The organism is Curtobacterium sp. NPDC092190 (assembly GCF_044755625.1).
Classification (GTDB): Bacteria; Actinomycetota; Actinomycetes; order Actinomycetales; family Microbacteriaceae; genus Curtobacterium.
This window is the reverse complement of record NZ_JBIVRJ010000002.1, coordinates 711,485-801,204: the sequence shown is the minus strand read 5'-3', so window position 1 is coordinate 801,204 and position 89,720 is coordinate 711,485. Positions and strand designations below refer to the sequence as shown.

Annotated in this window: 77 protein-coding genes and 1 tRNA gene; 29 read left to right on the top strand and 49 right to left on the bottom strand. The window is 72.2% G+C overall.

Features of this window, described 5'->3' with window-relative positions:
• Window positions 1–446: 446 nt before the first annotated feature.
• The 13 genes from ACIQFY_RS07960 to otsA all read right to left on the bottom strand — a co-directional run bounded on the left by ACIQFY_RS07960 (window position 447) and on the right by otsA (window position 15,148).
• Complete coding sequence (locus tag ACIQFY_RS07960) at window positions 447–1,217, bottom strand: fumarylacetoacetate hydrolase family protein (RefSeq protein WP_066654901.1); 771 nt, start codon at window positions 1,215–1,217, stop codon at window positions 447–449.
• A 24-nt stretch (window positions 1,218–1,241) separates the two neighbouring features.
• Window positions 1,242–2,366, bottom strand: coding sequence for a branched-chain amino acid aminotransferase (locus ACIQFY_RS07955; protein WP_400339213.1), 1,125 nt, complete (start codon window positions 2,364–2,366; stop codon window positions 1,242–1,244).
• A 14-nt stretch (window positions 2,367–2,380) separates the two neighbouring features.
• Entirely contained in the window at window positions 2,381–3,448 is a 1,068-nt protein-coding gene (locus ACIQFY_RS07950) for a 3-isopropylmalate dehydrogenase (RefSeq protein ID WP_400339210.1), read from the bottom strand.
• A gap of 11 nt (window positions 3,449–3,459) precedes the next feature.
• Complete coding sequence (gene serA, locus ACIQFY_RS07945) at window positions 3,460–5,049, bottom strand: phosphoglycerate dehydrogenase (RefSeq protein ID WP_251155579.1); 1,590 nt, start codon at window positions 5,047–5,049, stop codon at window positions 3,460–3,462.
• Between the two features lie 163 nt (window positions 5,050–5,212).
• Window positions 5,213–5,593: a hypothetical protein gene (locus tag ACIQFY_RS07940; protein ID WP_251155578.1), complete on the bottom strand. Its 381-nt coding sequence runs from the start codon at window positions 5,591–5,593 to the stop codon at window positions 5,213–5,215.
• Window positions 5,590–6,030, bottom strand: a complete 441-nt coding sequence (locus ACIQFY_RS07935; RefSeq protein WP_066654915.1) for a hypothetical protein — start codon at window positions 6,028–6,030, stop codon at window positions 5,590–5,592. Before ACIQFY_RS07935 ends, ACIQFY_RS07940 begins: the two co-directional genes overlap by 4 nt.
• A gap of 50 nt (window positions 6,031–6,080) precedes the next feature.
• Window positions 6,081–7,271 carry a mannitol-1-phosphate 5-dehydrogenase gene (locus tag ACIQFY_RS07930; protein WP_066654917.1) on the bottom strand — a complete coding sequence of 397 codons (1,191 nt, stop codon included), beginning with the start codon at window positions 7,269–7,271 and terminating at the stop codon, window positions 6,081–6,083.
• A 240-nt stretch (window positions 7,272–7,511) separates the two neighbouring features.
• Window positions 7,512–8,537, bottom strand: a complete 1,026-nt coding sequence (gene ilvC, locus ACIQFY_RS07925) for a ketol-acid reductoisomerase (protein WP_066654919.1) — start codon at window positions 8,535–8,537, stop codon at window positions 7,512–7,514.
• Between the two features lie 96 nt (window positions 8,538–8,633).
• A complete protein-coding gene (gene ilvN, locus ACIQFY_RS07920) occupies window positions 8,634–9,134 on the bottom strand; it encodes an acetolactate synthase small subunit (RefSeq protein ID WP_066654921.1) in 501 nt (166 codons plus the stop codon).
• Complete coding sequence (locus ACIQFY_RS07915; RefSeq protein ID WP_066654924.1) at window positions 9,131–10,951, bottom strand: acetolactate synthase large subunit; 1,821 nt, start codon at window positions 10,949–10,951, stop codon at window positions 9,131–9,133. The genes ilvN and ACIQFY_RS07915 overlap by 4 nt, the downstream gene beginning before the upstream one ends.
• A gap of 45 nt (window positions 10,952–10,996) precedes the next feature.
• Window positions 10,997–12,691 (bottom strand): dihydroxy-acid dehydratase, encoded by a 1,695-nt coding sequence (gene ilvD / locus ACIQFY_RS07910; RefSeq protein ID WP_066654925.1) that lies wholly within the window; start codon window positions 12,689–12,691, stop codon window positions 10,997–10,999.
• Between the two features lie 95 nt (window positions 12,692–12,786).
• Window positions 12,787–13,569 (bottom strand): trehalose-phosphatase, encoded by a 783-nt coding sequence (gene otsB / locus ACIQFY_RS07905; protein ID WP_400339204.1) that lies wholly within the window; start codon window positions 13,567–13,569, stop codon window positions 12,787–12,789.
• On the bottom strand, window positions 13,562–15,148 hold the full coding sequence (otsA, locus tag ACIQFY_RS07900; protein ID WP_066654929.1) for an alpha,alpha-trehalose-phosphate synthase (UDP-forming): 1,587 nt from the start codon (window positions 15,146–15,148) through the stop codon (window positions 13,562–13,564). The genes otsB and otsA overlap by 8 nt, the downstream gene beginning before the upstream one ends.
• Window positions 15,149–15,255: 107 nt before the next feature.
• Between otsA and ACIQFY_RS07895 the strand changes: the two genes are divergently transcribed.
• A complete protein-coding gene (locus tag ACIQFY_RS07895) occupies window positions 15,256–16,230 on the top strand; it encodes a magnesium transporter CorA family protein (RefSeq protein ID WP_066654931.1) in 975 nt (324 codons plus the stop codon).
• Between the two features lie 9 nt (window positions 16,231–16,239).
• Here the strand turns inward: ACIQFY_RS07895 and ACIQFY_RS07890 are convergent, their stop codons facing one another.
• The gene (locus ACIQFY_RS07890; RefSeq protein WP_066654936.1) at window positions 16,240–17,391 is read right to left on the bottom strand and encodes an SLC13 family permease; all 1,152 of its coding nucleotides are present in this window, start codon (window positions 17,389–17,391) and stop codon (window positions 16,240–16,242) included.
• Window positions 17,392–17,484: 93 nt separating this feature from the next.
• Between ACIQFY_RS07890 and ACIQFY_RS07885 the strand changes: the two genes are divergently transcribed.
• Window positions 17,485–17,676: a hypothetical protein gene (locus ACIQFY_RS07885; RefSeq protein ID WP_058728987.1), complete on the top strand. Its 192-nt coding sequence runs from the start codon at window positions 17,485–17,487 to the stop codon at window positions 17,674–17,676.
• 142 nt (window positions 17,677–17,818) lie between these two features.
• Here the strand turns inward: ACIQFY_RS07885 and ACIQFY_RS07880 are convergent, their stop codons facing one another.
• A complete protein-coding gene (locus ACIQFY_RS07880; protein ID WP_066654941.1) occupies window positions 17,819–18,997 on the bottom strand; it encodes a mechanosensitive ion channel family protein in 1,179 nt (392 codons plus the stop codon).
• Between the two features lie 115 nt (window positions 18,998–19,112).
• Here ACIQFY_RS07880 and ACIQFY_RS07875 point away from each other — a divergent pair, with 115 nt between their 5' ends.
• Together ACIQFY_RS07875 and ACIQFY_RS07870 are read left to right on the top strand one after the other, a co-directional pair.
• Window positions 19,113–20,660, top strand: a complete 1,548-nt coding sequence (locus tag ACIQFY_RS07875; RefSeq protein ID WP_066654943.1) for an amino acid permease — start codon at window positions 19,113–19,115, stop codon at window positions 20,658–20,660.
• A 46-nt stretch (window positions 20,661–20,706) separates the two neighbouring features.
• Entirely contained in the window at window positions 20,707–21,012 is a 306-nt protein-coding gene (locus ACIQFY_RS07870) for a hypothetical protein (RefSeq protein ID WP_066654944.1), read from the top strand.
• Between the two features lie 312 nt (window positions 21,013–21,324).
• Here ACIQFY_RS07870 and ACIQFY_RS07865 read toward each other — a convergent pair whose 3' ends face one another.
• The 4 genes from ACIQFY_RS07865 to ACIQFY_RS07850 all read right to left on the bottom strand — a co-directional run bounded on the left by ACIQFY_RS07865 (window position 21,325) and on the right by ACIQFY_RS07850 (window position 23,595).
• Window positions 21,325–21,537 (bottom strand): SCO4848 family membrane protein, encoded by a 213-nt coding sequence (locus tag ACIQFY_RS07865; RefSeq protein WP_066654946.1) that lies wholly within the window; start codon window positions 21,535–21,537, stop codon window positions 21,325–21,327.
• A gap of 212 nt (window positions 21,538–21,749) precedes the next feature.
• Window positions 21,750–22,700, bottom strand: a complete 951-nt coding sequence (locus ACIQFY_RS07860) for a hypothetical protein (RefSeq protein WP_066654950.1) — start codon at window positions 22,698–22,700, stop codon at window positions 21,750–21,752.
• Window positions 22,697–23,158 (bottom strand): ImmA/IrrE family metallo-endopeptidase, encoded by a 462-nt coding sequence (locus tag ACIQFY_RS07855; protein ID WP_066654952.1) that lies wholly within the window; start codon window positions 23,156–23,158, stop codon window positions 22,697–22,699. The genes ACIQFY_RS07860 and ACIQFY_RS07855 overlap by 4 nt, the downstream gene beginning before the upstream one ends.
• Window positions 23,155–23,595 carry a hypothetical protein gene (locus ACIQFY_RS07850; RefSeq protein WP_066654954.1) on the bottom strand — a complete coding sequence of 147 codons (441 nt, stop codon included), beginning with the start codon at window positions 23,593–23,595 and terminating at the stop codon, window positions 23,155–23,157. Before ACIQFY_RS07850 ends, ACIQFY_RS07855 begins: the two co-directional genes overlap by 4 nt.
• An 83-nt stretch (window positions 23,596–23,678) precedes the next feature.
• Here ACIQFY_RS07850 and ACIQFY_RS07845 point away from each other — a divergent pair, with 83 nt between their 5' ends.
• On the top strand, window positions 23,679–24,329 hold the full coding sequence (locus ACIQFY_RS07845) for a YigZ family protein (protein WP_066654956.1): 651 nt from the start codon (window positions 23,679–23,681) through the stop codon (window positions 24,327–24,329).
• 156 nt (window positions 24,330–24,485) lie between these two features.
• On the opposite strand, the gene ACIQFY_RS07840 is transcribed toward ACIQFY_RS07845, so the two are convergent.
• Window positions 24,486–24,558 (bottom strand) — tRNA-Lys (locus ACIQFY_RS07840).
• Between the two features lie 113 nt (window positions 24,559–24,671).
• On the opposite strand from ACIQFY_RS07840, the gene bcp reads away from it, so the two are divergent.
• A complete protein-coding gene (bcp, locus tag ACIQFY_RS07835) occupies window positions 24,672–25,142 on the top strand; it encodes a thioredoxin-dependent thiol peroxidase (RefSeq protein WP_066654958.1) in 471 nt (156 codons plus the stop codon).
• Between the two features lie 110 nt (window positions 25,143–25,252).
• Here bcp and ACIQFY_RS07830 read toward each other — a convergent pair whose 3' ends face one another.
• The gene (locus ACIQFY_RS07830; RefSeq protein ID WP_066654959.1) at window positions 25,253–25,684 is read right to left on the bottom strand and encodes a hypothetical protein; all 432 of its coding nucleotides are present in this window, start codon (window positions 25,682–25,684) and stop codon (window positions 25,253–25,255) included.
• A 258-nt stretch (window positions 25,685–25,942) separates the two neighbouring features.
• On the opposite strand from ACIQFY_RS07830, the gene ACIQFY_RS07825 reads away from it, so the two are divergent.
• Window positions 25,943–26,191, top strand: a complete 249-nt coding sequence (locus ACIQFY_RS07825; protein ID WP_022904217.1) for a WhiB family transcriptional regulator — start codon at window positions 25,943–25,945, stop codon at window positions 26,189–26,191.
• 245 nt (window positions 26,192–26,436) lie between these two features.
• On the opposite strand, the gene ACIQFY_RS07820 is transcribed toward ACIQFY_RS07825, so the two are convergent.
• Complete coding sequence (locus ACIQFY_RS07820) at window positions 26,437–27,942, bottom strand: sensor histidine kinase (RefSeq protein WP_209685230.1); 1,506 nt, start codon at window positions 27,940–27,942, stop codon at window positions 26,437–26,439.
• A 182-nt stretch (window positions 27,943–28,124) separates the two neighbouring features.
• Between ACIQFY_RS07820 and ACIQFY_RS07815 the strand changes: the two genes are divergently transcribed.
• Entirely contained in the window at window positions 28,125–28,589 is a 465-nt protein-coding gene (locus ACIQFY_RS07815; protein WP_209685228.1) for an Rv3235 family protein, read from the top strand.
• Between the two features lie 76 nt (window positions 28,590–28,665).
• Here the strand turns inward: ACIQFY_RS07815 and secA are convergent, their stop codons facing one another.
• From secA to mtrA, 6 genes are all read right to left on the bottom strand, one after another.
• Window positions 28,666–31,449 (bottom strand): preprotein translocase subunit SecA, encoded by a 2,784-nt coding sequence (gene secA / locus ACIQFY_RS07810; protein ID WP_209685226.1) that lies wholly within the window; start codon window positions 31,447–31,449, stop codon window positions 28,666–28,668.
• Between the two features lie 182 nt (window positions 31,450–31,631).
• Entirely contained in the window at window positions 31,632–32,333 is a 702-nt protein-coding gene (gene hpf, locus ACIQFY_RS07805; protein ID WP_209685224.1) for a ribosome hibernation-promoting factor, HPF/YfiA family, read from the bottom strand.
• Between the two features lie 219 nt (window positions 32,334–32,552).
• Window positions 32,553–33,314, bottom strand: a complete 762-nt coding sequence (locus tag ACIQFY_RS07800; protein ID WP_400339192.1) for a phosphoribosyltransferase family protein — start codon at window positions 33,312–33,314, stop codon at window positions 32,553–32,555.
• 211 nt (window positions 33,315–33,525) lie between these two features.
• A complete protein-coding gene (locus tag ACIQFY_RS07795; protein ID WP_400339189.1) occupies window positions 33,526–35,205 on the bottom strand; it encodes an LpqB family beta-propeller domain-containing protein in 1,680 nt (559 codons plus the stop codon).
• Window positions 35,205–36,914 carry an MtrAB system histidine kinase MtrB gene (gene mtrB, locus ACIQFY_RS07790; protein WP_400339188.1) on the bottom strand — a complete coding sequence of 570 codons (1,710 nt, stop codon included), beginning with the start codon at window positions 36,912–36,914 and terminating at the stop codon, window positions 35,205–35,207. Before mtrB ends, ACIQFY_RS07795 begins: the two co-directional genes overlap by 1 nt.
• 5 nt (window positions 36,915–36,919) lie before the next feature.
• A complete protein-coding gene (gene mtrA / locus ACIQFY_RS07785; RefSeq protein ID WP_066658387.1) occupies window positions 36,920–37,594 on the bottom strand; it encodes an MtrAB system response regulator MtrA in 675 nt (224 codons plus the stop codon).
• A 150-nt stretch (window positions 37,595–37,744) separates the two neighbouring features.
• Between mtrA and ACIQFY_RS07780 the strand changes: the two genes are divergently transcribed.
• The 5 genes from ACIQFY_RS07780 (at window position 37,745) to ACIQFY_RS07760 (ending at window position 43,425) form a co-directional block, all read left to right on the top strand.
• Entirely contained in the window at window positions 37,745–39,118 is a 1,374-nt protein-coding gene (locus tag ACIQFY_RS07780; protein ID WP_400339185.1) for a glycerophosphoryl diester phosphodiesterase membrane domain-containing protein, read from the top strand.
• Window positions 39,115–39,750: a DUF4129 domain-containing protein gene (locus tag ACIQFY_RS07775; RefSeq protein ID WP_144411323.1), complete on the top strand. Its 636-nt coding sequence runs from the start codon at window positions 39,115–39,117 to the stop codon at window positions 39,748–39,750. Before ACIQFY_RS07780 ends, ACIQFY_RS07775 begins: the two co-directional genes overlap by 4 nt.
• Window positions 39,747–41,003 (top strand): DUF4350 domain-containing protein, encoded by a 1,257-nt coding sequence (locus tag ACIQFY_RS07770; RefSeq protein ID WP_271826884.1) that lies wholly within the window; start codon window positions 39,747–39,749, stop codon window positions 41,001–41,003. The genes ACIQFY_RS07775 and ACIQFY_RS07770 overlap by 4 nt, the downstream gene beginning before the upstream one ends.
• A 155-nt stretch (window positions 41,004–41,158) precedes the next feature.
• Entirely contained in the window at window positions 41,159–42,067 is a 909-nt protein-coding gene (locus ACIQFY_RS07765; RefSeq protein ID WP_066658390.1) for a MoxR family ATPase, read from the top strand.
• Complete coding sequence (locus ACIQFY_RS07760) at window positions 42,067–43,425, top strand: DUF58 domain-containing protein (RefSeq protein WP_271826883.1); 1,359 nt, start codon at window positions 42,067–42,069, stop codon at window positions 43,423–43,425. Before ACIQFY_RS07765 ends, ACIQFY_RS07760 begins: the two co-directional genes overlap by 1 nt.
• Before the next feature lie 42 nt (window positions 43,426–43,467).
• On the opposite strand, the gene ACIQFY_RS07755 is transcribed toward ACIQFY_RS07760, so the two are convergent.
• Window positions 43,468–44,463, bottom strand: coding sequence for a stage II sporulation protein M (locus tag ACIQFY_RS07755; protein WP_066654991.1), 996 nt, complete (start codon window positions 44,461–44,463; stop codon window positions 43,468–43,470).
• A 62-nt stretch (window positions 44,464–44,525) separates the two neighbouring features.
• Here ACIQFY_RS07755 and ACIQFY_RS07750 point away from each other — a divergent pair, with 62 nt between their 5' ends.
• Complete coding sequence (locus ACIQFY_RS07750) at window positions 44,526–45,395, top strand: RDD family protein (RefSeq protein ID WP_326495546.1); 870 nt, start codon at window positions 44,526–44,528, stop codon at window positions 45,393–45,395.
• A gap of 59 nt (window positions 45,396–45,454) precedes the next feature.
• Here the strand turns inward: ACIQFY_RS07750 and ahcY are convergent, their stop codons facing one another.
• Both ahcY and ACIQFY_RS07740 read right to left on the bottom strand, forming a co-directional pair.
• Complete coding sequence (gene ahcY, locus ACIQFY_RS07745) at window positions 45,455–46,933, bottom strand: adenosylhomocysteinase (protein ID WP_400339181.1); 1,479 nt, start codon at window positions 46,931–46,933, stop codon at window positions 45,455–45,457.
• 198 nt (window positions 46,934–47,131) lie between these two features.
• A complete protein-coding gene (locus tag ACIQFY_RS07740) occupies window positions 47,132–47,356 on the bottom strand; it encodes a DUF3499 family protein (RefSeq protein WP_066654995.1) in 225 nt (74 codons plus the stop codon).
• Window positions 47,357–47,448: 92 nt separating this feature from the next.
• On the opposite strand from ACIQFY_RS07740, the gene ACIQFY_RS07735 reads away from it, so the two are divergent.
• Window positions 47,449–47,889 (top strand): hypothetical protein, encoded by a 441-nt coding sequence (locus ACIQFY_RS07735; protein WP_326495544.1) that lies wholly within the window; start codon window positions 47,449–47,451, stop codon window positions 47,887–47,889.
• A gap of 57 nt (window positions 47,890–47,946) precedes the next feature.
• Here ACIQFY_RS07735 and ACIQFY_RS07730 read toward each other — a convergent pair whose 3' ends face one another.
• From ACIQFY_RS07730 to manA, 5 genes are all read right to left on the bottom strand, one after another.
• Complete coding sequence (locus ACIQFY_RS07730) at window positions 47,947–49,350, bottom strand: DUF5719 family protein (RefSeq protein ID WP_326495543.1); 1,404 nt, start codon at window positions 49,348–49,350, stop codon at window positions 47,947–47,949.
• Window positions 49,347–52,226 (bottom strand): glycosyltransferase, encoded by a 2,880-nt coding sequence (locus ACIQFY_RS07725; protein ID WP_400339177.1) that lies wholly within the window; start codon window positions 52,224–52,226, stop codon window positions 49,347–49,349. Before ACIQFY_RS07725 ends, ACIQFY_RS07730 begins: the two co-directional genes overlap by 4 nt.
• A 153-nt stretch (window positions 52,227–52,379) precedes the next feature.
• Window positions 52,380–52,718 carry a WhiB family transcriptional regulator gene (locus ACIQFY_RS07720; RefSeq protein WP_081985311.1) on the bottom strand — a complete coding sequence of 113 codons (339 nt, stop codon included), beginning with the start codon at window positions 52,716–52,718 and terminating at the stop codon, window positions 52,380–52,382.
• Window positions 52,719–52,908: 190 nt separating this feature from the next.
• Entirely contained in the window at window positions 52,909–53,871 is a 963-nt protein-coding gene (galE, locus tag ACIQFY_RS07715) for a UDP-glucose 4-epimerase GalE (protein ID WP_400339174.1), read from the bottom strand.
• A gap of 54 nt (window positions 53,872–53,925) precedes the next feature.
• Window positions 53,926–55,134, bottom strand: coding sequence for a mannose-6-phosphate isomerase, class I (gene manA, locus ACIQFY_RS07710; RefSeq protein WP_400339172.1), 1,209 nt, complete (start codon window positions 55,132–55,134; stop codon window positions 53,926–53,928).
• Between the two features lie 102 nt (window positions 55,135–55,236).
• On the opposite strand from manA, the gene ACIQFY_RS07705 reads away from it, so the two are divergent.
• Together ACIQFY_RS07705 and ACIQFY_RS07700 are read left to right on the top strand one after the other, a co-directional pair.
• Window positions 55,237–57,321 carry an acyltransferase family protein gene (locus tag ACIQFY_RS07705; protein WP_400339170.1) on the top strand — a complete coding sequence of 695 codons (2,085 nt, stop codon included), beginning with the start codon at window positions 55,237–55,239 and terminating at the stop codon, window positions 57,319–57,321.
• A 24-nt stretch (window positions 57,322–57,345) separates the two neighbouring features.
• The gene (locus tag ACIQFY_RS07700; RefSeq protein WP_400339168.1) at window positions 57,346–58,722 is read left to right on the top strand and encodes an O-antigen ligase family protein; all 1,377 of its coding nucleotides are present in this window, start codon (window positions 57,346–57,348) and stop codon (window positions 58,720–58,722) included.
• A gap of 9 nt (window positions 58,723–58,731) precedes the next feature.
• Here ACIQFY_RS07700 and ACIQFY_RS07695 read toward each other — a convergent pair whose 3' ends face one another.
• Window positions 58,732–59,982 (bottom strand): hypothetical protein, encoded by a 1,251-nt coding sequence (locus ACIQFY_RS07695; protein ID WP_400339165.1) that lies wholly within the window; start codon window positions 59,980–59,982, stop codon window positions 58,732–58,734.
• Window positions 59,983–60,340: 358 nt separating this feature from the next.
• On the opposite strand from ACIQFY_RS07695, the gene ACIQFY_RS07690 reads away from it, so the two are divergent.
• The gene (locus tag ACIQFY_RS07690) at window positions 60,341–61,660 is read left to right on the top strand and encodes a hypothetical protein (protein WP_066655006.1); all 1,320 of its coding nucleotides are present in this window, start codon (window positions 60,341–60,343) and stop codon (window positions 61,658–61,660) included.
• Between the two features lie 106 nt (window positions 61,661–61,766).
• Here ACIQFY_RS07690 and ACIQFY_RS07685 read toward each other — a convergent pair whose 3' ends face one another.
• The 4 genes from ACIQFY_RS07685 to ACIQFY_RS07670 form a co-directional block, all read right to left on the bottom strand.
• On the bottom strand, window positions 61,767–62,525 hold the full coding sequence (locus ACIQFY_RS07685; protein ID WP_326495535.1) for a polyprenol monophosphomannose synthase: 759 nt from the start codon (window positions 62,523–62,525) through the stop codon (window positions 61,767–61,769).
• A gap of 32 nt (window positions 62,526–62,557) precedes the next feature.
• Window positions 62,558–63,979: a hypothetical protein gene (locus ACIQFY_RS07680; RefSeq protein WP_400339162.1), complete on the bottom strand. Its 1,422-nt coding sequence runs from the start codon at window positions 63,977–63,979 to the stop codon at window positions 62,558–62,560.
• 93 nt (window positions 63,980–64,072) lie between these two features.
• A complete protein-coding gene (locus ACIQFY_RS07675) occupies window positions 64,073–66,154 on the bottom strand; it encodes a hypothetical protein (RefSeq protein ID WP_400339159.1) in 2,082 nt (693 codons plus the stop codon).
• 241 nt (window positions 66,155–66,395) lie between these two features.
• Window positions 66,396–67,427 (bottom strand): glycosyltransferase family 2 protein, encoded by a 1,032-nt coding sequence (locus tag ACIQFY_RS07670; protein WP_326495532.1) that lies wholly within the window; start codon window positions 67,425–67,427, stop codon window positions 66,396–66,398.
• Window positions 67,428–67,546: 119 nt separating this feature from the next.
• Here ACIQFY_RS07670 and ACIQFY_RS07665 point away from each other — a divergent pair, with 119 nt between their 5' ends.
• The 6 genes from ACIQFY_RS07665 (at window position 67,547) to ACIQFY_RS07640 (ending at window position 75,533) form a co-directional block, all read left to right on the top strand.
• Window positions 67,547–70,114, top strand: coding sequence for a glycosyltransferase (locus ACIQFY_RS07665; RefSeq protein WP_400339156.1), 2,568 nt, complete (start codon window positions 67,547–67,549; stop codon window positions 70,112–70,114).
• An 87-nt stretch (window positions 70,115–70,201) separates the two neighbouring features.
• Window positions 70,202–71,098, top strand: coding sequence for an ABC transporter permease (locus ACIQFY_RS07660; RefSeq protein ID WP_066655013.1), 897 nt, complete (start codon window positions 70,202–70,204; stop codon window positions 71,096–71,098).
• Window positions 71,099–71,101: 3 nt separating this feature from the next.
• On the top strand, window positions 71,102–72,349 hold the full coding sequence (locus ACIQFY_RS07655) for an ABC transporter ATP-binding protein (RefSeq protein ID WP_326495530.1): 1,248 nt from the start codon (window positions 71,102–71,104) through the stop codon (window positions 72,347–72,349).
• Window position 72,350: 1 nt separating this feature from the next.
• Window positions 72,351–73,478 (top strand): glycosyltransferase family 4 protein, encoded by a 1,128-nt coding sequence (locus ACIQFY_RS07650; protein ID WP_400339152.1) that lies wholly within the window; start codon window positions 72,351–72,353, stop codon window positions 73,476–73,478.
• Window positions 73,475–74,350: a glycosyltransferase family 2 protein gene (locus ACIQFY_RS07645; protein ID WP_326495528.1), complete on the top strand. Its 876-nt coding sequence runs from the start codon at window positions 73,475–73,477 to the stop codon at window positions 74,348–74,350. Before ACIQFY_RS07650 ends, ACIQFY_RS07645 begins: the two co-directional genes overlap by 4 nt.
• Window positions 74,351–74,411: 61 nt before the next feature.
• The gene (locus ACIQFY_RS07640) at window positions 74,412–75,533 is read left to right on the top strand and encodes a glycosyltransferase family 2 protein (RefSeq protein WP_400339149.1); all 1,122 of its coding nucleotides are present in this window, start codon (window positions 74,412–74,414) and stop codon (window positions 75,531–75,533) included.
• Between the two features lie 19 nt (window positions 75,534–75,552).
• Here ACIQFY_RS07640 and ACIQFY_RS07635 read toward each other — a convergent pair whose 3' ends face one another.
• The 4 genes from ACIQFY_RS07635 to ACIQFY_RS07620 form a co-directional block, all read right to left on the bottom strand.
• Window positions 75,553–77,478, bottom strand: a complete 1,926-nt coding sequence (locus ACIQFY_RS07635; protein WP_400339146.1) for a glycosyltransferase — start codon at window positions 77,476–77,478, stop codon at window positions 75,553–75,555.
• The gene (gene rfbA / locus ACIQFY_RS07630) at window positions 77,478–78,341 is read right to left on the bottom strand and encodes a glucose-1-phosphate thymidylyltransferase RfbA (protein ID WP_066655026.1); all 864 of its coding nucleotides are present in this window, start codon (window positions 78,339–78,341) and stop codon (window positions 77,478–77,480) included. Before rfbA ends, ACIQFY_RS07635 begins: the two co-directional genes overlap by 1 nt.
• 10 nt (window positions 78,342–78,351) lie before the next feature.
• The gene (locus ACIQFY_RS07625; protein ID WP_400339143.1) at window positions 78,352–78,960 is read right to left on the bottom strand and encodes a dTDP-4-dehydrorhamnose 3,5-epimerase family protein; all 609 of its coding nucleotides are present in this window, start codon (window positions 78,958–78,960) and stop codon (window positions 78,352–78,354) included.
• Window positions 78,961–79,060: 100 nt separating this feature from the next.
• A complete protein-coding gene (locus tag ACIQFY_RS07620) occupies window positions 79,061–80,161 on the bottom strand; it encodes a hypothetical protein (RefSeq protein ID WP_400339141.1) in 1,101 nt (366 codons plus the stop codon).
• Window positions 80,162–80,324: 163 nt separating this feature from the next.
• On the opposite strand from ACIQFY_RS07620, the gene ACIQFY_RS07615 reads away from it, so the two are divergent.
• From ACIQFY_RS07615 to rfbD, 3 genes are all read left to right on the top strand, one after another.
• Window positions 80,325–81,266, top strand: a complete 942-nt coding sequence (locus ACIQFY_RS07615; RefSeq protein ID WP_311206454.1) for a glycosyltransferase family 2 protein — start codon at window positions 80,325–80,327, stop codon at window positions 81,264–81,266.
• Between the two features lie 87 nt (window positions 81,267–81,353).
• A complete protein-coding gene (rfbB, locus tag ACIQFY_RS07610; protein WP_326495523.1) occupies window positions 81,354–82,340 on the top strand; it encodes a dTDP-glucose 4,6-dehydratase in 987 nt (328 codons plus the stop codon).
• Window positions 82,337–83,188 carry a dTDP-4-dehydrorhamnose reductase gene (gene rfbD, locus ACIQFY_RS07605; protein WP_326495522.1) on the top strand — a complete coding sequence of 284 codons (852 nt, stop codon included), beginning with the start codon at window positions 82,337–82,339 and terminating at the stop codon, window positions 83,186–83,188. Before rfbB ends, rfbD begins: the two co-directional genes overlap by 4 nt.
• A gap of 114 nt (window positions 83,189–83,302) precedes the next feature.
• Here rfbD and ACIQFY_RS07600 read toward each other — a convergent pair whose 3' ends face one another.
• Together ACIQFY_RS07600 and ACIQFY_RS07595 are read right to left on the bottom strand one after the other, a co-directional pair.
• Window positions 83,303–84,259 (bottom strand): pentapeptide repeat-containing protein, encoded by a 957-nt coding sequence (locus ACIQFY_RS07600; protein WP_326495521.1) that lies wholly within the window; start codon window positions 84,257–84,259, stop codon window positions 83,303–83,305.
• On the bottom strand, window positions 84,256–85,815 hold the full coding sequence (locus tag ACIQFY_RS07595; protein ID WP_326495520.1) for a hypothetical protein: 1,560 nt from the start codon (window positions 85,813–85,815) through the stop codon (window positions 84,256–84,258). Before ACIQFY_RS07595 ends, ACIQFY_RS07600 begins: the two co-directional genes overlap by 4 nt.
• Before the next feature lie 121 nt (window positions 85,816–85,936).
• Between ACIQFY_RS07595 and ACIQFY_RS07590 the strand changes: the two genes are divergently transcribed.
• Both ACIQFY_RS07590 and ACIQFY_RS07585 read left to right on the top strand, forming a co-directional pair.
• Window positions 85,937–87,079 carry a glycosyltransferase family 4 protein gene (locus tag ACIQFY_RS07590; RefSeq protein ID WP_400339137.1) on the top strand — a complete coding sequence of 381 codons (1,143 nt, stop codon included), beginning with the start codon at window positions 85,937–85,939 and terminating at the stop codon, window positions 87,077–87,079.
• Window positions 87,080–87,248: 169 nt separating this feature from the next.
• Complete coding sequence (locus ACIQFY_RS07585) at window positions 87,249–87,956, top strand: hypothetical protein (RefSeq protein ID WP_326495518.1); 708 nt, start codon at window positions 87,249–87,251, stop codon at window positions 87,954–87,956.
• 18 nt (window positions 87,957–87,974) lie between these two features.
• On the opposite strand, the gene purE is transcribed toward ACIQFY_RS07585, so the two are convergent.
• Both purE and ACIQFY_RS07575 read right to left on the bottom strand, forming a co-directional pair.
• A complete protein-coding gene (gene purE, locus ACIQFY_RS07580) occupies window positions 87,975–88,487 on the bottom strand; it encodes a 5-(carboxyamino)imidazole ribonucleotide mutase (RefSeq protein WP_400339135.1) in 513 nt (170 codons plus the stop codon).
• 61 nt (window positions 88,488–88,548) lie between these two features.
• Window positions 88,549–89,685 (bottom strand): 5-(carboxyamino)imidazole ribonucleotide synthase, encoded by a 1,137-nt coding sequence (locus ACIQFY_RS07575; RefSeq protein WP_311206461.1) that lies wholly within the window; start codon window positions 89,683–89,685, stop codon window positions 88,549–88,551.
• Window positions 89,686–89,720 lie beyond the last annotated feature (35 nt).

The following is an 89,720-nucleotide window of genomic DNA, read 5'->3' as shown; positions in this document are numbered from 1 at the left end:
GAAAGCGCCGAACCGAGTTGATTCTGACTGTTGACTGTCTACTGACAATCTTCAATCCAAAAGGAATTGTCTCCGACGACCACAACCAAAGCTGCAATCGCACGGGGTCAAAATAATTGGCATTGACAATGTGCACGCTGTTGAGTTCTCAAGGACCAGACGCACCCCCCACTCAGCACCACCACAGTGGAACCTCATCAGAGGGGCTGGAAGTTCGTTGCCGGGGAAGAACCGTGGCGGACAAGATCCCCAGGTGAACCCGGTGACCGTCTCGGCCGTTCCGTTCTCCGCCTCAGCGGCAACGAGTGATTACTCTACGCACGGCCCGACCACACCACCAACACCACCCACATCCCGGGCGTGTCGCCCTGTCGGCACCTCGTGGCCCCGGTACGGCGAACGGCCCGCTCCCCTGTGGGAACGGGCCGTTCGGGTGTCGCGAGCACTCAGTGGCGAGCGATGACCGGGTTCTTCAGCGAGCCGATCCCCTCGATGAGGACCTCCACCACCTCACCGTCGCGGATGGCCCCTACCCCGGCCGGGGTACCGGTGAGGATGACGTCGCCGGGCAGGAGGGTCCAGATCGACGACACGAACTCGACCAGGGACGGGATGTCGTGCACCATCTCGCTGGTCGACGCCGCCTGGCGCAGCTCGCCGTCCACGCGGGTCTCGAGTCGGATGTCCGACGGGTCGATCTCGGTCTCGATGACCGGACCGAGCGGACAGAAGGTGTCGAAGCCCTTGGCTCGCGTCCACTGTCCGTCGCGGGCCTGCAGGTCGCGCGCAGTCACGTCGTTCGCGATCGTGTACCCGAGCACGACGCTCGCGAAGTCCTCGCGCCGGACGTTCTTGGCGAGCGAGCCGATCACGATGGCGAGCTCGCCCTCGTGGTCGACACGGCCGACCTCGGCCGGCAGACGGATGGGGTCGTCCGGACCGATGACCGCGGTGTTCGGCTTGAGGAAGACCACGGGGTCGTCCCCCGAACGCTCGTCCATCTCCGACGCGTGCTCGGCGTAGTTCAGGCCGACGCCGATCACCTTCGACCGAGGGATCACCGGTGCGAGGAGCTTGGCGTCGGCGAGCGGCACCCGCTCCCCCGTCGTCTCGAACCCCTGGTACATCGGGTCCCCCGCAAGGACGACCAGGTCACGCTCGTCGAGGATGCCGTACCGCGGGTCTTCACCCGTGCTGCTGAACCGTGCGATCTTCACTGTTCGACCCTACCGATCCGCGGCTCAGGCCGGGTCCGTCAGGCGCGTCATCCACCCGTGGGGGTCGGGACGACGGCCGTACTGGATGTCGGTCAGCTCCTGGCGGAGCGACATCGTCAGCTCGCCGGCACCGACGGTGGGCGACCCGATCGTGAAGCCCTCGCCGCGGAGCTCCGCGATCGGCGTGACCACCGCGGCCGTCCCGCAGGCGAACGCCTCGGTGATCGAGCCGTCGGCCACCCCGTCCCGCCACTCGTCGAGCGTCACCCGACGACGCTCCACCCGGAGCCCGCGGTCCTCGGCGAGCTGCAGGATCGAGTCGCGGGTGATGCCCTCGAGGATCGACTCCGAGTCCGGCGTGACGAGCGTGCCGTCCGACCGCACGAGCACGACGTTCATGCCGCCGAGCTCCTCGAGGTACCGGCCCTCCTCGGAGTCGAGGAACATCACCTGCTGGCAGCCCTGCTCGTAGGCCTCCTGCTGCGGGAGCAGGGACGCGGCGTAGTTCCCGCCGGTCTTCGCAGCCCCGGTCCCGCCACGTGCGGCACGGGCGTACCTCGTCGACAGCCAGATGCTCACGGGCTTCGGTCCGGACGTGAAGTACGCCCCGGCCGGGCTGGCGATGCAGTGGTACGCGACCTCCTGCGCGGCACGGACCCCGAGGAAGGACTCGGTCGCGATCATGAACGGACGCAGGTACAGGCTGGTCTCCGGCGCCGACGGCACCCAGTCCACGTCGGCGCGGACGAGCTGCCGGACCGACTCGACGAAGACCTCGAGCGGCAGCTCCGGGAGCGCGAGCCGACGGGCCGAGCGCTGGAAGCGGCGCGCGTTCGCGTCCGGCCGGAAGGACCACACCGACCCGTCCGCGTGGCGGTAGGCCTTCATGCCCTCGAAGATCTCCTGCGCGTAGTGGAACACGCTGGCGCTGGGGTCGAGGGTCAGCGGTCCGTACGGGTGGATCGATGCGCTGTGCCAGCCGGCTTCGAGCGACCACGCGACGGTGGCCATGTGGTCGGTGAAGTACTTGCCGAAGCCCGGGTCGGCGAGGATCTCCTCGCGCTCGGCCGCGGCCCGACGCTCGGGCGACGGCGTGTTCGCGAACTCGAGGGCGAAGTCGCCGTCGGTCTCGGTGTCGGTGCTGCTCATCGGGGTGACTCCTGTCAGGCGGTGGTGGTGCGTGCTGCGACCGCGGCGGCGATGGCGTCGCCGACCTCGGCCGTGCTGCGCGGCGTGGTGCCCCGGCTCGCGAGGTCGTCCTCGACCGCCTGTGTCACGGCCGCCGCCAGGTCTGCACGACCGAGGTGGTCGAGCAGCAGGGCGACGGACAGGACGGCGGCGGTCGGGTCGGCGACCTGCTGGCCTGCGATGTCCGGCGCGGAACCGTGGACCGGCTCGAACATGCTGGGGAAGGTGCCGTCCGGGTTGATGTTCCCCGAGGCCGCCAGACCGATGCCGCCGCTGATCGCGCCGGCCAGGTCGGTGATGATGTCCCCGAACAGGTTGTCGGTGACGATGACGTCGAACCGCCCGGGCTCGCGGACCATGTGGATCGTCACCGCGTCGACGTGCTGGTAGTCGACGGTCACGTCCGGGTGCTCCTCGGCGACCGCCGCGACCGTCCGCTGCCAGAGGGAACCCGCGTGCACGAGCACGTTGCTCTTGTGCACGAGGGTCAGGTGCTTCCGCGGGCGGCGGGAGGCGAGGTCGAAGGCGTACCGGACGACGCGCTCGACACCGTGTGCCGTGTTGAGGGACACCTCGGTGGCGATCTCGTGCGGCGTGCCGACGCGGATCGCGCCGCCGTTGCCGACGTACGGGCCCTCGGTGCCCTCGCGCACGACGACGAAGTCGACCGCGCCCGGGTCGGCGAGCGGGCTCGCGACCGAGGAGTACACCGTCGTGGGGCGGAGGTTGACGTAGTGGTCGAACGCGAAGCGCAGCTTCAGCAGGAGTCCACGCTCGATGATCCCGCCCGCGAGTCGCGGGTCGCGCGGGTCACCGCCGACGGCGCCGAGCAGGATCGCGTCGTGCTCGGCGATGGCGGACATGTCGTCGTCGGTGAGGATGTCGCCCGTCTCGAGGTACCGGGCGGCACCGAGCGAGAAGGCGGTCTCCTGCACGTCGAGGTCGTCCGGCAGCACCGCGTGCAGGACCTTCAGCGCTTCGTCCACCACCTCGGGCCCGATGCCGTCGCCGCGGACGACCGCCAGCTTGACCGTCTGTGCCATGTCCCGGACCCCTACAGCGTGATGTCGATCTCGCGGAGCGAGGTCGCGTCGATGGTGGAGCGCACGTGCTCGAGGATCTCCGCGGGCACCGGCGAGTCGACCGTCAGGACGCTCAGCGCCTGCCCGCCGGCGGCCTCGCGTGAGATCTGCATCGCGGCGATGTTGATGCCGGCGTCGCCGAACTCCTTGCCGTAGACCGCGACGATGCCGGGGCGGTCGGTGTAGACCATCACGACGTGGTGCGCGTCGAGGGCGACCTCGACGTCGTGGCCGTTGATCTCCACGAGCTTCTCGACCTGCTTGGCACCGGTCAGCGTGCCGGACACGCTGATCGCGGGCCCGTCGGACTGGGCACCGCGGATGGTGAGGACGTTGCGGTACTCCGGGCTGTCGGCGTCGGTGATGAGCCGGACGCTCACGCCGCGCTGCTCCGCGATGAGCGGGGCGTTGACGTACGAGACCTGGTCGCTGACGACGTCGGTGAAGACGCCCTTGAGGGCTGCGAGCTTCAGCACGCTGACGTCGTACTGCGCGAGCTCGCCGTGCACCTCGACGTCGATGCTCGTCACCGGCGAGGTGGCCAGGCCGGTGAAGACCTGACCGAGCTTCTCCATGAGCGGGATCCCCGGGCGGACGTACGGGTCGATGACGCCGCCGGCGACGTTGACCGCGTCCGGCACGAGTTCGCCGCCGAGCGCGAGGCGCACGGACTTCGCGACGGAGACGCCGGCCTTCTCCTGGGCCTCGTCCGTCGAGGCGCCGAGGTGCGGCGTGACGACGACGTTCGGCAGCGCGAGCAGCGGCGAGTCCTTCGGCGGCTCGGACACGAAGACGTCGAGGCCGGCACCGGCGATCTCCCCGGACGTGAGCGCCCGGTGCAGGGCGTCCTCGTCGATCAGGCCGCCGCGGGCGACGTTCACGACGAACGCGGTCGGCTTCATGAGCGCGAACTGCTCGTCCGAGATCATGCCCACCGTCTCCGGCGTCTTCGGCATGTGGATCGTGGTGAAGTCCGCACGACGGAGGAGGTCCTCGAGCGACACCAGCTCGACCCCGAGCTGCTGGGCCCTGGCCGTCGTGACGTAGGGGTCGTACGCGATGACCGAGACGCCGAACGCCTGCAGGCGCTGCGTGATGAGCGCGCCGATGCGGCCGAGGCCGATGATGCCGACGGTCTTCTCGTAGAGCTCGACGCCCGTGTACGACGAACGCTTCCACGCGCCGGCGGCGAGCGACGCGTGGGCCGCGGGGATGTGGCGCGCGAGCGACAGGATGTGGCCGACCGTGAGCTCGGCGGCCGAGATGATGTTCGACGTCGGCGCGTTGACGACCATCACGCCGGCGGTGGTCGCCGCCTTGATGTCGACGTTGTCCAGGCCGACGCCCGCGCGGGCGACCACCTTGAGCTGCGGCGCCGCGGCGATGGCCTCGGCGTCGATCTTCGTGGCGGACCGCACCAGCACGGCGTGCGCGTCGGCGAGGGAGGACAGGAGCGCGGCACGGTCGGTACCGTCCACGTTCCGGATCTCGAAGTCGGGCCCGAGGGCGTCGACGGTGGCGGGCGAGAGTTCTTCGGCGATCAGGACGACCGGCTTCGGCACAGCTGCAGTTCCTCACACGAGACGGGCGGTATCCCACCATCGTATCGACGCGGGGACCCGGTTACGACCGCACCGTCGGTCCCCGACGGAACCACGCGCCGGTCCGGAGGCGCGGAGCCAGCGGGCACCGTGCCTCCCGTCCGTGGGACGGTCGCGACGTGCGTCAGAAGTCGAGCAGGCGCGGCACGAACAGCTGGAGGTCGAGCCAGAGCGCGCCCGCCGCCGCGAACGCGACGACGAAGACTCCGACCGTCACCGACAGCCGAGCCCGGCGCGTCGTCCAGAGGGCGACCAGGAACGCGACGGGCGCGATCGCGATGTCGAGGACGAGCCAGCCCCAGGGGGTGCTGCGCTGCAGCGACGAACCACCGGAGGTCGTCTCGAGGAACGTGTTGAACGCGCGAACCGACTGCGAGACGGTGACGAGGTTCCCGACACTCTGGACGGTCATGTAGGCGAACAGCGCGCCGAAGACCACCCAGACGACGATGCGGCCGACGAGCGGGGACGAGGTCCGGCGGGCTGCCGGTGTCGTGGCGGTCACCCGAAGCTCCTGGTCATGAGGAACGGCCAGGGGAAGAGCACGGCGGCTCCGAGCAGCATCCACAGCAGCCGCGTGCGGGTCCGACGACCACGACCGGCCCAGAGCACCACGGTGAACCACAGCGCGGGCGCGACGATCGACAGGAAGCGGAGGACCTCGACGAAGACGGTCAGCAGCGTGTCGACGTTCGCGACGTACGCGGTCGAGGCGGTGAGCAGCCACGCCACCGTGTAGAGCAGGTAGAGCCCGCCGAAGACCCCGAAGCCGACCAGGGCGCCGGAGGTCTCCGGGCGCTCCGGGTCGCGTCCGCCGTGGCCCTTCACCGTGACCGGGTTGTGGGCCGCGTCGACGTGGGTCGCGTCGTCCGCGTCGCCCCAGCTGAGGGCGTCGTCGTCGTGGTCGACCGAGCCGTCGGGCGGGGATGCTGCCGTGGTCATGGGGACGATTCTACGAGGGACCCGCGACGGCGGACACCACGAGGGACCGCTCAGACGTCGGCGGGCTGGGTCGCGAGGACCCCGGCGACGACGTCGCGCACCGCGGGGAACAGCGGGTGGCTCTCCACGAGCCCGGTCAGGATCTCGGTGAGTGCGTGCGCCGTCGCGCCGGAGCGGAGCAGGGCGTGCAGCTCGATCGACTCGGGGTCGTTCTCGTCGTCGAACGCCAGGGCGACCCGGACCGCTCCGAGCAGGTGCTCGACCGGGAGCCCGCGTTCGGCCAGCTGCGACGCCGGGCCGATGAAGCGCTCACGCCGTCCGAGCTTCCGCAGCGGGTTGCGCCCCACACGCGCCGTGGTGTCCGGCAGGAGCGGGTTCGCGATGCGGGTGAGGTTCGCAGCGACGTAGCGGGCGTGCTCGGCCGGGTCGAACCCGTGCTTGGCGACCAGCAGCGCGGTCGTCTCGGCGAGGACCCCGTCGACCTCGGCGCGGACCTCGCGGTCCTCGAGGGCCTCGCGGATGAGTCGGATCCCGCGGACGAAGCCGTGGTACGCCGCGGTCGCGTGGGCGGTGTTCACCGTGTAGAGCTTCCGCTCGACGAACGGCTGCAGGTCGTCGACCCAGGTGACGCCGTCGATCTGCGGCGGCTCGGCGTCGGACGGAGCGAAGGGGGTGCGCTCGATGACCCACTCGTAGAACGGCTCGAGCACGACGTCGAGACCACCGGACTGTCCGAGCACCCCGGACTGGTCCGGGACGATGCGGTCGATCGCGCAGTTCGCGAAGACCGCCGCGACGTGACGGTCCTCGAGGATCGGGGCGCGTCGGATGCTGGCGTGCAGCGAGTCCGTCGCGTTGAAGGCGTTCTCGCAGGCCACGACCGTGACGTCGCCGCGCTCGGGCGCCCGTGCCGCGAGGCCCTCGGCGATGACGGGGGCGACGAGCGGCAGCGTGCGTGCACCGACGGCGGTCGTGACGACGTCGGCCTCGGCGATCGCCTGGACGACGCGCTCACGGTCGGTCTTGCTGCTGAGTGCACGGAAGCCGTACACGAGGTGTTCGACGGGCTGCTCGCCGACCTCGTGGACCACGAAGCGGCCGGCGTCGTTGAGCGCGGAGACCACGCGGTCGTCCACGTCGACGAAGGTGAGCTCGTAACCGCTCGCGACCAGGAACTGACCCACGAACCCGCGCCCGATCTTGCCGGCGCCGATGTGGACCGCTCGCTTCGTCACCGCCATCCGATGATCCTCCCACGTCGGAGGACCCGGTCGTGACCACTCCTCGCGACGCCGCGGAGCGGCATCGGCAGCACTGCAGGACGGGTCACGGAAGCGGAGCGCCCGGGTACGGGGACGCCACGGGGGCGCCAGGTGCTGGCGCTGGAGCTGGAGGGGTACAGGTGCATGTCGTTCGGGTCACGTCGCGAGGCGGCGGTGCGAACGCACCGCCGCCTCGGGAGTCGGGTGGTCGACCGCAGACTACCGCGCGGCCGAGCCGTCCACGTAGTCGGCGTCGTTCGACTTCCACGCGAACAGCGCGCGGAGCTCGCGGCCGGTGGCCTCGATCGGGTGGCCCTCGCCCTTCGCGCGGAGCTCCTTGAACTCCGGCGCACCGGCGTCCTGGTCCTCGATGAAGCGCTTGGCGAAGGTGCCGTCCTGGATGTCGGAGAGCACGGCCTTCATGTTCTCCTTGACCTCGGGCGAGATCACGCGGGGGCCGGAGACGTAGTCACCGAACTCGGCGGTGTCGGAGATCGACCAGCGCTGCTTGGTGAGGCCGCCCTCCCAGATGAGGTCGACGATGAGCTTGAGCTCGTGCAGGACCTCGAAGTAGGCGATCTGCGGCTGGTAGCCCGCCTCGACCAGGGTCTCGAAGCCGTACTGGATGAGCTGCGACGTGCCACCGCAGAGGACGGCCTGCTCACCGAACAGGTCGGTCTCGGTCTCCTCGGTGAAGGTCGTCTTGATGCCGCCGGAACGCAGGCCGCCGATGGCCTTGGCGTACGACCAGGCGAGGTCCCAGGCGCTGCCGGAGGCGTCGACCTCGACCGCGACGATCACGGGCACGCCGCGGCCGGCCTCGTACTCGCGACGGACGGTGTGCCCCGGGCCCTTCGGCGCGACGAGCGCGACGTCGACGCCCTCGGGGGCCTCGATGTAGCCGTAGCGGATGTTGAAGCCGTGGCCGAAGACGAGCGTCGCGCCGTCCTTCAGGTTCGGCTCGATGTCCTCGGCGTAGACGATGCGCTGCACCTGGTCCGGCGCGAGGATCACGACGACGTCGGCGTTCTTCGTCGCCTCGGCCGGGGTGAGGACCTCGAAGCCCGCCTCGGTCGCCTTGTCGCGGCTCTTCGAGCCCTCCTGGAGGCCGATGACGACCTCGACGCCGGAGTCACGGAGGTTGAGCGCGTGGGCGTGGCCCTGCGAGCCGTAGCCGATGACGGCGACCTTCTTGCCCTGGATGAGCGTCAGGTCGGCGTCGGCGTCGTACACGATGTCAGTCACGAGGGTGTGTCTCCTTGGTTCTGGTGGCTTGTGGTGTGCGGACGGGAGGCGCGTGGCGGGACCGCCCCGCGCCTCCCGCCCGGAAGCGGGGTGTGCTCAGCGCACGCGGTCGGTGATGCTCTTCGGCCCACGGCCCATGCCGAGCAGACCGGCGCGGGCGAGTTCCTTGACGCCGTAGGGCTCGAGGACGCGGAGGATCGCCTGGATCTTGCCCGGGTCGCCGGTCACCTCGACGATGAGCGAGTCGGTCGCCACGTCGACGACCTGCGCGCGGAAGAGGTTCACGGCCTCGAGCACGGCCGAGCGGGTCTGGTTGTCGACGCGGACCTTCACGAGCATGTGCTCGCGCTGCACCGACTGCGAGAAGTCGAGCTCGACGATCTTGATGACGTTGACGAGCTTGTTGAGCTGCTTCGTCACCTGCTCCAGTGGCAGGTCCTCGACGTCGACGACGACCGTGATCCGGGACAGGCCCTCGACCTCGGTGCCGCCCACGGCGAGCGACTCGATGTTGAAGCCGCGCCGGGCGAACAGCCCCGCGACGCGCGTCAGCAGACCCGGCTTGTCCTCGACGAGGAGGGAGAGGACGTGGCTCATGCGGTTTCTCCCGTCATGTCGGCGTCCTCGTCGTCCCAGGTCGGGGCGAGGGCCTGGGCGTACTCGATGGACGAGTTGCTGACCCCCTGCGGGACCATGGGCCAGACCATCGAGTCGCGGCTGACCACGAAGTCGATCACCACGGGGCGGTCGTTCGTCTCGAGGGCGAGCTGGATGGCGGCGTCGACCTCGTCCGCCTTCTCGACGCGGATGCCGAGGGCACCGTAGGCGTCGGCGAGCTTCACGAAGTCCGGGACGCGGCGCGTGCCGTGACCGGTCTGCAGGTCGGTGAAGGAGTGTCGGCCGTCGTAGAACAGCGTCTGCCACTGCCGCACCATGCCGAGCGAGGAGTTGTTGATGACCGCGACCTTGATCGGGATGTCGTTGATGACGCAGGTCGCGAGCTCCTGGTTCGTCATCTGGAAGCAACCGTCGCCGTCGATCGCCCAGACCACGCGGTCCGGTTGAGCGACCTTCGCGCCCATCGCCGCGGGGACCGAGTAGCCCATGGTGCCGGCGCCACCCGAGTTCAGCCAGGCGTTCGGCCGCTCGTACCGGATGAACTGCGCGGACCACATCTGGTGCTGACCGACCCCGGAGGCGAACACGCCCTCGGGACCGGTGAGCTCACCGATGCGCTTGATGATCGCCTGCGGCGCGAGCAGTCCGTCGGTCGGCTCCGCGTACCCGAGCGGGAAGTCCTGCCGGAGCTGGTCGAGCTTCGCCCACCAGGCGCTCGTGTCCGCCCGGTCGGCGGAGACGTCCTCCCAGGCGTCGAGGAGGTCGACGAGGACCTCGCGGGCGTCGCCGACGATCGGCACGTCGGCGAAGCGGATCTTCGAGATCTCCGCGGGGTCGATGTCGACGTGCACGACCTTGGCGTGCGGCGCGAACTCGTCCGCCTTGCCCGTCACCCGGTCGTCGAAGCGCGCACCGAGGGCGACGATGAGGTCGCTCTCCTGCAGGCCGAGCACCGCGGGCACCGTGCCGTGCATGCCCGGCATGCCGAGGTGCTGCTGGTGCGAGTCCGGGAAGGCGCCACGGGCCATGAGGGTCGTGACGACCGGCGCACCGGTGGCCTCGGCGAAGCGCAGGAGCTCGGCCGACGCACCGGAGCGGACGACGCCGCCGCCGACGTACAGCACCGGACGCTCGGCCTCGGCCAGCAGCTGGGCCGCGGCCGTGATCTGCTTGCCGTGCGCCTTCGTGACCGGACGGTAGCCGGGCAGGTCGATCTTCGGCGGCCAGACGTACGGCGCCGACTTCTGCTGGGCGTCCTTCGTGATGTCGACGAGCACCGGGCCCGGACGACCCGTCGTGGCGATCTGGTGGGCCGCGGCGAGCGTCGCCGGCACGTCGGCCGGGTCGGTCACGAGGAACGAGTGCTTCGTGATCGGCATCGTGATGCCGACGATGTCGGCCTCCTGGAAGGCGTCGGTGCCCATCAGGGTCGAGAACACCTGCCCGGTGATCGCGATGAACGGCACCGAGTCCATGTAGGCGTCGGCGATCGCCGTGACGAGGTTCGTCGCACCGGGGCCGGACGTCGCGATGGCGACACCGACCTTGCCGGACGAGGAGGCGTACCCCTCGGCGGCGTGGCCGGCACCCTGCTCGTGGCGCACGAGGACGTGACGGATGGTCGTCGACGCCATGAGCTCGTCGTAGAACGGGATGATCGCGCCGCCGGGCAGACCGAAGACGTCGGTGATCCCGAGGTGCTCGAGCGTCCGCAGGACGGCTCCCGAGCCGGTCAGGATCTCGGGCGACCGCCGCGTACCGGCGGCCGCGGACAGCGGAGTGGCTTCCGTGGGCATGAGGTGGTCCTTGCCTGGAGGGATGGCGGTTCGAACGTGTCGACGCTAGCCCGTGACCGCGCCCTTGGCGGCGGACTGGACGAGCTTCGCGAACTTCGCGAGGACTCCGCGGGTGTAGCGCGGGGGCAGCGGGGCCCAGCCTTCTCGGCGGGCCTCCAGCTCGGCGTCGTCGACCAGTAGGTCGAGCGAGCGAGCCGCGATGTCGACACGGATGCGGTCGCCATCGCGCACGAATGCCACTGGACCTGCGTCCACGGCTTCCGGTGCGATGTGGCCGATGCACAGGCCGGTTGTGCCGCCTGAGAATCGTCCGTCCGTCAACAGTAGTACATCCTTGCCCAGGCCCGCGCCCTTGATGGCCGCGGTGATGGCGAGCATCTCGCGCATGCCGGGACCGCCCTTCGGACCCTCGTAGCGGATGACCACCACGTCGCCCTTCTGGATCCGTCCCTCGGTCAGGGCGTCCATGGCCGCGCGCTCGCGGTCGAACACCCGCGCCGGGCCCTCGAACACGGCGGCGTCGAAGCCGGCGGTCTTCACGACGGCACCCTCGGGCGCGAACGAGCCCTTGAGGATCGTCAGGCCACCGGTGGTGTGGATCGGGTTGTCGAGCTTCCGGAAGACCTCGCCGTCGAGCTCCGGCGGATCGATCTCGGCCAGGTTCTCGGCGAGGGTCTTGCCGGTGACGGTCATGACGTCGCCGTGCAGCAGACCGGCCTCGAGCAGCGCCTTCATGATCACCGGGATGCCGCCGTTGCGGTCGACGTCGACCATGACGTACTTGCCGAACGGCTTCATGTCCGCCAGGTGCGGCACCTTCGAGCCGATGCGGTTGAAGTCGTCGAGGCTCAGCTCGACCTCGGCCTCGTGCGCGATCGCGAGCAGGTGCAGCACGACGTTGGTCGAGCCTCCCAGCGCCATCGCGACGGCGATGGCGTTCTCGAACGCCTCCTTCGTCAGGATCTGGCGGGCGGTGAGCCCGAGGCGCAGCATGTTGACGACCGCCTCGCCGGAGCGGTGGGCGTAGTAGTCACGGCGACGGTCGGCGCTCGGCGGGGCCGCGGACCCGGGCAGCGACATGCCGAGGGCCTCGGCCACGCTCGCCATCGTGTTCGCGGTGTACATCCCGCCGCAGGCGCCCTCGCCCGGGACGATCGCGCACTCGATCTCCTTGAGCTCGGCCTCGGTCATGGTGCCGGCCTTGCACGCACCGACGCCCTCGAAGGAGTCGATGATCGTGACCTCCTTGAAGGAGCCGTCGGCCTGCTTCACGTAGCCCGGCATGACCGAACCCGCGTAGAGGAAGACGCTCGCGAGGTCCAGGCGCGCGGCGGCCATGAGCATGCCGGGGAGCGACTTGTCGCAGCCGGCGAGCAGCACGGTGCCGTCGAGGCGCTCGGCGTTGACGACCGTCTCGACGCTGTCGGCGATGACCTCGCGGGAGACGAGCGAGAAGTGCATGCCCTCGTGGCCCATCGAGATGCCGTCGGAGACGGAGATGGTGCCGAACTGCAGCGGGTACCCGCCGCCGGAGTGCACGCCCTCCTTCGCGCCCTGGGCGAGGCGGTCGAGCGAGAGGTTGCAGGGGGTGATCTCGTTCCAGGACGAGGCGATCCCGATCTGCGGCTTGTCCCAGTCGGCGTCGCCCATGCCGACGGCGCGGAGCATGCCACGCGAGGTGGTCGCTTCGATCCCGTCGGTGACGACCCGGCTGCGCGGCTTCACGTCGATGTCAGGCATGGAGGCAGTCTAGGACCAGTTGGGATACCAACCGGACACGACGCCGCGGACCCCCTTGGAACTGACGGGCGGACGGGAGGCGCGGGGCCGGGTCGTCAGCGCGTCGCGCGCAGGCGTCCGAGCTGCTTCAGGACGTCGGTGAGCGCCGCGGGGTCGGCCACGCGATGGGCGGCGAGCGTGTCGCCCTCCCCCACCTTCACGCCGACGTCGCCGTCGCGGAGCACCCGGAAGGCGTCCTCGTCGGTGACGTCGTCGCCGGCGAAGAACACCGCGTCGGCGCCGCGGAGCTCGCGCAGTCGATCGATCGCGTCGCCCTTCGTGACGTGCCGGACGGCGAACTCGACGATGTCCTTACCGCCGCGCTCCAGCACGTCCGGGTCTGCTGCGTGCGCCGCCTCGTGCGCCGCCGCGTTCGCCGCGGCCGCGTCCTCGGCGCTCGCCCGTCGGGTGTGCACACCGTGGCCTGCCGGCTTGTGCTCGATCACGACGTCGGGGAACCGTGCACCGACCTCGTCGAGGGCAGCGCCGACCCGTTCGACCCGCGCGAGCTCGTCGTCGCTCAGCGCGGCCTCGTCGTGGCCGTCCACGCGCCACTCGACGCCGTGCGACCCGACGAGCGCCATGCCGTCGGGTGCGTGCGACACCCGGGCGAGCCCCTCGAGCGGACGCCCGGAGACGAGCACGACCTCGGTGTCGCGGGCGCGCTGCAGGGTGAGCACCGCGGCCCAGGAGCCGGGGAGCGCCCCGACCCGTGCGGGGTCGTCGGCGAAGGGTGCGAGCGTGCCGTCGAAGTCGAGGGCGACGAGCAGTCGCGGCGCAGCCGCGAGCGTCTCGAGGGCCGCCGCCAGGACGGCCGGGTCGGTGGAGACCTCAGGCACCGCGTGCCTCCCGGGTGTCCTCGGCGGCACGCGCCTTCTGCGCGTCCTGGTCGAAGATCGACATCCCGTCGTCCTCCGCCTCGCGGTGCCGCTCGCCGCCGTCGTCGGACGGGTCGATCCGCGACCCGCGCGGGGCGTGCCGGTCGAGCGCCTCGAGGAACGAGCGGGACCACCGGGCCACGTCGTTGTCGCGGACGCGCTTGCGGAGCGCGCGCATGCGCGTGGAGCGCTCGCGGCGGGGCATCTCGATGGCGCGCTGGATCGAGTCCTTCAGCGCGCCGATGTCGTGCGGGTTGACGATGACGGCCTGCTTGAGCTCGTCGGCGGCACCCGCGAACTCGGACAGGATGAGCACGCCGTCGTTGTCGAACCGGGCGGCCACGTACTCCTTCGCGACCAGGTTCATGCCGTCGCGCAGGGCCGTGACGAGCATGATGTCGGCGGCCAGGTAGAGCGCCACCATCTCCTCGCGCGGGTACCCGTGGTGCAGGTACGCGATGGGCTGGTGACCGATGACCCCGAGGTCGCCGTTGATGCGGCCGACGGTGAGCTCGATCTCGTCGCGCAGCGTCGCGTAGGTGTCGACCCGCTCGCGGCTCGGGCTCGCGACCTGCACGAGGGTGGCGTCCTCGACCGCGATCCGGCCGTCCTCGACGAGCTCGCCGAACGCCTTGATCCGGTGCCGGATGCCCTTCGTGTAGTCGAGCCGGTCGACGCCGAGCAGCACGGTCTTCGGGTTGCCGAGACTCTCGCGGATCTCCCGCGCGCGCTCCTGCACCTCGGGCCGGTGGGCGATCTCCTCGAAGCTCTCGGCATCGATGGAGATCGGGAAGTGCCGTGCCTCGACGTGCCGCACGGTGATGCCCTTGCGGCTCCGCGGGGCCGCCGGGTCGTCCACGGGGACGTCGATGGTCGACCCCTTGGTGGTGTAGCCCTTGATGTGCCGGACCGCGCGGAGGAAGTCGCTCGCGTCGTCCTGGCGCTGGAAGCCGATCACGTCGGCACCGAGCAGCCCGTCGAGGATCTGCGCGCGCCAGGGCAGCTGCGCGTAGATGCCGACCGGTGGGAACGGGATGTGGTTGAAGAAGCCGATCGTCAGGTCGGGGCGGCGCTCCCGCAGCAGCGCCGGCAGGAGCTGCAGCTGGTAGTCCTGCACCCACACGATGCCGTCCTGCTCGACGATCTCGGCGATCTGGTCGGCGAAGCGCTCGTTGACGCGTCGGTACGCGATCCACCAGTCGCGGTGGTAGCTCGGGTGCTCGATGACGTCGTGGTAGAGCGGCCACAGCGTGTCGTTGCTGAACCCCTCGTAGTACTCCTCGACGTCGGCGGCGCTGAGCGGCACCGGCACGATGTGGATGCCCTCGTTGTCGAACGGTGCGACCTCGACGTCCGGCTGGCCGACCCACCCGACCCAGGCGCCGTCGTTGGCGCGCATGACCGGTTCGAGCGCCGTCACCAGCCCGCCGGGCGAGTGCCGCCACCCCTCGTTGCCGTCCTCGTCGACGACGCGGTCCACCGGGAGGCGGTTCGAGGCGACGACGAAGGCGTAGCGGTCCGGGTCGGTGTCTGCTGCCATGGGGTGCTGGTGTCTCCGTTCCCTCCGGCCGGTGCGCCGGGATCGAGGCCGACGGTACCAGCGGAGGGGCGGCCGGCTCTCGGTGCGCCGTCACTAGGCTCGTCGCCATGGTCATGACACGGGCGTGGCGGGACGGCACCGCGGTGGAGCGGGACTTCCCCGTCGAACGGGTGTCGGACCTGCTGGAGCGCGACGACGGCACCTTCGTGTGGGTGGACCACGTCGACCCGGACCCCGGTGACCTGGACCAGCTCGAGGACGAGCTCGGGGTGCACGCGCTCGCGGTCGAGGACGCCCTCGAGCACGGGCAGCGGCCGAAGCTCGACCGCTACCGGGACAGCCTGTTCCTGGTCGTCTACGACGTCGACGGCCTCGACGCCGAGGGCGAACTCGTCACGCACGAGGTGAAGGCCTTCGTCACGCACCGGGCGCTCGTGACCATCCACGGCCCCGACGTCGACCTCGGCGCCGTCGAACGGCGGCTGGAGGCGAACGCCGACCTGGCCGACCGCGGGGTGCCCTGGCTCGTCTGGGGACTCCTCGACGCCGTCGTCGACCACGCCACGAAGGCCGTCGAGGACATCGAGGCACGCATCGACGACCTCGAGGACGACCTGTTCGAGCACGGGGACCCGCGCGAGCAGCAGGTCCAGCGCCGGTCCTTCCGGCTGCGGAAGGCGCTCGGCGTGCTCCGGCGGCAGGTCGTGCCCACGCGCGACAGCGTCGGGTCCCTGCTGCACGGCGACGCCGAGACGATCGCCGACGGCATCCGCCCGTACCTCCGTGACGTCGAGGACCACCTCGTGACGATCGCGGACTCGGTCGAGCAGCTCCGCGACGCGGTGTCGAGCGTCCTCGACACGAACCTGAACCTGGCGTCGAACCGGCAGAACACCGTGATGAAGAAGGTGACGAGCTGGGCGGCGATCATCGCGATCCCGACCGCCATCACCGGGTTCTTCGGGCAGAACGTGACGTTCCCCGGGGAGGGGCACTGGAGCGGACTGGCCGCGTCGGTGTCGCTGATCGTCGCGACGTCGCTCGTGCTCTACCGCGTGTTCAAGAGCAAGGACTGGCTGTAGCCGGCCGCCTCAGAGCTGCAGCGCGAGCACACCGGCGACGACGGTGAGCGGCGCGACCACGCACCCCAGCGCCATGTAGCGTCCCCACGACAGGTGCACGCCCTCGGCCGACAGCCGTGCGTGCCACAGCAGCGTCGCGAGCGAGGCCCACGGCGTGATGAGGCACCCCGCGTTCACGCCGACCAGGAGCGCCGCGTAGCGCAGCGCCTCGTGGCCGGCGGCCGGCTCGAGCACCAGGTACGCGGGCAGGTTGTCGATCGCGTTCGCCGCGACCCCGCCGGCACCGCCGAGCAGCAGGAGCGACCCGGTGTCGGTGCCACCGGACAGCGCCTGCACGATCGGGTCGGTGAGCCCCGTGGCGTGCAGGGTCTCGACGACGACGAACAGCCCGGCCGCGAAGACGAGCGTCGCCCAGGGGACGCGGGACGGCCGGAGCTCGGACGGCGCGCGGAACGCGGCGACGACGACGAGCAGCGCCGCCGCGACGAGCGCCGCGACCCAGACCGTCACGCCGGCGGTCAGCGCGACCACGAGCAGGACGAGCACCACCGAGGCCGCCCAGAAGAACAGCGGGTCGCGCGGCCGTCGCACGTCGACCGGCGTGTACCGGCCGAAGAGCTTCCCGCGGAACACCACGAGGAGCACCGCGCACGGCACGACGACCCCGGCGAGCGCCGCCCACACCATGAGGCCGGCGAACGGGATCGGGCCGTCGAGGCCGATCCCGTCGACGGCGAGCAGGTTCGTCAGGTTCGACACCGGCAGCAGGAGCGACGCCGTGTTGGCGAGCCACACGGTCGTGAGCGCGAAGGGCATCGGCGGCAGCCCGACGCGACGCGCGAGCGTGATGACGATCGGGGTGAGGAGCACCGCCGTGGTGTCGATGCTCAGGAAGACCGTGCAGACCACCGCGAGCACGACGACGGCCGCCCAGAGGCCGATCGTGCGCCCGCCGCCGACCCGGGCCGCCAGGTCGGCGAGCCGGTCGAAGACCCCGGCGTCGGCCGCGAGCTCCGACACGATCGTCAGCCCGAGCACGAACGCGAGCACCGGGACGACCCGGTCGGCCAGCGCGCCGAGGTCCGAGAGGGGCAGCAGCCCGAGCGCGACGCAGACGGCGCCCACGACGAGCAGCACTCCCCCGATGACGGCCTGGCGCACGGTGTCTCCTCGCTCTGCGGACCGGCAGGGCGACCGGCGGCGCTCCAATGTAGCGGCCGGTAGCGTGGCGGGGACGACCAGGAGGAGGAACCCGTGCGGAAGTTCATGTTCAGCGGTGCGGTGTGGAGTTCGATCATCAGCGGCTACAGCGTCGTGCAGACCACACGGCAGGGGCCGCGCGACTGGCGCCTTGCCCTCACGTGGATCGCGTGGCTCGCGACGACGATCGTCGCGCTCGGCACGGTCGTCGAGGACGACCGAGCCGTCAAGGCGCGCCAGCGCTAGGACGCACGTCGCGGTCACGACGGTGACCGGACGACGGACGGGAGGCGCGGTACCCACCGGTACCGCGCCTCCCGTCCGTCGTCCCGTGGCGTCGCGACCTGCGGACGCCCGTGCGGTCAGCGCAGGCTGTCAGGGCGTGCGGTCAGCGCTCGGGCGGGACCTCGTCCGGACGGATGTCGGACGTCTGGATCGGACCGGTGAACAGCGCGGTGCGCTCGTCGCCCTCGCGGAAGAGCGCAGCGTCCTGCTCCTCGGTGCGGGCGCGGCGCTCGCCGACGCGCTCGGTGCCCTGCGTGACCTGCACCCGCTGACGGGGCAGGGCGTCGGGGTGCTCGCGCTGCACCCACTCGACCATCTCCTCGCGGACGTAGCAGCGCAGGTCGAACAGGCCGCCGGCGTCCGGAGCGGACACCAGGATGCGGACCCGCACGAGCCCGCTCACCGCGTCGGTGACCTGGAGCACCTTGGTCCGACCGTCCCAGATCGTCGAGGTCGACAGGATGCGGTCGAGCTCCCCGCGCATCTCGGTCGGACTGATCCGCCAGTCGAGGTCGAACTCGACCGCGCCCAGCAGCTCGCTGCCGGTGCGGGTCCAGTTCTCGAACGGCGTGGACGTGAAGTAGGTCGACGGGAGCACGAACCGGCGGTCGTCCCACAGGTGCACGACGACGTAGGTCAGGGTGATCTCCTCGATGCGCCCCCACTGCTGCTCGACCACGACGACGTCGTCGACGCGGATCGACCCGGAGAACGCGAGCTGCATGCCGGCGAACACGTTGCCGAGGGTGGACTGCGCCGCGAGACCCGCGACGACGGAGATGAGTCCGGCCGAGGCCAGGACGCTCGCGCCCGCGGCCTCGACCCCGGGGAAGGTCAGCAGGATCGCGCCGACCGCGATGATGACGAGCACGGCGACCGTGAGTCGGCGGATGATGAGGACCTGGGTGCGGATGCGCCGTGCCACCCGGTTGTCGGGGACGTCGACGCGGTAGCGGTGCAGGCCGAGGTCCTCGAGGAAGATGGCGATCTGGCACGCCAGCCAGCAGCCGACGGCGATGGTGGCGATGAGGAAGGCGTGCGAGACCTCGTCGCGCCACGGGTAGGTGTCCTCGTCGTGCGGGATGCTCGTCGTGAAGGCCGTCCAGAGCAGCGCGATGAGCAGGATCGACCGCGCGGGGTGCTTGGTGCGCCGGGACAGGACCGCGGCCCAGCGTTCCCGGCGGGCGATGGTCCGGAGCACGAGGTGCAGGACGAGCGCTGCGGCGGCCGTCACGAGCAGGGCGATCCCGATCGCGACGAGGAGTCGGAGGAGGGTGTCCATCCGTCCATGCTGTCGGACCGGCGTCGGTGGGCGTTCAGCGTCGGCACACCTGTGGTGTCGTTCAGGGTGGGCTCCCGTTCCACCCCGGGCCGTCCACGCATGTAGGTTGGCGCGCATGACAGCGCAGAACGACACGGGTGTTGCGAAGCCCGCGAACGACTTCTCGCACGAGCAGGAGGGCTACCAGCACGGTCTGAAGCCCCGGCAACTGCAGATGATCGCGATCGGTGGAGCCATCGGCACCGGGCTCTTCCTCGGCGCGGGTGGACGCCTGAACACCGCCGGCCCCGCGCTGGCGGTCACCTACCTGATCGCCGGCGTCTTCGCGTTCTTCATCCTGCGCGCGCTCGGCGAGCTCGTCCTGCACCGCCCGTCCTCCGGGTCGTTCATCTCCTACGCCCGCGAGTTCTACGGCGAGAAGTTCGCCTACGCAGCCGGGTGGATGTACTTCCTGAACTGGGCGATGACCTCGATCGTGGACACGACCGCCGTCGCGCTGTACCTCCACTACTGGAGTGCGTTCACCGCGGCACCGCAGTGGCTCCTCGCACTCATCGCCCTCGTCGTCGTGCTCGCCGCCAACATGGTCGCCGTCAAGGTGTTCGGCGAGCTCGAGTTCTGGTTCGCGCTCATCAAGGTCGCCGCACTCGTCGCGTTCCTCGTGATCGCCCTCGTCTGGCTGATCTTCGCCTTCCCGGTGGAGACCGGCGGCGAGGCGGTCCGCACGGGCTTCTCGATCTGGGCCGACAACGGCGGACTCATCCCGAACGGCGTGCTGCCGGCGGTGCTCGTCGTCCAGGGCGTCGTGTTCGCCTACGCCGCCATCGAGCTCGTCGGCACCGCGTCCGGCGAGACCCAGGACACCGAGAAGGTCATCCCCCGCGCCATCAACTCCGTCGTCTTCCGCATCGCGGTCTTCTACGTCGGGTCGGTCGTCCTGCTCTCCCTCCTCCTGCCGTACACGTCGTACAAGGACGGGCAGAGCCCCTTCGTGACGTTCTTCTCGTCGCTCGGCAACCCGCAGGTCGGCGTCGTCGCTGGGTCGATCATGAACTTCGTGGTGCTCACCGCGGCGCTCTCGTCGCTGAACGCGGGGCTGTACTCCACCGGCCGCGCGCTGCACTCGATGGGCATGAACGGCTCCGCGCCGAAGTGGACCACGAAGATGTCGAAGGGCGGTGTGCCGTACGCCGGCATCCTGCTCACCGCGGCGTTCACCGTCGCGGGCGTCGCCCTCAACTACTTCGTGCCGGCGCAGGCGTTCGAGATCGCGCTGAACGTCGCGAGCCTCGGCATCATCACCGCGTGGGGCACGATCATCCTCTGCCAGATGAAGCTGCGGCAGTGGGCGAAGCAGGGGCTCGCGAAGGAGCCGTCGTTCAAGCTGCCCGGCGCTCCGGTCACCTCGTGGTTGACGCTCGCGTTCCTGGCGTCGGTGGTCGTGCTCATGGCGATCGACTACCCCGTCGGCACGTACACGATCGCCTCGCTCGTGGTCATCATCCCGCTGCTGATCGTCGGCTGGTTCCTGCAGCGCGACCGCATCCTCCGCATCGCCGCGCTCCGCGAGGGTGTGACCGGGCCGTTCCCGATCGGTGTGCGCGACCCCGCGAACCAGGTCCGCCGCGACGGACAGGACGGGTCGGGCAGCTCCCGCGGCTGATCGCGCCTCCCGGACAGGGTCCGGTGCGCGCCGGTACGATCGGCGCGTGCCGGACCCTTCTGTCTCCCCCACGCTCGACCTCCAACTCACCTGGCGTGGCACCTTCGGGCGGATCCGGGTCTACGACGACACCGTCCGCGCGGAGACGAGCTTCGAGCGCGACGCACTGACGCAGGTGCCGACTGACCTGATCACCGGGTGGCGCATCGAGCCGTGCGACTTCGACGCGGTGTGCGTGGAGTTCGTCTGCGAGGACGAGACGTTCCGCGTGCTGCTCGACACCGGCGACGAGCGGGTGGCGCGGCTCGGGCTCGAGCGGGCGCTCGGGGCGCCGCTGCCGCCGGCTTCCTGAGCCGTCCGGGTCGCTCGCCGCGCGCGAGACGCCGGCGTCAGTGCGAGACGCCGGCATCAGCGCGGGACGCCGGCGTCAGCGCGAGACGCCTGCATCAGTTCGAGACGCCTGCGTTCGTGCGAGACACCGCAGGCGCCGCGAGACGCCGCCGGATACAGCGGCGTCTCGCCGGCACGGCGGCGTCTCGCCGGGACGGCGGCGGCTCGCCGGGACGGCGGCGGCTCACGAGCGCATGGTGACCACGGACGGACGGGAGGCGCGGTACCAGCCGGCACCGCGCCTCCCGTCCGTCAGGTGGCCACTCGGACCGCGTCAGACCAGCAGCAGGATCCCCGCGACCACGGCGGCGAGGGCGATCGCGAAGGCGATGAGCAGCAGCACCAGGTGCACCGTGTAGAACGTCGTCGGCTTGCCGGCCGCGTCGCGCGCCCGGCTGTCCTTCGCGACCCGCTGGAAGAAGCGCGGCCAGGTCACGAGGTTGAACACGGCGGCGAGGAACAGGACGATGGCGGCGAAGACGGTCACCCGACGAGTCTAGACAGCGACGCGATCCCGGCTCGTGACCGGAGCGTGAGCCCGGGGGTGCTCGGCCGCCCCCAACGCGGCCGAGACCTCCCCGGCGTGCCGACGACGAGGGACCCCGCCGTGTAGCACGTGCTACAGACCCTACACGGAAGCACGCCGCAACGTCGAGCGCTGCTCGGGAACGTGATCCGACCGATGCAGACGAGCAGGACTCAGACGGAGTCGCGAGCAGGCGCGAGCGCTTCGTCGAGCGCGGACTCCGCCTCGGCGAGCACGATGCGCTCGTCGGCGTCCAGCGGTCGGCGCGAGCGGCGGGCACCGTCGTTGATCTCCACGATGGTCCGGCTGAGCCGCGTCGCGGTGTCCTCGGTCGCCGGGTAGGCGTTGTCGGTACCGATGCGGGCGTGCAGCGGCTCGAGGGCGGCCAGGGCGGCGTCCAGGCGGCGCGCACGGCGTCGACGGGAGAGCTGGTGGCCGATGACCAGCAGCAGCATCCCCGAGGCCATGCAGAGCACCGCGCCGGGCGTCGTGACGTCGTACGGCGGGGTGAGCGCGCGGGTGACGTCGAGGCGACCGACCACGTGTGCGACGTCCATCACGGCGACGACGACCATCCGCACGACACCGAGGACCCCGCCGAGCACGATCACCCACAGCCCGACCAGGTCCGCCGCCGTCCGGGCCTCCCGCAGGCGCATGATGCAGATCACACCGGTGGCGCCGACCGCGGTGCCGAGGTAGGTCGTCTGCGCGATCGAGTAGACGGCCGCGGCGGGCTGGTGCCCCGCGACGAGCATGAACGTCGTCGTGGTCGGCGGCTGGTCGAGCGCGAGGAACGCCGCCACGACCACCACCACGACGACCACGAACGCGACGATGATGGCGGTCCGCAGCCACCGCCACGCTGCGCCGACGGCCTTCGCGACGCCCCAGAGGAGCGTGCTCGTCCCGGCGATCATCAGGCAGTCGCTGACGACCGTGACGACGTTGCGGCCACCGACGAGCGGGTCGAGCCAGCGGTACAGCGGATCGACGTTCGTGACGATCGTCGCGGTGAACAGCAGGAACGTCACCGCGAGCGTCCGGTCCTGCCCCCGCTGCAGTCGGAACAGCACCACCGTCCCGACGACGAGGACCACCGCCATCGTGACGGAGACGATCACCCGAAGACCCCGCGGAAGGCGCTCGGACGACCTCGGTTCGACCGGATGAGGGCGGCGAGGCGGTCGGCGAAGAGCTCGGCCTCGTGCTCGTAGGTGTTCGAGAACAGCCCGCGCGCGAGTGCTCGCTCCACCTTGTACTCGGGGACGTCCGGGATCACGTCGCGCACGTAGGCCGACTGTGCCGCGTGCTCCGAGTGCCGGTGCAGCACGTGCCCGAGCTCGTGGCCGATGACGAACGACCGGAACGTCGCCGAGTTCGTCGGGGAGATCATCACGAGGTGCTGGTGCTCGAGCGTCGCCACGAACCCGCAGACCGGCTCGGCGCTGAGGAACGACTCCTCGCGCACGACGACCGGCTTGCCGACGTGGTCGGCGGCAGCGGCGACGGCCTGGTCGATGTCCGACCAGCCCTCGGCTGCCCCGCGGGCCCAGAAGGCCTCGACCGAGGGGTCCGTCACGCCACACCCCCTCGTGCCGACTCCTCCTCGAGCACCTGGGCGATGCGCCGCAGGGCCTCGGGTGAGAGCTCCCCCGGGAACGTCCGCGCGGCGAAGCCGCTCACCCGTGCCGACCGCAGCGCACGGACGAGCGCGATCTGGGCGCCGATCCGTTCGGGCACCGCACTGTCCTCGAGCAGGAAGCGTTCGTCGACCTCGAAGAACCCGGCGAGCAGGCGCAGGAGGTCGGTGTCCCGGTTGCGTCGGCCGTCGCCGGAGAGCATGTACGTCCACTTGGCGCGGGAGAGCGAACCGCCCTGCGCCGCGACGTACTCCTCGATCGCCGCGAAGGGCACGGGAGCGCCGCGCTGCGACTCCTCGAAGTCGAGCAACAGGTTGAGTCGACGAGCGAGCTCGGCAGCGTCGAGCGCGCCGCCCCTGGGATCCACGGTCGTCATGTCGATCGGACTCCTCCCCAGTCGTCGGCTGTGCACGCCATGGTAGCGCGGGCCGCCGACGGCGCGCGGCTACCCTCGAGCACGTGCCCCGCCACTTCCCGTCGACCATCGCCGGCACCGTCGAGCACGAGATCGTCGTCACGAGGTCGCGGTTCGTCACCACGGTCGTCCCCGTCAGCGGGGTCGAGGACGCGGAGCGCGCCGTCGCCGAGGTCCGCCGCCGGTACTGGGACGCCCGGCACAACTGCTCCGCGATGGTCACTGGGGTGCTCGGCGACCAGGCACGGTCCTCCGACGACGGGGAGCCGTCCGGGACCGCCGGGGTCCCCATGCTCGAGGTCCTGCGTCGCCGCGACCTGACCGACGTGGTCGCCGTCGTGACCCGGTACTTCGGTGGGGTGAAGCTCGGTGCGGGCGGACTCGTCCGCGCGTACTCGACCTCGGTGTCCGAGACGCTGGACCGCGCCACGACGCTGCAGCGCGTCGAGCTGACCCGCGTCGACGTCACCGCGCCCCACGCGGACGCCGGCCGCATCGACAACGTGCTCCGGCAGTGGGTGCAGCAGCACGGAGCGACCTTCGACCCCCCGACCTACGGCAGCACCGTCGGGTTCACGCTCTGGGTCCCCGAGGACGCGCTCGACGTCCTGGGTGCCGAGCTCGCGGCGGCGACGGGCGGTGCCCTCGCACCCCTCGTCGGCGGGACGCGCGTGGTCGACCTCCCGACCACCTGAGGCCGCCCCGGGTCGGACTCGAGAGCACGTCCGAGATCCTGGTCGCGGATCTGCGCCCCGACTGCAGTCCGCGCGTGTCGCCCTCCGGGGCCACCGACCGGACCGTCCCGGGGAACGAAGAAGGCCCGGTCGGAGTGATCCGACCGGGCCTTGCGGTGCGCCCCCTCGGACTTGAACCGAGAACCCACTGATTAAGAGTCAGTTGCTCTGCCAATTGAGCTAGAGGCGCATGGTGTTCAGTTGTCTGTCGCTCTCGCACTTCCGTGCTGCAACGGGAAACAACATTAGCATGACTTTCGCGTGCCCACGACCACTCGGGCGCCGCGACCGAACAGGAGCACCATGACCGACCGTCTTGCAGCCGGCGACACCGCCCCCGACTTCACCCTCCCGGACCAGGACGGCGCGCAGCACAGCCTCGCGGACCTGCGGGGTCGCAAGGTGATCGTGTACTTCTACCCGGCGGCGTCGACCCCCGGGTGCACGACCGAGGCCTGCGACTTCCGCGACAACATGTCGTCGCTCCAGGCAGCCGGCTACGAGGTCCTGGGCATCTCGAAGGACGAGCCCGCGAAGCTCAAGACCTTCCAGCACGAGCAGGCGCTGACCTTCCCGCTCCTCAGCGACCCGGACCTGGCGGTGCACCGGGCGTACGCCGCGTGGGGCGAGAAGAACAACTACGGGAAGATCGTCACCGGCACGATCCGGTCGACGGTCGTCGTCGACGAGGACGGCGTCGTGCAGCTGCCGCTCTACAACGTGAAGGCGACCGGGCACGTGGCGAGCCTGCGGAAGAAGCTCGGCCTGGTCTGAGACCCGGCCACGTCACGGACGGGAGGCGCGCTGCCAGCTGGCAGCGCGCCTCCCGTGCGTCGGCACGTCCCGTTGAGCGGGGCGCGCTCTCGTCCGTCCCGGGGTCGCGGCTACTCGTCGCGAGCGTCGCGCGGGACGAGCCACCCCGTCACGGCACGCGAGAGCACCAGGGTGAGCCCGAGCAGCGCGGGGATCAGGAGGGCCCAGCCGACCCAGGCGACCCGGAACACGCCCTGGAACGCACCGATGGCCAGGGCGCCCTGCATCACCTGCCACACGAGGATGCCGGCGCGGACCCACGCCCGACGGTTGCGCAGCCCGACGACCAGCGAGACCAGCCACAGCGCGGCGACCGCGCAGAGCAGGGTGAGCGCGACGGCCGAGGCGATGCTCGACGACGGGGCGACGATCGACTCCACGAGCAGCACGACGGTCGTGACGACGAGCGCGAGGGCCTCGAGCCCCACCACGACGAGCAGGGTCGTGACGGCCGGCGGGCGGCCCGGGACGTGGTCCGGAGCGGTCGGGGTGGTGTCGGGCACAGCAAGCCTCCAGCATCGGGACCCTTGATTTGGTCATCCCAGTATGGAACGATATTCGAGGTCGTTTGGACGGCACGATGTGGTGTGCGTCTCCCGCGGTTCGACGCTTCTCCCCCGAGCGTCCAGCGGGCGTCAGACTCGCTCCCAGCGGAAGCCTCCCCCACAGGTTCCCCTCGTGCCCTGTGCATGCCAGCGTTCCGATCCCCGAGCCGCGGCCCCGGCCTGCCGTTCGAGCATCGACATCAAGGAGCACCACACATGGACTGGCGTGACCAGGCAGCCTGCCTCACCGCGGACCCCGAGCTCTTCTTCCCCGTTGGGAACACCGGACCGGCCGTCGACCAGATCGAGAAGGCGAAGTCGGTGTGCGCGCGGTGCACCGTGACCGAGATGTGCCTGCAGTACGCCCTCGAGAACAACCAGGACTCCGGTGTCTGGGGCGGCCTGAGCGAGGACGAGCGTCGTGCGCTGAAGCGCCGCGCTGCCCGCGCCCGCCGCGCCTCCTGACGCAGCGCTCCTGACACGACGACGCCCGTCGCTCCCCCGGGAGCGACGGGCGTCGTCGTGCGCGCGGGCGTCGCAGGCGTGCGGTGCCGCCCGCGATCGCCGTGGGACCGCCGCCGTCGCCCGCCTCCGCCGTGGGACGGCCGCACAACCGGAAGCACCTCGCACCACGGATACCCGCGGCGCGAGGTGCTTCCGGTTGTGCACGGGCAACGGACGCCACACGAACACGCCCGCGACGCGTCGGCCTAGGCGGCGCCGGCGGCCGTCAGCCAGCGGAACGGGATCGTGATCGTGACCTCGGTCCCGCTGCCGGTGAGCGTGTGCCAGTCGATCGTGCCGCCGAGCTCGCCCTGGATGAGCGTGCGGACGATCTGCGTGCCGAGACCCGAGCCGACCTTGCCCTCGGGCAGGCCCACACCGTTGTCACGGACCTCGATGTCGAGGTGGTCGTCGGCGCGGTTCGCGACGATCTCGACCTCGCCGTCGCGCCCGTCGAGCCCGTGCTCCACGGCGTTCGTGACGAGCTCGGTGAGCCCGAGCGCGAGAGGCGTCGCGGCCTCGGAGGGCAGCACGCCGAACTCGCCGGTCTTCTTCGGGCGGACGGTGGTGTTGTGCGACGCGGCGACCTCGGTCACGAGCTTGAGCACCGAGTCGAACACCTCGTCGAAGTCGACGTTCTGGCTGAGACCGGTCGACAGGGTGTCGTGCACGACGGCGATCGCAGCGACCCGGCGCATCGCGTTCTGCAGTGACGTGCGGGCCTCGTCGGAGTGGGTCCGTCGGGCCTGGATCCGCAGCAGCGACGCGACCGTCTGCAGGTTGTTCTTCACCCGGTGGTGGATCTCGCGGATCGTCGCGTCCTTGGTGATGAGCTCACGCTCCTGGTGCCGCAGCTCGGTGACGTCGCGGCAGAGCACGATGGCGCCGATGCGCTCCCCGTGGTCACGCAGCGGGATCGATCGGAGTGACACCGTCACGCCCTTCGCCTCGACGTCGGCGCGCCACGGCGCACGACCGGTCACGACGAGCGGGAGGGACTCGTCGACGTCGAGCTTCGAGCCGATGAGCTCGGTGGTCACCTCGGCGAGGGACTTCCGCTCGAGCTCCCCCTCGAAGCCCATGCGGTTGAAGGCACTGAGGCCGTTCGGGCTCGCGAAGGTCACGGTGCCGTTCGTGTCGAGGCGGAGCAGACCGTCGCTCGCGCGGGGCGCGCCGCGGCGCGGACCAGCCGGCGCCCCGAGGTCGGGGAAGTCACCGGTCGCGATCATGCCGAACAGGTCGTTCGCGCTCGCGGTGAAGTTCAGCTCCTGGCGGCTCGGCGTCCGCATCTCGTCCTGGTTCGAGTGCCGGGTGACCACCGCGATCGGACGGTCGGTCGTCTCGGTGCTGTTCGTCGTCAGCCGGCGGAGCACGGGGATCGCACGGACCCGGGTCGGCGTGTCCTCGTACCAGTCCGGCTCGGCCGAGTCGACGACCGTGGCGCTCGCGAAGCACTGGGTGACCTGGTCGCGCCACTCCTCACGCATCTCCTGCCCGACGATGTCGCGGTAGAACAGGGTCGCCGCCGAGCTCGGACGCGCGTGCGCCACGGCCATGAACGAGCCGTCCACGGCCGTCGGCACCCACAGCACCATGTCCGCGAAGGAGAGGTCGGCGAGGAGCTGCCAGTCCCCCACGAGCAGGTGGAGCCACTCCACGTCCGCTTCCGAGGACCGGCCTTGCGCGAGGACGAGATCACTGAGGGTCGACACCCGGCAAGTCTAGGTGCGCCCGTCTGTGGAGAACGACGTCCCTCCACAAGCACGATGACGTCGGTATTTCACATGCGCCATTCGTCCGTACGCTCGGGACTGGAGGGGACATGGCGGCAGGAGAAGCGCGTCCGATCACGGCGGACGACCAGAGCGGACCGGTACCGCGGACGCTCGCGCCGGTGACCGGGACGACACCGAGGAGCGAGTCCGAGCACCGGGAGCTCGTGGCGGCGGGCAGGGGCCACCCCGACGTCGCGGACGGCGCCGAGGCCGGGACGTCGTCCGAGACCACGACCACGACGGCGACACCGGACGTCACCGACACGGCGCGAGCACTCGGGCTGTGCGTCGTCGAGGTCCTGACCGGTGGGCGCGAGGTCGACAGCATCGCGCGCTGGATCACCGAGGACGTGCAGCGGCACCTGCTGCAGCGTGCCGCCCTCGGCGCTCGAGCGCGGTCGATCGGGAGACGGTCCCGCGCCCGCCCGATCCTGCAGGTCGGGAGCGTCCGGGTCTGCGAGCCGGCACCCGGCGTCGCTGAGGCAGCCGTGGTGGTGCACACGCGCAGCCACGCGCGTGCCGTCGCGCTCCGGCTCGAGCTGCGGCAGGGGCGTTGGCGAGCGACCGCGATCGGGGTGCTCTGATCCCGCACCGGGGACACGACGGACGGGAGGCGCGGTGCCGTCCGGCACCGCGCCTCCCGTCCGTCGTCGTGGGGCGTCAGCCCTTCTTGGCGGCCTGACGACGCTCCGCGCGGTTCCCCGCGGCGGCCTGACCGGAGGCGGTCGCCGCGTTGCCGAACGCCGACCCCTGCTCCGGGCCGGCGGCCTCTGCCTCGGCCTCGGCCTGAGCGCGCTGCGCGCGAGCGGTGGCGGCCTGCTCCAGGCGTCCGCGCTCGTCGCGCACCTCGACCTCGCCGTCGATCGACGGCGCCGAGTACTCGAGCCCGGTGGCCTCGGACTCCCCGAGCCCCTTCGCCTCGATGACCGCGTTGTCGCCGTCCGACTGCACCTGGACCTCGAGGTTGAACAGGTACCCGACCGACTCCTCGCGGATCTGGCCCATCATGCTCTGGAAGAGCGCGTAGCCCTCGCGCTGGTACTCGACCAGCGGGTCGCGCTGTGCCATCGCGCGGAGGCCGATGCCGTCCTTGAGGTAGTCCATCTCGTACAGGTGGTCCCGCCAACGACGGTCGATCACGGAGAGGACGACGCGGCGCTCGAGCTCGCGCATGGCCTCGTCACCGAGGAGCTCCTCACGCTGCTGGTACGCGAGCTTGGCGTCGGACAGGATCTCGCGTGCCAGGAACTCGCGCGTCGCCTTGCCCTTCGAACCGGCCTCGGTGATGACCTCGTCGATGGAGATCGAGATCGGGTACAGCGTGCCGAGCTCGGTCCACATCGCGTCGAGGTCCCAGTCGTCCGGGGAGCCCTCGCCGGTGTGCGTGTCGATGACGTCGTCGATCACGGCCTTGAGGAACGACTGCGCACGGTCGTTGATGTCGTCGCCCTCGAGGATGTGACGACGGTCGCTGTAGATCGCCTCGCGCTGGCGGTTCAGGACGTCGTCGTACTTCAGGACGTTCTTGCGGATCTCCGCGTTGCGGCCCTCGACCTGCGCCTGGGCGGACCGGATCGCCCGGCTGACCAGCTTGTTCTCGATCGCCATGTCGTCCGGCACGTTCGAGCGGCCCATCAGGCTCTCGGCCGCACCGGAGTTGAACAGGCGCATCAGGTCGTCGGTCAGCGACAGGTAGAAGCGGCTCTCGCCCGGGTCGCCCTGACGACCGGAACGCCCTCGGAGCTGGTTGTCGATGCGGCGCGACTCGTGGCGCTCCGTACCGAGGACGTACAGACCGCCGGCGTCGCGGACCTTGTCGGCCTCTTCCTTGATCTCGGCCTTGACGCGGGCGAAGACGTCGTCCCAGGCGGCCTCGTACTCCTCCGGCGTCTCCGTCGGGGACAGGCCCTTGGCGTGCATCTCCTGCACGGCCAGGAACTCGGAGTTGCCGCCGAGCATGATGTCGGTACCGCGGCCGGCCATGTTCGTGGCGACCGTGACGGCCCCGAGTCGACCGGCCTGCGCGACGATCGCGGCTTCGCGGGCGTGGTTCTTCGCGTTGAGGACCTCGTGCTTGACGCCCTTCTTCGCGAGGAGCTTCGACAGGTACTCGGACTTCTCGACGCTCGTGGTGCCCACGAGGACCGGCTGGCCCTTCTCGTGGCGCTCGGCGATGTCGACGGCGACCTGCTCGAACTTCGCCTTCTCGTTCTTGTAGACGAGGTCGGTCTGGTCGATGCGCTGCATCGGCTTGTTCGTCGGGATGGGGACCACGCCGAGCTTGTAGGTCGACATGAACTCGGCCGCCTCGGTCTCGGCGGTACCGGTCATGCCGGAGAGCTTCTGGTACAGGCGGAAGTAGTTCTGCAGCGTGACGGTCGCGAGGGTCTGGTTCTCGGCCTTGACCTCGACGCCCTCCTTCGCCTCGATCGCCTGGTGGATGCCCTCGTTGTAGCGCCGGCCCATGAGGATGCGACCGGTGTGCTCGTCGACGATGAGCACCTCGCCGTTCATCACGACGTAGTCCTTGTCCTTCTTGAACAGGGCCACGGCCTTGATCGAGTTGTTCAGGAAGGAGATGAGCGGGGTGTTCGCCGACTCGTACAGGTTGTCGATGCCGAGATAGTCCTCGACCTTCTCGATGCCGGGCTCGAGCACGCCGACCGTGCGCTTCTTCTCGTCGACCTCGTAGTCCTCGCCCGGGATCAGGCGGGTGGCGATCGACGCGAACTCGGTGAACCAGCGGTTCGCCTCGCCCGAGGACGGCCCCGAGATGATGAGCGGCGTGCGAGCCTCGTCGATGAGGATCGAGTCGACCTCGTCCACGATCGCGAAGTAGTGGCCGCGCTGCACCATGTCGGAGGCCTGCCACGCCATGTTGTCGCGCAGGTAGTCGAAGCCGAACTCGTTGTTCGTGCCGTAGGTGATGTCGGCCGCGTACTGCTCGCGGCGCTCGGCCGGCGACTGGTTCGCGATGATGCAGCCGGTGCTCATGCCGAGCGCACGGAAGACGCGACCCATGATCTCGGACTGGTACGACGCGAGGAAGTCGTTGACCGTGATGACGTGCACGCCGCGCGACGGGATCGCGTTGAGGTAGGCGGCGGTCGTCGCGACGAGGGTCTTGCCCTCACCGGTCTTCATCTCGGCGATGTTGCCGAGGTGCAGGGCCGCGCCGCCCATGAGCTGCACGTCGAAGTGCCGCATGCCGAGGGTGCGCTTGGCTGCCTCGCGCACGGCGGCGAACGCCTCCGGCAGGAGGTCGTCGAGGGACTCCCCGTTGGCGTACCGCTCGCGGAGCTCCTTCGTCTCGTCCTGGAGCTCCTCGTCGGTGAGGCTCGCGAAGTCGTCCTCGAGGTCGTTGATGGCCGAGGCGTACGCCTTCAGCCGTCGGAGGGTCCGTCCTTCGCCGATGCGGAGGACCTTCTCCAGCACGTTTGCCACGTGAGCTCCTTACGGGGTCGTCGCGCGCGACCTGCGCGATCCGAACAGCCAGTCATGCTAGCAACCCGCCGGAGCGCTGCGCTGGGAGACGGGCGGTGCACCGAGCAGGGACGGCCGACGAGGGCAGCGGGTGCGCACGGTCCGACGAGGACCGCACGCACCCGCTGGACGGCGACGGTGCGCTACGCGACGGCCGCTGATCCGACGGCGTCGGCGTCGGCGGTGCTGCCGTCCGCGCTCCCGTCGTCGATGCCGATCACGCCGTAGTCCCAGCCCTTGCGGCGGTAGACGACGCTCGGGCGCCGGGTCTCGGCGTCGACGAAGAGGTAGAAGTCGTGCCCGACCAGCTCCATGCGGTAGAGCGCGTCGTCGAGGGTCATCGGGGCCTCGGTGAAGACCTTCTGCCGGATGACCACGGGCGAGTACGGCTCGACGTCCTCGTCGTGCGACTCCTCGACCACGGGGACGGCACCGGTCGCGACGGTCTCGATGAGCCGTCCGTCGGCCGGCGTCACATCCATGTGCTCGAACCCGGTGCCGGCGGCCTCGGCCACGGAGGTCGGGCGGTGGCGACCGCGGTGCACCTTGCGGCGGTCACGTGCCCGACGCAGGCGCTCGGTGATGCGGGCGAAGGCGAGGTCGAACGCCGCGTACTTGTCCGAGGCGGCGGACTCGGCCCGCACGAGGGGCCCGGGTCCGATCAGGGTGAGTTCGACGCGGTCCTCGCCCTGGGCGCCGCCGGCCTTCTCGTTGTGGCGGCTGAGGCGCACCTCGAAGGCGAGGGCGCGGTCGGCGAGCACGTCGATCTTCTCGGACTTCTGTTCCACGTAGGTGCGGAATCGATCGGTGACCCCGACGTTCCGGCCCGTGATCGTCACGTCCATGTGGCGGCTCCCATCCGTACTTCGGCGCGTCGCCTCCATCCGGCGATCCCGAACGCCTTGCCGCGAGGCTAGACCCCCGGCCCGAGCGGCGTCACCACCCACCGGCGGGTCGCGCCGGACACCCACCCGACGCTCAGGCGTCGCCGGGCGTCCACCCGGCCGACCAGCCGCCGCACCCGCGGGGCCGGCGTACGACCCGTCCTGGTGCGGCCCGAGCGGTCACTCCTCGACCTCGGCGAGCGCGACGCACCGCACCACGCGACCCCCGGCCGCACGGACCGCGCGGACCGCCTCGGCCATGGTGACGCCGGTCGTGACCACGTCGTCGACCACCACGACGTCCCGACCCGCGACGTGCGCCGCACGGAGCGTGCCCACCGTCGCCTCGACCCGTTCGAGTGCCGTCCGCTCCTTCTGGCCGTGCGCGACGCGCGTCGTGGCCCGGGAGCCGGGCCGGTCCGCGGGGACCCGCCCCCGGACTCGCCGGAGTGCCCGGCGCGGCGCGCGACGGGCCCGCCCACGCGCAGCACCCGCGCGGCGGAGCAGCAGGACGACCGGGTCGAAGCCCCGTCGCCGCGCCCCGGCAGGCGACGGCGGCACGCGGACGAGCAGCGCTCCCGGGACGTCGGCCAGTGCCCGGTCGACGAGCGCGCCGAACCGTGGCGCGAGCACCGGCACGAGGTCCGTCCGGCCACGGAGCTTCAGCTCGAGGACGAGGGCCCGCACGGTGTCCCGGTAGGCGAAGGCCGCGTCGAGTCGGACACCCGCGACCAGCCGGCGTCGCTGCGGCTCGGCGTCGAGTACGTCACGGCAGGGCCGGCAGACCGCGCGGTCCGGCGCACCGCACCCGACGCAGGCCACGGGGAGCACGAGTCCGAGCACCGCGGCGACGGCGTCCGACCAGGCAGACGGTGCGGTGGCAGGGGCGGTGGGAGGGGCGCCGGCAGCGCGGGTGCGGCGGCGCGGGTCGGTCCGGGACACGGGTCGATCGTGGCGCCGGCACACCGCCGAGGTGGGCCGTCGCGGCGGACGGTGGACGGGCCTCCAGGCCGCGCCGCGTGTGCAGGAACGGCCGCGCCGCGTGTGCAGGGACGGTCGCGCCGCGCGTGCAGGAACGGCCGTGCCGCGCGTGCAGGGACGACCCTGCTACCCGCGCAGGGGCGGCCGCGCCGCAGGAGCGGCGCGTGCCGCGTCAGCGCTGGGTACCGAGCACGTCCGCGGTGACCCCCGTGGTGTCCCAGCGGCCGCCGGTGGACTGCAGGACCGTGCCGTCCGCCATGCGCAGCAGGACCGATCCGCCGCTGCCGCCCGCCACCGAGGACGCCGTCCCGTCCGGCTTCGGCAACGTCGTCGACTGGCCGCCGACCGTCGACCGGACGACCTCGGGGCCGGCCTCCGTCTGCCCGACCGACACGACGTCGCTGTCGTTCACCCAGGCCGCACCGACGGCGTCACCCGTGGTCGCCTGCACGCGCACCGGCGAGCCGAGGCCCGTCGGCGTGCGGTCGCTGCCGCGGACGATCGCCATCACGTACAGGGCGGGCCCGTCGCCCGTCTCGATGAGGGCGAGCGCCCGTGTGGAGTCGCGGGAGACCTGGAACGAGACGAGCCGACCGCGTGGCAGCGTCGTGGCGACCTCGTGCGGGTCGCCACCCAGCCCGTACGCCGTCACCCGGCTCGTGTCGTCACCGCTGCCGACCCAGACGAAGCCGAGGTCGTCGAGCGTCGGCGGGACCAGTCCGTCGGTCGCGTCGATGCGCAGCGCGTCCCGACCGCGGACCACGACCACGCCGCTGGCGTTGCCCACCGCGGCGACCGTGCCGGACGTGGAGAGCGAGAACGACTCCGGGTCGAGGGAGGCGATCGTCGTGCTCGCGTCGCCGCCGAGGGCCGCGATCCGACCGCTGCCCGTCGCGTACCCGACCTCGTCGTCGCGGTCGACGAGCGGTCGCGGGTCGACGTCGGGGTTGAGACGCGCCGTCGCGTCCTGCTGCTCCGGCTCGGCGAAGGTCGCCCCCTCGATGGTGATCGAGACGGACGACACCGAGGCGACCGACGCGAGCGAGCGGGTCAGCTGCTCGCGCATGCGCGCCTTGTCCTCGCCGCTCGAACCGAGGGCGTCGCGCGACAGGTCGACGAGCGCGGAGCCGTTCTCGATCGTGACCGCGTTGAGCGAGAGCTGCGTCCCCTCCGGGAAGGCCGACACGACGGCGCCCTTGAGCCAGTCGGACGGCCCGGCCAGCAGCGCACTGGCGATGCGGGTGCTCGTGGACGACCGGGCGAGGAACCACCGTTCGTCGGGCACCAGGTAGCGGTACGTCGGGTCGAAGAAGTAGAGCGCGTGCTGCTGGAACTGCGACTCGAAGCTCACGGGCGTGAGGATGATCCCGTCCGGGGCGTAGGCGATGCGCCACTCCCCGTCCTCGCGGACGAACTGGAACGTCAGGGTCGACGTCGTCGGCCGGACCGCCTGGGTGTACTCGCCGTCGGCGTCGACGGTCGCACTGGCGGTCAGCGTGTAGGTGAGCTCACGGTCGGCGACCCGCTCGACCGCGCCGCTGCCCTGCAGGACGGTGACGCCGCGGCGCGGGTTCCACTTCTCGGCGAACCCCGTGGCGAGGAACTCGCGGGCGGTGCCGTAGTCGTCCTGCGCGCCGGTGCCGGCGGCGACGAAGCCGCGCAGGATCGCGGTCTGGTCCATGCCGGCGACCGGTCGGTCCGGGCGGAGCTCGAAGCCGGAGATCGCCTCGTCCTTCACCGACTGCCCGGTGCGCACGCCGCCACCCGTCGGGATCGCCGCGCACGCCGAGAGGGCGACCACGGAGAGCGCCGCGAGCGTCACCACCACCAGGGTCCGGAGTCGTGCGCGCATCAGTCCTCCCCCCGGACGGCGCGGGGGCCGTCGTAGGTCTCGTCGAGTTCGGGCAGCGGGATGGCGGAGGTCGCGGTGCCGAGCGACTCGCCACGCGGCAGGGTCAGCACGAACGTCGAGCCCTCGGCGGGGCGCGACCACACGTCGATCCGACCGCCGTGCAGGTTCGCGTCCCCGAGGGAGATCGCGAGACCGAGGCCGGTGCCGCCGATGGTGCGCTTGCGGCTCGGGTCGGCGCGCCAGAAGCGGTCGAACACCCGCGCTGCGTCCTCCGGTGGCATCCCGACGCCCTGGTCACGGACCGCGATCGCCACGGACCGGGAGTCGCTGTCGACGACGACCTGGACGGGCTTCGCGTCTCCGTGCTCGACCGCGTTGCCGACCAGGTTCCGCAGGATCCGCCGGATGCGCTTCGCGTCGAGCTGCATCGTGGTGTGGCCGCCGGGGGTGACGAGCTGCAGGTCGACGCCGGCGCGGTCGGCGAGCGGGCGGAACTCCTCGACGATGTCGGCGGCGAGCGCGGCGGGCACGACGGGTTCGGTGTCGAGCTGCACCGCCTGGGCGTCGTACCGGGAGATCTCGAGCAGGTCGGCCAGCAGCAGTTCGAAGCGCTCGACCTGTGCGTGCAGGAGCTCGGCGGACCGGCTCACCGACGGCTCGAAGGCGTGCCGCGAGTCGTAGAGCATGTCGCCCGCGAGCCGGATCGTGGTCAACGGCGTGCGGAGCTCGTGGGACACGTCGGACACGAAGCGCTGCTGCACGCGGGAGAGCTCGGCGAGCTGGGTGATCTGCCGGCTGACCGCGTCGGCCATGTCGTTGAAGCTGCGCGCGAGGATCGCGATGTCGTCGTGGCCCCGGACCGGGATGCGCTCGTCGAGCCGGCCGGCGGCGATCTTGCGACTCGTCTCGGCGGCACCGCGGATCGGCACGACGACGAGCCGCACCACGAGCGAGGTGACGAGCGCGATGAGGACGATCAGTGCGACGCCGCCGACCGACAGCGTCTGTGACACGAAGTCGAGGGTCTGCTGCGCGTCGGACAGGTCGTACACGATGTAGAGCTCGTACTGTCCGGCGCTCGGGACCTGCAGGACGGACCCGACGGCCAAGCCCGGCTCGCGCCGCCCGTCGTCGTCGAGCTGCACGGGCTGCAGGCTCAGTCGCCCGGTGTCCTTCCCGACCTCGCGCCGGAGCTCGTCGGTGATGACGGCGTCCGGGAAGCCCGGGCTCGCCAAGGTCTGCAACGTCTGCGGCGTCGACTGCCCCGGCGTCCGCTCGATGGCGATGCTCGTGCCGCCCGGGCTCGTCGTGTTCGACAGGATCGCCTGCTGCGCCTCGCTCTGCAGGGTCTCCAGCTCGGTCTGGTTGTTGTCCTCGGCCGCGGTCGCCGCGTCGAAGATGCCCTGCGCGACGATCGTCGCCCGGGCCGACTCGGACTCGATCTGGTCGCGGCGCTGCGCGTAGACGTTGTTCGAGATGCTGATCATGACCGCGGTGCCGATGACGGCGACCGCGAGGCCGGTCGTCGCGACGGTGATCGCGACGCTGCGCACCATGAGCGACCGGCGCCACAGCCAGGCGACCGCGTACCACCCGCGACGGAGCCAGCGGCGGAGCCGACGCCGCACACGGGCGGCGCGACCGGGGAACCCGCGGCCGGCCCGCGGTGCGCCCCCGCCCGCCGCGGTACCGGACGACGCCGACGACACGGTGCTCAGGCTCCTCCGGCCCGGTAGCCGACACCGCGGACGGTGGTGACGATCTTCGGGTTGTCCGGGTCGTGCTCGATCTTCGCGCGGAGCCGCTGCACGTGGACGTTCACGAGCCGGGTGTCCGCCTTGTAGTGGTAGCCCCAGACCTGGTCGAGGAGCATCTCGCGGGTGAAGACCTGGTTCGGCTTCTCGGCGAGCGCGCGGAGCAGGTCGAACTCGAGCGGGGTGAGCGCGATCACCGTGTCGCCGCGACGGACCTCGTGCGCGGCGACGTCGACGGTCAGGTCGCCCGCGTGCAGCACCGACGCGTCCCCCGCCGTCGGCCGCAGCCGCGTCTTGATGCGCGCGACGAGCTCCTTCGGGTTGAACGGCTTGACGACGTAGTCGTCGGCGCCGTTCTCGAGGCCGGCGACGACGTCGGCGGTGTCGCCCTTCGCCGTCAGCATGATGATCGGGGTGCCGCTGTCCGCGCGGATCCGCTTGCAGACCTCGATGCCGTCGATCCCCGGCAGCATGACGTCGAGCAGCACGAGGTCGGGCTTCGTGCTGTGGAACGTCTCGACGGCGTCGTTGCCGTCGGCGCTGAACTCCGGGTCGTACCCCTCGGAACGGAGGACGATGCCGATCATCTCGGCGAGGGCCTGGTCGTCGTCGACGACGAGGATGCGCGGTGTCATGTGCATGGACTCCGTGGGACGGGCGGCGGTGCCGAGAGCCGGCACCCACAGTCACGATAGCCGAGCACCCGTCGCACCGGGATCTTGCGACAGTATGGGTGCACGGTCGCGCGTTCCGCTGCGCGACACGAGCACGACGAGGGGGCGGCGATGGCCGACTGGCAGGTTCCGGGATCCGGTGGGGGCGAGGACCGGGCGGGAGGCCCAACCCACCCCGCAGGGCAGCCGTCGTCCGCCGGGTGGTCGGGGCAGCAGCCGTGGCCGGCCCAGCAGGGCTGGCAGCAGCACGCCGGCCCCGGGCGTCCCGGTCCCGGTCCGCAGCGACCGCCGGCGCAGCGCCCGGTCGTCCCGCTCCGGCCGCTCGGCCTGGGCGACGTGCTCGCGGGGGCGTTCACGGTGTTCCGGCGGAACCCGCGCGTCCTGCTCCTCTGGAGCCTGCTGCTCAGCGGTGTGCTCGGGCTCCTCGCGACGCTGGCGAGCACCTTCGGGCAGCAGTCGCTGCAGGCGCGCATGTCGTCGGCGGTCGAGGCCGGCGGGAGCGGCGCGGGGGACGTCGTCGCCGGGTCCGTGACCCTCTTCCTCGTGCTCTCGGTCGGGCTGCCCTTCCTGGCCTACCTGGGCCGGGCCTTCCTCGTCGCGCCGGTCGCGGCGGACACCGGGCAGCGCGTGCTCGGGCGCCGCGCGAGCTTCCGCGGCCTCTGGGCGCTCCTCGCCGGTCGGCGGTGGCCGGTCCTCGCGTGGATCCTGCTGCAGCTCGCCGCGGGCCTGGTCCTCGGCGCGGTGTTCGGCGGACTCGTGGTCGGCATCGCGGCCGGTCTGGTCGCGGGTCGCTCCGGCATCGGCGGCTTCATCGGCGCGTTCTTCCTGCTCGCCCTCGGCGCACTCGTCGTGGTCGCCTGGCTGGCGACGAGGTTCGCGTTCACCGTCCCCACGATCGCCCTCGAGGGCCGGGGCGTCTTCTCGGCAGCGGCGCAGTCGTGGCGACTCACCCGCGGGGCGTTCTGGCGCACCTTCGGCATCGTCCTGCTCGTCCAGGTCGCATTCGGGATCGCGGGGTCGATCGCGTCGATCCCGCTCACGTTCGGCACGGTCCTGGCCATCGGCGCCTTCGACCCGCTCGGGCAGACGGGCGCGGCCGCCGGTGTGGGCGTCGGGGCCGTCGTGGCCATCGTGCTCGGTGCGCTGCTGTCCATCGCCGTGCAGTGCGTCACCGACGTGCTCAGCGCCTCGGTCCTGACCTTCCTCGCCCTCGACCGCCGCATCCGCACCGAGGCGCTCGACCAGCGGATCGCCGCGCACCTGGACACCGGGGAGCCGTCGGACCCGTTCGCACCGGCGCCCGCCGTCGCCCGCCCGCCGTGGCCCGGTCAGCAGGGGCCCGGACAGCACGGCCCCGGACAGCCCTGGCCCGGACAGCAGGGCCCCGGACAGCCCTGGCCGGGTCAGCCGTCGACGCAGCAGTGGCCCGGCCCACAGCAGCCGTCGCAGCAGTGGCCGGGGCAACCGTGGCCGGGCGGCTCGTGACGCTCGGTCCGGACGAGGCACGTCGACTGCTCGAACGCGAGCTCGAGCGAGCCGACTACGACGGTGCGCGCGCGACCTGGTGGGACCGGGCCTCGCGCCACGTGCTCGAGTGGCTCGGGTCCTTCCGCCCGGGCGGCGGGCTGGACTCCCCCGTCCTCGGGCAGTCCGTGCTCTGGATCGCGGTCGTCGTGCTCGTGGCGGTCGTCGTGCTCGTGGTCGTCGCCCGCGGTCTCCCCCGTCGCCGGGCCCGCACCGCGCGGTCCGACGACGGGAGCGTCTTCGACGCCGACGACGTCCGGTCCGCCCGCGAGCTCGGCGACGCCGCCCGCTCCGCCCTGCGCGCGGGCGACTGGTCCGCCGCGGTCCTCGACGGGTACCGCGCCGTCGCGCGCGGACTCGCCGAACGCGACCTCGTGCGCGAGGTCCCCGGCGCCACGGCACGGGCCGTCGCCGGCCGCGCGGCACCGTGGTTCCCCGACCACGCGGACCGGATCGACCGGGCAGCGCGCGCCTTCGACGACGTCCGGTACCTCGGCACCGAGGCCGACGAGGCCACGGCACGCTCGGTCATCGACACCGAGGCGACGGTGCGCGGTGCCCGACCCGCGGTCGCACCGGCGGTGTCGACGTGAGCGCCGCCGCGACCGCGATCCGCGTCGTCCGCGCCCCGGGCAGGCTCGGTCGTGTCGCCTTCTGGGTCGTCATCGTGCTCGTCGGCCTGCTGCTCGCCGGGCTCACCGCGGCGGTGCAGTCCTCCACCGACCCGTCCCGCGAGCCGCTCGACCCGGCCTCGACGACGGCGAGCGGTGCCCGGGCGCTCGTCCGGGTGCTCGAACAGCAGGGCACCCGGGTCGACGTGGTCGACCGCGTGGACGGCCTCGACGGCGACGCACTCCGCGGTGCGACGGTCCTGGTCGACGACTCCGCCGGCGCCCTCGACGCCGGGGTCGCCCGCCGACTCGGTCGCTCGGCCGAGCACGTCGTCCTGGTCACCACGGACCAGGCCGCACTCGACGCCCTGGGCCTCGACGTGGTCGCCGCCGGCCCCGTGCTCGGGGACGACACCGTCGCGACCACCGGGTGCGCCGTCCCGGCCGTCGCCGCCGCCGAGCGCATCACCACGAGCGGCCAGGGCTACCGCCCGCCGTCGGACGGCCCCGTCCCGTCCGGCACCGACCTCTGCGCCACGACCGGCAGCGGGGACGACCGCGTCGCCGGCATCGTCCGGACCGCCACGCCCGGCGGCGACGTCACCCTGGTCGGCACGACGGGGGCGCTGCGGAACGACACGATCACGACCGCGGGCAACGCCGCCTTCGCACTCGACCTGCTCGGTTCCGGTGACCGGCTCGTCTGGTACACGCCGACCCGGACGTCGGCCGACGCCGCGCCGACGATCGGCTCGCTCGCACCGTCGTGGGTGCCCGGCGCCCTGCTGCTGCTCGGCCTCGTCGCGGTCGCGGCCGGTGTCTGGCGCGGTCGCCGGCTCGGGCCGCTCGTCGTGGAACGGATGCCCGTGGTCGTCCGCGCCTCCGAGACCACCGAGGGGCGCGCACGCCTCTACGCCAGGACCCGGGACCGCACGCACGCGCTGGACACCCTGCGGCTCGCAGCGCTCCGACGGGTCGGGCACCGCCTCGGGCTCCCCCGCGGTGCGCACGTCGACGAGGTCGTCCGTGCCGCGGCCCGCGCGACCGGTCGTCCCGACCCCGCCGTCGGCGCCGTCCTGGTGGGCGGCCCGACGACCGACGACCGTGCGCTCCGCGACGGCGCAGCGGCCCTCGACGAGCTCGAGCGTGCCGTCCGCGCGGCGACCGGCGCCCCCGTCCCGCAGACCTCCACCCCCCGAACGCCCCACCGCAACCGACGAGGAGCACGACCGTGACCGATCCGTCACCCGCCCAGGAACCGAACGGCACGACCCGGACCGACGCTGCGTCCACCACCAGGACGCGGCCCGCCACGGAACCGGACGCCACGTCACGCCCGACCGGCGGCACCGACGCGCTCCGGGACGCCTTCGGCCGGCTCCGCGCCGAGGTGGGCAAGGCCGTCGTCGGCCAGGAGGGCGCCGTGTCCGGGATGATCGTCGGCATCCTCGCGCAGGGCCACGTCCTGCTCGAGGGCGTCCCCGGCGTCGCGAAGACACTGCTGGTGCGCAGCCTCGCAGCGGCCATGTCGCTCGACACGAAGCGCATCCAGTTCACCCCGGACCTGATGCCCGGGGACGTCACGGGCTCGCTCGTGTTCGACGCGTCGACCGGCACCTTCCCGTTCCGCGAGGGCCCGGTCTTCACGAACGTGCTGCTCGCCGACGAGGTGAACCGCACGCCGCCGAAGACGCAGTCCGCACTGCTCGAGGCGATGGAGGAACGCCAGGTCAGCGTGGACGGCGCCGCGCGGCCGCTGCCCGACCCGTTCTTCGTCGCCGCGACGATGAACCCCATCGAGTTCGAGGGGACCTACACGCTGCCGGAGGCGCAGCTCGACCGCTTCCTGATGAAGCTCACGCTCGACGTGCCGCCCCGGGACGTCGAGTGGCAGGTGCTCCGTCGGCACGCGGACGGCTTCGTCCCGCGGGACGTCCGGTCCGCCGGGGTCCGGCCGGTGCTCGGCGTCGACGAGGTCCTCGCGGCGCAGCGGGCCGTCCGCGCGGTGGGGGCGCGCGACGACGTCCTGGCGTACGTGGTCGACCTCGCCCGCGCCACCCGGCAGGCGCCGTCCGTCCGCATCGGCGTGAGCCCCCGCGGTGCGACGGCGCTCCTCGCCGCCGCGAAGGCGTGGGCGTGGCTCACCGGCTACGACGCGATCACGCCGGACCACGTGCAGGCGATGCTCCTGCCGGTCTGGCGGCACCGGCTGCGCGTGGCCGCGGACGCCGAGCTCGAGGGCGTCGGGGCGGACGGGGTGCTGCAGCAGGTCGTCGAGCAGGTCCGGGTGCCCTTCTAGTGGCCGTCTCCGGTCGCTTCGTCGCGCTCCTGGCGGTCGCGATCGTCCCCACGGTGCTGCTCGGCAGCGCCTGGGGCGGCGTGGCGTGGGCGGCCGTCGTGGTGCTCGCCGCCGGGCTCGACGTCCTGCTCGCCGCCGATCCGGGCTCGGTCCGCGTCGAGCGACGGATGCCGCAGCTGGTCCGACGCGGCAGCACCGCCGACGGCACGCTCGTCCTGGCGAACGACGGACGTCGGCCGCTGCGCGCGGTCGTCCGGGACATGTGGGAGCCCTCCGCCGGCCACGGGCCGCACCGGATCCGCTCGACGGTGCCCGCCGGGGAACGCCGGACCGCCCGGGTGCGCTTCACGCCCTTCCGTCGCGGCCGTCGCACCAGCGCCGGGGTCGCCGTCCGGTCCTTCGGCCCGCTCGGCCTCGCCGCCCGGCAGGCCGTCCTGGACGCGCCCGGTTCGCTGGTGGTCACGCCGCCCTTCCGGTCGCGTCGGCACCTGCCCTCCCGGCTCGCCCGGCTCCGCGAACTCGACGGTGAGACCACCCTGCAACTGCGGGGTCACGGGACGGAGTTCGACTCTCTGCGCGACTACGTGCGCGGCGACGACGTGCGGTCGATCGACTGGCGCGCGACCGCCCGGCGGCAGGACCTGGTCGTCCGGACGTGGCGACCGGAACGTGACCGCCGCGTCGTCATCGTCGTCGATGCCGGTCGTGCCGGCGCCGGACGCGTCGACGACGAGCCGCGGCTCGACACGTTCATCGAGTCCGCGCTGCTGCTCGGCGCGCTCGCGACGGCTGCCGGCGACCGGGTCGAGCTGGTCGTGCTCGACGACACCGTCCGCGACCGGGTGCACGGTGCGACGCGGACCGACGTGGTGCGACGCTTCGGCGAACGGCTCGCACTCGCCGAGCCGGGCCTCGCGGCGACGGCGTGGTCGGCGGTCCCGGCAGCCGTCGACGCCGTGACGACCTCACGTTCGTTCGTCGTGCTCCTGTCGAGCCTGGACTCCGTCGGCGCCTCGGCCGACCTGCTCGCGGTGCTCCCCCGGCTCGCGCGACGGCACGCCGTCGTCGTCACGAGCATCGCGGACCCGGCCGTCGAGCGGATGGCGAGCGGGGTCGCCGAAGCCGGTCACGGGACACCGGAGCAGCGGGACGGACGGGTGTCGCGCCTCCTGGCCGGGTCCGGTGCCGAGCGCGACGTCTACCGACGAGCGGCCGCGGAACGGACCCTGCTCGACGCGGACGGCGTCGGGGACGTCGCACGCCGGGCCGGCGCCGAGGTCGTGCGCGGTGGGCCCGGGGCCGTGCCACCGGCCGTCGCCGACGCGTACATCCGCGCGAAGGCGGCCGGCCGGCTCTGAGCCGCGGGCGGCGGGCGCACGACCCACAGCGCAGCCCTCGGCTCAGCCCGCGGTGAGCGCCGTCGCGCCGCGCTCGAACTCCTCGACGTCACCGCGCTCACCCGCGCGGAACGCACGGCCGCCGAGCACCCACTGGTACCAGAGCACCGCGGCCAGTGCGACCGTGCCGATGCCGATCTTCACCGGCCACGGCCAGTCCTGGCGGGTCACCACGCCCTCGACCAGCCCGGAGAGGAGCAGGGTGAGCGCGAGACCGACCGCGACCGTGAGGAGGGCTCGACCGTCCTCCGCCAGGGCCTGCGCCCGCGTGCGCGCACCGGGGGCGATCCACGACCAGCAGATCATCAGGCCGGCGGCACCGGCGAGGAAGACCGAGTACAGCTCGAGCTGACCGTGCGGAGCGATCCAGAGGAAGAAGTCGCCGAGCCGCCCCTGCGAGTGCATGATCGCCGCGGAGACGCCGAGGCTCACCGCGTTCTGCACGATCGACACCGGGACGTAGAGCCCCGTGATGCCGAAGGCCACCATGCGTGCCGCGATGAAGGCGTTGTTCGACCACACCTGCGCGGTGAACGCCCCCAGGCCGTGATCGGAGTAGTACGCCTGGAAGTCCTCCGTCGCGTACTGCCGCAGGGCCTCCGGCGTGCCGAACGTCGTGACCGCTCCCGGGGTCGACGCGATCCACACGGCCACGATCGCCGTGATCGCGACCGTTGCCGCCGCGACCCAGACCGTGACCCAGCGGATGCGGTACAGCGCCGCCGGGAGGTGCCGCGCGAAGAACGTCGTGACGGCGGTCAGGGGGTCGACCGGCGTGCCCGTGAAGCGCAGTCGTGCGCGGAACACGGTGCGGGACAGGCGGTCCCCCACCGCGGAGCCGGGCGCGACGCCGCGGACCCGCGCGAGGTCGGTCGCGACCTCCTGGTAGCCGCTGACCAGCCGGTCCGCGTCCGCGCCCGACCCGTGTCGGGCGCGGGCGAGCCGGTCGACCTCGTCCCAGCGGTCGCCGTGCACCGCGCTGTAGGCCTCCAGGTCCACGTGCCTCCCCCGATCGCACACACCGGGCCCCCGAGGGGACCCGCTCACGAGAGAATGATCCCATGGGGAAGACGCGCGTGCCACGCGACCTGTCCGACGCCCGCTTCGGCGGGACGCTCGACGAGACCGCCGACGAGCTCGTCGTCGGCGAGGCCGTCGCGCTCGACGTGCAGCCGGCCGGCATCGTGCTGCGACTCGCGGCGGCGCTGCTCGACGGGGTCTGCCTCGTGGCGCTGCTCGCCATGCTGCTGTTCGGGCTCGCGAGGGTGTGGCCGCCCGGCGCCGACACCGTGTGGCTGCTGCCCCTCGGCATCGGGGCCGCGGTGACGGTGCTCGTGCTCGTCCCGGCCGGGGTCGAGACCGTCACGCGGGGCAAGAGCGTCGGACGGTACGCCGCCGGGACCCGGGTGGTGCGGGTCGACGGGGGCGCGATCGGGTTCCGGCACGCCTTCACCCGCGCACTGGTCGGGCTGCTCGAGCTCTGGTCCACCCTGGGCTCCGTCGCGTTCGTCGTGGCGCTGTTCGGCTCGCGCCCCAGACGCCTCGGCGACCTGCTCGCCGGCACCTTCGTGCAGCACGAACGCGGCGCACGTCGGCGTGACGTCGAGGTCCTGCTGCCGGTCGAACTCGTGCCGTGGGCAGCGGTGGCGGACGTGTCGGCGCTGCCGCAGCGGCTCGAGGACCGCCTCGGGGCCTTCTTCCGGTCGGCCGGCGACCTGCGGCCGGAAGCGCGCGAGACCGCCGCGCGGATGCTCGCGGCGGCGGTCGCGGAGCACGCCTCACCGGTGCCGGACGTCCACCCCGAGGTGTTCCTCGCGGGCGTCGTCGCCGTGCGGCGGGAGCGCGACGTGCGGGCACTGCGGGCGCGGGCAGCACTGCTCGACGGTGCAGCGGCCGTCGCCGGGGCGAGGCCGCCGGGCTTCCCGCGCTGAGGCGCTGGCGCCGCCCCGCGCGGCGACGGGAGCCGAGCAGCAGCGCGGTGCCGGCGCGGTCAGTACCGGTAGTGGTCCGGCTTGTAGGGGCCCTCGACGGGCACACCGATGTAGGCGGCCTGCTCCGGCCGGAGCTCGGTGAGCCGGACCCCGAGGGCGTCCAGGTGCAGGCGCGCGACCTTCTCGTCCAGGTGCTTCGGCAGCACGGAGACCCCCGTCGGGTACTCCTCGCGCCTCGTGTGCAGTTCGATCTGCGCCAGGACCTGGTTCGTGAACGAGTTGCTCATCACGAACGAGGGGTGCCCCGTCGCGTTGCCGAGGTTCATCAGCCGCCCCTCGCTCAGCACCAGGACCGAGCGGCCGTTCGGCAGCCGCCACTCGTGCACCTGCGGCTTGATCTCGACCTTCTCGACCCCCGGCAGCGCCTCGAGCCCCGCCATGTCGATCTCGTTGTCGAAGTGTCCGACGTTCGCGACGACCGCCAGGTGCTTCAGCGCGAGCACCTCGTCGACCCCGACGACGCCGAGGTTGCCGGTGCAGGTCACCACGATGTCGACCTCGCCGGCGACGTCCGCCAGCCGGGCGACCTGGTAGCCGTCCATCGCCGCCTGCAGTGCGCAGATCGGGTCGACCTCGGACACGACGACCCGGGCGCCCTGGCCGCGGAGCGCCTCGGCGGCGCCCTTGCCGACGTCCCCGTAGCCCACGACGAAGGCGACCTTGCCGCCGATGAGCACGTCGGTGGCCCGGTTGAGCCCGTCGGGCAGCGAGTGCCGGATGCCGTACTTGTTGTCGAACTTGGACTTCGTCACCGAGTCGTTGACGTTGATCGCCGGGAAGCGCAGCTGGCCCTTCCGAGCGAGCTCGTACAACCGGTGCACGCCCGTGGTGGTCTCCTCGGTGACGCCCTGCACCTCGGCCGCGATGCGGGTCCAGCGATCGGTGGAGCGCTCGAGCGACGCGGCGACGGTCGCGAGCACGATCCGCCACTCGGCGCTCGCGTCGGCCCCCGGCTCCGGAGCACGTCCGGCGGCCTCGGCGTCCGCACCGGTGTGCAGGAGCATCGTCGCGTCCCCGCCGTCGTCGAGGATGAGGTTCGGCCCCGTCCACGACTCCCCCGCTGCAGCGGCCTCGGCGCTCCAGTCGAAGATGCGGTCGGTGCACCACCAGTACTCGTCGAGCGTCTCGCCCTTCCACGCGAACACCGGGACGCCCGCGGGTGACGCCGGGGTCCCCGTGGGCCCCACAGCGACCGCCGCGGCGGCCTCGTCCTGCGTGGAGAAGATGTTGCAGCTCGCCCAACGGACCTGCGCGCCGAGGGCGACGAGGGTCTCGATGAGGACCGCGGTCTGGACCGTCATGTGCAGGGACCCGGCGATCCGCGCACCGGCGAGCGGCTGCGACGGCCCGAACTCCTGACGCAGGGCCATCAGGCCCGGCATCTCGTTCTCGGCCAGGCGGATCTGGTGGCGACCCGCCTCGGCGAGGGCGAGGTCGGCGACGCGGAACGGGGCGGCGGTGCGGGTCTCGGTCGACATGGCGTCAGTCTGGCACGCCGGGAGGCGCGGACCGTCAGACGACGTCACGGACGTCGGGCGGGCCTCCAGGCCGCACCGGGAGACGCTGGACGGACCGGCTCACCTCCGGCGGGGGGGCCGGGACACGTCCCACCGGAACCGACGCACACGGCGGCCGTCGGTCGGCGGCGCGGGCCACCGGGACCGCCGTGCGCCGCTTCAGTCGGCGGGCGCTGCGTCCCGCCGGATCGGTTCGCGCCGCACGACGTCCCAGCCGCGGGGCACGCGCAGGCGGGCCGCGTGGCGGGCACAGAGGTCGTACCCGTGCGGCTCGACACGGGTGGAGAGGGGCCCGACGACGACCATGGAGTCGCCGTAGTCGTACGTCAGGGTCGCCGAGGCGCTCGCGCCACAGGCGACCTTGCTGCAGATCCGTACGTCCATACCGGCACCGACCCTACCGGGCGGACCACCGCGACGGCCTGCCGAGGGCCGTCGCCGGGGTCGGCCACGCCCTCGCCGCGTACGATGGCGGGATGCGTCGGAAGCACCCCACCGTCACCCCCGTCGACCGCGCCCGTGGTCGGTCACGGCACGGACGCGGTGGCCGGTCGAGTGTCACCGGACCGGAGCTCGCGCCCGTCATCACGCGCGCCGAGACGTTCGACCGCATCGTCGGCGACACCGCCCACTACCTGATGGGGCTCTGGCCGGACGAGCTCGCCGGGGTGGTGTTCCAGGTGGCCGACATGCCGACCGACCAGACGCTGCCGGACCGCCTCCCCCGCTGGCGGGTCGACCGCGACGACCGGCGTGTGACGCTGTTCCGGATCCCCGTCGAGCGGGTCACCCGGAGTCCGGAGAAGGACGACACGGACCGCCGCGTGATCATCGAGACCGCGGTGTTCCGTGCGGTCGGCGAGCTCATCGACAAGGACCCGTGGGACCTGGCGCCCGACCGGTACCGCCACTGGTGACCGACAGGGACGACGCGCCGGACGGGCACCGCCACCGCTGATCGACGGGCCTCGGCGTCAGGGGTAGACGCGCACCGGGGTCGAGACCTCCGTCGCCGGCCGAACCGGGAAGCCGGCGATGCCGTCGTCCGCGTCGTAGCTGACGCCCGCGACGAGCCCCTCGGCGCCGGTGAGCTCGAGCTGCGTCGACACGGGGACCTGCACGGTGGCCGTGCTGCCCGAGGCGACGTCCACCTCCTGCTCACGGTCCCCCGAGGTGATCGTCACCGTCGCGTCCGACCGCGTCGGGTTGACGAGGGTCATCCGCGACCCGCCGCCGGGCGCGACCGCGGTCACGACACGGTCGCCGAGGGGCTCCGCGGACGCGAACCAGCCGAGGTCGGTCCGACCGTCGTCGGTCGGCTTCGTGGTGCGGGCCCCCGCGACGAGCGGCTCCGTCGACGTCACCGTGAGCGAGTACCGCCCGTCCGGGAAGTCGTCGAGGGCGACGTCGGTGACGACCCCGGGCTCAGCGGTCGCGTTCACCGTCGACCCGCCGCCGTCCGCCGTCGTGATGCCGACGGTGACGCGTGCAGCGCGGTCGCCGGGGACGAACAGGCGGAGCACCGGGGTGGCGTCCTCGGTGTCGTCGCCGCGCTGCGCCTCCTCGGCGCCGCTCAGCACGACCGCGGGGATCACCTGCGTCCGCGCCGGCGCGGCGCCGCCGGAGACGACGTCGTAGCCGCCCGGGGTCAGCGTCCGCACGATGCTCTCCTGCATGTGCGCGACGATCTGCCCGCCGGACGAGGTCACGTGCACGACCGTCGACCCTTGGTCGGCGACGAAACCGGACAGCGGCACGACCTTCTGCGTGTTCGGTGCGACCACGATGCCGGTGGTCCCGGGCGCCTGCACGGTACCGGAGGCGTCGAACACGTCGAGGTCCACGGTGGCGTTGACGTCCGTCGGGTTCGACAGCGTGATGAGGCTGGTCCGGCCGGTCTCGGTGGAGCCGCCGACCAGCCAGGTCGACTGGCCGGGGTCGTCGCAGGACGCCGCGCCGAAGCCGACGAGGTCCCCCGACGACACGCTCTGCGAGGTGCTGCCGGCGACTCGCGGCGTGCTGTCACCGGCGGGCGCGGTGAGGAGCTGGGGGTTGCTGCCGCCGGTGGTCGACGAGCCGAGGGTCGACCGATCGACGGTGCTGCCGGTGGTGCCGGTCGCGACCTCCGACGACCCGACGGTGCTGGCCGTCGTCGCGTCGTTCCCGGACTCGTCCGAGAGCCGCAGCGCGCTGCCGGCGCACACGCGCTCGGCGTCGGCGGGCACCGGCGTGACGAGTCGACCCGCCGGGCGGAGCGCGGTGCTCTCGGTGCCGATCGCGTGCGCGGCCGTCACGGCGCCGGCGGCGACGACCACGGCGACCGCGGTCGCGGTCCCGCGGACGACCCACCGTCGGACGGACCGGTGCTCGGTGTTCATTCGTCGCGCTCCTCGTCGAAGGTGGTGGCGGGTTCCTCGGCCTCGATGACGTTCGAGGTGGCACGGCGGCGACGCGGGGCGGTCGGGACGGCGAGCAGGGCCGCTGCGCCGAAGACCACGCCGAGCACGATCAGGTACAGCACGTGCGTCGCCTGGGTCGCGGCCGAACCGGTGGACACCCGGTCGACGTCCCCCTCGTAGTGGAAGAGCCGACCGGAGGTGGTCTCGCCGATGCTCGTGAACCGGGCGTCCTGGCCGATCGCTCCGGCCGCACGGTCGTGCACCTGCTGCGCCGCGTCGGCGTCCGGTGCGTCGTCGAGCAGCACGAACGAGATGCCGAGCTCGCGGAGCGCGGGTTCGGGGTCGTACCCGCTGCGGCTGGCGAGGTTCCCGGCGAGCGTGGCCAGCTGCGCGCCCGACCTGCTGAGGCGGAGCGCGGTGGAGTCGAGCGTCGTCTGGTCGTCGAGCGTCGAGCCCTGGCCGCGTTCGAGCGACACCGCGAGGGAGCCGTCGGTCTGCGGGTCGACCACCAGCGTGCCGACGTCCGGGTTGGCCTGGGCCTCGGCGTTCACGTAGGCGCTCAGGACCCGTCCGGTGGTCGGCTGCAGGAGCGTGTCACCGAGGGTGGACGCGGCGAAGGCGGGGGTGACCGCGACCCCGGCGAACACCGCCGCGACGAGTGCGGTGACCGGAGCGGTCCGCGGCAGCACGTCGATGCCGATCGACGCCGCGAGCACGATGCCGAGCGCCGTCACGGACAGGGCGCTGCCGGGCCACACGATCGTCGTGGTCGAACCGACCCCGGTGACGGTGAGGTGGGTCGCACCGAAGGCCGTCGCGTAGCCGAGGAGCGCCAGGACGAGCGCTGCACCGGCGACGGCCCAGCGGTGTCCGAGGAGCGCCCCGACCGCGAGCACGACGACCGGCAGCGCGAGGACGGCCATCGCGACGGGCAGGACCGACGCCGCGAGCCCGAGGGGCGTCGTCGCGGGGAGCCACCCGCTCCAGTCCGGCAGCGGCTGCCCGACCGCGAGCTGGAGCGCCGAGGGGGCGCGCGTGGCGGAGGGGACGCCCGGGTCGGCGAACACGGCGAGCGGGTTGCCGCGGGCGACCTGCGCCAGGACGAGCGGCAGGAAGAGCACGGCGGCGGGGACCGGGATGAAGACCCGACGGTGCGCACGCCGCCAGCCGACGACGAGGGACACGACCCACCCGACCAGCAGGACCGGCAGCAGCGACGGCGCCGAGGCCGCGACGACCGCGAAGAGCAGCGACGCGCCGGACGCCCATGCCCACGAGCGGTGCGCCTCGAGCACCGCCAGCAGCAGCCACGGGAGCAGCACGTGCGCGATGACGGCCCCGAGGTGTCCGGTCGTGACGGCGCCGACGAGCGTCGGGGTGATCGTGTACAGCGCGGCACCGACGACGGGCACCCAGGTGCGGGTGGTGACCTTGCGGACCACGAACCAGGCGCCGAGCGCGGCGAGCGGGAACGAGAGCAGGAGCACGACCACGACCGAGGTCGACGGCGACCAGGCGGTGATCGAGCCGAGCACGGCGAGCACGGCGGCGAACGGGTCGCTCGGGCCGGTGGAGCCGGTCCCGACCGAGTGCCAGCCGTAGCCGACGTTCTGCCACAGCCGCCCGACCGAGGTGCTGAGCGGCAGGAGTCCGCCGCCCGTGACCGCGGGGGTGCCGAGCAGCGGGTACAGCGTCACCACGCTGAGCGCGGCCGCCGCGAGCACGACCCACACGCCGCCGTCGCCGAGGAACGATGCCCGCGCGATCGGGGCGTCCTCGACCCGGGCGAGTTCGACGTCGCGCGATGTGGTCCGTCGCTCGTGCACCCGGCGCCAGCTGACACGGAGGGGCTCGACGGCAGCCCACCCGACCCGACGGGTCCGCGCGGCGTTCGCCCGCGCCCGTCGGACGCCGCCACCGAAGGCCACGGCGAGGGCGGCGGCGAGTTCGCCGGAGACCGCGGCGGGGTGCTTCGCGACGAGGTGGCCGACGGCTCGGACGAGCGCGGTCGGCACGAGCAGCAGCCAGTGCAACCAGAGCAGCCCGGCGGGGGCGTACGTCAGCCGGCGGTGCAGTTGCGCCTGGCGGTGCAGGCGCACGCGCCGCCCCTCGGAGACGCGCTTGCGACCGAACTCCTCGATCGGTCCGGCACTCGTCACGCGGGCCTCGGGCACCACGGCGACGCGGTGTCCGGCGAGGCGCGCACGGATGCAGAGGTCGAGCGCGGCGTCGACGTCCGGCAGCGCCGGGTCGAAGCCGCGGAGTTCGCGCCAGACCGAGCGGCGCACGAGCATGCCGGCGGCGGACACGCCCATCACGTCGGTGTGCCGGTCGTGCTGGCCCTGGTCGAGCTCGTCCTGCACGAGGGCCAGCGATCGGCCGGCGCGCGTCGTGCTCTCCCCGAACGCACGGATCCGTGCGGGGTCGTCCGTGTCGACGAGCTTCGGCCCGGCGACCACGACGGACGGCGCGATCTCGACCGCGGAGAGCATCTCGGCGAGTGCGGTCGGTGCCGGAGCGTTGTCGTGTCCGAGCAGCCACAGCCACTCGTCGGGCGCTGCGTCGGTCCCGTCGTCGCCGTCGGCGGTCGGCGCTTCGCGCTCCCCCGCCGCGACGGCCTCGCCGAAGGGGCGCCCGGCGGGCAGGCGCACGAGCCCGGCGGACCCGCCCAGGGCGAGCTCGGCCGTCGACCCGTCGGTGGAACCGACGTCGACGACGACCAGGTTGTCGGGGTGCCGGGTCTGGGCGACGAGGGCGTCCAGGGTCCGGTCGAGGTGCTCGCCGCCGTTCGCGGTCACGAGGACCGCGGTGACGCGGGGCTGGGCGGACCGGGGCTGCGCGGGACTGGGCTGCATGACGCGCGTCACTCTACGGTCTGGAGGCGCGGGACCGGTCTGCGGGAACGGCGCGCCGTCAACCTGTGCGCACCATCAACGGACGGTGGGTGGCGGAGGCGGGAGGCGCCTCCAGGCCGACCGACGCCCGTCGCGCTGCGCGCGGTGGGTGCGTCAGGCGCGGCGGCGGAGCTTCCGGCGCTCGCGTTCGGAGAGGCCGCCCCAGATGCCGAAGCGCTCGTCGTTCTCGAGCGCGTACTCGAGGCACTGCGACCGGACCTCGCACGACCCGCAGATCTTCTTCGCCTCGCGGGTGGAGCCGCCCTTCTCGGGGAAGAACGCCTCGGGGTCGGTCTGGGCGCAGAGCGAGTCGACCTGCCACGACAGCGGGTTCTCCTCGTCGCCTTCGGCACGGCGGACACCGGGGACACCGAGCGACACCGGGTCGACGTGCCAGTCCTCCGGCACGCCGGCGTGGAAGTCGGAACCGTTCACCCTGATCACCCCTGACATGTCGACGACGGCCTGCAACGACCGAAGCCGCTGCCTGTAATTACAGCGGTGTGATTCCGTTCCGTCAAGTCGCGGATCATAGAAGGTGCTGACCGCTGCGGCGTGTCATGTCCCCCGTACGGGCGTGTCGCAGGCCGTCTGTCCGGCGATCGGGGGACACACTGCGCACTCCGACCGCCGTGCCCGGGCCTCAGCCGACGCGGCGACGGGCCTCCCAGGCGCTGGACACCATCTCGTCGAGCGAGTGCCGCATCGCCCAGTCGAGGTCGCGCGCGGCGGCCTCGCCGGTCGCGACGATCCGGGCGGGGTCACCCGGACGCCGGGGCGCGACCTCGGGCTCGAACGCGATCCCGGTGCCCGACGCCATGGCGTCCATGATCTGCCGGACGCTCACGCCGTCCCCGCTGCCGAGGTTGTAGGCGCGCTCGAGCTGCTCGCCCGCCTCGAGCTTCTGCGCCGCGACGGCGTGCGAGTGCGCGAGGTCGGCGACGTGGATGTAGTCGCGGACGCAGGTGCCGTCCGGGGTGTCGTAGTCGTCGCCGTTGATGCGCGGCACCCGGCCGGCGAGCAGCGCCTCGAACACGAGCGGGAACAGGTTGTGGGGGCTGGCGTCGTACAGGTCCGGCTCCCCCGACCCGACGACGTTGAAGTAGCGGAGCGAGGTGGTGGCGAACCCGGCGGCGACCTCCATGTCCCGGAGCAGCCACTCGCCGATGAGCTTGGACTCGCCGTAGGGCGACTCGGGTGCCTTCGGGGTGTCCTCGACGACGACGTCGACGTCGGGTGTGCCGTAGACCGCGGCGCTCGACGAGAACACGACCTTGGTGACGCCGTTCTCCGCCATCGCCCGGAGCAGGGTCGCGGTACCGGTGACGTTCTGCTCGTAGGTGTGCAGCGGCCGCTCGACCGAGACGCCGGCGTACTTGAAGCCGGCGACGTGCACGACGCCGGTCACCGCGTGCGCACGGAGGGTGCTGGCCAGCAGGTCGCCGTCGAGGATCGTCCCCTCGACGAACGGCACGTCCTCCGGCACGAAGGCACGGAACCCGCTCGACAGGTCGTCGAACGCGACGGTGTCGATCCCTGCGGCGCGCAGCGCGCGGACGACGTGGGACCCGATGTACCCGGCACCGCCGGTGACCAGCCAACTCATGCTCGTCACGCTAGCGGACGGCACCGTCCCCCCGGGCCGCAGGCCGCTGCGTGTTCACGCACCGGTCGCGATGAAGACCGTGGACGTCAGACCGGTCGCGGCGTCGGCCTCGACCGTCACGTCGCCCTCGTCCGGCGTGACGTAGCAGGACTCCCCCTGGCGGAGCAGGGTCGCGGACCGCGCGCCGACGAGGGTCACGGCACCCGTGGTGCAGACCGCGATGCTCGGGCCGGAGAGCGGTGCCACACCGCCGGTGCCGAGGCCGACCGGACGACCGTCGCCGGTGACGCGGACGAGCGCGAACCCGACCCCGTCCGGAGCGAACCGGTCGACGCCCTGGTCGAGGCGTTCCGGGGTCAGCACCGGTGCCGGGTACGCGGTGAAGTCGAGCACCCGCAGGAGTTCCGGGACGTCGACGTGCTTCGCCGTCAGGCCACCCCGGAGCACGTTGTCCGAGGGCGCCATGAGCTCGATGCCGAGCCCGTCGAGGTAGGCGTGCACGTTGCCCGCGGGCAGGTACATCGCCTCGCCGGTCCGGAGCGTGACGCGGTGCATGAGCATCGACACGACCACGCCGGGATCGCCCGGGTACGCGGCGGCCAGGTCGACCACCGTCTGCACGTTCGGGGTGCGGTCGTCCTCCGGCAGGGCGGTGGCGAGGTCGGACGCCGCCTGCACCACGGCGAGCGCCGACGCGTCGGCGGTCTCGAGCCAGCGCACGGTGTCCTCGAGCCCCTGCGCGAGGTGCGCGAGCAGCGGTCCGAGCCGTCCGCTCCCGCCGTCGAGCGACTCGACCTCGGCCACGGAGTCACCGACCGGGCGGAAGCCGCTGAGCGCCTCGAACCGGTCACTGAGGGCGACGACGAGCTCGGGCTTGGGGAACGGGTCCTTGTAGTTGCGCGCCGGGTCGTCCAGCGGGATCCCCGCGGCCTCCTCGCGCGCGAAGCCCTCGCGGGCCTGCTCGGGCGTGGGGTGCGCCTGGAGCGACAGGGGTGCCGCCGCCGCGAGGAGCTTCAGCAGGAACGGCAGGCCGCTGCGGTCCGGGCCGAGCGCGGCCTCGGGCTCGGCGTCGATCCAGTCGCGCAGGGTGTCGGCACCGCCCACCATCGCCGGGTTCACGACGACGCTGGGGCTCCCCGCGTGCGCGCCGAGCCAGAGCTCCGCCTGCGGTGCACCGGTGACGGTGCGGCCGAGGAGTTCGGGGATCGCGCTGGTGGAACCCCAGGCGTAGTCGCGTGGCGTGTTGGTGATGCCGAGGAACATGCCGCGAGCGTACCGGGCGGGGACCGGCGCCCGCTCGGCGCCGCACGTGGTGCCGGAGCCGGCCGGGGCATCGACGATCCGCTCTCGCATAGACTCCCCGCGATGTCCGAGCCGCGCCGCCCCGAGTCGACCCGATGGGACGTGCAGGCCCTGCGCGCCTTCGCCGTGCTGGCCGTCGTGCTGTACCACCTGTGGCCGAACCGGCTGCCCGGCGGCTTCGTCGGGGTCGACGTCTTCTTCGTCGTCTCCGGCTTCCTCATCACCGGCCACCTCGTGCGCGAACAGGCCGCGACGGGGCGCATCCGCCTCGGCGCCTTCTGGGCACGACGTGCCGGGCGGTTGCTGCCCGGCGCGTTCCTGACGCTCCTGGCCACCGGCGCCGCGGTGCTGCTGCTCGTCCCGAGCTCGCTGTGGGGGCAGTACGGGCGCGAGCTGATCGCGTCGACGGTGTACCTGCAGAACTGGCAGCTCGCGTCCGACGCGGTCGACTACCTGGCGAGCGACAACCGGCCGTCGCCGTTCCAGCACTTCTGGTCGCTCTCGGTCGAGGAGCAGTTCTACATCGCACTCCCGGTGCTCCTCGTGCTGCTCGGCGCCGTGCTCGCCCGCGCCCGGCGTCGGGACCCCGTCCTCACGGCACGCCTCCTGCTCGGCACGGTCGCGGGGGTCTCCCTCGCGTGGTCGATCGTGCAGACGCAGACCGCGCCCGGCATCGCCTACTTCTCGACCGCCACGCGCGCGTGGGAGTTCGCGCTCGGCGGGTTGGTCGCGACGGTCCCGCTCGCCGTCGCCCGTTCGCGTCGGGCGCGTGCGGTCCGGACGGGAGGCACGTGGCTGGGCGTCGCGGGACTGGTCGCGTCGGTCCTCGTGATCACGCCGACGACCCCCTACCCCGGCACCGCGGCGCTCCTGCCCGTCGTGTCGGCCGCGCTCGTGGTCGCCCTCGGTGCCCGCAGCGGCCTCGACGTCGTCGGCCGGACCCCGCCGGTCGCGTTCGTCGGCCGGACGTCGTACGCGGTCTACCTGTGGCACTGGCCCGCCGTCGTCCTGCTGCCGATCGTGCTCGGCCACCAGCTCGGCACCACGAGCAAGGTGGCGGTCCTGGTCGGGGCGCTGGTCCTCGCCGCGGCGTCCACGCTGCTGGTCGAGGAGCCGCTGCGCGCTCGGGTCCGTTCCGCACGTGTCCGTCCGCGACGCGTCGCCGTGCTCGGCGTGGTGGCGTCGGTGGCGGTCGTCGCGCTCGGCGCCGGGACGCTGGCCGCGGTGCAGGTCCAGCAGGTGCAGGCGGCCGCGTTCGCCGAGCGCCTGACGCGCGGGGACGTCGACTGCTTCGGCGCGGCCGCGCGCATCGGCTCGGACGACCCGTGCGTCAACCCGCGCCTCGCCGACGTCCGGGTCCCCGCCCCGGCCGCCGCGCAGCACGACGACGCGAACTCGGGCGACTGCTGGTCGAACACGACGGCCGACTTCAACGTCTGCGCGCTCGGACCGAGGACCGGGTACCGGAAGCACCTGCTCGCCGTCGGTGACTCGCACAACAACGCCCTGATGACGGCCTACCGCGCGGTCGCCGAGCGGGAGCACTGGCGCATCGACGTCGCCGGGCACATCGGCTGCTACTTCACGACGGCCGTGCAGCAGGCCCCCACGCAGGGCTACACCGACAGCTGCCAGGGCTGGAAGCAGAACGCCGTGGACTGGGTCCGGCAGCACGACGACGAGCTCGACGCCGTCGTGGTGACGCACGCGGCGACCAAGAGCCCGGTCATCGTCCCCGACGGCAGCAGCAACGACGCGACCGTGGTCGACGGTCTCGTCGGCGCGTGGCGGGCGGCGACGGACGCGGGCGTCCCGGTGATCGCGATCCGCGACAACCCGACCGCGCGCGACGACGTCATCGCGTGCCTCGCGCAGATGCAGGGCCCGACCACCGGGGCCTGCGACCTCCCGCGCGACCAGGCCCTGGCGGCCTTCGACGGCAGCGAGCAGGCCGTCGCGGCGATCGGGGACCGTGCCCGGTACGTCGACATGACGGACTGGTACTGCGACCGGACCACGTGCCCCACGGTGATCGGCGGGGTCGTGACGCACCGCGACCCGACGCACCTGACGGCGACGTTCGCGACGACGCTCGCCCCGGCACTCGGCGACCGGCTCAGCTCGGCGCTCGCGTCGCTCGAGCGCTGAACCGGGGGCGCTAGCCTGTCTCCCGTGACGAACACCTGGCCGATCGCCCGCGGGACCGTGTCCGAGCGTGAGGCGTTCGCCCTCGCCGTGACCGTCCTGTTGACGATGTTCGCCGGTGACGCGGTCCCGAACACGACGACGTGGTACGGAGCCGCGACGATCTGGGCGATCGAGGCCGCCTGGGGCATCAGCGTCGTGGTGCGTGCGCGACCGCCGCTGACCCGGACGCCCCGCGCGCTCTGGTTCTTCCTCGCCTGGTGCCTGGTGTCGGTCGCGTGGTCGCACTGGCGACCGGCGACGCTCGCGAGCATCGTGGCGCAGGTGGTCTGCGCGCTGGTCGCCTTCGCGATCGCGTCGACGCTCTCCTGGCGCCGGATCCTCGACGCCGCGAGCACCGCGTTCCGCTGGGTCGTCGGCCTCTCCCTGGTCTTCGAGGCCGTGGTGGCCGTCGTCGTGCGGCACCCCATCGCGCCGATCTGGACCGACTACGGCGACCGGGACATCCCGGACGCCTTCTACTTCTCGCGCGCCGAGCTGTTCACCGGCGGACGCATCCAGGGTCTGCCGGGCAACGCCAACCTGCTGGCGATGGTCGCCCTGCTCGCGGCGATCGCCGTCGCGGTGCAGCTCGTCGACGGCCGGATGCGCCGGGGCCGGGCGGTCGCGTGGCTGGTCGTGGCGGCCGCCACCCTGCTGCTCACCCGGTCCTCGACGGTGTTCCTGGCCGTGGTCGCGGTGGTCGTTGCCCTCCTGGTCGCCCTGTGGATCCGACGCGTCCCGAGCGGGCGCCGGGGACCGCGTGTGCTCGCGGTGGTCGCCGGCCTGGTCGTCCTGGTCGTCGCCGCCGTCGCCGCGCGCGTTCCGTTGCTGGCGCTGCTCGGCCGTTCGTCCGACCTGACGGGCCGGGGCACGATCTGGACCGCGGTCGTGGGTCTGGCGGAGCAGCACCCGGTGCTCGGCTGGGGGTGGATCGGCTACTGGTGGCCGGACATCCCGATGCTCGCCGAACTCGCGCCGCGGAACGGCGTCCAGTACCTCCAGGCGCACGATGCGGCGCTCGACGTGTGGATGCAGACCGGCCTGGTCGGTCTGGCGCTCTTCCTCGTGTACGTCCTGACCACCTTCGGCAGGTCGTGGTCGGGGGCCGTGCGGGAGTCCTACGGTCCCGGGCTCGTGCAGCGGCCGTTCGATCCGGTCTCGCTCTTCCCGCTGCTCGTCGTGGTCGCACTGCTCGTGCAGGCGCTCGCGGAGTCGCGCCTGCTCTACCAGGGGAACTGGGTGCTGTTCGCCCTCGTCGCGATCAAGACGCGGATCGTGCTCGTGAACGAGGAACCGCCGTCGACCGGGGACGGGCCGCGCACTCCCCTCGCGCAACGCGCCTTCCGCGCCACGTCGGGCTGAGGGGCGGCGTCACCGCCCGGTGGCACCGGTGCCGAGCACCAGCACGCAGGGCACCCGTGCCTCCCACGGCAGCGCACCGATCACCACCGTCCCGGCAGGGTCCTGTCGGCACCGTGCCTCGGCGGCGACCACCTGCGGGTACCACTCCGGCCCCGTCGCACGCTGGGCCGTACCGGGGAAGGCGGCGACCCAGGTGGCCGCGAGGACCGCGACGACCGTCCACCCGAGGGCGCGGCGGACCACCCGGACCGACCGGTGCCCACCGACGACGGTCGCGTCCGTGCCCGTGCCCGCGTCCGTGCCCGCGTCCGTGCCCGTGGCGTGCAGGGCGCCCGACCGCAGCACGTGTCCGACGAGCACCGACGCCGACACCACCAGCGCTGCGCTCAGCAGCATGCCGGCCGCGGCCGCGTAGCGCGAGGGTGTCGCGTCGAGCAGCGCGCCGGGGTCGGACCGGGACCACCGTCCGTTCGCCGAGGCGTTGGCCAGCAGTGCCGCCGACCACACCACGACCGACCCCACGGCGAGGGCAGACGCCAGCAGCACCGCACGACGGCGTCGCTCCCGCAGCCCGACGACGACCGCCGTGACGACGATCGCGACGAGCACCGCAGCGGGGACCCCGACCACCCACCAGCCCGAGGCCACGACCGCGCGGCCGACCGCTGCCAGGTCCGCTCGCCACAGGCCGCCGACGGTCTGCAGCAGGTACCCCGAGGCGACGTCGCGGACCGAGGGGTCGCCCCGCGGCGAGTCCCGGTCGGTGGTGAGGGCCGTCACGACCTGCGCGGCCCCAGCGCCGAGGGCCGCGACGGTGACGGGCAGCGCGCGGAGGACGCGCGCACGGCGGGAGGGCACCGCGGACGATGCGGGGGGCACCGCAGCGGACGCCGCGTCGGCGCGTCCGGCGGACGCTCCGGTCGCCCGGGCTCGGTCGCGTCCCGGCACCCAGGCGAGCAGGAGCAGCGGCAGGAAGAGCAGCGCCTGGACCTCGGTGGTGAGGACGAGCACGGCGACCAGGGCGAGCGTCACCGCCCCGGTCCGGGTCCGGGCACGGTGCGCGAACACCCACGGCGCGAGCAGGAGGGCGGTGGTGTGCAGGTTCGCAGCGTTGCCCAGCACCTCCCACGGTGCCGTGGGCAGCAGGACCGGCACCGCGGCCAGCACGACGCGGAGCACCGGCGACGGCACGGCGTCCGCGGCGAGGACGAAGACGCCGGCGCACGCAGCTCCGGTCAGGACGCAGCAGAGCGTCGTCACCGTGAGGGCGTACCAGGCGATCGGCAGCGCGAACCCGACGTCGACGACGAGTCGCGGGACGACGTGCAGGTACCCCGCGTACGGCTCGACGACGCTCGCGGCTGCTCCGAGGGCGAGGTGCTCGCGGAAGAAGAGCCCGGCGTCCTCGGCCCAGGCGGTCCCGCGCGCGACGGGTCAGAGTCGGACCCACGCCGCGAGCGCCGCCAGCAGCCCCACCCCGACGGCCGCGCCCGAGCGTCGGAGCCGGTCCCTCGTCGATGTCATCGGGGTCCGACGCTAGCGAGCGATCGACGATCCGCGATATCGACGCTCCGGTACGGCGCAGGTCCCGTGCGGCCGAGTACGTCAGACTGGACGGATGACGGACGGCAGGACGACGCGACGCATCCGCGCGCGCCGGTACCTGTCCGCCTGGATCGGATTCTCCGCCGGCGGTCGGTTCAGCCAGGCACTCGCGACGACCATCGTGCTCTTCGCGTTCGGCGAGCCGACCGTCCGCGTCCTGGTGGGTCCTGCCGGCACCTGGTCGGTGCTCGTGACCCTCGCCGTGCTCGCCGGGCTCAGCCTGCTCGGGCAGCGCTACCGGATCGAGTGGCACGGCGTCCTGCCGCTGTCACTGCTCGTCTTCGTCGGGTACTGCGCGCTGAGCGTGCTGTGGAGCGAGTACTCCTGGGTCGCCCTGCGCGGGCTCACCGCCACCGTCGGGTTCGTCGGACTCGGACTGTACCTCGCGCTCGGTCGCGACCTCGTCCAGGTCATCCGGGCGTGCGGCGACGCCTTCCGCATCCTGCTGGTCGTGTCGCTCGGGCTCGAGGTGCTGTCGGGGCTCGTGCTCGACCTGCCGATCCCGGCGTTGGGCATCCGCGGTGACATCGCCTTCGGCGGTCCGATCCAGGGCATCGGCGGGACGCGCAACTTCATGGGCTTCATCGCGGTGACCGCCCTGGTGACGTTCGTCGTGGAGTTCCTCACCCGCTCGGTGGCCCGGTGGCGTGCCGTCGCGTCCATGGGCGGCGCGGTCGTGACGCTCATGCTCGTGCAGTCGCCGATCACCGGGCTCGCGACGATCGCCCTCGCCGGGACCGCGCTCGCCCTCTGGACCCTGCGGCACGCACGGCCCTCGGTCCGGCCGCTGCTCGACGGCGTCCTCGCCACCCTGGTCGTCGCGGCGGGAGTGGTGCTCGTCGTGACCCGTGCACGGGTGCTCCCCCGCATCGGAGCTGCCGGTGGGACGACGACACGGCTCGAGCTCTGGGAGCAGATCCGCACGTTCATCGAGCAGAAGCCGATCCAGGGCTGGGGCTGGGTGGGGACCTGGCCGAGCGAGCCCGTCGTCCCGTTCGTCACGTTCATCGATCCGTCCGGCGCCCGGTTCACGTCCGGGTTGGACGCGGCCGTCGACGCCTGGCTGCAGGTCGGCCTCGCGGGCATGCTGCTGCTCCTCGGAGCGGGACTCCTCGCCTTCGCCCGGTCGTGGGTGACGGCGACGACCTTCCCCGGCGTGGCCTACGTCTGGCCCGCGGCGGTCCTCGTGCTCCTGGGCGTGACGAGCCTGGCCGAGAGCTACCTGCTGCACGGCGCGGGCCTGATGCTCTTCGTCACGGTGCTCGTGGTCGCCGCGCGCCGACGCTCGTGGCGCGTGCGGCTCCCCCGGCTCGAGGAACGCCCGCACCCCTGACCGTGCGCGGCTACCGACCGCGTTGCCGTCGCAGCCGATCGCGTTGCCCTCGCAGGCGACCCCGCGGCCGGTGGCCGGCGCCGGGCCGGGGCCGGGGCCGGGGTCCCTAGCGTCGGGTCCGCGGTCGGAACCGGCGCTGGAGCCCCCACTGCGTCGTCCGCACCATCGCCTCGACGATGATGTCCTTGCTCATCTTGGAGACACCGTGGATGCGGTCACGGAACCGGATCGGCACCTCGACGATCCGCCCGCCGAGGTCGTGGGTCCGGATGGTCATGTCGATCTGGAAGCAGTAGCCCTTCGAGTCGATCGACCCGAGGTCCATGCGCGCGATCGCGTCCGCCCGGTAGACGCGGAACCCGGCGGTGATGTCGTGCACGTCGATGCCGAGCATGATGCGCGCGTAGGTGTTGGCCCCACGGCTCAGGAACTCGCGGCGCTTGGGCCAGTCCACGACCGAGCCACCGCGCATCCAGCGCGAACCGATGGCGAGCAGGACGTCGTCCGACGGGTCCGCGTCGGCGACCGCGGCGATGAGCGCCGGCAGGCGGTCGGCCGGGTGCGAGCCGTCGGCGTCCATCTCGACGAGCAGGTCGTAGCCGTGCTCGAGCCCCCAGCGGAACCCGGCGACGTACGCCGTCCCGAGGCCGAGCTTGCCGGAGCGACGGAGCAGGTGGACCCGCTCGTCGGTCCGGGCCATCGCCTCGACGAGGTCGCCCGTGCCGTCCGGGCTGCCGTCGTCCACGACGAGCAGCCCTGCCGAGGGGACGGTCTCGAGGATGCGTGCCGCGATGTCCTTGATGTTCTCGGCCTCGTTGTAGGTCGGCACGATCACGAGGGGCTTGGCTTCGGTGTTGCGGGTCATGTCCTGCTCACGGTCGGGGTGGTCCGGCGCGGTCAGCGCTCGGCGTCCTGGTCGATGACGGCACACGGCACCGTCACGGCCCACTGCGGGCCTGGGGCGATCTGCACGGAGGCGGTTCCGTCCGGGTGGGCTTCGCACCGGCCCTCCGACGTCCGGACCTGCTGTTCCCAGATCGGTCCGCCCTGCCGGTTCGCCTTGTCCACCGCGAAGTTCGCCGCGAACGACGCGACGACCGCCAGCAGCAGGAGCGCGCCGGCTGCGGTCGCGATCCAGGCGGAGGGAGTGCGTGGTCGGTCCCGCGGACCCCGGACCCAGACACCCGGCAGGCGGACGCCGCGGCTCAGTGCGACGTCGGCGATGACGACGAAGGCTCCGATGACGTAGATCGAGGCTGCGGCCGAGTACCGGAAGGTCCAGTTCCCCAACCACTTCGCCGTGTCGAAGTGCGCGAAGGCGAGCATCTCGTTCGGGTTGAGCACCACCGCGCCGAACCACACGGCGGCCGAGCCCCAGAGCATCGCGCCGAGTGTCCAGCGCTGCGCGGACGTCCCCGCCCAGAACGCGAGCGCGGCGAGCAGCACGGCGAGGGCGAGCGGCACGAGGACGACCCAGGTGCCGTGGTGCGCGATGACCTCGCCCACACGCGGCATGCTCCACGTCGCGGAACCGGCGAACGGCTGCACCGCGTACCCGAGCAGCATGTCCGCCACGGAGTCGGGCTCCGCGGTCGGCGCGGCACGCGGGTGCGAGAGCGTCGTCACGACCTGTGCGAGACCGCCCACGAGGGTGCCCGCGATCACGGGCCAGCGCCGGCGGTTGCGGATGCCGAGGAGGAAGAGCGGGAAGAACGCGACGACCTGGATCTCGGTGAGGCCGGCGAGCAGCGTCGCGACGCCGAGCACGATCCCCCGCGTCCACGAGCGGACCGGCGCGAGCAGGGCGAAGGGGACGAGGAACATCAGGAACCAGTGCAGGTTCGCGGCGTTGGCCTGGATCTCCATCGGTCCGAGCGGCACCAGCGCCGGGACGAGCGCCAGCAGGAGCCGGGCGACGACGGAACGGAGCACGCCGGCCGTCAGGACCCAGACCGCGGCGCCGACCGCTGCCGTGACGGCGACGCAGAGCGCGGAGACGGTCACCGCGAACCGGTCGACCGGGGCGACCTCGCTGGCGATCGCGATCACGATCCGGGGCACGACGTGCAGGTAGCCCGCGTAGTCGTGGAAGAGCGCCCCCGCGAAGCCGAGTCGGTACTGCTCCTCGAGGAACACCTTGCCGTCCTCGGCCCAGAGCGTGTTTCGGACCTCGGGTGTCAGGCGCAACCACCCGAGGGCGGCGATGACGAACCAGAGGACGACGGGGACCGCGACCGTGGTCAGTCGCCGACGGAAGGTCGTCGTCCCGCCGGCCGCACCGTCCGTCACCCCCGGCGCGGGCGGTCTGGTCTCGAGCACCGGACGATCCTCTCACAACGGACGGCGGCGGCGGCGCACCGTCGAGGTGCGTCGCCGCCGTCGTGGGCGGACCGGGCACGGTCCGCGCCCGGTCTACGGGACCTTCACCGTCCGGCACCCGAGCGTGGTGTTCGCGCCCGCCTGCGAGTCGATCGCGTAGACGCAGACCGAGCGGGACCCGGTCTTCGCCGGGAGCTTCACCGAGAACCCGTGCGCGGCGCCGGCGCCGGAGTACGCGGCGGCGACGTCGGGACGCGACGTCTTGGCGACGACGCGCTTGCCGACCCCGTCGACGTAGACGTCCACGGGGATCGACGTCGCCGGCGTGTCCGTGTCGATCGCCCACCCGGAGACCTGCACCGCCTTCGAGACACCCGTCACGGCGTCCAGGCTGCCGATCGGCTTCGCGTTCGTCACGGTCACCTGCTTGCACCCGATCGACGCCGACGCCGGCCCCGCGCCGACGCCGTTCACCTGGACGCACACGGTGTGCTTGCCGGGCGTGGCCTTCCAGGTGCCGGAGAAGCCGTGCGCGGTCCCCCACGCCGGGTAGGTCTTCGCGACGTCCTGGCGGGCGCGGTCGGCCCGGATGCCGTGACCGGCTCCGTCGATGATCACCCGAGCGGTGAGCGACTGCGTCGAGTCCCCGTCGATCGCCCAACCGGACACGCGGATCGAGCTCGACGTCGTCTTGATGGCGGTGATCTTGCCGATCGGGGTGCTGCCGGGCGTCACCACGGTGCGGCAGGTCCCGATCCTGCGGTCCGATCCGGCCTTCACGTTGACCCCGGTCACGCAGTACTCGTGCGTGCCGACCGTCGTGCGGACCGTGGTCGAGAACCCGTGTCCGCCGCCGAGCGCCGGGTACTTCGCCGCGACGTCGGACCGCATCGTCCCGGCGCTGATGCGGGTCACGTAGGCGCCGTCACGGTAGATCCGGACGCCGATCGCACCCTTGGCCTCGGGGTCGACGGCCCACCCGGTGAGGGTGACGGTCCCGCCCTGGTTCGCCACGACCGAGTCGAGCGACCCCGTCGGGGACCCCTCCGCCACGGTCACGGACCGGCACCCGAGCGACACGTCGCTCTTCCCGTCGGCGGCCTTCGCCGTGACGCACACCTGCTGCGTCCCACCCGGGACCGTCAGCGTCGCGCTGAACCCGTGCTTCGGCCCGGCTGCCGGGTAGGCGGCGCCGATGTCCGGTCGGTTGCCGGTCGCGGCGAACGTCCCGGTGACCGACCCCGCGGTGACGACGACCTTCGTGCCCGCCTTCGTGGCGGTGTCCAGCGCCCACCCGTTGACGGTCACCGCGTTGTAGGCCGTCGAGACCCCGTCGAGGCTGCCCTTCGCGGTCGTCGCCTTGCCGGTCGGGCTCCCGAACCAGTCGCTGTACATGCGCCAGAAGTTGCGGTTGCCGTAGGCGGAGCAGCCGTCACCGGTGCCGTACAGGTTGTTCAGCGCGGCGGTGTTCGGCGTGTAGGGCGTGTAGTAGTACAGCGCGGCCGTCGCCTTGTTCTGCACGTTCACCGGCTTCGTGCCGCAGGACACGGGCACGTTGTACTGGATGTTGCGGGTGGCACCCGGGTTGAACCAGGTGAAGTAGTTGCTCGTCCCCGGCGGGTTGCTGTACCGCTTCCACTGCCAGGCCGACCAGTACATCTGGTTGCCGACCCCGGCGTACGCGGGGTCGCAGCGTCCGCCGACGTTGTCCGGGCACGCGTAGCCCATCGCCCGCTCGAGCACCGCAGCGGAGGGACCGCGGTTCGTGACCAGGCTCTGCTCCTTCTGCAGCGTGACGAGGAGCACCTTGGGGCTGATGCCGCAGGCCTTGCTGACGCGGGTGACGATCTGCGCGGTGGAGAGGGACGAACCGCCGGTGACGGCCGAGCACATGGCGTCCCCACCGCGGCTGTTCATCGAGAACCGCCCGTTGCGCAGGCAGTGGCTGTTCGTGCAGGACGACACCTGGCTGTCCAGGAACGCCTGCACCTGGTCGGCGGTCATCGCCGTGCCGTCGTAGAAGTTGGCGTCGGAGATGATGTTGCCGGCCTGGAACGACGACCCGCTGAGCGCCGAGGCGGGCTCCTGCGATGCGGTCGGACCGGACACCTGCAGACCGACGAGCACGCTGGCGACCGCCAGCACGCTCGCAGCCATGGCGAGGAGCTTCTTCACGTCGGGGGCCTTCCTGAGGGGCGGACGACGGGTGCGAGCGAGCACGTGCTCCGGGAGCGGTCCGGAACGACCCTGTCCACGGTCCAGACCACACGTGTCACGAAACTGTACCTCCGTCACAGTGATCACACAGCCCCCGCGTCGACCCCCGTCCGGGAGGCGCACCGCACCGCCGCCGGTTCCCCGCCGGTCCGGCGGGGAAGCGGCTCCACCCCGCCCCCGCTCGATCCTGAGACGGCGCTCAGGCGCCGGCGTCGAGCAGTGACTCGACGGCGCGACGTGCCGCAGCGCCCGTGCCGTCCCCACGTCGGGCGCGACGCGCGTGCGCGACGAGACCGGGTGCCTCCCGACCGAGTCGCGCCCACTGGGCCGGCGTCAGCTGTCCACCTGCGGGGCGGACCAGGTCCCGGGCGGCCCGTGCGAGCGTCCGCAGGACGACCCGGCGCACCATCTGCGGCGAACCGTTCCGCAGCACGACCGCCAGGCGGTTCCGCATGCTCTGGTACCGCACCAGCGGGGAGTCGCTGCCGGAGCTCGCCGCGTGACGGTGGGTGACGACCGCGTCCGGGGCGTGGCGGACCTCGTACCCGGCGAGCCGGAGCCGCCACGACACGTCGAGGTCCTCGTAGTACATGAAGAGGGACTCGTCGAAGCCCCCGACGTCGGCGAGGGCGTCCCGGCGCAGGAGGACCGCCCCGCCGGAGAACCCGAAGAGCGGCGCGGTCTCCGGGGCGTCCTGCAGCGGCCGCAGCCAGTCGCGGTCCCGGCCGTTGCCCGAGCGGTCGAGCACGACCCCCGTGCCGTTCACCAGCGTGCGACCGTCGGCGTCGCGGCGCCACCGTCGACCGTCGACGCCCACCAGGTCGTCCGGACCGGGGGCCGTCGCGGCGGGGACGGGCACGAAGCCGCCCTCGAGCACGACCGTCGCGGCGACCCCGGCCACCCGGTCCCCGCCTGCGGCGAGCGCGGCGAGGCCGCGAGCGAGGAAGCCGTGGTCGGCGACGGCGTCGTTGTTGAGGAGCGCGACGACGGGTGCCGAGGCCGCGGCGATGCCCCGCGCGACCCCGCCGGCGAAGCCCGCGTTCGTCGGCTCGGCGACGATCACGACCGCGGGCAGGTCGGCGCGGTAGGCCGCGACGGTGCGGTCGTCCGCCTCGTTCACGACGAGCACCACCTCGACCTCGGCGTCGACCCGCTGCGACCGCACGGAGTCGATCGCTCGCCGCGTGAGCTCGGGCTGGTGCCAGTCGACGATGACCACGGAGACGTCCACGGGACCAGTCTCGCAGGCCGCGTGCCCCCGGTCCGCCGAGAGCGCCCGGGTATAGTGGTGCCGCTTTCCGGGCTCCGTCCCGGAGGGCGCCCCCGCAAGCCGACGTACGGAGTCCTCCCATGTCCACCTTCGCGCCCCGCGTGTCCGTCGTCGTCATCAACTTCCGCGGCACGGACGACACGCTCGAGTGCATCGCCCGGCTCAGCGAGGTGGACTGGCCGGCCGACCGGCTCGAGATCGTCGTGGTCGAGAACGGCTCCGGCGACGACAGCGAGGCACGTCTGCGCGCCGAGCTCGGCGACCGGGCGAACGTCCGCATCATCGTCTCCCCCGAGAACCTCGGCTTCACCGGCGGCAGCAACCTCGGCGCGCGCGAGGCGACCGGCGACGTGGTCGCGTTCCTCAACAACGACGCCAAGCCGCACCCGGACTGGGTGAAGGAGGGCATCGCCGGGTTCGCCCCGAGCCCACGCGTCGCCGCCGTGGCGAGCAAGGTCCTCGACTGGGAGGGCCGCACCATCGACTTCGTCGAGTCCGGCCTGAGCTGGTTCGGGATGGGCTACAAGGCGCACATCGCCGAGGTCGACGACGGCCGCTTCGACGAGCCGCGTGACCTGCTCTTCGGAACCGGGTCGGCGCTGTTCGTCCGCCGTGACGTCTTCCTCGAGGTCGGCGGCTTCGACGACGGCCTCTTCATGTTCTACGACGACGTCGACCTGGGCTGGCGGCTCAACCTGCTCGGCTACCGCGTCCGGTTCGCGCCACGATCGGTCGTCTTCCACAAGCACCACGGCTCGATGAAGTCGTTCGGCGACCACCGCGAGATGTACCTGCTCGAGCGGAACGCCCTGCACCTGCTCTACAAGAACCTGTCCGAGGAGAACCTCGGCGTGTTCCTGCCGGCGGCCCTCGCGCTCCTGGCCCGACGCGCGGTCGCCAAGAGCGGACGGGACTCGCAGGAGTTCGACATCCGCCGCTTCACGGGTGCGCCCGACGAGTTCGACCCGCTGACGCCGATCTCGAAGGAGACCGTCGCCGGTTTCTTCGCGCTCGACCAGTTCGTCGCCGACCTGCCGCGCCTGTCCGAGGAGCGTCGCCGGATCCAGGCGCAGCGCGTCCGGAGCGACAAGGACGTGTTCCGCCTGTTCGGCGACGCCTTCAAGCCGCTGTTCGAGGACGGGTACTTCCTCGAGGGCTACCGCGCGATCCTCGAGTCCTTCGACGTCGAGGCGCCGATGCACCGCACGAAGGTCCTCGTCATCACGGGCGACGCCCTGGGCGAGAAGATGGCCGGCCCCGGTATGCGGGCGTGGAAGATCGCCGAGTCCCTCGCCCCGGACAACGACGTGCGCCTGGTCACCTGGAACGTGGCGAACCGCAAGTCCGACGCCTTCGACGTCGCCCGTGTCCCGCTGCAGCACGAGCGGACGATGCGGGAGCACGAGGAGTGGGCGGACGTCATCTTCTTCCAGGGCTACGCGCTGCACCACTTCACGACCCTGCAGCGGTCGAACAAGATCATGGTCGTCGACCTGTACGACCCGATGCACCTCGAACAGCTCGAGCAGGCACGTGACAACGGCGACGTGGGCTGGCGCAACCAGGTCACGAGCACGACCGAGGTCATCAACGCACAGCTCGAGCGCGGCGACTTCTTCCTCTGCGCCTCCGAGCGCCAGCGCCTGTTCTGGCTCGGTCAGCTGGCGGCGGTCGGTCGCGTCAACCCCGACAACTACCTGGCGGACGACAACCTCGAGAAGCTCATCGCCATCGCCCCGTTCGGCATGGACTCGAAGCCGCCGCAGCACGAGCGCAAGGCGATCCGCGGCGTCACGCCGGGCATCGGCGAGGACGACAAGGTCGTCATCTGGGGCGGCGGCATCTACAACTGGTTCGACACCCCGTCGCTCGTCCGCGCGATCGCCCAGGTCGCCGAGCGCCACGACGACGTCCGGCTGTTCTTCCTCGGCGTCGCACACCCGAACCCGGACGTGCCCGAGATGGCCATCGTCTCGGAGACCCGCCGCATCAGCGACGAGCTCGGCCTGACCGGCAAGCACGTCTTCTTCAACGAGCAGTGGGTCGCGCTCGACGACCGCCAGAACTACCTGCTCGAGGCCGACGCCGGCGTGAGCACGCACTTCGCGCACATCGAGACGACGTTCTCGTTCCGCACCCGGATCCTCGACTACATGTGGGCGAACCTGCCGATCGTCACCACCGACGGCGACAGCTTCGGCGACCTCGTCGCTGCCGAGGGCATGGGTGTCGCGGTCGAGGAGCGCGACGTGGACGCCCTCGCCGCAGCCCTCGAGTCGATGCTGTACGACCCCGAGGCCGCCCAGGCTGCCCGCGACGCGGTCCGTCGCGTCCGGAGCGACTTCACGTGGGAGCGGGCACTCTCACCGCTCGTGGAGTTCTGCAAGGACCCGCAGCCGGCGGCGGACCGTGCGCACGACGCCGCGGTCCCGGCCGGATCCGTCACGGCGGGGAGCCGTCCGCGCGTCGCGCTGAGCCCGGCGCGCCAGCGGGAGATGGCCTTCCACGAGATCGCGAACAGCCGCCACGGCGTCGTCCGCGACGTCCGGCTGGCGACCTGGTACCTGCGGCAGAACGGCGTCGGCGGGCTCCGCGCCAAGGTGCAGGACCGCGTCCGGCTGATGCGGGAGAGCAGGAACGGGCGCTGACGTCCACACCGGGCACACGCGGGCACCGTTGTACAGTTGTCCGTCGCCCCGGTGCACCCGTCCCAGCGCACGAACACAGAGGAACCCATGAGCAACATCGTCAGCGAGCGGTTCGAACGCCTCCGGCAGGAACGCATGGTCCCGGCAGGGCGTCCGGCGTCCGCCGTGGTGGGCTCGATCCGTGAGGTCCTCGCGCACCGGCAGCTCCTCGACCTGCTGATCCGCCGCGACCTGAAGTCCCGGTACAAGGACAGCGTGCTGGGCTTCGCCTGGACGCTGATCCGGCCGCTCGTGCAGCTCGCGATCTACTACTTCGTGCTCGGCCAGATCCTCGGGGCCTCGCGGAACATCCCCGAGTTCGCGATCTACGTCTTCTCCGGCCTGACGCTGTACGGCCTGTTCAGCGAGATCGTGGCGTCCGGCACCGCGTCGATCGTGAGCAACGCGGGGCTCATCAAGAAGGTCTACCTGCCGCGCGAGATCTACCCGCTCGCGAGCGTCGGGTCCGCGCTCTTCAACTTCGGCGTGCAGCTGGTCGTCCTGCTCGTCGCCGCGGTGCTGCAGAGCGGCTTCGCCTGGTGGCGCCCGGACCTGCTGTTCTTCTTCCCTGCCACGCTCGTGATCCTGATCTGGGCGACGGCGCTCGCCCTGCTCCTCGCCGCACTCAACGTGTACCTGCGCGACATGCAGTACCTGGTCGAGGTGCTCGTGCTCCTGCTCATGTGGGGCTCCCCCATCGTGTACAGCTGGCAGATGGTCGCGACACGCGCGCCGGAGTGGCTCCTGACGCTCTACACGTCCAACCCGATCACGCTCGCCGTACTCGGCATCCACCGGGCCTTCTGGTCCGCCGGCGACGACGCGCAGTACCCCGACCACCTGCTGCTCCGCCTCGGCATCGCCGCGGTCGTGGGCCTCGTGGCACTGCTCGCGTGCCAGCGCGTGTTCGCCAAGCTGCAGGGCAACTTCGCCCAGGAGATCTGATCGATGAGCATCGACAACGACACGACCACCGACGCCGGCTCGCCCGCGTCGCCCTTCGCCGGCGCCCCGGACGTCGTCACGGTCCGGAACGTCTCCAAGAAGTTCACGATCCGCAAGGACAACTCGCTCAAGGAGCGCGTCGTCACGCTCGGCCGCGCCGGCCGACGGCACAGCGAGGACTTCTGGGCGCTCCGTGACGTCAGTCTCGACATCCCGGCCGGCACCACCATCGGGCTGCTCGGACCGAACGGGTCGGGGAAGTCGACCCTGCTCAAGACGATCGGCGGCATCCTCGAGCCGAGCTCCGGCACGGTCGAGCGCCGGGGGCGCCTCGCCGCGCTCATCGAGCTCGGTGCCGGCTTCCACCCGGACCTGACCGGTCGCGAGAACGTCTACCTGAACGCCGCGATCCTCGGGCAGACGCAGGAGGAGACCGAGGCCCGCTTCGAGGACATCCTGCAGTTCTCGGGCATCGGTGACTTCATCGACACCCAGGTGAAGTTCTACTCGTCGGGCATGTACGTCCGGCTCGCCTTCGCCGTCGCCATCAACACCGACCCGGACGTCCTGCTCGTCGACGAGGTCCTCGCCGTCGGCGACGAGCAGTTCCAGAAGAAGTGCCTCGACAAGATCCGCGAGTTCCAGGAGCAGGGCCGCACCATCATCCTGGTCTCGCACTCGCTCGGACAGGTGCAGGAGCTCTGCGACTCCGCGGTGGTCCTGCACCACGGTGAGGTCAAGTTCCAGGGGTCCGCTCGGCTCGCGGTGAAGAACTTCCGCGAGATCCTCGAGGACCGTCGTGTCGCCGAGGTCGAGGCGAACCACCCCGAGGAGCAGGCCACCCCGGGCAAGGTCGAGCACGTCGAGCTCGAGATCCCCGGCAAGCAGCCCGGTGTGGAGCACGTGCACGGCGACGACCTGGTCGTCCGCGCGACCTTCTCGCACACCACCGTGCTGCCCGAGTGGCGCGCGGGCATCAAGATCGAGACCCACCTCGGCCACCCCGCGTTCGGTGTCGACAGCCGACACACCGGCACCATCTACCCACCCCTCGAGGGCACCGCCACGGTCGAGTGGCACCTGCAGGACCTGCGGCTCGGCGGCGGACAGTACTTCGTGCACGTGTTCCTCGCGAAGCCGAACGGCGAGCACATCGTGATCCAGCGCGAGGCAGCTCGCTTCGTCGTCGCCGACGAGGACACACAGTCCGGCATCGCCTGGACGAAGACCACCGAGCGCCAGGTCCACTGACGTGGGGGCAGTCCCCGTGCTCGTCGACGCGACCTCGGTGCCGCCGAGCCGCGGCGGCGTCGCGCGCTACATCGCCGGTCTGCTGCAGGGCCTCGGCGACCTCGACGTCCGCGTCGACGTCGTCGTGAAGCCCGGCGACCTCGCGTGGCTGCGCGGACTCGCACCGACGCACCGGTACCACGCCTCCCCCGGCTGGACCGCATCGCGGCCGCTCCGGCTGCTGTGGGAGCAGGTCGGTCTGCCGGGGCTGCTCCGTCGCACCGGGGCGACCGTCCTGCACAGCCCGCACTACACGTTCCCGGTGACCCGGGCTTCCCGGACGGTCGTCACGCTGCACGACGCGACGTTCTTCTCCGACCCGGCGGCGCACTCGCGCCTGAAGCGCACCTTCTTCCGCACGTGGACCCGGCTCGCACGGCGGAGGGCCCGAGGCACGGTCGCGCCGAGCGCGGCAACGGTCGCCGAGCTCGACCGGCTGGCCGGTCGCGCCCGCCGAGCGACGGTCGTCGCGCACCTCGGGGTGGACGCGACCGTCTTCCGCGTGCCGTCCGCCGCCGAGACGGCGGCCTTCCGCGCCGCACACGACCTCGGCCCGGACACCACCTGGATCGCGTTCCTCGGGACCGTCGAGCCGAGGAAGCAGGTGCCGGCGCTCCTCGCCGCGCACCGAGCACTCCGCAGTCGGGGCGCCGCCGTCCCGCCGCTGCTCGTCGCGGGAGGCCTCGGCTGGGACGAGGAGGCGCGGGCCGAGCTCATCGCCGTCGGCGACGAGCCCGGCGCACCCGTGCGCTACCTCGGCTACCTGCCGATCGAGGAACTCCACGTCCTGCTCGGCGCCGCACGCGTCACCGCCTACCCGAGCACCGGCGAGGGCTTCGGGCTGCCGGTGCTCGAGGCCATGGCCTCCGGCGGCGACGTCCTGACGACCCGGCGGCTCGCGATCCCCGAGGTCGGCGGAGATGCCGTCACGTACACGGAGCCGGACACCGACGCCATCCGCGACGCCCTCGCGGCGATGCTCGCCGAGCCCGCCGACGTCCGGGCGGAGCGCGTGCACCGTGCGCGGGTACGGAGCGCCGAGTTCACCTGGGCCGCCTGCGCCGAGCGCCACCTGGGGGTCTACGCATGAGCGACCGGACCGAGCAGGGCGGTGCGGTCCCCCACCGTGCCGCGATCGTGACGGTGTCGTACGAGTCCGGCGACGTGCTGCCCGCGTTCCTCGCCTCCACCGCCGCCGCGAGCAGCCGGGACGTCGAGGTCGTGGTCGCCGACAACGACTCGGCGACCGCCGACGCACTCCGCCGCGTGACCGAGACGGCCGGGGCGCGCTTCGTCGCGGTCGGCGCGAACCTCGGGTACGGGGCCGCCGTGAACCGCGCCGTCGCCTCGCTCGACCCCGACGTGCGGTGGGTCCTCGTGTCCAACCCCGACGTCGTGCTGTCCCCCGGAGCGCTCGACCGCCTGATCGCCACCGCCGAGACGGACGGGACGATCGGGGCCGTCGGGCCGCGCCTGCTCGAGCCCGACGGTGCGGTCTACCCGTCGGCGCGGCTCGTCCCCTCGCTCCGCACCGGGCTCGGCCACGCGGTCTTCGCGAACGTCTGGCACGGTAACCCGTGGACGAAGCGCTACCGGCAGGAAGGTGACCACACGGTGCGTCGTGACGCCGGCTGGCTGTCCGGCGCGTGCGTGCTCGTGCGCCGCGACGTGTACGACCGCCTGGGCGGCTTCGACGAGACCTACTTCATGTACTTCGAGGACGTCGACCTGGGGTGGCGCATCGGCCGCCTCGGCCTGCGGAACGTGTACGAGCCGGAGGCGGTCGCCACCCACGTGGGCGGTACCGCGACGCGTGGGTCCTCGGAGCGGATGCGCCGCGCCCACCACGAGAGCGCGTACCGCTTCCTGGCCGGCAAGTACGCCGCGTGGTGGCTCTGGCCGCTGCGAGCGGTGCTGCGCGTGGCGCTGTCCGTCCGTGCACGTGCCACGCGGACCCGCTGAACCCGGATAACCTCTCAGGGAAGCACGCCCACCCGCCCTCCCCCGACTCGGATTGCAGCACATGATCCTCGCCGTCACCCTGATGGTCCGCGACGAAGCGGACGTCATCCCCGCCTGGCTCGACCACCACGTCGCCCAGGGCTTCGACGTCTTCGTCATCACCGACAACGGTTCGGTGGACGGGACGAGCGCCCTGCTCGAAGCCTTCGCCGAACGCGACGACGTCACCGTCGACCTGCGCCACGACCCCGTCCACCGCAAGCAGCAGGGCACCGTCGTGACCGGCATGGCCCGCGACGCCGCGTCGGTGCACGGAGCCGACTGGGTGGTGAACGCGGACGCCGACGAGTTCATCCTGCCCGTCGACCGGACGCTCACCGTCCGACAGGTCTTCGAACGCCTCGACCCGGTGATCGGCGCGTTCTTCGTGCCGGTCGTCAACCTGACCGGCGAACTCGCCGAGTCCGGGGCCGGCATCGAACGCCTGCACTGGCGCGACGAGCGGTCCGTCGAGGAGCTCCGGGCCGTCGGTCTCATCGCCCCGCCCACCGCGAACACGGTGCACGTCGGCGACCCGGCGGTCACGGTCGTGCAGGGCAACCACCGTGCGAGCGTGGCGAACGGTGCTCCGGTGCCGGAGGGCCTCGCGCTCGAGGTCCTGCACCTGCCGTGGCGGTCCTGGGCGCAGTACGCGCACCGCGTCGAGGTCACCGGCCGCGCCTACGACGACAACCCGGACCTCACGCCGAGCCCGCGGCACCACGGCATGCGCGACTGGCGCCGGCTGCAGGAGGGGGTGCTCGAGGCCGTCTTCTCGCTCCGCTTCGTGACCGACGACGAGGCAGAGGGCGGACCCTTCACTCGTGACGACGGCATCGCCGAGGTCCTGCACCGTGCGGGCTCGACCGCGCTCGGTGCGCCGGAGCCCGTCGTCGCACAGCAGCGGCTGGAGGCCCTCCGGTCGTTCGGGCGCTCGATCGCCGACCGCGACGCCCGCATCGCCGCGCTCGAGGACGAGGTGCGCGACAGCGCGGAACTCGCCGACTCGCTGCGCCGGACGGTGCAGTTCGAGCGCGACGCGCACCGTCGGACCGAGGCGGCACTGGCCGCCGTCAGGGCCCGACGGATCGTCCGCCTCGCCGACCGAGCCGGGGATGCCGCCCGGCGCATCCAACGACGCTGACCCGCGTCGGGCGCGCGGCTCAGCGTTCCGCGCGCGCCCGACGGACGGCGTCGAGCAGCGTCTCGGCCCGGTTCCGGAACGAGTGCTCGGCACCGATCCGCTCCCCCCGCGCCACACGGTCCTCGAGCGTCGCCGACTCCCCCGCGCGGACGGTCTCCCGGAGCTGCTCGACCGAGGTGTACGTCCGCACCGCGCCGTGGAAGAGGTCGTCGACCCCCGGCACCGGATCGGTCACGACCAGCGCTCCGGATGCAGCGGCGTCGAACAGCCGGTTCGACAGGAAGCCGTCCCGCGCCATGTCGTCCCAGTGGTCGTTGAGCACCACCCGGGCGGTCCGGTAGAGCGCCGGCAGTTCGTCGTTCGCCACGAAGACACCACGGTGCACGCCCTCGGGCAGGAGCCCCTCCCAGCCCTCGCCCCACACCGCGAGGTCCACCCCGGCATCGACCGCGTCGCGGACCACGGGCCGGAACACGCGTCGTGTCTTCCCGACGAACGCGGCGTCGAGCGCACCGAAGGCGGCGTCCGGAGCACCCGGGTGGAAGCGGGCAGGGTCGGTCGCCTGCAGCAGCGGCGCGACCGGCAGCCCCGTCTCCCCGGCGACCCGCGTCGCCCACACCGGCCCGGCGGCGAACCGCAGGTCGTAGCGTGCCAGCTCCGCCGGCGTCACGAGGTCCGGGTGCGAGATCACCCAGAGCACGTTCGTCGCCGAGGGGTGCACCGGGGTGTCGTCGAGTCCGCGCAGGGTCAGCGCGACGTCGTCGAGGTGCTCGGAGAAGGGTCGGACGTGCGACTCGCGGTGGTCGACGACGACCTCCTGCCCCAGATCCCGCAGCGCCCGCGCGAGGTCGCGCGCGAAGAACGTGTCCCCCCAGTCGTCCCCCCGTGCCCCCGGGTGCGCCGCGATCCGCAGCGACCAGCGCAGCCGTTCCCCGCGGTCGCGCAGGGACAGCCGCTCGGTGCCCCGCTCGGCGCGGACGACGGGTTCGCGGAGCGCCACGGGCGCACCGACCGGGTCCGCGGTACCCCGGGCCGGGAGGAACCCCAGGCGCTCCAGCGCCGGCGCGGTGCACTCGTCGCGACGTCCTCGCCAGACCGCGAGTGCGTCCGCCGCGTCCGCGTCGTAGCGCCGTTCGCGGACGGCCGGGTCGCCGTAGGCCCGCCCGAGCGGCACGAGGACACAGTCGCCGTGCAGGTCGTCGGCGGTGTCGCGGGTCAGCCGGGCGACCGCGGTGCGGGTGTCGACGGTGCGGACGGGGTCCGCGAGCGCGGCGACGGGCGCGGCGAAGCAGGGCAGGTCCGCCGCGAAGACGGCCGTGCCGTCGAGTCCGTCGGCGTCCTCGGCGGGGTGGCCGCGCAGCAGCGACGCGACCGGGGCGGTCGGCTGGGGCAGGGCCGCGCCGGCGCTCAGCACCACGTCGTCGGCCGACCGGACGACGGCCACGGCGACCCGTGCCTCCCGGCCGACCGTCGCGACGAGCCGGGCGTGGGCGCCCTCCGGGAGGGTGATCGCGGCGTCCTGGACCACGACCGTGGCGGACCGGAGCCGCGCGCGCGCCGCGGCGACCGCGCCGCCCCAGGTCGCAGCGACCGTGCGCCGCGCGACCACGTGGTCGGCCGCTGGCTCGACCGGCGCGTAGGTGCTCGTCGGGCCGGCGTGCACGTCGTACGCGCTGACGACGACCGTGCGTGCGCCTGCGGCGACCGCGGCGGCGACCGCCGGACGGTACGCTCCGTCCCGGAACGACCGCTCCTGCACGGTCACGACGACGTCGAACCCGTCCGGTGCGACCGTCGGTCGGGCCGTCACGAGGGACGTGTCGACCGGGAGGCGCGGCTCGGCCGCTCCGTCGACCGCACCACCGCGGGTGGTGGCGTCGCGACCCGTCCGCTCGGCTCCCGCCGCAGCGGTCCGCCCGAACAGCCGGCCGAGCCGGGACGCCATCAGCCCTGCAGCAGGGCGTTCAGGTAGACGCCGTAGCCGCCCTTGACGAGGGGTGCCGCGAGGTCGGCGAGCTGTGCGTCGTCGATCCACCCGTTGCGCCAGGCGATCTCCTCGATGCAGCCGATCTTGAAGCCCTGGCGGTCCTCGATGACCTTGACGTACTCGGACGCCTGCATCATCGACTCGAACGTGCCGGTGTCGAGCCAGGCGGTCCCGCGGTCGAGGACCTGCACACCGAGCTTGCCCGCCTCGAGGTACCGCTCGTTGACGGTGGAGATCTCGAGCTCGCCACGAGCGCTGGGCTCGATGGTCTTCGCGATCTCGATGACCGAGTTGTCGTAGAAGTACAGCCCCGGGACGGCGTAGTTCGACTTCGGCTGCGCGGGCTTCTCCTCGATGGAGACCGCGGTGAACGCGTCGTCGAACTCGACGACGCCGTACGCGGTGGGGTCGGCCACGTGGTAGGCGAAGATGGTCGCGCCGTCGACACCGGTGTTCTTCCGCAGGTTCGTGCCGAGGCCGGTGCCGTGGAAGATGTTGTCACCGAGGACCAGCGCGACGCTGTCGTCGCCGATGAACTCCTCGCCGATGACGAACGCCTGCGCGAGCCCGTCCGGGCTCGGCTGCACGGCGTACTGGATGTCCATGCCGAGCGACGAACCGTCGCCGAGCAGGGCCTTGAACTGCTCGTTGTACTCCGGCGTCGTGATGACGAGGACCTCGCGGATGCCTGCCATCATGAGCGTGGACAGCGGGTAGTAGACCATCGGCTTGTCGTAGATCGGCATGAGCTGCTTGCTGATGCCCTTGGTGATGGGCCAGAGGCGCGTGCCGGAACCGCCGGCGAGGATGATGCCCTTCATCGGACCGTCCTTACTTCTTCGTGCGGAGGGACTCGGTGTAGGCCACCGCTTCCTCGTAGGTCGGCAGCAGACCCTGCTCGGCGGCCTGCTCGAGCGTCGGGGCCGAGGTGTCCTTCTCCGAGAGCACCGGCTCGCCGATCCCGTCGGGCAGCTCCAGGCCGACCGTCGGGTCGAGGATGCTGATGCCCTTCTCGCGCTGCGGGTCGTAGTGGGCGCTCACGAGGTAGTTCACCGTCGAGCGGTCCTCGAGCGCGACGATGGCGTGGCCGAGTCCCTCGGACAGGTAGACGGCCCTGCGGTCGACGTCGTCGATGCGGACCGCGTCCCACTGGCCGAACGTCGGCGACCCGACGCGGATGTCGACGATGTAGTCGATGAAGGCCCCGCGGACGGCGGTGACGTACTTGGCCTGGCTGGGTGCGACGAGGGCGTAGTGGATCCCGCGGGCGACACCGGCGGACGAGATCGACATGTTCACCTGGCGGAGGTCGAGCGGGTGACCGACCGTCTCCTCGAGGACGTCGGCACGGTACGCCTCGAGGAACGCTCCTCGTGCGTCGCCGTGCTGGACGGGCGTGAACTCCCACGCGCCGGGGATCTTCAGTTCGCGGATCTGCACCGGGGCAGCCTAGCAAGGCGACGCAGCGGGACGTCGGTGGGCCGCACCGCGACGGCGACCCGGCCGACCACGCTGCCGGGGCCCGGGCAGACCGGCTCGCTCAGCCGATCCCGAGCGCGCGGCGCCAGGCCCGCTCCCCGGCGTTCGGAGCGCCCGCGGAGACGATCCGATGGGCGGCGACGTAGGCACGTGCGCGGCGGTTGCGCTCGGGGCCCTCCCGGAACGCGGTGGCCAGCGCGGTCCGCCACTCCTCGGGGTCGTCGCCGACGAGGAGCCCGCCGTTCCGGTCCGCACCCGCGTAGGACGGCCGGGCGGAGCCGACGAACGGCAGGCCGAGCATCGTGACCTCGAGGAACTTCAGGTCGCTCTTGGCGTCGTTGAACCGCTCTCCGGTCAGCGGCGCGACCCCGGCGGACCACCGATCGGCCTGCTCCGTCAGGAAGGCGACGAACGCCGGGTAGTGCGTCGCCCCCTCGGGGAGCGTGATCCGGTCGAACCAGGTGCCGTCCTCCCCGGTGACACCGATCACCTCGAGCCGCACCCGGCGACCGTCCTCGGTGACGAGACCGTCGAACACCGGGCGGAGGAGTTCGAGGTCCGCCGCGTGCGTCGCGCTGCCCATGTACAGGACGCGCCGGTCGCCGGTGCTCGGCGGCTCGGCAGGACGGGAGGGCCAGAGTCCCGGCTGCACGCCGTTCGGGACGACGACCGCGTCGACGCCCTGCGCCGCGAGCACCTCGCGCAGCTGCTCGGTGGCGACCACGACCGCGTCGGCGGACCGCACGAGCCGTTCGACCGACGCCAGCCGGTCCGGCGCGTACTCGACACGGGCCAGCCGGGCACGCGCCTCGGGCGTGAAGAAGTCGTCGTCCACCTCGGCGACGATCCGCGTGCCCTCGTCGCGTGCCCGCGCGAGCGCGGCGTCGAGCGACGCGAGCGGGAACGCGTCGCGCTGCACCAGGACGGCGTCGAGGTGCGCGGTGTCCGAACCGTCGGCCCACCGCACCGGGTCGACCTGGACGGTCCGTGCGAGGCCGTCCGCCGCGAGTGCGGACATCCGACCGGTCACCCGGACGTGCGCGGACGCCGGGTGGACCCCTCCTGCCCCGTGCACGACGAAGCCGACGAGCGGTGGGGGCGGAGCGGGGGTGGTCCCGGCGCGCCGGAGGACGCGGGCGATCGCCGACCTGAGGGGTGCCATCGCTCCATCGTGGCACGGCCGGCCACGGCGTTCTCGACTCGGTTCCCGCTTGTGCGTAGACTCGACCGCCTGTGTGTCCGCGAAGACACGCGTCCGGCCGTGCGGCCGGGACCCGAAGATCCCGGGCTGCAGCCCGGCCGACGACCCCCAGGACCCGCCACCCGTGAAACTGTTCGTCCAGATCCCCTGCCTGAACGAGGAGCAGACCCTCCCGTCGGTGCTCGAGACCATCCCGACCTCGATCCCCGGCGTCGACGAGATCGAGATCCTCGTCATCGACGACGGCTCGACAGACCGCACGGTCGAGGTCGCCCGTGCGCACGGCGTCCGGCACTTCGTCCGGCACACGAGGAACATGGGTCTCGCGCGGTCCTTCCGCGACGGGGTCGACTACGCCATGCTGCACGGCGCCGACATCGTGGTGAACACGGACGGCGACAACCAGTACCCGCAGTCGCAGATCGCCGACCTCGTCCAGCCGATCCTCCGTGGCGACGCCGACATCGTGATCGGCGACCGGCAGACCCGGACCATCGAGCACTTCTCCGGGTTCAAGAAGTCGATGCAGCGCTTCGGCTCCTGGGTCGCCAGCCGGGCCGCCGGCCTCGACCTGCCGGACGCCGCGAGCGGGTTCCGCGCCTACTCGAAGTACTCGCTCATCCGTCTGAACATCGTCACCCGTTTCAGCTACTGCATGGAGACGATCGTGCAGGCGGGCTACAAGCGTCTCGCCATCGCCAGCATCCCGATCACGACGAACGCGAAGACGCGCGAGTCCCGGCTGTTCAAGAACATCTGGCAGCACATGTTCCAGTCCGGGTCGGCCATCGCGCGGGTCTACCTGATGTACCGGCCGATGGCACTGTTCGCCTGGGTGAGCGCCGTCTTCGGGGTGGCCGGACTGATCCCGTTCGTCCGGTACCTCGTGCTGCTGTGGACGGACAGCGGCGGCAACCACCTGCAGTCGCTCATCCTGGGCATGGTGCTCATGATCAGCGCGCTCCTGTCGATCACGATCGGCGTGGTCGCGGACCTGACACGACTGAACCGGACCCTGGCCGAGGAACAGCTCGACCTGCAGAAGCTCGCGCGCTACGGCGACTGACGCCGGACCGGCCCCCGCTACACTCGACCCCGACCGCCGTCGGCTCCTCGTGACCGACGCACATCGGCCACGAAAAGGAAACCAAGCGTGAAGATCCTCGTCACCGGAGGGGCCGGCTTCATCGGCTCGAACTTCGTCCGTCGGACCCTGGAGGACGCCTACCCGGGGCTCGAGGGCTCCGAGGTCGTCGTCTACGACGCCCTGACGTACTCGGGCAACCTCGAGAACCTCGCGCCCGTCGCGGACTCCCCGCGGTACACCTTCGTGCAGGGCGACATCCGTGACGCTGCGAAGCTCGACGAGGTCGTCCCGACGGTCGACGCGATCGTGCACTTCGCCGCGGAGTCGCACGTCGACCGCTCGGTGCGTGACTCCGGGATCTTCGTCGAGACGAACGTCGTCGGCACCCAGCGCCTGCTCGACGCCGCGCTCCGGCACGGGACCGAGCGGTTCGTGCACGTCTCCACCGACGAGGTCTACGGCTCCATCACCGAGGGCTCGTGGGCCGAGGACCGTCCGCTCGAGCCCAACTCGCCCTACTCGGCGTCGAAGGCCGGGAGCGACCTGCTCGCCCGGAGCTACCACCGGACGCACGGGCTGAACCTCTCGATCACGCGCTGCTCGAACAACTACGGGCCCTACCACTTCCCCGAGAAGGTCATCCCGCTCTTCGTCACCAACCTGATCGACGACCGGCACGTGCCGCTGTACGGCGAGGGCGACAACGTCCGCGACTGGCTGCACGTCGACGACCACACCCGCGGCATCGCGATGGTGCTGACCCGTGGGCGCGCCGGTGAGACGTACAACATCGGTGGCGGCACCGAACTCACGAACAAGGAGCTCACGCAGCTCCTGCTCGACGCGACCGGCAAGGACTGGTCGTACGTCGACCGCGTGCAGGACCGACTCGGCCACGACCTGCGCTACTCGGTCGACATCTCGAAGATCCAGGCAGAGCTCGGCTACGAGCCGCAGGTGCCGTTCGAGCAGGGTCTCGCCGACGTCGTGCAGTGGTACCGCGACAACCGCTCGTGGTGGGAGCCGCTCAAGGAGCGCGCGGCGATCGCATGACGCGCTACCTGATCACCGGGGCAGCCGGCATGCTCGGTCAGGACCTCCAGCGATCGCTGGCAGGGCGTGACGTCACCGCCCTGTCCCGCGCAGACCTCGACGTCACCGACCAGGCTGCCGTCTCCGACGCGGTGGCCGGACACGACGTCGTGGTCAACGCCGCGGCGTACACCAAGGTCGACGACGCGGAGTCCGACGAGGACGCCGCCGCCGCCGTGAACGCCCGAGGTCCCGAGGTCCTCGCCACCGCGGTGGCGGCGACGGGCGCACGCCTGGTGCAGGTGTCGACGGACTACGTGTTCGACGGCACGGGGACGACCCCGTACGCCGAGGACGAGCCGACGCGGCCCCTCGGCGCCTACGGCCGGACCAAGTCCGCCGGCGAGGCAGCGGTCCGCTCCGTCGCGCCGGACAGGTCGTACATCGTGCGGACGGCCTGGCTCTACGGTGCCGGCGGCCCGAACTTCGCGAAGACCATGGTGCGGCTGGCGGCGTCGCACGACACCGTGAGCGTCGTCACCGACCAGGTCGGGCAGCCCACATGGACCGCCGACCTCGCCGACCAGATCGTCGCGATGCTCGACGCCGGTGCTCCTGCCGGCATCTACCACGGCACGAACGGTGGCCGGGGTTCCTGGTTCGACTTCACGCGGGCGATCTTCGAGGAGGTCGGTCTGGACCCGGAACGCGTGCTGCCCACGGACAGTTCCGCGTTCGTCCGTGCCGCGCCCCGGCCGGCGTTCAGTGTCCTCGGACACGACGGCTGGCGACGTGCCGGCCTGGCGCCGATGCGTGACTGGAGGGACGCCCTCCACGCCGCCGCGGCCGCGGGTGTCCTGACCGCCTGACCGGACGAGGACGACGACGGGGCACGAGACCGGAGGGTCTCGTGCCCCGTCGTCGTCGGCACCCGTTGGCCGCGGGTGCCCGGTGCCCGTCCTCCCGCTGGTGCGGTGGGACGGTCAGCGCCGGATGCGGAACGTCACGGGGGTCCGGACCTGCTTGCCGTTGTCCGCGATGAACTCGACCTTCGTGGTGCCCGCACGTTCGGGAACACCGGTGACGGTCAGCGTCTCGGGGTCCCAGGAGAGGCCCGCGGGCAGCGATGCCGAGAAGGCCGTGACGACCGCCGGGAACGGACTGTCCGCCTGGAACTGCACGGACGCCTGCTGCCCCACCCGGAGCGCCACCGTCGAGGGGACGTCGACCTGGGGTGGCAGCTTGACCTCGACGTTCCGCGTGTACTCCAGGGTGCCGTCGTACTCCGCCGTCGTCGACAGTGTGCACATGACACCGTTCTGTCCCGGGTAGAACAGCCCTTCCCGCTTCGCGCAGGTGTTCTTCTCGATCCCCGGCTGCGTGCCCGCGGTCAGGGTCACCTGGACCGGGTCCGAGTCCGTGACCCACTCGGAGAAGGTGGACGCTGCCAGGACGGTGTCCTCGACGTCCATGCCGTTGATGCCGGCGCGTGTGAAGTCGGTGTCGGAGAGTGTCGCGCCGCTGAGGTCCGCCTGGGTGAGGTCGGCGTCCCGGAACCGGGCACCGCTGAGGTCGGCGCCCGAGAGGTCGGCGCCGTAGAGGATCGCTCCGTCCAGGTCGGCGCCTCGCAGGTCCGCTCCGGACAGGTCGGCGAGTCGGAGGTCGATCCCCGACAGGTCACGGCCGGCCAGGTCGTCGCCGGAGCACTCGGTGTGCGACGCCGGCGACGCGCCCGCGACCACCCGGCAGGCGCCGACGACCTGCGCGTTGGGTGCCGAGAGGAACTCGTAGCCGACGGCCAGCACGGCGACGACCAGCACCACGAGCGCGACGGACCAGTGCCGTCGGGAGAGCCGTGGGCGGATCTGACCGGTCCGGATCGTCGGGTCGTCACCGGCGATCGTGTCGCCGATGTCGGGCTCGGTGGGACGTTCGGTCACGAGGCGACTCCCGTCAGGAAGCTCGGCAGCAGGTGGAGCGCGATCGGCGTGTACCAGCCTTCGCCGCGCGCGTAGGTGAAGAACGCGATCGGTCCGGCGTACGTCACCAGGGTGAGGACGCCGAGCAGCACCGCCGGCACGACGAGCACACGACGCCACCAGAGCGGCAGCGTGCGCCAGAGCGCCACAGCGGCGATGATCGCGAACACGTAGATCAATGGCAGCACCGGCAACAGGTACCGACCGGAGAAGGCGTACTCGTTGTCGAGCCGGATGAACGTCCGGAGGTTGAAGAAGAACATCGCCACCACGTAGCTCCCGGCGACGAAGAGCCCCCAGACCGATGCCCGCGTCCGGACGAGGCTCCGGAAGGACAGCAGCGTCGCGACGACCGCGACGACGAACGTGACCGCGCCGGCGATCTGCACGACGGTGGAGACCTGCCACACGGTGTTGCGTCCGCGGTAGAAGAACATGCTCTGGAAGTAGGCGCTGATCCAGCTGCCGACGAACTCGAAGAGGTCGAACGGCGTCTGCGGTACGGCGTTGACGATCCCGAGGTCGTGCGCCCTCGCCGCCCAGTAGTTCCGCCGGTAGATGTCGAACGCCAGGCACTCCTGGTGGGTGTGCAGCTTGGTGCAGGACGGGTTGAACTGGCCGTAGACGAGGAGGTTGCCGCCGATGCGCTCGAGCAGCACCGCCGCGGTGACCACGAAGAGCAACGCCCACAGCGACGACGTCACCGGATGTTCCGCGAAGACCCGACGGAAGCGCTGCACCGGGTGTGCGAACGTGCGGACACCGTCCCGCTGCAGCACGAGGGCGACGGCGACCGCGACCGCGACGAGCACGAACGGGACGAACGTGTACTTCACCACGATGGCGAGGGCCCCCAGGACGAGGGCACGGAAGAGGTCCGAGTACGCGTGTCCGCTCGAACGGATCAAGCGTGCGCAGAAGAGCAGGCAGAGGAAGAACAGCGTGTTGGCCGGGGTGTCGTACGTGACGGCAGCCGCCTGCCACTCGTACCGGCCGGTGCCCGCGAGCAGCACCACGACGAGCGTCGCGACCCAGGGCGCCGTACCCATCGTGCGGACCAGGCGGTGGACGACCACGAGACCGACCGCCGCGATCAGGACGTTGGCGAAGCGCAGCGCCACCACGATGACCGAGTACGGTGCGCCGAGGTCGAGCAGCGGCTTCACCGGGAAGCTCATCACGTAGTAGTAGACGTAGCTCGGGAAGCGTTCGATCTCGCCCATCTGCAGCAGGCTCGCCGGGGCGTCCGTGATGACGGGACCGGCCCAGACGCTGCGCCCCGCGTAGTACAGGATGTTCGCGATGTGTCGGTTCTCGTCCGGCGCGATGGTCCCCGCGTAGGGCACGTTGCCGACGCCGTCGACGACCGGCATGTGGACGGCGACGGAGAACACCGCGCCCACGAGCACGAAGAGGACGAGCGTCAGGCGCAGGGTCCAGGGGTTCTCGAGGACGCGGACGAGCGGAGCAGCGTGGAGGGCGCGCAGCCTGCGCCCCGGTGCGGTTGTTGTTGCCAAGGGTCCCCTTCGGTCCGTCCAACCCTAACGAACGACCCTGCCACGACCGAACGCACCCAGGAGCGAGCGGACCCCGCTGGTAGGGTCGGAGCCCGTCCACCAGCACCACGAGGAGCCACCGATGACCACCCTCCGTGTGATCCTCGACCAGGTGATCTCGCCCGTCCCCGGCGGGATCGGGCGGTACGCGGAGGAGCTCACCCGGCAGCTCGTCGCGACGGCACCGCCGGGATGCGACGTGGAGGCCGTCGTGTCCGCAGCGCCGGCCGCCGACCTCGACCGCCTCCGGACCCTGCTCCCCGGACTCGCCGGGTTCGACCGTCTCCCCCTCGGCCGACGCGAGCTCGCCCTCGCGTGGCAGGCCGGGCTGGCCAGAGGGGCCTCCGCCGGCATGGTCCACGCGCCGAGCGTGCTGGCGCCGTTGGTCCGGCACGACCGGTTCCAGGACCCTGGTCACCAGACCGTCGTCACCGTGCACGACGTGGTGCCGTGGACGCACCCCGAGACCCTCACGCCCCGTGGGGTCCACTTCCACAAGTCGATGGTCAAGCGCGCCTGGCGCCACGCGGACGCGGTCGTCGTCCCCACGCACGCCGTGGCGGCCGAACTGAACCGCATCCACCGCTTCGACGAGCGCATCCGGGTCATCGGCGGCGCACCGAGCGGACGACTCGCCGTCCCGCCGGACGCCGACCTGCGCGCCGAACGCCTCGGACTCCCCGAGCGCTACGTGCTCGCCGTCGGCACGCTCGAGCCGCGGAAGGGCCTCGGCCACCTGATCCGGGCCATGGCCCACCCCTCCGCCCCCGCGGACGTCCCCCTCGTCGTGGCAGGCCCGGACGGGTGGGGGGACGTGGACGTCCACGGTACGGCCGAGGCCGCCGGGCTCGCGCCCGACCGGGTCAAGGTGCTCGGGCGCATCGAGGACGCCGACCTTGCCGTCGCCTACGACCGGGCCACGGTCTTCGTGTTCCCCAGCCTCGCCGAGGGCTTCGGTCTGCCGGTCATCGAGGCGATGTCGTTCGGCACCCCCGTCGTGCACTCGGACGACGCCGCCGTCCGTGAGGTCGCTGCGGACGCCGGCGTGACCGTGGCCCGCCACGACCTCGAGGGCTACCCGGAGCGCCTGGCACAGGCCGTCTTCCAGGTCGTCAACGACCCGGTGCTCGCGTCACGACTCGCCGTCACCGGACCCGACCGGGCACGGATGTTCGACTGGCGGGACTCCGCCGAAGAGGTCTGGCAGCTGCACGCGGACCTCTGACCCCGTCGGGCACGACGACCAGCGGGCACGACGACCGACGGGCAGGAGGACCAGCCGGCACGACGATGCCTCCGACCCGGGCGCAGCCCCGGTCACGGGACTGCACCGATCCTCCGCGCCGCCGTGTCGGGCGGACGGATCGTCGGACAGTGCTGCGATCATCACACCCATGACGCGTCCTCACCGTACCTCGGCCATCGTCACCGCGATCGCGCTCGCAGCCGGGCTCGGCACCACCCTCGCATCGTGCTCCCGCGCCGACGACCCTGCACCCTCGACGTCGGCGTCCGCCGCCACCCGGACACCGAGCACCAGCCCGACGCCCACGCGTTCCGCCCCGGTCCCGGAGCCGGCCGGCACCCCGACGGCGGGCAGCGACACGTCGAGCGCGGGCCCCACCGAGGACGCCCCCGCCGACGGCAGCGGTCAGGGAACGGGCAACGGCAGCGGGGCCGACGCACCGGCCACCGTCGACTGGGCGGCCGTCGCCGAGCAGGGCATCGCCGCCGCCGGCGGCGGGACCGTGATCTCGATCGCCGGCTCCGGGGACGACTGGACTGTCCTGGTGTCCGGTCCGGACGGCGCACGTACCCAGTCCGTGGTGTCGGCCACGCTGGGCCGGGTGACGTCGGGCCCGTTCCCCAAGGACAGCGACGCGGCGACGCGGCAGTCGGACGTGTCCCGGACCGAGGGCCTGCAGGTCACGGCGGACCGCGCGGCCACCTCGGCTCTCGGAGCGGTGCCGGGCAGCACGCTCGTCTCGGTGGTGCTCGGTGGTCCGGCTGCTGCCCCGGTGTGGACCGCGACGACCTCCACCACCGGCGGCACCACGACGGTCAGCGTCGACGGCAGGACGGGCGCCGTCAGCGTGTCCTGAGCGGCCGCCCGCGAGCGCTCAGAGCGCCTCGCGCAGGGCGCGTGCCTTGCGCTCGACGACCTGCTCGAGTCCGTCGGCGTACTCCGCGAGGGCCGATCGGACCCCGGCGTCGGTCGTGCCGATGATCCGCGCGGCCAGCAGACCGGCGTTGGCCGCACCGTTGATCGCCATGGTCGCGACCGGGATCCCGGCCGGCATCTGCACGATCGAGAGCAGCGAGTCGAGCCCGTCGAGGCGCGCGAGCTGCACGGGGACCCCGATCACCGGCAGCGTGGTCAACGACGCGACCATGCCCGGCAGGTGCGCCGCTCCACCGGCTCCGGCGATGACGACACGGATGCCCCGGTCGGCAGCGGCACGGGCGAAGTCGACCATCTTGTCGGGCGTCCGGTGCGCCGAGACGACGTCGGCCTCGAACGCGATGCCCAGTTCCCCGAGGATGTCGGCGGCCGCACGCATGGTCGGCCAGTCCGAGTCGGACCCCATGATGATCGAGACGAGCGGTGCGGTGGCGGCGGTGGTGTCGGTCACGGCACGAGCCTAGCGGCGGGTGAGGGCCCGGCGTCCGTCCAGCAGACCGGCGAGGATGCGGTCAGTCGTCGAAGTGCGCTGCCGCGGCGCGGGCGCGGTAGGCGACGTCGTCCACGTCCTCGCCCAGCACCGTGACGTGCCCGACCTTGCGGCCGGGACGGGGGGCCTTGCCGTAGAAGTGGAACCCGGCCTCCGGGAAGTCCGCCAGTGCGGCCGGGTAGCGGGCCGCGAGGTCGCCGTCGGCCGGCCCACCGAGGACGTTGACCATCACGGCCGCCGGCGCGTGCATGCCGGTCGTGCCGAGGGGCAGGTCGAGGACGGCGCGCAGGTGCTGCGCGAACTGGCTCGTCGTCGCCCCGTCGATCGTCCAGTGCCCGGTGTTGTGCGGGCGCATCGCGAGTTCGTTGACCAGGATCCGCTCGTCGGCGGTCTGGAACAGTTCGACCGCCAGCACCCCCGTCACGCCGAGCTCCTCGGCGATCCGGACCGCGAGGGACTCCGCCGCGTCCGCCAGTCGCCCCGCGGCGGCCGGCGCCGGCGCGATGACCTCGGCGCAGACGCCGTCCCGCTGCACGGTCTCGACGAGCGGCCAGGCCACGACCTGGCCCGAGGGGCGACGTGCGACGGACTGCGCGAGCTCGCGGGTGAAGGGGACGAGTTCCTCGACGAGCAGGGCCTGCCCGTCGCCGAGCTCGGCGACGGCGGTGAACCAGTCGTCGACGTCGGACGGGTCGGAGACGACACGGACACCCTTGCCGTCGTAGCCGCCACGCGGGGTCTTCACGACAGCGCGTCCGCCGTGGTCGGCCAGGAAGGCGGCGAGGGCGGACCGGTCCTCGACGGCCGCCCAGTCCGGGACGGGGACGCCGAGCTCGCTGAGCCGTCGGCGCATGGTGATCTTGTCCTGCGCGACCGCGAGCGCGTCCGGCCCCGGGTGCACCGCGACGCCCTCGTCGACGAGGCGTCGGAGGACGTCCTGCGGGACGTGCTCGTGGTCGAAGGTCACGACGTCGACGCCGCGCGCGAAGGCGAGGACGGTGTCGACGTCGCGGTGGTCGCCCTCGGCCGTGGCGGCGATCGCGGCGGACATGCCGGGCCCCTCGGCGAGGACGCTGATCTCGAGCCCGAGCTCGACGGCGGCGGGGACCATCATCCGCGCCAGTTGTCCCCCACCGATCACTCCGACGTGCAGCGCCATCCTGTGCGTTCCTTCCGCGATTCCGGACCTCGGTC

Coding starts and splice junctions, on each gene's coding strand:
- ACIQFY_RS07955 (WP_400339213.1), bottom strand. CDS start 2,366: ATGAGCAGCACCGACACCGAGACCGACGGCGACTTCGCCCTCGAGTTC.
- ACIQFY_RS07950 (WP_400339210.1), bottom strand. CDS start 3,448: ATGGCACAGACGGTCAAGCTGGCGGTCGTCCGCGGCGACGGCATCGGG.
- ACIQFY_RS07935 (WP_066654915.1), bottom strand. CDS start 6,030: ATGACCACGGCAGCATCCCCGCCCGACGGCTCGGTCGACCACGACGAC.
- ACIQFY_RS07930 (WP_066654917.1), bottom strand. CDS start 7,271: ATGGCGGTGACGAAGCGAGCGGTCCACATCGGCGCCGGCAAGATCGGG.
- ilvN (WP_066654921.1), bottom strand. CDS start 9,134: ATGAGCCACGTCCTCTCCCTCCTCGTCGAGGACAAGCCGGGTCTGCTG.
- ACIQFY_RS07915 (WP_066654924.1), bottom strand. CDS start 10,951: ATGCCCACGGAAGCCACTCCGCTGTCCGCGGCCGCCGGTACGCGGCGG.
- ilvD (WP_066654925.1), bottom strand. CDS start 12,691: ATGCCTGACATCGACGTGAAGCCGCGCAGCCGGGTCGTCACCGACGGG.
- otsA (WP_066654929.1), bottom strand. CDS start 15,148: ATGGCAGCAGACACCGACCCGGACCGCTACGCCTTCGTCGTCGCCTCG.
- ACIQFY_RS07895 (WP_066654931.1), top strand. CDS start 15,256: ATGGTCATGACACGGGCGTGGCGGGACGGCACCGCGGTGGAGCGGGAC.
- ACIQFY_RS07880 (WP_066654941.1), bottom strand. CDS start 18,997: ATGGACACCCTCCTCCGACTCCTCGTCGCGATCGGGATCGCCCTGCTC.
- ACIQFY_RS07875 (WP_066654943.1), top strand. CDS start 19,113: ATGACAGCGCAGAACGACACGGGTGTTGCGAAGCCCGCGAACGACTTC.
- ACIQFY_RS07850 (WP_066654954.1), bottom strand. CDS start 23,595: ATGACGACCGTGGATCCCAGGGGCGGCGCGCTCGACGCTGCCGAGCTC.
- bcp (WP_066654958.1), top strand. CDS start 24,672: ATGACCGACCGTCTTGCAGCCGGCGACACCGCCCCCGACTTCACCCTC.
- ACIQFY_RS07825 (WP_022904217.1), top strand. CDS start 25,943: ATGGACTGGCGTGACCAGGCAGCCTGCCTCACCGCGGACCCCGAGCTC.
- hpf (WP_209685224.1), bottom strand. CDS start 32,333: ATGGACGTGACGATCACGGGCCGGAACGTCGGGGTCACCGATCGATTC.
- ACIQFY_RS07795 (WP_400339189.1), bottom strand. CDS start 35,205: ATGCGCGCACGACTCCGGACCCTGGTGGTGGTGACGCTCGCGGCGCTC.
- mtrA (WP_066658387.1), bottom strand. CDS start 37,594: ATGACACCGCGCATCCTCGTCGTCGACGACGACCAGGCCCTCGCCGAG.
- ACIQFY_RS07780 (WP_400339185.1), top strand. CDS start 37,745: ATGGCCGACTGGCAGGTTCCGGGATCCGGTGGGGGCGAGGACCGGGCG.
- ACIQFY_RS07750 (WP_326495546.1), top strand. CDS start 44,526: ATGGGGAAGACGCGCGTGCCACGCGACCTGTCCGACGCCCGCTTCGGC.
- ahcY (WP_400339181.1), bottom strand. CDS start 46,933: ATGTCGACCGAGACCCGCACCGCCGCCCCGTTCCGCGTCGCCGACCTC.
- ACIQFY_RS07740 (WP_066654995.1), bottom strand. CDS start 47,356: ATGGACGTACGGATCTGCAGCAAGGTCGCCTGTGGCGCGAGCGCCTCG.
- ACIQFY_RS07735 (WP_326495544.1), top strand. CDS start 47,449: ATGCGTCGGAAGCACCCCACCGTCACCCCCGTCGACCGCGCCCGTGGT.
- ACIQFY_RS07730 (WP_326495543.1), bottom strand. CDS start 49,350: ATGAACACCGAGCACCGGTCCGTCCGACGGTGGGTCGTCCGCGGGACC.
- ACIQFY_RS07725 (WP_400339177.1), bottom strand. CDS start 52,226: ATGCAGCCCAGTCCCGCGCAGCCCCGGTCCGCCCAGCCCCGCGTCACC.
- ACIQFY_RS07720 (WP_081985311.1), bottom strand. CDS start 52,718: ATGTCAGGGGTGATCAGGGTGAACGGTTCCGACTTCCACGCCGGCGTG.
- galE (WP_400339174.1), bottom strand. CDS start 53,871: ATGAGTTGGCTGGTCACCGGCGGTGCCGGGTACATCGGGTCCCACGTC.
- manA (WP_400339172.1), bottom strand. CDS start 55,134: ATGTTCCTCGGCATCACCAACACGCCACGCGACTACGCCTGGGGTTCC.
- ACIQFY_RS07705 (WP_400339170.1), top strand. CDS start 55,237: ATGTCCGAGCCGCGCCGCCCCGAGTCGACCCGATGGGACGTGCAGGCC.
- ACIQFY_RS07690 (WP_066655006.1), top strand. CDS start 60,341: ATGACGGACGGCAGGACGACGCGACGCATCCGCGCGCGCCGGTACCTG.
- ACIQFY_RS07685 (WP_326495535.1), bottom strand. CDS start 62,525: ATGACCCGCAACACCGAAGCCAAGCCCCTCGTGATCGTGCCGACCTAC.
- ACIQFY_RS07665 (WP_400339156.1), top strand. CDS start 67,547: ATGTCCACCTTCGCGCCCCGCGTGTCCGTCGTCGTCATCAACTTCCGC.
- ACIQFY_RS07660 (WP_066655013.1), top strand. CDS start 70,202: ATGAGCAACATCGTCAGCGAGCGGTTCGAACGCCTCCGGCAGGAACGC.
- ACIQFY_RS07655 (WP_326495530.1), top strand. CDS start 71,102: ATGAGCATCGACAACGACACGACCACCGACGCCGGCTCGCCCGCGTCG.
- ACIQFY_RS07645 (WP_326495528.1), top strand. CDS start 73,475: ATGAGCGACCGGACCGAGCAGGGCGGTGCGGTCCCCCACCGTGCCGCG.
- ACIQFY_RS07640 (WP_400339149.1), top strand. CDS start 74,412: ATGATCCTCGCCGTCACCCTGATGGTCCGCGACGAAGCGGACGTCATC.
- ACIQFY_RS07635 (WP_400339146.1), bottom strand. CDS start 77,478: ATGGCGTCCCGGCTCGGCCGGCTGTTCGGGCGGACCGCTGCGGCGGGA.
- rfbA (WP_066655026.1), bottom strand. CDS start 78,341: ATGAAGGGCATCATCCTCGCCGGCGGTTCCGGCACGCGCCTCTGGCCC.
- ACIQFY_RS07620 (WP_400339141.1), bottom strand. CDS start 80,161: ATGGCACCCCTCAGGTCGGCGATCGCCCGCGTCCTCCGGCGCGCCGGG.
- rfbD (WP_326495522.1), top strand. CDS start 82,337: ATGACGCGCTACCTGATCACCGGGGCAGCCGGCATGCTCGGTCAGGAC.
- ACIQFY_RS07590 (WP_400339137.1), top strand. CDS start 85,937: ATGACCACCCTCCGTGTGATCCTCGACCAGGTGATCTCGCCCGTCCCC.
- ACIQFY_RS07585 (WP_326495518.1), top strand. CDS start 87,249: ATGACGCGTCCTCACCGTACCTCGGCCATCGTCACCGCGATCGCGCTC.
- ACIQFY_RS07575 (WP_311206461.1), bottom strand. CDS start 89,685: ATGGCGCTGCACGTCGGAGTGATCGGTGGGGGACAACTGGCGCGGATG.